The sequence below is a fragment of the Xylanibacter sp. genome (assembly GCF_057607445.1).
Genome location: NZ_DBLZAX010000001.1, coordinates 403700 through 516807 on the forward strand (window position 1 = coordinate 403700; position 113108 = coordinate 516807).

86 protein-coding genes, 1 tRNA gene and 2 pseudogenes (1 of these 89 cut by a window edge) are annotated in these 113108 nt (G+C 47.6%); 49 read left to right on the plus strand and 40 right to left on the minus strand.

The window, feature by feature from the left end; translation table 11 throughout:
* The 4 genes from ACZMIG_RS01570 to ACZMIG_RS01585 all read right to left on the minus strand — a co-directional run.
* On the minus strand, nt 1–510 hold the 5' end (the start) of the coding sequence (locus ACZMIG_RS01570; RefSeq protein ID WP_487888912.1) for a TonB-dependent receptor. Its footprint begins 1890 nt before the window's first position; 510 of the gene's 2400 nt are visible here — the first part of the coding sequence; the start codon lies at nt 508–510; its stop codon lies beyond the left edge, outside the window.
* A 206-nt stretch (nt 511–716) separates the two neighbouring features.
* Entirely contained in the window at nt 717–1607 is an 891-nt protein-coding gene (locus ACZMIG_RS01575; RefSeq protein ID WP_125103818.1) for a YitT family protein, read from the minus strand.
* Between the two features lie 130 nt (nt 1608–1737).
* Nucleotides 1738–2646: a YitT family protein gene (locus ACZMIG_RS01580; RefSeq protein ID WP_021853915.1), complete on the minus strand. Its 909-nt coding sequence runs from the start codon at nt 2644–2646 to the stop codon at nt 1738–1740.
* 336 nt (nt 2647–2982) lie between these two features.
* Nucleotides 2983–3822, minus strand: a complete 840-nt coding sequence (locus ACZMIG_RS01585) for a helix-turn-helix domain-containing protein (protein WP_487888913.1) — start codon at nt 3820–3822, stop codon at nt 2983–2985.
* A gap of 223 nt (nt 3823–4045) precedes the next feature.
* Between ACZMIG_RS01585 and ACZMIG_RS01590 the strand changes: the two genes are divergently transcribed.
* From ACZMIG_RS01590 to ACZMIG_RS01610, 5 genes are all read left to right on the plus strand, one after another.
* A complete protein-coding gene (locus ACZMIG_RS01590) occupies nt 4046–5365 on the plus strand; it encodes a TolC family protein (RefSeq protein ID WP_484449282.1) in 1320 nt (439 codons plus the stop codon).
* A 100-nt stretch (nt 5366–5465) separates the two neighbouring features.
* Nucleotides 5466–6506: an HlyD family secretion protein gene (locus ACZMIG_RS01595; RefSeq protein WP_482692603.1), complete on the plus strand. Its 1041-nt coding sequence runs from the start codon at nt 5466–5468 to the stop codon at nt 6504–6506.
* Between the two features lies 1 nt (nt 6507).
* Entirely contained in the window at nt 6508–8043 is a 1536-nt protein-coding gene (locus tag ACZMIG_RS01600) for a hypothetical protein (protein ID WP_482692605.1), read from the plus strand.
* A gap of 99 nt (nt 8044–8142) precedes the next feature.
* Nucleotides 8143–8817 carry an MgtC/SapB family protein gene (locus ACZMIG_RS01605; RefSeq protein ID WP_053397514.1) on the plus strand — a complete coding sequence of 225 codons (675 nt, stop codon included), beginning with the start codon at nt 8143–8145 and terminating at the stop codon, nt 8815–8817.
* A 310-nt stretch (nt 8818–9127) separates the two neighbouring features.
* The gene (locus ACZMIG_RS01610) at nt 9128–10477 is read left to right on the plus strand and encodes a DUF1593 domain-containing protein (protein WP_487888914.1); all 1350 of its coding nucleotides are present in this window, start codon (nt 9128–9130) and stop codon (nt 10475–10477) included.
* A gap of 556 nt (nt 10478–11033) precedes the next feature.
* Here ACZMIG_RS01610 and ACZMIG_RS01615 read toward each other — a convergent pair.
* From ACZMIG_RS01615 to bcp, 6 genes are all read right to left on the minus strand, one after another.
* Nucleotides 11034–11468 (minus strand): PepSY-like domain-containing protein, encoded by a 435-nt coding sequence (locus ACZMIG_RS01615; RefSeq protein WP_053397515.1) that lies wholly within the window; start codon nt 11466–11468, stop codon nt 11034–11036.
* A 428-nt stretch (nt 11469–11896) separates the two neighbouring features.
* Nucleotides 11897–12343 (minus strand): PepSY-like domain-containing protein, encoded by a 447-nt coding sequence (locus ACZMIG_RS01620; RefSeq protein ID WP_053397454.1) that lies wholly within the window; start codon nt 12341–12343, stop codon nt 11897–11899.
* Between the two features lie 111 nt (nt 12344–12454).
* Entirely contained in the window at nt 12455–13735 is a 1281-nt protein-coding gene (locus ACZMIG_RS01625) for a sensor histidine kinase (protein ID WP_487888915.1), read from the minus strand.
* The gene (locus ACZMIG_RS01630) at nt 13732–14409 is read right to left on the minus strand and encodes a response regulator transcription factor (protein ID WP_053397456.1); all 678 of its coding nucleotides are present in this window, start codon (nt 14407–14409) and stop codon (nt 13732–13734) included. The genes ACZMIG_RS01625 and ACZMIG_RS01630 overlap by 4 nt, the downstream gene beginning before the upstream one ends.
* Before the next feature lie 84 nt (nt 14410–14493).
* The gene (locus ACZMIG_RS01635) at nt 14494–16554 is read right to left on the minus strand and encodes an acetate--CoA ligase family protein (RefSeq protein ID WP_021853904.1); all 2061 of its coding nucleotides are present in this window, start codon (nt 16552–16554) and stop codon (nt 14494–14496) included.
* Nucleotides 16555–16639: 85 nt separating this feature from the next.
* A complete protein-coding gene (gene bcp, locus ACZMIG_RS01640) occupies nt 16640–17098 on the minus strand; it encodes a thioredoxin-dependent thiol peroxidase (RefSeq protein WP_053397457.1) in 459 nt (152 codons plus the stop codon).
* 352 nt (nt 17099–17450) lie between these two features.
* On the opposite strand from bcp, the gene ACZMIG_RS01645 reads away from it, so the two are divergent.
* From ACZMIG_RS01645 to ACZMIG_RS01670, 6 genes are all read left to right on the plus strand, one after another.
* Nucleotides 17451–18257 (plus strand): SGNH/GDSL hydrolase family protein, encoded by an 807-nt coding sequence (locus ACZMIG_RS01645; RefSeq protein WP_053397516.1) that lies wholly within the window; start codon nt 17451–17453, stop codon nt 18255–18257.
* 735 nt (nt 18258–18992) lie between these two features.
* A complete protein-coding gene (locus ACZMIG_RS01650; protein WP_487888916.1) occupies nt 18993–24575 on the plus strand; it encodes an alpha-2-macroglobulin family protein in 5583 nt (1860 codons plus the stop codon).
* A gap of 18 nt (nt 24576–24593) precedes the next feature.
* Nucleotides 24594–25655, plus strand: a complete 1062-nt coding sequence (locus ACZMIG_RS01655) for a DUF1573 domain-containing protein (protein WP_021853900.1) — start codon at nt 24594–24596, stop codon at nt 25653–25655.
* Nucleotides 25656–25662: 7 nt separating this feature from the next.
* Entirely contained in the window at nt 25663–26763 is a 1101-nt protein-coding gene (gene meaB, locus ACZMIG_RS01660; protein ID WP_021853899.1) for a methylmalonyl Co-A mutase-associated GTPase MeaB, read from the plus strand.
* A gap of 322 nt (nt 26764–27085) precedes the next feature.
* Nucleotides 27086–27943 (plus strand): 4-hydroxy-3-methylbut-2-enyl diphosphate reductase, encoded by an 858-nt coding sequence (locus tag ACZMIG_RS01665; RefSeq protein ID WP_302697826.1) that lies wholly within the window; start codon nt 27086–27088, stop codon nt 27941–27943.
* Nucleotides 27944–28172: 229 nt separating this feature from the next.
* Nucleotides 28173–30305 (plus strand): TonB-dependent receptor, encoded by a 2133-nt coding sequence (locus ACZMIG_RS01670; protein ID WP_418874941.1) that lies wholly within the window; start codon nt 28173–28175, stop codon nt 30303–30305.
* A gap of 315 nt (nt 30306–30620) precedes the next feature.
* On the opposite strand, the gene ACZMIG_RS01675 is transcribed toward ACZMIG_RS01670, so the two are convergent.
* From ACZMIG_RS01675 to porQ, 4 genes are all read right to left on the minus strand, one after another.
* On the minus strand, nt 30621–30953 hold the full coding sequence (locus ACZMIG_RS01675; protein ID WP_487888917.1) for a nitrous oxide-stimulated promoter family protein: 333 nt from the start codon (nt 30951–30953) through the stop codon (nt 30621–30623).
* Nucleotides 30954–31080: 127 nt separating this feature from the next.
* Entirely contained in the window at nt 31081–31647 is a 567-nt protein-coding gene (xpt, locus tag ACZMIG_RS01680; protein WP_487888918.1) for a xanthine phosphoribosyltransferase, read from the minus strand.
* Between the two features lie 22 nt (nt 31648–31669).
* Nucleotides 31670–32359, minus strand: coding sequence for a (d)CMP kinase (cmk, locus tag ACZMIG_RS01685; RefSeq protein WP_487888919.1), 690 nt, complete (start codon nt 32357–32359; stop codon nt 31670–31672).
* Between the two features lie 71 nt (nt 32360–32430).
* Entirely contained in the window at nt 32431–33378 is a 948-nt protein-coding gene (porQ, locus tag ACZMIG_RS01690; RefSeq protein WP_487888920.1) for a type IX secretion system protein PorQ, read from the minus strand.
* A gap of 162 nt (nt 33379–33540) precedes the next feature.
* Between porQ and ACZMIG_RS01695 the strand changes: the two genes are divergently transcribed.
* From ACZMIG_RS01695 to ACZMIG_RS01745, 11 genes are all read left to right on the plus strand, one after another.
* The gene (locus tag ACZMIG_RS01695; protein ID WP_053397462.1) at nt 33541–34260 is read left to right on the plus strand and encodes an energy transducer TonB; all 720 of its coding nucleotides are present in this window, start codon (nt 33541–33543) and stop codon (nt 34258–34260) included.
* A 34-nt stretch (nt 34261–34294) separates the two neighbouring features.
* Entirely contained in the window at nt 34295–35269 is a 975-nt protein-coding gene (locus tag ACZMIG_RS01700) for a polyprenyl synthetase family protein (RefSeq protein ID WP_021853890.1), read from the plus strand.
* Nucleotides 35270–35401: 132 nt separating this feature from the next.
* Nucleotides 35402–36100, plus strand: a complete 699-nt coding sequence (locus tag ACZMIG_RS01705) for a hypothetical protein (RefSeq protein ID WP_021853889.1) — start codon at nt 35402–35404, stop codon at nt 36098–36100.
* 127 nt (nt 36101–36227) lie between these two features.
* Complete coding sequence (locus ACZMIG_RS01710) at nt 36228–37004, plus strand: TatD family hydrolase (RefSeq protein WP_418874014.1); 777 nt, start codon at nt 36228–36230, stop codon at nt 37002–37004.
* A 228-nt stretch (nt 37005–37232) separates the two neighbouring features.
* A tRNA-Ser gene (locus ACZMIG_RS01715) sits at nt 37233–37320 on the plus strand.
* Nucleotides 37321–37348: 28 nt separating this feature from the next.
* Nucleotides 37349–38275 (plus strand): MotA/TolQ/ExbB proton channel family protein, encoded by a 927-nt coding sequence (locus ACZMIG_RS01720; RefSeq protein ID WP_316936635.1) that lies wholly within the window; start codon nt 37349–37351, stop codon nt 38273–38275.
* Entirely contained in the window at nt 38272–38796 is a 525-nt protein-coding gene (locus ACZMIG_RS01725) for a hypothetical protein (protein ID WP_239684850.1), read from the plus strand. The genes ACZMIG_RS01720 and ACZMIG_RS01725 overlap by 4 nt, the downstream gene beginning before the upstream one ends.
* 127 nt (nt 38797–38923) lie before the next feature.
* A complete protein-coding gene (locus ACZMIG_RS01730) occupies nt 38924–39460 on the plus strand; it encodes an ExbD/TolR family protein (RefSeq protein ID WP_021853885.1) in 537 nt (178 codons plus the stop codon).
* Nucleotides 39457–39924 carry an ExbD/TolR family protein gene (locus ACZMIG_RS01735; protein WP_125103834.1) on the plus strand — a complete coding sequence of 156 codons (468 nt, stop codon included), beginning with the start codon at nt 39457–39459 and terminating at the stop codon, nt 39922–39924. Before ACZMIG_RS01730 ends, ACZMIG_RS01735 begins: the two co-directional genes overlap by 4 nt.
* Before the next feature lie 242 nt (nt 39925–40166).
* Nucleotides 40167–40667: an Lrp/AsnC family transcriptional regulator gene (locus ACZMIG_RS01740; RefSeq protein ID WP_021853883.1), complete on the plus strand. Its 501-nt coding sequence runs from the start codon at nt 40167–40169 to the stop codon at nt 40665–40667.
* A 42-nt stretch (nt 40668–40709) separates the two neighbouring features.
* On the plus strand, nt 40710–41903 hold the full coding sequence (locus ACZMIG_RS01745) for a TlpA family protein disulfide reductase (protein ID WP_418874015.1): 1194 nt from the start codon (nt 40710–40712) through the stop codon (nt 41901–41903).
* 286 nt (nt 41904–42189) lie between these two features.
* Here ACZMIG_RS01745 and ACZMIG_RS01750 read toward each other — a convergent pair whose 3' ends face one another.
* The 3 genes from ACZMIG_RS01750 to ACZMIG_RS01760 form a co-directional block, all read right to left on the minus strand.
* Nucleotides 42190–42669, minus strand: a complete 480-nt coding sequence (locus tag ACZMIG_RS01750) for a dihydrofolate reductase (RefSeq protein WP_053397467.1) — start codon at nt 42667–42669, stop codon at nt 42190–42192.
* Between the two features lie 187 nt (nt 42670–42856).
* Nucleotides 42857–43651 carry a thymidylate synthase gene (locus ACZMIG_RS01755; RefSeq protein WP_053397468.1) on the minus strand — a complete coding sequence of 265 codons (795 nt, stop codon included), beginning with the start codon at nt 43649–43651 and terminating at the stop codon, nt 42857–42859.
* A gap of 6 nt (nt 43652–43657) precedes the next feature.
* Nucleotides 43658–45085: a methyltransferase RsmF C-terminal domain-like protein gene (locus ACZMIG_RS01760; protein WP_418874016.1), complete on the minus strand. Its 1428-nt coding sequence runs from the start codon at nt 45083–45085 to the stop codon at nt 43658–43660.
* 469 nt (nt 45086–45554) lie between these two features.
* Between ACZMIG_RS01760 and ACZMIG_RS01765 the strand changes: the two genes are divergently transcribed.
* Genes ACZMIG_RS01765 through ACZMIG_RS01775 form a run of 3 tightly spaced genes read left to right on the plus strand, consistent with a single transcriptional unit; the run spans nt 45555 to nt 47134 of the window.
* The gene (locus ACZMIG_RS01765) at nt 45555–46259 is read left to right on the plus strand and encodes a DUF6249 domain-containing protein (protein ID WP_484449364.1); all 705 of its coding nucleotides are present in this window, start codon (nt 45555–45557) and stop codon (nt 46257–46259) included.
* 16 nt (nt 46260–46275) lie between these two features.
* Entirely contained in the window at nt 46276–46812 is a 537-nt protein-coding gene (locus tag ACZMIG_RS01770; protein ID WP_418874018.1) for an RNA polymerase sigma factor, read from the plus strand.
* Nucleotides 46802–47134 carry a DUF5056 domain-containing protein gene (locus tag ACZMIG_RS01775; RefSeq protein WP_053397471.1) on the plus strand — a complete coding sequence of 111 codons (333 nt, stop codon included), beginning with the start codon at nt 46802–46804 and terminating at the stop codon, nt 47132–47134. Before ACZMIG_RS01770 ends, ACZMIG_RS01775 begins: the two co-directional genes overlap by 11 nt.
* A 155-nt stretch (nt 47135–47289) precedes the next feature.
* Here the strand turns inward: ACZMIG_RS01775 and porE are convergent, their stop codons facing one another.
* The 3 genes from porE to ACZMIG_RS01790 form a co-directional block, all read right to left on the minus strand.
* Complete coding sequence (porE, locus tag ACZMIG_RS01780; RefSeq protein WP_487888921.1) at nt 47290–49359, minus strand: PorE family type IX secretion system protein; 2070 nt, start codon at nt 49357–49359, stop codon at nt 47290–47292.
* A gap of 87 nt (nt 49360–49446) precedes the next feature.
* Nucleotides 49447–51537 (minus strand): DNA topoisomerase 3, encoded by a 2091-nt coding sequence (locus tag ACZMIG_RS01785; protein WP_487888922.1) that lies wholly within the window; start codon nt 51535–51537, stop codon nt 49447–49449.
* 98 nt (nt 51538–51635) lie between these two features.
* Nucleotides 51636–52271, minus strand: a complete 636-nt coding sequence (locus ACZMIG_RS01790) for a lactate utilization protein (protein ID WP_487888923.1) — start codon at nt 52269–52271, stop codon at nt 51636–51638.
* Between the two features lie 682 nt (nt 52272–52953).
* On the opposite strand from ACZMIG_RS01790, the gene ACZMIG_RS01795 reads away from it, so the two are divergent.
* Genes ACZMIG_RS01795 through ACZMIG_RS01805 form a run of 3 tightly spaced genes read left to right on the plus strand, consistent with a single transcriptional unit; the run spans nt 52954 to nt 55642 of the window.
* Complete coding sequence (locus ACZMIG_RS01795; RefSeq protein WP_021853870.1) at nt 52954–53691, plus strand: (Fe-S)-binding protein; 738 nt, start codon at nt 52954–52956, stop codon at nt 53689–53691.
* Nucleotides 53688–55055: a lactate utilization protein B gene (locus ACZMIG_RS01800; RefSeq protein ID WP_053397476.1), complete on the plus strand. Its 1368-nt coding sequence runs from the start codon at nt 53688–53690 to the stop codon at nt 55053–55055. Before ACZMIG_RS01795 ends, ACZMIG_RS01800 begins: the two co-directional genes overlap by 4 nt.
* Entirely contained in the window at nt 55052–55642 is a 591-nt protein-coding gene (locus ACZMIG_RS01805) for a LutC/YkgG family protein (RefSeq protein WP_487888924.1), read from the plus strand. The genes ACZMIG_RS01800 and ACZMIG_RS01805 overlap by 4 nt, the downstream gene beginning before the upstream one ends.
* Nucleotides 55643–55760: 118 nt before the next feature.
* Here the strand turns inward: ACZMIG_RS01805 and ACZMIG_RS01810 are convergent, their stop codons facing one another.
* From ACZMIG_RS01810 to ACZMIG_RS01850, 9 genes are all read right to left on the minus strand, one after another.
* The gene (locus tag ACZMIG_RS01810) at nt 55761–56681 is read right to left on the minus strand and encodes a hypothetical protein (RefSeq protein WP_487888925.1); all 921 of its coding nucleotides are present in this window, start codon (nt 56679–56681) and stop codon (nt 55761–55763) included.
* Between the two features lie 13 nt (nt 56682–56694).
* Nucleotides 56695–57792 carry a DegT/DnrJ/EryC1/StrS family aminotransferase gene (locus tag ACZMIG_RS01815; protein WP_487888947.1) on the minus strand — a complete coding sequence of 366 codons (1098 nt, stop codon included), beginning with the start codon at nt 57790–57792 and terminating at the stop codon, nt 56695–56697.
* 31 nt (nt 57793–57823) lie between these two features.
* A complete protein-coding gene (locus tag ACZMIG_RS01820; RefSeq protein WP_302352011.1) occupies nt 57824–58234 on the minus strand; it encodes a sugar 3,4-ketoisomerase in 411 nt (136 codons plus the stop codon).
* 86 nt (nt 58235–58320) lie between these two features.
* A complete protein-coding gene (gene purT / locus ACZMIG_RS01825; RefSeq protein ID WP_125103845.1) occupies nt 58321–59481 on the minus strand; it encodes a formate-dependent phosphoribosylglycinamide formyltransferase in 1161 nt (386 codons plus the stop codon).
* A gap of 3 nt (nt 59482–59484) precedes the next feature.
* A complete protein-coding gene (locus ACZMIG_RS01830; protein ID WP_021853862.1) occupies nt 59485–59784 on the minus strand; it encodes a hypothetical protein in 300 nt (99 codons plus the stop codon).
* A gap of 92 nt (nt 59785–59876) precedes the next feature.
* Nucleotides 59877–61025 carry a dTDP-glucose 4,6-dehydratase gene (gene rfbB, locus ACZMIG_RS01835; RefSeq protein WP_487888926.1) on the minus strand — a complete coding sequence of 383 codons (1149 nt, stop codon included), beginning with the start codon at nt 61023–61025 and terminating at the stop codon, nt 59877–59879.
* 51 nt (nt 61026–61076) lie between these two features.
* A complete protein-coding gene (locus ACZMIG_RS01840) occupies nt 61077–61595 on the minus strand; it encodes a metallophosphoesterase family protein (protein WP_487888927.1) in 519 nt (172 codons plus the stop codon).
* A gap of 73 nt (nt 61596–61668) precedes the next feature.
* Entirely contained in the window at nt 61669–62298 is a 630-nt protein-coding gene (locus tag ACZMIG_RS01845) for a cytidylate kinase-like family protein (RefSeq protein WP_487888928.1), read from the minus strand.
* The gene (locus tag ACZMIG_RS01850) at nt 62270–63658 is read right to left on the minus strand and encodes an MATE family efflux transporter (RefSeq protein WP_487888929.1); all 1389 of its coding nucleotides are present in this window, start codon (nt 63656–63658) and stop codon (nt 62270–62272) included. The genes ACZMIG_RS01845 and ACZMIG_RS01850 overlap by 29 nt, the downstream gene beginning before the upstream one ends.
* A gap of 702 nt (nt 63659–64360) precedes the next feature.
* Here ACZMIG_RS01850 and ACZMIG_RS01855 point away from each other — a divergent pair.
* The 12 genes from ACZMIG_RS01855 to ACZMIG_RS01910 all read left to right on the plus strand — a co-directional run bounded on the left by ACZMIG_RS01855 (nt 64361) and on the right by ACZMIG_RS01910 (nt 88990).
* Complete coding sequence (locus ACZMIG_RS01855; protein ID WP_487888930.1) at nt 64361–65779, plus strand: S8 family serine peptidase; 1419 nt, start codon at nt 64361–64363, stop codon at nt 65777–65779.
* Nucleotides 65776–67125 (plus strand): exodeoxyribonuclease VII large subunit, encoded by a 1350-nt coding sequence (gene xseA, locus ACZMIG_RS01860; RefSeq protein WP_287601208.1) that lies wholly within the window; start codon nt 65776–65778, stop codon nt 67123–67125. Before ACZMIG_RS01855 ends, xseA begins: the two co-directional genes overlap by 4 nt.
* Nucleotides 67126–67166: 41 nt before the next feature.
* The gene (gene xseB / locus ACZMIG_RS01865) at nt 67167–67367 is read left to right on the plus strand and encodes an exodeoxyribonuclease VII small subunit (protein WP_125103851.1); all 201 of its coding nucleotides are present in this window, start codon (nt 67167–67169) and stop codon (nt 67365–67367) included.
* Nucleotides 67368–67560: 193 nt separating this feature from the next.
* Nucleotides 67561–68583: a branched-chain amino acid aminotransferase gene (locus tag ACZMIG_RS01870; RefSeq protein ID WP_021853854.1), complete on the plus strand. Its 1023-nt coding sequence runs from the start codon at nt 67561–67563 to the stop codon at nt 68581–68583.
* Between the two features lie 146 nt (nt 68584–68729).
* Nucleotides 68730–69500, plus strand: coding sequence for a tRNA (guanosine(46)-N7)-methyltransferase TrmB (gene trmB, locus ACZMIG_RS01875; RefSeq protein WP_288172502.1), 771 nt, complete (start codon nt 68730–68732; stop codon nt 69498–69500).
* A 232-nt stretch (nt 69501–69732) separates the two neighbouring features.
* On the plus strand, nt 69733–70908 hold the full coding sequence (locus ACZMIG_RS01880) for an MFS transporter (protein WP_021853852.1): 1176 nt from the start codon (nt 69733–69735) through the stop codon (nt 70906–70908).
* A 798-nt stretch (nt 70909–71706) separates the two neighbouring features.
* Complete coding sequence (locus ACZMIG_RS01885) at nt 71707–72255, plus strand: DUF3575 domain-containing protein (protein ID WP_487888948.1); 549 nt, start codon at nt 71707–71709, stop codon at nt 72253–72255.
* 76 nt (nt 72256–72331) lie between these two features.
* Nucleotides 72332–73693: an OmpA family protein gene (locus ACZMIG_RS01890; RefSeq protein ID WP_487888931.1), complete on the plus strand. Its 1362-nt coding sequence runs from the start codon at nt 72332–72334 to the stop codon at nt 73691–73693.
* 40 nt (nt 73694–73733) lie between these two features.
* Entirely contained in the window at nt 73734–75416 is a 1683-nt protein-coding gene (locus ACZMIG_RS01895) for a hypothetical protein (protein WP_487888932.1), read from the plus strand.
* A 153-nt stretch (nt 75417–75569) separates the two neighbouring features.
* The gene (locus tag ACZMIG_RS01900; RefSeq protein WP_487888933.1) at nt 75570–76616 is read left to right on the plus strand and encodes a hypothetical protein; all 1047 of its coding nucleotides are present in this window, start codon (nt 75570–75572) and stop codon (nt 76614–76616) included.
* Nucleotides 76617–76778: 162 nt separating this feature from the next.
* Nucleotides 76779–77690: a hypothetical protein gene (locus ACZMIG_RS01905; RefSeq protein ID WP_487888934.1), complete on the plus strand. Its 912-nt coding sequence runs from the start codon at nt 76779–76781 to the stop codon at nt 77688–77690.
* A gap of 182 nt (nt 77691–77872) precedes the next feature.
* Nucleotides 77873–88990: a right-handed parallel beta-helix repeat-containing protein gene (locus ACZMIG_RS01910; protein ID WP_487888935.1), complete on the plus strand. Its 11118-nt coding sequence runs from the start codon at nt 77873–77875 to the stop codon at nt 88988–88990.
* A gap of 74 nt (nt 88991–89064) precedes the next feature.
* Here the strand turns inward: ACZMIG_RS01910 and ACZMIG_RS01915 are convergent, their stop codons facing one another.
* The 4 genes from ACZMIG_RS01915 to ACZMIG_RS01930 are packed head-to-tail and all read right to left on the minus strand — an operon-like array spanning nt 89065 to nt 92570.
* Nucleotides 89065–91197, minus strand: coding sequence for a TonB-dependent receptor domain-containing protein (locus ACZMIG_RS01915; RefSeq protein WP_487888936.1), 2133 nt, complete (start codon nt 91195–91197; stop codon nt 89065–89067).
* Between the two features lie 10 nt (nt 91198–91207).
* Nucleotides 91208–91594, minus strand: coding sequence for a DUF6108 family protein (locus ACZMIG_RS01920; protein ID WP_487888937.1), 387 nt, complete (start codon nt 91592–91594; stop codon nt 91208–91210).
* Nucleotides 91591–92094 (minus strand): hypothetical protein, encoded by a 504-nt coding sequence (locus ACZMIG_RS01925; RefSeq protein ID WP_487888938.1) that lies wholly within the window; start codon nt 92092–92094, stop codon nt 91591–91593. The genes ACZMIG_RS01920 and ACZMIG_RS01925 overlap by 4 nt, the downstream gene beginning before the upstream one ends.
* Nucleotides 92091–92570: an RNA polymerase sigma factor gene (locus ACZMIG_RS01930; protein ID WP_125103860.1), complete on the minus strand. Its 480-nt coding sequence runs from the start codon at nt 92568–92570 to the stop codon at nt 92091–92093. Before ACZMIG_RS01930 ends, ACZMIG_RS01925 begins: the two co-directional genes overlap by 4 nt.
* A 1035-nt stretch (nt 92571–93605) precedes the next feature.
* On the opposite strand from ACZMIG_RS01930, the gene ACZMIG_RS01935 reads away from it, so the two are divergent.
* Complete coding sequence (locus tag ACZMIG_RS01935) at nt 93606–94709, plus strand: Mrp/NBP35 family ATP-binding protein (RefSeq protein ID WP_053397492.1); 1104 nt, start codon at nt 93606–93608, stop codon at nt 94707–94709.
* A gap of 316 nt (nt 94710–95025) precedes the next feature.
* On the opposite strand, the gene ACZMIG_RS01940 is transcribed toward ACZMIG_RS01935, so the two are convergent.
* The 5 genes from ACZMIG_RS01940 to ACZMIG_RS01960 all read right to left on the minus strand — a co-directional run bounded on the left by ACZMIG_RS01940 (nt 95026) and on the right by ACZMIG_RS01960 (nt 100937).
* Nucleotides 95026–96288 carry an ABC transporter permease gene (locus ACZMIG_RS01940; protein ID WP_021853841.1) on the minus strand — a complete coding sequence of 421 codons (1263 nt, stop codon included), beginning with the start codon at nt 96286–96288 and terminating at the stop codon, nt 95026–95028.
* Nucleotides 96289–96339: 51 nt separating this feature from the next.
* Nucleotides 96340–97443 (minus strand): ABC transporter permease, encoded by a 1104-nt coding sequence (locus ACZMIG_RS01945; RefSeq protein WP_487888949.1) that lies wholly within the window; start codon nt 97441–97443, stop codon nt 96340–96342.
* Between the two features lie 84 nt (nt 97444–97527).
* A complete protein-coding gene (locus tag ACZMIG_RS01950) occupies nt 97528–98517 on the minus strand; it encodes an HlyD family secretion protein (RefSeq protein ID WP_021853839.1) in 990 nt (329 codons plus the stop codon).
* A 5-nt stretch (nt 98518–98522) separates the two neighbouring features.
* Nucleotides 98523–100016: a TolC family protein gene (locus tag ACZMIG_RS01955; protein WP_021853838.1), complete on the minus strand. Its 1494-nt coding sequence runs from the start codon at nt 100014–100016 to the stop codon at nt 98523–98525.
* Between the two features lie 45 nt (nt 100017–100061).
* Nucleotides 100062–100937 (minus strand): DUF8429 coiled-coil domain-containing protein, encoded by an 876-nt coding sequence (locus ACZMIG_RS01960; RefSeq protein ID WP_021853837.1) that lies wholly within the window; start codon nt 100935–100937, stop codon nt 100062–100064.
* Between the two features lie 283 nt (nt 100938–101220).
* Here ACZMIG_RS01960 and ACZMIG_RS01965 point away from each other — a divergent pair, with 283 nt between their 5' ends.
* From ACZMIG_RS01965 to cydB, 3 genes are read left to right on the plus strand one after another with little or no spacing between them, the layout of a single operon-like run.
* Nucleotides 101221–101424 carry a DUF4492 domain-containing protein gene (locus ACZMIG_RS01965; RefSeq protein WP_443982364.1) on the plus strand — a complete coding sequence of 68 codons (204 nt, stop codon included), beginning with the start codon at nt 101221–101223 and terminating at the stop codon, nt 101422–101424.
* Between the two features lie 36 nt (nt 101425–101460).
* On the plus strand, nt 101461–103071 hold the full coding sequence (locus tag ACZMIG_RS01970; protein ID WP_487888939.1) for a cytochrome ubiquinol oxidase subunit I: 1611 nt from the start codon (nt 101461–101463) through the stop codon (nt 103069–103071).
* 42 nt (nt 103072–103113) lie between these two features.
* A complete protein-coding gene (gene cydB / locus ACZMIG_RS01975; protein WP_487888940.1) occupies nt 103114–104250 on the plus strand; it encodes a cytochrome d ubiquinol oxidase subunit II in 1137 nt (378 codons plus the stop codon).
* Between the two features lie 114 nt (nt 104251–104364).
* Here the strand turns inward: cydB and pgeF are convergent, their stop codons facing one another.
* Together pgeF and obgE are read right to left on the minus strand one after the other, a co-directional pair.
* Nucleotides 104365–105144, minus strand: coding sequence for a peptidoglycan editing factor PgeF (gene pgeF / locus ACZMIG_RS01980; RefSeq protein WP_487888941.1), 780 nt, complete (start codon nt 105142–105144; stop codon nt 104365–104367).
* A gap of 80 nt (nt 105145–105224) precedes the next feature.
* A complete protein-coding gene (gene obgE / locus ACZMIG_RS01985; protein WP_487888942.1) occupies nt 105225–106412 on the minus strand; it encodes a GTPase ObgE in 1188 nt (395 codons plus the stop codon).
* Nucleotides 106413–107358: 946 nt separating this feature from the next.
* Here obgE and ACZMIG_RS01990 point away from each other — a divergent pair.
* The 5 genes and pseudogenes from ACZMIG_RS01990 to ACZMIG_RS02010 form a co-directional block, all read left to right on the plus strand.
* Nucleotides 107359–107554: pseudogene (locus ACZMIG_RS01990) on the plus strand (transcriptional regulator).
* 52 nt (nt 107555–107606) lie between these two features.
* Entirely contained in the window at nt 107607–110312 is a 2706-nt protein-coding gene (locus tag ACZMIG_RS01995) for a type I restriction endonuclease subunit R (protein WP_487888943.1), read from the plus strand.
* Between the two features lie 4 nt (nt 110313–110316).
* Nucleotides 110317–111750, plus strand: a complete 1434-nt coding sequence (locus tag ACZMIG_RS02000) for a type I restriction-modification system subunit M (protein WP_487888944.1) — start codon at nt 110317–110319, stop codon at nt 111748–111750.
* A gap of 4 nt (nt 111751–111754) precedes the next feature.
* Nucleotides 111755–112906 (plus strand): PDDEXK nuclease domain-containing protein, encoded by a 1152-nt coding sequence (locus tag ACZMIG_RS02005; protein WP_487888945.1) that lies wholly within the window; start codon nt 111755–111757, stop codon nt 112904–112906.
* A gap of 5 nt (nt 112907–112911) precedes the next feature.
* Nucleotides 112912–113108, plus strand: a pseudogene (locus ACZMIG_RS02010) (restriction endonuclease subunit S); the annotation flags it as partial.

Genomic DNA, 113108 nt, shown 5'->3' on the forward strand with positions numbered 1-113108 from the left:
GCCGATAGGAGAGAACGACACGCCTGGCACCGACCTCACAATGCGCGAGATGTCGCGGTTGCCGCCCGGACTTTTCTCTATCTCGCCGAGTCCTATTATCTGCATGCTCACCGGACTTGGCTTTACGCGCCTTATCACGGGCACGCTAACCGTAACTTCGTTGAGATGCTTTGAGTCTTCGTCGAGTTCAATCTCTATCGTAGGCATCTTTGCCGACACGAAATATTCGGCAGACAGCACGCTCTTGTAGCCTATGCACGTAACGTAGAGCCGGCAGATGCCTGGATTGACGCCGCTTATGACGAACACTCCGGTGGTGTCGGTGGCTGCTCCGACGCCCTGCAGCCCCTGCACCGATACGCTTGCGCCTATGACAGGCTCGCGCGACAGTCTGTCTACGATGCGTCCGCGCACCGTAAACTTCTCTGATTCGGCATGCATGGCCGTTATCTGGAAGATGCAAATAAGGATGAATGCTATTCGCTGAAATGTGTGTAGAATGTATTTCATATAAATAATACAGAAGTTTTAAAAATGTAGTCGTGTCTGTTGATGCGTTCTGCGAAAGGCATCTGGCACTGTAATAAAACGAAGTTAACGGACAAATCGCCATGTAGGAGATATAAAAACTGTTGTCCGTTAACTTCGTTCGTTTCTTTTGTCCGGCTGTTATTCTTTTCTTTGCCGGCTATGCTTGGGCCATGTGGCCGCAGGCATTATTTCATCTTGTCGAAGCCTTCGCCGAACACACCGTGGCAGAATGTCTGTGAAACCATGGCATGGGGGTCGATATTCTTAATATAGTGGAATATTTCCTGAGACTCATATTTTCTTGCCAGAACGATAAGTATGTCCACTTCCTTCTTTGAATACCAGCCCTTGCCCTCAACAACGGTAACACCTCTGTGGGCGCTTTGGTTGATCTGGTCTGCAATCTTTTCATAATCCTTTGATATGATGATAAACTGCACAGTCTGGCGTGAACCGTTGACAACGTAGTCGCAGACATAACTTGCAATCAGAGTGAAGGCGATACCGTAGACGATTGTCTCGGTGCTGTGGAACAGCAGATAAGACGAGCTGATAATCGTAATGTCGATAAACTGCATGGCACGTCCGAAGCTCAGGCTGAAGTATTTGTTCAGCAGGGCTATCAATATATCGGTTCCTCCGGTTGAGCCGTTATGCGAGAACACCAGACCGAGGCCTCCGCCGGCCATTGCACCTCCGAGAATAACATGCATAAACTTGTCTTCGCCGGCCGTGATTATGGGATATGCCTGAAACAGGGGCTGAAGTACGCCCACAAATACCGACATGATAGACACGCCGATGATGGTTCTGATGATAAACTGCTTGGTGAGTGCCTTGCAGGCAATGATAAGCATAGTAACGTTAAGCACCCAGATCGAAATACCGGGAGGAAATCCGAAGGCATAGAACAGCAGCGCCGATATACCGGAAACGCCTCCCATCACAACCTGTTCGGGAAGGATAAAGGCCGTATATCCGAATGAATAAAGTAATATTCCAAATGTAAGGAAAAAAAGATCTTTATAAAAAGAATTCTTTACTTCGGCCTTGCCCTTTTTTTTGATATCATTCATAATAATTATGGTTAAAAATTAAAAAAACTATCACTTTCATGTACAGCGGCAGAAAATGACCTGTTGCTGTACATGAAAGTGTTATATCACGAGTATGTGTGTATTTAATACTTTCAGAATTATATGTAGACTATTTTATCTTTTCGAAGCCTGCCCCGAACACACCGTGACAGAACGTCTGTGAAACCATCGCGTTAGGATCGATCTGTTTGATGATAATCATCAAGTCCTGAAGCTCGTATTTATGCGCGAGGATTATCAGCAGCTTGACATCGTTCTTTGTATACCAGCCCTTACCCTCTACGACCGTTACGCCACGATGCATGCCTCCTGACACATTATTGGCGATTTCCTGATATTCTTTAGATATTATCAGCAGCTGCACGGTTTGCTTTGAACCGTTTACCACGAAGTCGAGCATGAAACTTACCACTAATGTGAACACGATACCGTAGATGATCGTTTCCACGCTGTGGAATACAAAGTAAGATGAGCTTATGATTGTGAAATCTATGAACTGCATGGCGCGGCCGAAACTGATGTTGAAATATTTGTTAAACACCGCCATCAGTATGTCTGTTCCGCCTGTAGAACCGTTGTGTGTAAACACGATGCCAAGTCCTGTTCCGCAGAGCAGTGCTGCAATGAGGACATGCATGAATTTGTCTTCTCCGGGAGTTATAATCGGGTGAGCGGTGAAGAAAGGCTGAAGGAAGCCCACACAGAGCGACAGCATCGTGACGCCTATCACCGTCCTTATTACGAACTGGGGTGTAAGAGCCTTGATTGCTATGATGATCATCATGGCATTGAGCACCCAGATGGAGATACTTGGAGGAAAACTCGTTGTGTAGTAAATGAGTGCTGAAATACCGGCAACGGCTCCCTGCACAACTTTTTCAGGTAATATGAATGCTGTGTAGCCTGTAGCATACATCAGTACTCCGACAAAGAGAAAAAAGATGTCTTTGCCTTGCTGCTTCCAGTTCGTTTGGGCGATAATGTTAGTTATCTTGTTCATATCAATGATTGTTTTCATGGCTTTCACATATTTTTCATAATGTCTTGGCGCAAGTCTTTGCGTGCGTAAGAGTTTAGACTATGTGGTATGCCGCATGTCTGTTATTTATTTTTTTGCAAAGATAGTTTAATTTTGCAAAGTCGCAAAGAAATATTGACTAAATGATAGAGGGTTTTTGCATTAAATCTGATAAAAAAATAAGTGCGGTCAGCCGCCTCTGAATGCATGCTTTTGGCATATTGTTTTTGTTATGCGTCAACGGATGATAATATGCATACGCTTAATCGGAAATATGTGCCAACTATGCTTCAAACAAGCGTCGCAGTTTAACAAAAATGTAAGGCCTGTCAGGCGTCATTGTTGCTTGATATTTTTTCTGAATTGCTGTGGCGTAAGGCCGGTGTGCAATTTAAAGTAGCGACAGAAGAACGACTCGTCGCTGAAGTTGAAGTCCCATGAAAGCTGCTTGACGCTTTTCTCACTGTTACGCAGCTGCAGTTTTATCTGCAGAGTTACATATTGGTCTATAATATTTTTTGTAGTGTGTCCGGTCATATTTTTTACAATGGTGTTAAGATATTTCGGCGTTATGTTAAGCTTTCCGGCATAGAAAGCCACGTCGTGCGACTTCATGTAATATTGTTCGAGGTCTTCCATGAACATGTTGAACAGTTCGTTGGTGCGTCTTGAGCCGTAGCCTTCAGGCTCCTCGTGCCTGTTGCGCACCATCCAGTCGTAGAAACCGAGAAAGAAGGCCTTGAGCTGGTAGAGCACAAGCTGGTCGAGACATGTGCAGTCCTTCTGTATGAAATACAGTCTGAGCAGGCTGAACATGTTTTCAATTATCAGCGTAACCACCTGTTTGTCTGTGCGGCATCTGTCCTTGCGCAGCAGCGAGTACACTGTTTGCTCCAGTTGCAGGCTCGCCTCCCTCAGCATCGTCTTGTCGTAGCGCAGCATTTCCACCTCAAAGTCGTCCGAAACATTGTGCAGCATCACCATGTCGTTCGGGAATAGTGTTATTACGGCATCTTTTTTCAGATGCCAGTCTTTAAAGTCGATGCGCATTGTTGCCGTGCCGCCTTTACATAATATTATTGCACCATAGTCGATGACGTTCGATTCTGCTTCAAGTTCTTTCAGCGATGTAGTGCAGAGCTGCGCCTTGTCTGATGCGAATGTTTCAAATTTCATGGGCTTGTCGTATGTTGCTTTTACTTATGTCTGAAATATGTATATCTCCGTTTTGTGCTGCAAATATCGCTATATTGAGTGATAAAACACCATATTTGTTCCGAAAAGTCCCATTTCTCGCGAAAAAATTAAAATCATTTAATTGTTAAATAGTCTTACCTTTGCACCCGGTTTCAGACCATTTCTCTGGATTAATGGAAAATATAGTGAAAATATAAAAGTGATGATTAGATGTAAATTTGTTTATGCCGTATTGTCCGGCGCACTGCTTCTTCAGTCAACAGATGCATTGTCGCAGACGCAGCGCACAATGACGGTGAGCGAGTTGTTTTCTCTTGTTGAGACGGGCAGCAGACAGTTGCGTGCCCAAAAGTCGGAAGTCGACGTGGCACATCATGCCATTTCTGAGGCAAAGAGCCGGCGTCTGCCTGATGTTAACGCTTCGTTGTCTGTTAGTTATAACGGCAACGTGCTTATGACCGACCGCGATTTCAGCAATGCCAAAGGCATCACCCAGCCACACTTCGGCAACAGTTTTGCGCTCGAAGCTCAGCAGGTGGTTTATGCCGGAGGAGCCATCAACACGGGCATACGCCTTGCCGAACTTCAGAAAGAGCAGGCAGAGACAGGCGTCGCCCTCAGTCGCAGTCAGCAGCGCTTCATGGCTCTCGGTCAGTATCTCGACTTGGTTAAGCTGTCTAACGGAATGAAAGTTTATGACAGCAACATTGCGCTTACCGAAAAACTTATTGCCGATATAAAGGCAAAACACGAAGAGGGCATAGCGCTGCGCAACGACGTTACACGATATGAACTGCAGATGGAGTCGCTCAAACTCGGACTGCGCAAGCTTCAGGATCAGCGCAGCGTGCTCAACCATCAGCTCTGTAACACCCTAGGACTTACTTCTGATGTTGTGATCATGCCCGACACAGCAGAACTTAAAACCGCATCAGACAATGGCAACGAGGCCGACTGGCAGAGCCGGGCATCAGTTTCGTCACCGTTGCTGCGCCAGTCGAAACTCGGTGTAGATATGGCCCAGCAACAGTTGCGCATGGCAAAGAGCGACCTTATGCCTAAGGTTGTGGTGTTTGCTACTGACAATTTCAGCGGTCCGTTCACTTACGACTTGCCGCCTATAGACAACAACTTCAACATCTGGTATGTTGGTATCGGCATAAAATATTCGCTCAGTTCGCTGTTCAAGGGCAACAAGACGGTGCGTAAGGCTAAGGCGCAGATTGTGCAGAGCAACGAGAATCATGCCGTTACGGCAGAGAGTGTAGACAACCAGATGCAGCAGGCATACACGCTCTATCGCCAGTCGTTTGTCGAACTGCGCACACAGCAGAAGAGCGTAGAGCTTGCCGCTCAGAACTATCAGGTGGTCAACGACCGCTACATGAGTCAGATGGCACTGATAACTGATATGGTCGATGCGTCTAACATAAAGCTTAACGCCGAACTTCAGGAGGTTGACGCACGCATAGGCACCATTTACGCATACTATAAAATGAAATATATTGCAGGCGAAATCTGATAAGGCACTTGTGTAAATACATAAAAACAATACCGGCCGCGCTGCCTGAACCGATACAGGTACGGCTACGGACAGAAATTACAAATAACAGACATAAGATATGAACAACAAGAAACTTATAAAAAGAATATACAATGTAGTAATCATACTGTTGCTCATCGGAGCAATAACGTATGTTGTAACCCGCTTTGCCCATCCGGCAAACACAGAATATACTGACGATGCACAGGTGCAGCGCCACATAACGCCGATAAACACCCGTGTGCAGGGATTTATCAAGGAGATACGCTTTGAGGAATATCAGCACGTGAAGAAGGGCGACACGCTCGTTATCATCGAAGATGCCGAATATCGTCTACAGCTTGCTCAGGCTGAGGCCAACTATCGCGGCTCACGTTCGGGCTCTTCTGCCATATCAGCCGGAATGAACACTACGACGAGCAACGTAAGAGTGGCTTCTGCAGGCATAGAGGAGGCAAAGGCAGACATGGACAACGCCCGCCGCGACTATGAACGCTATGCCTCGCTGCTGAAGAAAGACGCTGTTACCCGTCAGCAGTATGACAACGCGCTGACAAGATATAAGGCGGCGAAGGCACGTTACGAGCAGGCAAGCGCAAACCGCCGTTCAACATCGCTCGTAAAGAACGAGCAGGCTCACCGCCTGAGTCAGAACACGGCAGGCGTAAGCGTTGCCGAGGCTGCCGTAAATCTTGCCCGTCTTAATCTTTCTTATACGGTTATCGTGGCTACGAGCGACGGAGTTATGGGCCGCAAGGACATTCATGTAGGTCAGCTCGTTCAGCCCGGACAGATGCTCGCACGTATTGTAGACGACGATCAGGTGTGGGTTATTGCCAACTATCGCGAAACACAGCTGAAGAACATCTCTGTAGGCGATGCCGTTGAGTTTACTGCCGATGCCATTCCGGGCGTTACATATAAAGGTGTGGTTGAGTCGCTCAGTCCTGCCACGGGCTCGGCTTATTCTATGGTGCCTGCCGACAATGCCACGGGCAACTTCGTGAAGGTTGAGCAGCGTGTGCCGGTGCGTATAGCCATTGTGGGAAAGAACAGCGAGGCCGACCTGAAGAAACTCCGTGCCGGACTGAATGTTGAAACGTTGGTAATGTATAAGTGATATGCCGCCTATTCCTACAGGACCGTTCACGATGCCGATGATGAACGGCTTCGTGCCCAAGAAAATACAGCCGTGGATATATGTCTTCTTCGCCTTCTTTTTTCAGTTGGCGGGAGGCATGTATGCCGGAGCTATGCCTCACGTGATGGGCGACATGTGTATCATGCGCGAGGATGTTACGATGATTGTGCTGTGCGGCGTTATCGGCGTTAACATGCCTTTCCCGTTTCTTTTCCGCTTTAAGTTCAGGTTCACCAACCGCCAGCTGCTCATAACGGCAGCTCTTGCCATTGCCGCATGCAACTGGCTGTGCATGTACACCGAGTCGGTGCCCGTGCTGTGTTTTCTTTCTTATGTTGCAGGATTTTTCAAACTCTGCGGAACGTTTGAGTGTATGTCTAATATACAACTGTGGATGACATCAAAGCGCGACTTCACAATATTCTTCCCGTTGCTTTATTGTATTGTTCTCGGCGACATGAGTCTGTCGTCTTGGATAACCGTCCACCTTACATATATATTCCAGAGCTGGTATGCCATGCACTGGGCTATGACGGGCGCAATGCTCTTCATTGCGCTGATGGTGTATGTGCTCACCCATGACTTCCGCTTTATGAAGCCGCTGCCGCTGATAAGCCTCGACTGGCTGGGCTGCGTGCTCTGGTCGGCTTTGTTGATTGAAGTAGTGTTCCTGTTCAATTACGGTGAGTATTACAACTGGTGGGACGGATGCCCGTTCCGTGTGGTTACGTTCATGGTGCCCGTGACGTTCTACTTTGCGTTGCAGCGCATGCGCCACATCCGCCATCCCTATATAGCCCCTGAGGCATGGCTCTATAAGCGTCTGCTGCCCCTGCTTGCTGTGTTTGCGCTGGTTGAACTTATCAACTCAACCCCTAAGATATTGCAGAACACGTTTACGTCGGGCGTGCTCCATTTCGGCGCCATGTCCACTTCCGTGTTCTATCTCGTAGAATGGGCGGGCACAATATGCGGCTGCATGTTCGTGATGTTCTGGATAAAGGTGCTCAGGCAGAAGTTTACGCGCCTGCTCACCGTAGGACTCATGTCCCTGCTGGCTTATGAGGTGCAGATGTATCTTATGATTACGCCCGGTCTTGACATCGCGAGCTTCTATCTGCCTATATTTTGCAGAACCTTCGGTGTGGCTATCTTCTTCACGGCCCTTACAATATATCTCGAAGAATTGATGCCGTTTCAGCATTTCTTCATGGGGTTAACCATGGTGGGATTCATCCGCAACGGCGTGGTTGACACTATATGCTCGGGCATATACAGCTTTTCGCTCAGGCATCACATAGCGGAAAATTTTGCGCGCGCCATGCCGTACGATGCCACGCAGGTGATACTCGTCAGTCTGAAACAGCTGTTCGGCGTTACGTGCATCATTGCCACAGTTGTGTTGCTCATCTTCCTTGTATGGGACATTCAGCCCGTTAGGGATACGCTGAAAAGGATGCCTTACTGGAGCGTTGTCGGCCGTCTGCTCCGCAGGCAGATGTCGTCAGGCAAGTAGGGCAGGGAGACTGTTACCGTCAGTAATCTGAAAAAGCGGCGGCCGGACATTGGATATTCGGAAAAAATGTGTATGTTTGCATAAAATAGTTATATGCTTATGTTTACTACTACCGAATTCATCTTGCGCATAGCCATTGCCGGTGTGCTGGGCGCTGCTGTCGGCCTTGAGCGAGAGCTGCGGGCTAAGGAAGCCGGTACGCGTACACATTTTCTTGTGGCGATGGGGTCGGCTCTTTTCACCATCCTTTCGCAGTATGGCTTCGACGAGTCGCTGAAGATCTACAGTTCGTTTGCCTCTTTCGACCCGTCGCGTATTGCAGCGCAGGTGGTTACGGGTATCGGATTTATTGGTGCCGGCACCATAATCTTTCAGAAACATGTGGTGAAAGGGCTTACCACGGCTGCCGGATTATGGGCTACCGCTGCCATAGGCATGACTGCTGCCACCGGGCTTTATGCCCTCGCTATAGGCAGCACGGTGCTTGTGCTGTGCTGTCTTGAGGTGTTCTCCTTTGTGGTTAACCGTTTCGGAATGAAAAAGATAGCCGTAACGTTTTCCACACGTAGCCATGACACAGTGCGTCAGCTGCTCAGCGAGCTGCAGGCTGATGGCGTTGACTTTGATAACTACGGGATGAAGCAGATTGTGGTTGACGGAGAACGGCAGTATGAGGTTACGCTAGAGATGAAGCTGCGCCGCAGGAATTACCGCACCCGCATTCTCGATTTTGTCAAGGAGTTCAACGGTGTGAGCATAGAACTCATAGAATAGCCTGTGTCAGGCTCATGCCGTGTCCGGTCGTCAGGCAATCTGCCTACTGCATTTTTATCCTTTTTGTGCTTTGTCCTGATTTCGGGGCGATGTGCAGAAAGGTTATTTTTTGTGAAACAGAATTACCGGCTTGATTGTTTTCGTATGGATATGATAATTTTTTTGTATCTTTGAAAAAGATATGAAACGGCTCGGCAAAGTCTGCTTAAAAAGCACAGGTTTCTTATCTGTCATTGCACTTGCCTTTTGCCGTATTTGCATATAACGTCAATAACATATAAAGATTTTTTTATCATCAATTTTATTATCCATGATTAAACGCAATTCCTTATTCAGATTATTATTTGTCCTTTTATCATCTTCATTCATGCTTGCCGCCCCTTCGTGCTTGTTTGCGGAGAAGCACAGGCTAATCGTTACTACCGACATCGGTGGAACCGATCCCGACGACGAGCAGTCTATGGTGCATCTTTTGCTCATGTCTGATGATGTTGACATCGAGGGACTTATATGTAACGTGGCATTTGTGAAGACGCCTCTGGGCTTGCCCGTGCTGAATAAGATTATAGATGCATACGAGAAGGCTTATCCTAATCTTATTGTTCACGATAAGAGTTATCCTTCGGCCGCCAGTCTGCGCTCTGTAGCCGTTGCCGGTCAGGCTGGAGTGGGCATGGCCGACGTAGGTGAGGGACACGACACTCCGGGCTCAGAACTCATAATACGTGCCGTTGACAGCAAAGATCCCCGCCCGGTATGGGTTAACGCATGGGGAGGCATGAACACGGTGGCTCAGGCGTTGTGGAAGGTGAAGCACACAAGGAGTGCGGCAGATGTGGCCAAATTTGTGTCGAAGCTGCGCATCTATGACGTGCTTGGGCAGTGTGATGCCGGAGCATGGATAGCCAGAACCTTTCCCTACATCGTCTATCTTCGCAATACTGCCGTGTATGGCTGGGCGCCGTCAGACAGTTGGGTAGACGACAATGTGCAGAAGTATGGACCTCTCGGCGCTGCTTATCCTGACAGGATGTGGGCCACAGAGGGCGACAGCCCTGCCTTTATGTATCTTGTTGACAACGGGCTGAATGTGCCGTCGGAGCCTGAATACGGCGGCTGGGGCGGACGCTTCGGCACGGAAAAGGTGGCAGGTGTAAGAGGTATGGACTGGGTTGAGAAGAATAATCTTGACGAGAAACAGTATGATCCTTACTATATGTTCACCAATTCGGGCGAGGGCAGTGAGGCCATTGCCCGATGGAAGACAGCCATACTGAACGATTTTGCGGCACGTGTAAAATGGAGTGTGTGTGCTGACTATAATGATGCCAACCATCATCCTGTAGTACGTTTCAGTGACGAGAAGACCGACACCAAGGCTGTGAGATATGTTGACGCTAAGCCTGGCGACCGGCTGCAGTTCGACTTTTCGGGCTCTTATGATCCTGACGGCAACGAGATAAGCTACAGGCTTTATGTCTATGATGACGCTACCGACTGTGGTCAGCGTATTGAAGTGAGCGATGCTGCCACGGCGCGTCCGTCTTTGTCAATACCGGAATCAGTGTCAAAGGCTACGATACACCTTATTCAGGAAGTTACAGACAACGGCAGTCCGGCTCTGACGTCATACCGTAGGATTGTCGTCAGGGTGAAATGAGCAGCATGGTGTCTGGCGTTACTGATGAAGTAAAACTATTTTCTTAAAAAACTCATCACTCATCATATTCGCATATAATGCGCTGACTGTCAATGATTTGAAGCGTGATGAGTTGAGAAATCAACTCATCACACAATAATGTCAGGGCGTAGCGTGACGAGTTGAGAAGTAAACTCGTCACAGTATATCCTGCTGATATTCAGAATGTTACGCAGGAATGTGACGAGTGATGAGTTTTTTAAGAAAATATTTTCTGCCTACAGTGTGCCGATGCATATTCGTATTGCATGCCCTAATGCTGTCTTTTGCATTATGAAAGGTGCCCTTTTGCCGTGTGAAAGACGGCATATTGCAATGCAAAAGGCCGTCTTTTGGAGGGCGAAATGCCGCATATGTCCGGATGAACGGTCAGGAACTATACGGCAAGAGCACGCCTCACATAAAGTCGGGAGGTGTGCTCTTGCATTATTATCGAGATTGTAGATATATCGTTTTCAGTATGTCACGCGTCGGCCATGGTGCCTGTTGCTGTTTGCTTTTATAGAATATAGGTTTATCATTCAATGTCTATGACCTGGAATTTCTTGTTGAACGTTATCTCTATGCGGTTCGACAGGTCTATTTCGTATTCCTTTGCGTCTCTTTCAATCTTAATTATTATGCACCCCGGATAGTTCTTCTTGACATACGAACTTATTTGCGGCGGAACTATGCTTGCCGGCACGGCCGAGCGCTTGCAGCTTATTTCGGTCCAGTTGCCGTTGCTGTCAAACTCTATTTTCTCACCGTTGGTGAAGATAACGGTATATTCTTTTGAGAAGAATCCCGATTCCACTTTCGCCAAGGCCACCTTCTTGTTGCTGAAGTGCCTGCTGAGCAGCTGCTGTGCATTATGCGGCATCTGGCTTACACTGATAGGTTTCTCGTTGCCGGCCGCGGCATTTAGTGTTACGGCCAGGAGCAATGTTATCATCATTGCAGCTTTTTTGATGTAATCTTTCATAATGTATTCTGCGGGTTTTGTTAAGTTACTGTCTGTCATATAGAGATTATCCGACTTGTCCCGGAGGGTTGCCTCTGCCCGTTTGCCACATTGCCGTCTGCTGTTTTGTAGCCTTTCCGTTTTATGTCATATGTCTGTTTGTCCGTTTTGACGCAGGCGTAGCTGGCTACGTCAACGCAAAATGGTCAAACAGACTGCGGCAAATACACAAAGTGTAATATATCAGTCGGCATACGCCTGCGGGCTTGCCCGGCGCAGCCTTATGGCTTACTTGGGGCAAAGCTGGCAGACATGTGCCTTGCGTTGTTGCTGTGGCTCTGTCTGTCAGCTTTTTGCAGTTCTGACGCCTTCTGGCTGCTATAGCGCCGGTTTTGTCATTGCAGGCATCAGATGCTTTATTGTCATGTCAGTTTTATTTAGTCGATGTCTATGACAACGAAGTTCTTGTTGAAGGTTATCTCCATGCCGTTGGCCAGATTAACCTCATATTCGTTGTTGCCCTTTTCAAGCTTCAGCACCTTTACTCCAGGATAGTTGGATTTCAGGTAGCTTGCTATTTTTGCGGGGATGAGCTTTGCCGGTACGGCTGAGAGCTTGCAGTCAATCTCTTTCCAGTTGCCTTTCTTGTCAAACTCCACCTTCTCGCCGCTTGTGAACACCACCTCGTAGTTCTTGTCTAGCAGTCCTGTCTCCTGCTTTGCCATAGCCACCTTTTTGCCTGCGAAGTGACTCTTTATCACCTGCTGCGAAACAGCCGGAAGCTGACTTACTGCTATTGGCTTGTCGTTGTCGGCAACAGCTTTAACCTGGAACGCTATCATGCAAACTAATGCAACTACACATGTCTGGATAATTCTTTTCATAATCTTCTTTTTTTTAGGGTTTGTAATCATTGTTTGTTCTTTTGTTTGATGCAAAGATGAAAGGGGTTTCTGAAAAGAATCTGAAAAAACGGTTCGCAATCAGGTTTTTAACTAATTTTTGCTTTTCCTTATTTCGAACGCATGTTTTCCGTTGCTGAAGCTGTAGGTTATCTCCATGCCGTACTGCGAGCAGATGGCCTTGACGATGGCAAGTCCCAGTCCGGTTGACGATTTCTTGCCGGCTGAATGATAGAAACGTTCAAATATCTTGTCGCTGTCAAGCCGCTCGGGCTGTCCGGTGTTCTCTATTCTTATGTGTGAGCTGTCCGACGTGATGTTTATCTCGCCCCCTTCTATGTTATGCACAAAGGCATTCTTCACGAGGTTGGTCATCAGCACGTTGGCCAGCTGCTCGTCCATGTCTGCCACGGGAGCCTCTTCGCACATATTGCTGACGGTTATCTTCATGCGCGAGTATACCGGTTTCAGGTTGTTTACGGCATGCGCCGTAACCTCCTTAAGGCTTACAGGTCCGTGAGCGGCAAACTGTCCGTTGTCTATCTTGCACAGAAGCAGCAGCGAGCGGTTGGTCTCCGTCAACTCTTTCAGTGTGTGCAGCGTCTTTATTATCTCCGCCATCTGGTTCTCCGTAAGTCCTTCTTCGTCGAGCAGCATTTCGAGCCTGTTGCGGCATACGGCCAGCGGTGTCTGCATCTCGTGCGATGCGTTGGCTATGAAGAGCTTCTGCTGTTCATATTGCTTCTCGTTTCGCTCAATGCTCCTCATCACCGTTTCGTTGAGCTTTCTGAATTCGGTTATCTTAGTGTCGTTCTCCAGCGGCTTTATGTTCTTGCCGAGCTTATACGTGTCGAGCCACCCGAAGAGCCTTTTCAGCGGTTTCATGCTGTGCCTGATGGTCCACAGGTTGACGATTATCATGCCCGTGAGCAGACCGAAATACAGCACCACAAGCCAGATGAATATCGAGTTCTTCAGGTTCTGCTTGTCTATCGTTGGCGTGAACACCGTAAGCTCATGATACTTGTCGTCGTTCGACTTGAAGATATACGTTACGGCCCTTGTCTGTTCAAACTTGTTGTCGTTGGGCACATACGTCTCCATGTCGCGGTATCTTATGTGCGAGTGGCTCTCGGCATACTCGTCCGACACGGTGTGTATATAGTAGTTGTTGCCTGCGCCGTTGTGGGTGTCGGGCAGGGGCACTCCTGCCAGATAGTCGGTTATGAGCGCTTCGGCATAGCTCGTCAGGCTGTCGTCGGTCTTGTTGTTGATTTCTTTTATTATCGCAAAATAGAAGCCTACGGCCCACAGGGCAATGCCTATGGCCTTTAGCACCGACAGTCTGAAGGTTAGGACATTCTGTAGCTTCATACCTTAATGAGCTTATATCCGAAACCGTATATCGTCTTTATCTCGATGTCGGCGCCAGCCGTCTTCAGCTTTTTGCGCAGGTTTTTTATCTGTGCATATATGAAGTCGAAGTTGTCGGCCTGGTCGATGTCGTCGCCCCACACGCCTTCGGCCAGCGTCTGCTTCTCTATCAGGCGGTTTGCCCGGTTGACAAGATAGTGAAGAATCTCATACTCCTTTCGTCCGAGATCGATGTCCTGTCCGTTCACCTCCACCTTAAACGTGTCGGGATGGATGGTCACGTTGCCGAATTTTATGTTGTTCTCGCCGTTCTGTGTGTGGCGTCTCATCACGCTCCTGATGCGTGCGTGCAGCTCAGCGAGATGGAAGGGCTTAGCCAGATAGTCGTCGGCGCCGAGTTCGAGTCCGGCCACCTTGTCGTCGATAGAATCCTTTGCCGATATAATGATGACGTTCTTGCGCTTGCCGCGTTCTGCCAGTTCTCTCATCAGGTTAAGGCCGTTGCCGTCGGGCAGCATAATGTCCAGCAGTATGCAGTCGTATTCATAAATAAACAGCTTGGTGTGAGCCGTAGCGTAGTCGGGGGCTGTCTCCACCACGTAGCGCTCTTTTTCGAGCGAGCGTACAATGATGTCTCTCAGGTCGGCGTTGTCTTCTATTACGAGTATCTTCATTTCCTTTAAATATAAGTTTTATGCCAGGGGCATTTAATGAACGTCGGGCGGCATCTGCCGACGCCGCCCGAAGGTTTGTTATTGTTATTTTTCAATACGTATTCTGGCGTCTACTGCCGTAACGTTGTCTTCGTCGGCCAGCAGCGGATTGATGTCGAGCTCCTTTATTTCGGTTGTAAACCTCAGGAGAGTTGACAGGCGCACGATAATTTCGGCATACTTCTGCTCGTTGAGGCCCTTCTGTCCGCGCGTACCCTTTATTATCTTGTATGCGCGCAGAGAGCGTATCATTGAATAGGCCTCGTCGTAAGACAGAGGAGCAAGTCCGCTTGAAACGTCCTTCAGCACCTCGACAAAGATGCCGCCGAGTCCGCACAATACGATGTGGCCGAAGCGCGGTTCGTATTTGGCTCCGATAAACAGCTCCTTGCCTTTGATCATCTTCTGCACCATGATGGCCTTTGCGCCTTCAATCTTCATCATGCGGTCGAACTCCATTTCGAGATGTTCCGCACTCATTATGTTGAGCGCAACGCCGCCCACGTCGCTCTTGTGTACAGGGCCTACGACCTTTGCCACTACCGGATAGCCTACCTTGTCTGCAAATGCAGTAAGCTCGCCTTTAGAGTCGCTTACCATTTCGGGCACCATAGGGATGCCTGCGCACTCGAATATCTGATGCACCAGTTCGGGGGCGATGTATCCGTCTTCCTTGATGCCTGCAATAATCTCTCTTATCCTCGGGATGTCAACGCCGAAGAGTTCTATCTCGGGTGATGCCGGCTTTGGCGTCTTCATAATCTGTGTGAGGGCTGTTGCGAGCGTAACCTCGTCGCTGAAGTTTACGTGTCCCTTCTTCAGGAACTCTGCCACTTCCGGTCCTGCTGTGTGCAGACAAGGCAGGATGGGGAATATAGGCTTCTTGCACTCCAGAATCTTCTTGTGCAGCACGTCGTAAGCCTCATACAGCTGGACGAGGCCCGGTGTGCCGAATATTACGAATATGGCGTCGATGTCCTTAAACTTGTTTTCGCAGTAGTCGATGGCTATGCCCAGATGCTCGGGTGTTCCGGTTGCAAGGATGTCGATGGGGTTAGCCACTGATGCTCCGGGGAAGAGCAGGCTCTTCAGCTCGTCGGCGTCGGGACCTTCAATCTTCGGAACGTTGAGTCCGCCTTTAGACAGCGCGTCGGTAAGCATCACGCCGGGGCCTCCTGCGTGGGTTACGATGGCAAAGTTGCGGCCTGTGAGCGGCGGAAGTGTGAAGATACAGCCCACGGTTGTGAGTTCCTCTCTTGAGAAGCAGCGCACGATGCCCGCCTTGCGGAACAGTGCCTCTACGGCTGAGTCGCTGCTGGCAATGGCTCCTGTGTGCGATGATGCGGCACGGCTTCCGCTCTCGCTGCTGCCGGCCTTGATGGCTGCTATACGGCATCCCTTGCGTATGAGCGATGAGGCGTGGAAGAGAAGCTTGTCAGGATTGCTCACGTTCTCGATGTAGAGCAGCTTGACGTGTGAGTCTTTCTCCGGGTCGAAGTTCTCGTCCATGTATTGCAGCACGTCCTCTATGCCGATCTGCTTGCCGTTGCCGATGCTCCATACAGAGTTGAACGGCAGGCCCTTTGTTACGGCCGACTCGAGGATAAACACTGCCGTTGCGCCAGAACCGCTGATGAAGTCGACGCCTTTTTCGTGCAGTGTAGGTATTGGTTTGGTGAACACACTGTGATGCCATGAGTTGAGCAGACCGATACAGTTAGGTCCTATGAGTGCTGCTCCGTGGCGTTCGCAGGTGTCGAGTATGTGTTGTTCGAGCTTTGCTCCCTCCTTTGTCTCCTCGCCGAAGCCTGCAGATATTATTATGAAGGCCTTTACGCCTTTGTCTTCAGCCAGGCGGTCTACTGTTTCGGGGCACATGTGCGATGGTATTACGAGAATAGCCAGGTCGGTGGGCGGCAGTTCGCTTATGTCGTGAAATGCCTTCACGCCTTGCACTTCGTCTTCTTTCGGGTTGACAATGCGCAGAACGCCCTTGTAGCCTCCGTTGATAATGTTGCGCACGATGGCGCCTCCGGGTTTGTGAACGTTGTTTGAGCCGCCGATTACGACGATGCTCTCCGGGTGCAGAAGTTGTCGGTTAATCATGAGTTTTATGTTTAGGGTTAATAGGGTTTTGCCGCTTGCGCCCCCTTGCTGTAGCGGGGCGTTGTGGCGGCTGTTATCTTTTATGTTATTTCTGTTCTCCGATAATCTGTTCGGCGTGGTTCTTCACCTTGATCTCCTTTGGCGAGATTATGCGCTCAATCACTCCGTTCTCGTCAATGATAAAGGTGGTGCGGAAGGTGCCCATATAGGTGCGGCCGTACATCTTCTTCTCGCCCCACACGCCAAACTGCTCGACGAGAGTCTTCTCTGTGTCGGCAATGAGGTGGAACGGCAGTTCGTTCTTTGCAATGAACTTAAGATGCTGCTTTCCGTCGTCCACGCTTGCGCCAATCACCTCGTAGCCGAGCTCCTTCAGCTTTGTGTAGTTGTCGCGCAGGTTGCACGCCTCGGTGGTGCATCCCGACGTAAGGTCTTTAGGATAGAAATATAGCACCAGCTTGCGGCCTTTGAAGTCGCTGAGCCTTATCTCGTTGCCGTTTTCGTCGTGCCCGAGTATTTCGGGCGCCTTGTCTCCAATATTCATATCTCGCAGTGTTTAATTGTTTTGCTTTTATTGTGGCGGCTGACGCATCTGCGCTGTTGCCTGTTGCGCTGCAGAACGGCATCATGCCTGTGCGTGCAACCACATTGCAAATATACAATAAGAAAATGAGAAACTGCCTAAAATGAAAGGATAATATTTCTTAATACTTGTCAGTGCTGCTGCCTCAGATGTAGCGTGGCGGAGCTGTCTGTAGCCGTTATATGTGCCGTTTGGCTCTATTTGTCAGGATAAGTCTTGTTGTTACGGATAACTTTTGTTACCTTTACGGCCGATTAACAAACTAATTGAAATGAACAAATTTTTTTTATTGTCTCTTGCTTTTATGGCGTGCATGGCGCCTGAGGCTTCGTGTCAGACTGTATTGAACGACAACACTGCCGTTAAGAGCGGATATGTGCGCCATCCGTGGGCAGGCAAAAGGGTGGGGTATATCGGCGACTCGATTACCGACCCGAAGAACAACAGCAATGATATCAGGCAGAAATACTGGGCATATCTGCAGCAGTGGCTCGGCATAACGCCTTATGTCTACGGCATAAGCGGCCGCCAGTGGGACGACGTTCCGCGTCAGGCAGAGAAGCTCAGCAAGGAACATGGCAATGAGGTTGACGCCGTAGTGGTGTTCATGGGTACCAACGACTTCAACGCCGGAGTGCCCGTCGGCGAGTGGTATGTTGAAACTGAAGACACCGTTACTGCTGCCGTGCATGGCAAGAAACAGGTGTATAAACGCAAAAAACGCACTCCGGTGATGACCGGCGACACCTTTAAGGGCCGCATAAACATAGGCATAAGCAAGCTGAAGACGCTCTTCCCCGACAAGCAGATTGTGCTGCTGACACCCCTGCACAGGGCTTACGCCACATTCGGCGACACCAACATACAGCCCGACGAGAGCTGGCAGAACATCTGCGGAGAGTATTTCGACGCTTATGTTGAGGCTGTAAAGGAAGCCGGAAACGTGTGGGGCGTGCCTGTGATTGACCTCAATTCGGTCAGCGGACTTAACCCAATGGTTGAGGCTCAGCTGCCTTATTTCCACGACAAGGCCACCGACCGCCTGCATCCTTCAACCGAAGGGCAGGAGCGCATGGCGGCAACGCTGATGTATCAGTTGCTTGCTCTTCCTGTCAAATAGCATCTTCTGCTGTGCCGGCATACCGTTGTTGTTATACTGCCAGCAGTAAAATGATAAGTAAAAATATGTTAACGCAAGTGCTTTTGCGTTAACATATTTATCTCACTTTTTGCAATCTTACGGCCGAAATGCCGTTTCCGTATGAAAAACTCGCATTTTTCGATTGTTTTTAGTATGTTGCTGATAATCAGAGGTTTATGTCTGATTGTGATTTAAAAGCTCTTTTTCTGTATCCCGTAAATACTCCTGAAAGGCCATAAATCATTGCTTTTTGCACTTAAAACAACTGTTTTTTGTCATGCAAAAGGCCATGTTTTGTGCTCTAATATGCCGCATTTCGCATCCTGAAAGCATAGCTTTTGCATCCTGTTTACATGTTTCTTGCCTTGCAGAGGCTTCGTTTGCATGATAAAACGGCATATCTGCGCTGACGTTGTTCCTATAATGCCGGCTTCCGGCGTGTTAAAATCTCGCTGCCTAAAACTTCTGTATTGGTAAATAAAGTTAATTTATCAGTGCCCAATGCGTAATCTTCGACAATAATCAGGTTTTAGTTTTTGAAAGTTAAACGGCAAAAAACATTAAATCGTTTTGTCAGCTACGATTAATTAGTTACCTTTGTAGAAATATAGGAAACATCGGCGGCAGACGCCGCAGCAGGGGCACAAAGCATGCATCATGCAGCCCTGCGGACGTTGATGCCGTGTTGTATTAAGAATAAAAACTTTGTTGATTATGAGAAAAACCGCTTTCCTTTTACTTACGGCTTTTATGCTGGTGCCGGCTGCAATGTTTGGCGACAGCTATTCGAAATTATGGAAACAGGTAGACGAGGCAGCCAATAAGGACCTGCCGAAGACACAGATACAACTGCTGCAGGCCATTGCCGACAAGGCTGAGGCCGGCGGCGACTATGGCCATCTGCTTAAGGCAGAGACGTGCATGGCGTCGGTTTGGTATTCTATCTCGCCCGACTCGCTTCCTTCAAAGCTAGCCCGGCTTGAAGACAAGGCCGAAGCATGCAGCAAGTCAGACGGCGCTCTGTCGGCTGTCTATTATGCGGCACTGGGCAAGATATACAGTTCTTACCGCAATTTTAGTCCGTATGCCGCTGTCGGAATAGACAATTCGGCCAAGGCTGCCGAGTTTTTCCGCAAGTCGCTGGCCAACCCTGCGTTGCTCGCATCAAAGAAGGCACTCTGCTATGAGCCGTTTGTCGTAAAGGGACGCGACGGCAAATACTTCAACGACGACCTTCTGAGTCTTATCGGATATACGGCAGAAGACTATGCCACAATGCATTCTTACTATGCAACCACGCAGAACCGCACAGCCACGTTGCTGACGGCCCTGGCTATGGTCAGGCAGAACAATCAGCGCAACGGCGGCATCTATTTCCGCGAATTAAAGAAGTCGCGCTATGCCGTGTCGCTCGATTCGCTCATAAACATATATTTTGACCTCAATGCTTGTGGCGAAGTGGCCGTTGAACGCTATAATTTTATGCAGAACTGCAATGACGTTAACGCCGACGACCTGGTGGCTTACATCAATAACGCCGTTAACCGCTGGGGCGAATGGCCGCGTATGAACGTGCTGCGCAACGAACTTAAAAGGCTGACCAATCCGCAGTTTGTAATCAGTCTAACCAATAATGTGGTGTTGCCTTACAAGCGCAACGTCATAAAAATGAATCTGCGTAATGTCAGTGAGATTAAGGTTAAGGTGGCGCGTCTGGCCGTTGACGGCGACACAGAGCTTAATCCTTCGCAGGATGACGGATATAAGGAACTTCGCAAGAAGATTGTTCCGCTGACAGAGAACGTGCAGACGAAGCGCTATCCCGGTCAGCCTGAATACAAGATAATCAAAGACTCGATCGTGCTTGCCGGCATGCCGGTAGGCGTTTATATGGTTGAAGTTTCTTCAGACAATAAGAATCTTGAGCCGCAGAGACGCCTGCTGTATGTAACAGACATGTTCGTGGTGCATCATCAGCTGCCCGGCAACAAGCTGCGCCTCGCAGCTCTTAGTGCCACAACCGGCCAGCCTATGCCCGGCGCAACCATCGTCGTGCAGACAAACGGCAAGAAGACGCATACCCTTACATGCAATGATAAGGGCGAAACCGTGTTCAGTATGGCCGGCGACGGTATCAGAATGCTGCGCGCTTACACAGAGAGAGACAAGGCGGCGCCTATGCTTGGCACATGGAGCAGCTTCTCTTATTATGCCCAGAAGGGCGACCGCGACGTGCTGAACATCTTCACCGACCGTAAGATTTACCGTCCGGGACAGACTGTTCATGTGGCAGCCGTGACATATAACACTCAGAAAGGCATGGAAAGCAAGGTCGTTGCAGGCAAGTCATTCAAGCTCACTATGAGAGACGCTAACTATAAGGTGGTTAGCGAGGCCACTGTAACTACCGACGAATATGGTACGGCCAGCACCGACTTTGCGCTGCCTTCGGGCGGACTTACGGGCCGCTACACCATACAGGGCGACTTCGGCATCAATGCTTCTGTAAACATTACGGTGGAAGAGTACAAACGTCCTACATTCCAGGTAGAGTTCCCCAAAATCAACCAGAGATATCAGAGCGGCGACACGCTTGTGGTTACGGCTCATGCAAAGACCTATGCCGGCGTGCCGGTTCAGGGCGCAAAGGTCAGCTACACGGTTAAGCGCAGCCAGTCGCTGTGGTGGCGCTATTATGCATCGGCTTACACTAACGGTTCCGGAACCGACGTGCTCGTAAAGGGCGAGGCCGTTACCGATGCTGACGGAGCTTTCAAGATAGAGATGCCTATGGTGCTCCCCGCATGGGCAGATACCGACGGCGGCATTGACGAACGCACGTTCAACAGCATTGCACGCTTCTATACAATAACCGCTGATGCCGAAGTTACCGACCAGGCAGGCGAGACTCGCAGCGGACAGCTGGCGCTGCCTTTGGGCAATAAGCCCGCCGCACTGAGCACCACTTTGCCCGGACGCATACTCCGCGACAGTCTGAAGACAATAAAGTTTGTATACAAGAATATGGCAGGTGTTGACATCGACGACAACGTTAGATATTACATCGACGGCTCGTTCAATGCCTTCAAGGCAAGAACCAACCGCGACGAGAGCATCACATGGAACACGGCGTCGCAGCTAAAGTCGGGCCGCCATAAGCTCGTGGCTATCTGCGGCACAGACACGCTGAAGCAGGATTTCGTCGTGTTCAGCCTCGACGACACGAAGCCTTGTGTTGAAACACACGACTGGTTCTATCTTTCAGACACCAAGTTCCCGTCAGACGGCAGTCCGGTTTATCTGCAGGTAGGCTCGTCTGATGCCGACACACATATCCTTTACACCGTCATTTCAGGCGATAAGGTAATTGCCGACGGCGCAACAGACCTTAGCAACCAGCTGTCAACACGCACTCTGACATATAAGGAAGAGTATGGCGACGGCCTGAAGATAAACCTCGTATGGGTGAAGGACGGCAAGGACTATAATCACAGTGTGTATATCACACGTCCTGTTCCCGACAGACGACTGATGCTGAAGTGGACCACTTTCCGCGACAGACTTACTCCGGGACAGAGCGAAGAGTGGACGCTCAACATAACAAGACCCGACGGCACTGCTGCCAAGGCACAGCTCATGGCTACGCTTTATGACAGCTCGCTCAACCAGATAACTCCGTTCAGCTGGTGGTTCTACAATGACATGACCATCAGTGAGCCTTACACTCAGTGGCGTTCTGTATATCAGAATGGTCTGCACTTCTCAAGTGCGGCCGACATCAAGCTGCTCGATGTGGACGACTTCGATATGAACAGGTTTGACATTGATAATTTCTTCGTGTCGAATATAATGTTGAGAGGCTATGGGGTTAATGGCGGTCTGAGACTAAGTCTTGCCGGAAGCGCAGTTAAGAAGCAGGCTGTGGCTTCCGATTCAGCCATGTCGGCCGGCGAGAGCGAATCTGCTTCGGTTAAGAGCAAGGAAGAGCTTGCAGAGCCTCCTGTAACAGCCGACAACGGTTCTGCTCAGGGCCGTTCTGCAGACAACGTTCAGTTGCGCGAGAACCTTAACGAGACGGCGTTCTTCTATCCCGCACTTCAGTCAGACGACAAAGGCAACGTGAGCGTTAAGTTTACTCTGCCCGAAAGCATAACAACATGGAAGTTTATGGGACTTGCTCACGACAAGGACGTAAACTTCGGACTTATCGAGAGCGAAACCGTTGCGCGCAAGACCGTTATGGTGCAGCCCAACATGCCGCGCTTTGTACGTGTAGGCGACCGTGCTTCGATAGCAGCAAGAATATTCAACACTTCAGAGAAGAGTGCAGAGGGTACGGCTGTTATGCAGCTCGTAGATCCTGAGACAGACAAAACGGTGTTTGAGCAGAAAAAATCGTTCAAGGTTGCTGCCGGACAGACAACAGCCGTATCGTTCGAATATTGCCCTGACGCCAACAGTTCAATGCTTGTGTGCAAGATATTTGCAAACGGACGCAACTTTAGCGACGGCGAGCAGCACTATCTTCCGGTACTGGCAGACGAGGAACTTGTAACCAATACGGTGCCGTTCACACAGACGCAGCCCGGCCAGAAGACGATAGACCTTGGCAACCTGTTCGCTAAGGGCGGCAGAAACAACAAGCTGACGGTTGAATACACCAACAATCCTGCATGGCTCGTGCTTCAGGCTTTGCCTTACATAGGCACCGCCAGCGACAACAACGCCATAAGTCTTGCCACGGCATATTATGCCAACAGCATAAGCAACTACATCCTGAAGAACGCTCCGCAGGCTAAGACAACGTTCGAACAGTGGAAGCGTGAGGCAGAACAGACAAGTCTGTTGAGCAGTCTGGAGAAGAATCAGGAACTTAAGGACATTGTGCTCAACGAGACGCCTTGGGTGGCAGATGCCGACAATGAGGCTGAGCAGAAACGTCTCCTTGCCAACTATTTCGACAGCTCTTCGCTCAACAACAACATTAGCTTGATGCTCGGCAAACTGCAAAAGCTGCAGAATCAGGCCGACGGCTCTTGGTCGTGGTGGCAGGGAATGCCTTACGGCTCGCCGTCGTTGACGGCAAGCATTGCTGAGCTGCTTACCCGTCTGAACACAATGATAGGCGTTCAGAACGAGACAAAAGGCATGCTCGACAAGGCAATGACTTATCTCGGACGCGTCGTTGTGGATGAAGTTGAGAAGATAAAGGAGGCCGAAAAGAAAGGCAACGCATACGGAATACGCGACTACTCGGCACTGCAGTATCTGTATATCTGCGCCCTTGGCGACAGACAACTTACGTCGGCAGAACGTTCTGCGGCAGACTATCTGCTCGGATATCTTAAGACAAAGAACACTTCACTTAACCTTTACGGCAAGGCTCTCATGGCTGTTGTATTGTCAAAGAACGGCGAGAGCAAGCTCGCAGGTGAATACCTGAAGAGTCTTGAGGAATATTCGGTTAAGACAGAAACTATGGGCCGCTACTACGACTCGCCGCGCGCAGGCTACAACTGGTTTGATTACCGCATACCTACACAGGTTGCAGTAATAGAGGCGATGAAGCTTGTTGACGCCAGTGGCTATTCGGCAGAAATCGACGAGATGAGACAATGGCTGCTGCAGCAGAAGAGAGTGCAGGGCTGGAACACACCGGTCAACAGCGCAAATGCCGTTTATGCTTTCTTAAGCGATAACATGTCGGTGCTGAACAAGGGCGAGAAGGCAGAGATAACGCTCGACGGCAAGAAGCTCGACATGTCGCCTGCCACCGCAGGTCTGGGTTACGTCAAGTCGGCAACAAGCGTTGCCAACCCCGGCAAGCTGACCGTAAACAAGACATCTGAAGGCACATCATGGGGCGCCGTTTATGCCCAGTCAGTATGCAAGGTTTCTGATATAGATGCCGCTTCATCGGGCTTCAAGGTTACAAGAGAAATACTTTCTGCCGACGGCACTACGCCCGCAAGTCTGAAAGTAGGCTCACGCATCAAGGTGCGCATAACCATAGTAGCTGACCGCGATTACGACTTTGTTCAGGTGAGCGACAAGCGTGCCGCCTGCATGGAGCCGCTCAGACAGCTCAGCGGATACGCCGGCGGATATTACTGCACGCCGAAAGACAATGTTACGAACTATTATTTCGACCGTTTCAGCAAGGGAACGCACGTTATAGAGACAGAATATTATGTTGACCGTGAAGGCACTTACGAGACAGGTACATGCACCGTGCAGTGTGCTTACTCGCCTGAATATTCAGGACGCGCAGTGTCTAAGGTTATTGTTATTGAATGATTGAAAGAGAATTGAATTATGAAAAGAAAAATAATACTGACAGCCCTGGTTGCCGCCTTTGCCTTCGACATGGCGGCACAGCGCATATCTGCCAAGCACGAGGTTATCGACTGCGGAAGCGTTCTTTATGAACAGCCCGTCACGGCGAAGTTTGAGTTGCGCAACAAGGGCAACGAACTGATAATCGACACAGTTAGGACGAGTTGCGGATGTGCCATTGCGAGCTATCCGCGCGGCAGCATCATGAAGGGCGACAACTTTACGGTTGAGGTTACTTATGATGCACGTCAGCTCGGACATTTTGAAAAGGAAGTGGCCGTTTACAGCAATGCTTCCGACAAGCCCTTCTATCTGAAGATGAAGGGAGTGGTGGTTGACAAGCTTATCGACTTCACCGGAAAGTATGACTACACTATCGGCAGCGTGAGGACAGACAACAACAACATCGAGTTTGATGATGTCAACGTGGGCGACATGCCTATACAGAAGATACACATCATCAACAGCGGATCTGAGAGCGTCAGTCCGGTTGTGATGCACCTGCCTGATTACCTTACGGCGTCAGTGTCGCCTACAACCATTGCTCCTGGACACACCGGCGTGGCAACGATAACGCTCAACTCGCTGAAGCTGCGTGATTACGGACTTACGCAGTCGTCGGTATATCTCGGAATGTATCCCGGCGACAAGGTCAGCGCCGACAAGGAAATATCTGTTTCGGCCGTTCTGCTCCCCGGATTCAGAAACATGTCGGAGACACAGAAGCACAATGCGCCGGTGATAAAGCTGTCGTCAGAGACTCTCGACCTCGGCACGTTCGGCGACAAGGACGACAAGAGCGGAACGATAATCATTGAAAATAACGGAAAGAGCAGGCTCGACATACGTTCAATGCAGATGTTCACAACAGGTCTGAAGGTGAAGCTGAACAAGTCGAAGCTGCGTCCGGGCGAATCGGCAAAACTGAAGATCACGGCTTACAAGAAGCAGTTGAAGAGCGCAAGGAGCAAGCCGCGTGTGCTGATGATAACCAACGACCCGGCAAAACCAAAGGTTGTTATACATGTAAAAGTGAAATAATATTGTTATGGAACATCCAGAAAACAGCAGTGAGTATAAGGGGCTTACGGTTAATTCCGGAGTAGAGCAGCCTTCAACAGTGAATCCATATCTTAACCGCGCACGCTACAGGCGCCGTGAGTATACAGTGGGCGAGATGGTGGAAGGCATCCTTAAAGGCAACGTTACGGTGCTAAGCCAGGCCGTTACGCTGATAGAGAGTGTTAATCCCGACCACCAGCAGAAGGCTCAGGAGGTTATCGAGAAGTGCCTGCCCTACAGCGGCAAGTCGCTGCGCATAGGCATCAGCGGTGTGCCGGGTGCCGGAAAGAGTACCTCTATCGACCAGTTTGGCGTGCATGTGCTCGACCGTTTTGGCGGCAAGCTGGCCGTCCTGGCCATCGACCCCAGTTCTGAACGCTCCAAGGGAAGTATTCTTGGCGACAAGACCCGTATGGAAAAACTCTCTTTGCGTGAAGAAGCCTTCATACGTCCCAGTCCTACGGCAGGCTCGCTGGGAGGCGTGGCGCGCAAGACCCGCGAGACTATCATACTGTGTGAGGCAGCCGGATACGACAAGATATTTGTCGAGACGGTGGGCGTAGGGCAGAGCGAGACGGCATGTCACTCTATGGTTGACTTCTTCCTGCTCATTCAGCTGGCCGGCACGGGCGACGAGCTTCAGGGTATAAAGCGAGGCATCATGGAGATAGCCGACGGCATAGTTATCAACAAGTGCGACGGTAACAATGTGGATAAGTGCCACATTGCCGCCACCAACTTCCGCAACGCCCTGCATTTCTTCCCGCCATCAGACAGCGGCTGGCAGCCCAAGGTGCTCTGCTACAGCGGCTTCTACGGCACAGGCGTAAAGGAAGTGTGGGATATGGTTTATCAGTATGTCGACTTTGTTAAGCACAACGGCTACTTCAACTACCGCCGTAACGAGCAGAGCAAATATTGGATGTATGAAACCATAAATGAGCATCTGCGCGGCAGCTTCTATAACAATCCGCTCATACAGCAGAAACTGAAGGCGTCAGAAGACTCGGTGCTGGCCGGAACAAAGACGAGCTTCGTGGCAGCAAAAGAACTGCTCGACACATATTTCGGCACAGAAAGACCGTAAGGCTTATGCCGCGACAGGCAAATATAGAGCTATAGGAATATATTATTACGGTCAGAATGCCTGTTTGTTTTTATTCATGACCGGCTCAGTCCGGTCATGAATTATCCCAAATCGTTATTATGATTAGGCTCTGATTTTTGCTTTATATTGAGTTGATTTACATTAATTGTTTTGCTGGTATAGCTGACTATTCAAGAAAAATTTAACGGAAATCTGCTGATAGAAACAAAAAGACAGGCTGAAAGTATGAATGCACAAGACAGATAATACTATGTGCGCTCTAATGACGGTTTGGGATTGTTTTATAAGAAACATCAAGAAGATGGTACAGATAGAAATCGATGACGGCAGCGGATTCTGCTTCGGGGTTACCACTGCCATAAGAAAGGCCGAAGAAGAGCTTGCGGCCGGAAAGACATTATACTGCCTGGGCGACATAGTGCACAACGGAATGGAGTGTGAACGCCTGCGCAGCATGGGACTTATAACCATTAACCACGACGAGCTGAAGGCTCTTCACGACGTGAAGGTGCTGCTGCGTGCCCACGGCGAACCGCCCGAGACTTACGAGGTGGCACGCCGCAACAACATAGAGATAATAGACGCCACATGCCCAGTGGTGCTGCAGCTGCAGCGGCGCATCAAGCGCGAATACGACTCTAATCCGGATGCGCAGATCGTAATATTCGGCAAGCCGGGCCATGCCGAGGTGCTCGGACTTGTAGGACAGACCAACAGCAAGGCCATCGTCATAGCCGGAATAGACGATGCAAAGGCGCTCGACTTCAACCGCGACATATATCTATATTCGCAGACAACGAAGTCGCTAGACGAGTTTCACCGCATAATCGACTATATCCAGGAGCACATCTCGCCTGAAGCCACATTCAGGAGCTTCGACACGATATGCCGTCAGGTGGCCAACCGCATGCCAAACATCAGTTCGTTTGCCAAGCGCCACGACCTCATTCTCTTTGTCTGCGGCCGCAAGAGCAGCAACGGCAAGGTGCTCTTCAACGAGTGCAGGAGCGTCAATCCCAACAGTCATCTTATTGAAGGCCCCGACGAGATTAAGCGCGAATGGATCGAAGGCATCGACACGATAGGCATTTGCGGAGCTACGAGTACGCCCAAATGGCTAATGGAGAGGTGTCGCGACAGAATAATTAACGGCATTTAGCTGTGCCGGTAAAAACGGAAATGCCCGGCAGTCGCCATTCTGTTTATCATAATGGCGGCTGAAACAGAATATATTTTTGTTAAAAACTCATCACTCGTCACATTCTGTTTCAATACGTTGAATGTCAGAATGTTACAATGTGATGAGTTGATGCTGCAACTCATCACATTCTGCTTTCATCCAGGTTGAGCAGGTTTAATGGAAATAAAAACAATATATGAATATAAATATGAAAGATTTTGTAAAAAATGATATCGCATATTTACCGGGAGCATTTTTGTCATTATGGCTAGTATGCACATTTCCTGTAAAAATGACGGCTCAAACTTCAGACAGCATACGCACAAAAGAAATTGACGAAGTGGTGGTCAAGGCCAAGATGCAGCACACCAATGCCATGTCGTCAACATACATTCCGACGATGAAGCAGAGACAGTCAGCGCAAAATGCGATAGACCTTCTACAACAGCTCGCACTGCCTCAGATCAACATTAATCTGATGGACAATGCCGTAACTACCACAAGCGGGCAGAGTGTGGCTATATATATCAACTATATTCCGGCGTCGGCCGAAGAGATGGAAGGCATCTTGACTTCAGATGTACGCAGAGTTGAATATCTTGACTTTCCCGCAGATCCGCGTTTTCAGGGAAGTGAGCATGTCGTTAATTTCATAGTACAGAAATATGAATACGGAGGTTATACCAAGGCCACTCTGAATGAAAATTTCCTTACCGGCAGGCTTTCAAACCGGGCTTCGGTATATTCAAAGTTTGTGTATAAACGCATGACATACGATTTATATGCCGGTACCTCCAACCACGACATTAATCATTACGGCAATTCTGTTGAGGGTATTTACAGTATTGAGGATGAAAATGGTCAGGCTTTTCAGACAACAAGAAACGAGGCGTTGGACTATTCACGTTTCAAGTATAACCAGTATCCTGTTTCTTTCCGTGCTGTTTACGATACCGACAAAATGCAGATAGCCAACACCATAGGTTTTAATTTAGACCAGTCGGCGATGGCCCGGACCGGCGGAACATTGTCGTTTGTTCCTCAAAATAATGCAGACTATTCTTATTTGAAGAACGAACCCTACGTGAGCCGTTATTTCGTATGGTCGGGAAATTATTATTTTATCCTGCCACACAGCTTTCATGTCAGCGTGTCTCCCGGCATAAATTACGGCCATACCAATTATTCATACAACTATCAGACCTCGTTGCCGGGCAGTGAGGCCATAGCGAACAATTCAAAAGAAGACGTATGGCAGTTTCGCGGCAGTGCAACGCTTTTCAAGAAATTTACCGACAGCCATACGGCTTTCTTCCGCGCCTGGTTTGGCTCCACGTCCAATCAGGTAAGCTATTTCGGCACATCTCCTTATGACAATGATTTTTCTGATACCTATTCAGGTGCCGCCCTCGGCTATAAGTTTCTGAATAAGGTGTGGAATATAAGTGCCGACGCTGCCTTTCAGTGGGAAAGGAATAAAATAAACGACCTTTCGGTTGCTGAAATTTATCCGTTGATCAATCTGTCAGTAGGCTTCTCTCCCTCGCGTAAACACTCGTTCCGCACATATTTTCATTTCGGTGCAAACTATCCGGGCGCAAGTGAAAAGACACCTAATGTGCTTCAGCAAAACGAGCTGATGTATTATACCGGAAATCCCAATCTCGGACTTTCTAGGCAGGTTACATTCAATCTGTCGTACAACTGGATGCCGGTCAATGCTTTTTCGGCTTCGGCGTTTGTGCAGTATTTCGGCGAGTTCAATCTTTATGTACCTGTTTATAAGCCATATAACGGCGGCACAGCTCTGCTGAGAACCTTTGAGACAGATTGCGACTATAACCGTACACAGATAGGCATGTCGTTTAATTATAAACTGCTTAACGGCAACCTTCAGTTGGCTGCCTCTCCTTCTGTGTCGTTATATCGCATGTCAGGACTATTCGACATCAGGCGTTCGCCGTTTTATTGCAGTGCCTCTGCAACATATTATCTTGGCAACTTCTATTTTCAGGCATCTTATCAGACAAAGAACCTCACTGTGCAGGGAAACCGGGGCGTGATATACGAAGACCGTGATTTTTATCAAATGCTTGCCGGATGGAGCCGTTCGGGTTGGAATATACGTGTCAGTGCGATGAATATGTTTCGTAATGACTGGCTGTGCTCAACCAGCAAACTGATGACTCCTCTCTATTCAGAGACGCAGTTCGTTAATGGCAACAATTTTCACCGGCGTCTAAACCTGTCTGTTACATATACGTTTGGATATGGCAAGAAGGTAAACCGTGGAAATGAGGTGGGCGAGCAATATGGAGCAGCATCCGCTATCATGAAATAGCGTGCAGACATATTAATGATGGCTTTGTACGTAGGTAAGTTTGCACGCATATATGCTAAAAACATAAATTTTACGTGAGTTTTCAGCCGTGTGATGAGTTTAAAATACAACTCGTCACACTCTAACGTGTTGTATTTCAGAAAGTTAAAGCCTGATGTGACGAGTGATGAGTTTCTGATAAAATTATTTTTAGTTTGATCTTTCGCAATATCCTTTTGCAAAAGGTATCCTTTTATGCTGCAAAAGGACACATATTGCATTGTAAAAGATGCCCTTTTGCACCGCAATATGTGGCATATTATATTTATGTATAAGTTACTTGCCCTTACGCTTCATCTTCAGCGCAATCTCCCTTGCCATGTGCTTTATGGCGTCTGCCGGATAATATAAGAGCATGCGCGGTCCGGCATAGCGCATCACTTGGCGTATCTGCTCGCGCTTTTCGGGCTTGTAGCAGTGCACCTTGCACAGGCGGCATGTCGGCTTGTTGTCCTGAAACGGACAACGGGCAAGGCGCGACGAGGCATATTTAAGCAGTTCGCGGCATTGAGGACACAGCTCCCTGTTGCCCTCCTTATGGCGGCAATACAGGCGTATCATCAGTTCCACGGTGTGCAGCTCGTGGGCTGTTCGAGGGGTGAGTGGCATTGTTGGGGGATGGGGATTATGGGAGTAGTGAGAGTGATTGTAGTAATGGGACAAATGGAATAATTATGGCGGCGGCACAACTGTGAACCGCCGCCATGATGCTTCTATGTATATTCCTTTTTTGGTGTTATCTTATCTTTATCTCGCAGTTGTCAAGGCTGTCAATTATTGCCAGCGACTCAACTCTCACGCCGGCGTTGCGCAGATATTCGCCGCCGTGCTGAAAGGCCTTTTCTATGATGAAACCCATGCCTGCAAGCGTGGCTCCGGCTTGGTTTACGAGGTCTATTATGCCTTTGGCAGCATTGCCGTTGGCCAGAAAGTCGTCAATGAACAATACGTGGTCGCCTTTGCGCAGAAAGTCCTTGCTCACGCAGATGTCATAGTTGCGGTTCTTTGTGAACGAGTAGACCGTCGTGGTGAGCATGTTTTCCATCGTTACTGGCTTTTTCTTCTTGGCAAACACCACCGGCAGCTCAAGCAGATAGCCCGTCATTATGGCCGGGGCTATGCCGCTGGCTTCAATGGTTATAATCTTGTTGATGTTGGTAGAGGCAAACCTTCTGACAAACTCCACTGCTATAGACTTCATCAGGATAGGGTCCATCTGATGGTTGATAAAGCTGTCAACCTTCAGGATGCCGCCCTCAAAACATTTTCCGTCGCGCATTATGCGCTCTTTCAGTAGCTTCATGTCCCCTTGCTGTCGTTATTTGTCAGGCTGTGGCCTCGTTAAACTTCTGCATCAGCCATGCCTTCTGCTCGGCTATGGTCATGTTGCTGTTGTCCAGCTCTATGGCGTCGTCGGCCTTGCGCAGCGGCGACACCTCGCGGTGAGAGTCGATATAGTCGCGCTCCTTCACGTTCTTCAGTATGTCGTCAAAGTCGGCCGGCATGCCTTTGGCCTTCAGTTCGTCGTAGCGTCTCTGCGCCCTCACTTCGGCCGATGCCGTTACGAATATCTTGAGTTCGGCGTCGGGGAATACCACGGTGCCTATGTCTCTTCCGTCCATTATTATGCCTTTCTCCTTGCCCATGGCCTGCTGCCGGGCAACGAGGGCCTTTCTTACAAACGGCAGTGCGGCTATAGGGCTTACGCGGGCAGACACCTCCATTGTGCGTATGTCTTTCTCAACAAGTTCGCCGTTGAGGTAAGTGTCCGGCCGGCCGGTCTCGCTGTTCAGCCTGAACGAAATGATTATCTCGCCCATCTTCTGTTCGAGTTCGCCGGTGTTGATGCTTCCGTCGGCGTTAAACAGACCGTTGCGCATGGCATAGAGCGTGACAGAGCGGTACATCGCGCCCGTGTCGACATAGATATATCCCACCTCACGTGCCAGGTCTTTGGCCATAGTGCTTTTGCCGCATGACGAATAACCGTCGATGGCTATTGTTATTTTCTTCATGTCTTGTTTATTTTGTTCTTGATATTTTTTCTTTTATTGATGTCTGCCGCATGCAGTCTCTGTGCGGCCCTTTACAGCGAATAGCTGACGTTTACGAGCAGCGAGTTTGACGACACGTGATATTTGCCGTAGCCCAGCTGCAGCTTGAAGCGTTCGAGCTGCAGGCCCGCTCCGAACGACCATCCCGCTCCGTGGCTGCTCTCGTCGTCGGTGCCGCTGCCTATCGTCATCTCGTCGGCACGCCTGAAGTTATATCCGGCAGCCAGGTATATCTGCTGCGACAGGATGATGTCGGCGCCAATCACGAGGTGATTTATCAGCCCATAGTCCCAGTCGGTAAGTCCAACCAGCGTTGCCGACAGCCTGAACGGCAGCGACGCAAACCTTTTGCTAACTCCTGCCTGCATGTCGAACGGCATCTTCTCGTACTCCTCGTCATAGGCCTTTATCTGTCCGCCCAGGTTTTTTGCCACGAGCGACACCGACCATTCGCGGTCAGGGTCATAATAGTTGAGTCCGAGGTCTATGCCCACGGCCAGCGAGCTGTAGTCGCCGATGTAAGAATTTATGAATTTAGCCGTTATTCCGCCAACCAGTTTGTCGGTCAGTATATAGCTGAACACTCCGCTTATGGCAATGTCCTTGGCCGAAAACTCGCCTTTTATGACGTTGTTCTCGTCAGTCTCCTTCATCTTTCCGTAGTCCATATACTGAGCCATGACGGCCACGGAGGCCTTGTCCTTTATGATGCGGTTGAACGATGCACTGGCTGTGGTTGCACCCGCCATGTAGGTCATGAAGTTGAGGTTAATGCTTTTGTCGCTCACCGATGCAAGCAGTGCAGGGTTGCTGAACATCAGCGAAGGGTCGTCTTCTATTATGGTGATGTTTTCGCCGCCGAGAGCTGCAGCGTGGGCACTTACCGGAATACGCAGAAAGTTGTATCCGGTCTGGCTGTCCTGCGCGCCGGCAGTAACGGCAAAAAGCGTCAGCAAAAACAAAAAAACGGTTTTTTTCATCGATTTCTGTTATTTTTACGGCAAAGATACACCTTTTTTCAAATATCTACGTTACTTTTGTAGAGTGAAAATAAGGTGTCATGCACATTTGTTCTTGATAATAACGCCAAAAAAGTCAGATTAGTATGTGCAGGCCCTAAGGTATTAATCATCATTGGTCAGGTGGAACTTAAGAAATCATATAAGGCCGACTTGGAACATCAGCGCGCATCAGGCTTCTTGTTAGGTCTGATAGTAGTGCTGTCGCTGTTCCTGGTTTGCCTTGAATTTACCACGTCAAGCCCGTCGACTGACGTAGCTGACGATATTCTTGACGATGTTTCGCAAGACATTGAGATGATGCCTGTGCTGCAGCAGAAGAACATGATTGCCGCCCCTCAGGTTGCCCCCAAGGCTGCCGTGCCCGAGAAAATGAAGGTGGTGGACGAGCAGGTTGCCGACGTGGTGGAACAGCATGACGGCACAGACACCGATAATGACGCGCAGGCCGGAGCTGCCGGAAGCAGCGAGGCTGCAGAGAGCCAGACAGCGGCACTGTCGCCTGTGGCTGTTGACGAAGACGACAATCCTCTCAACTTTCAGGTTATAGAGCGCCTGCCGGAGTTTCCCGGTGGCATGGTGGAGTTTATGAAGTGGCTCACCAAGAATCTCTCATATCCTGTCATTGCACAGCAACAGAAGATACAGGGCAAGGTCCTTGTGTCGTTCATAATAAATAAAGACGGAACGATAAGCAGTCCGAAGGTGGTTAAATCGGTCAGCCCCGAGCTCGACCGCGAGGCATTGCGCGTGATACGCATAATGCCGAAATGGAAACCGGGCGAGGACCACGGTAAGCCATGCCGCACGTACTTCTGCATTCCCGTCGTGTTTAAGTTGTAATAATTATTCTGCAATCTTAAAAACCTTTATCACTATGTTAACGGCAAACGAAATACTACAAAAGATTAACTCGTATCTTGACAACATGCCTTACGAACGTAAGCCGCAGAGCCTTTATGACCCCATTAAGTATGTGCTGTCGATGGGCGGCAAGCGCATACGCCCGTCGCTGGTGCTGATGGCCTACAATTTATATAAGGATGACCCCGAGAGCATATTGTCTCAGGCCTGCGGCCTTGAGATTTATCATAACTACACGCTGCTGCACGACGACCTTATGGACAACGCTGCCATGAGGCGCGGCCACCAGACCGTACACGTTAAATGGAACGCCAATACGGCCGTGCTGTCAGGCGACAGCATGTATGTGCTGGCGTTCAAGCGCATGGCGCAGAGCGCACCCGACAAGGTGAAGCCCGTGCTCGACACTTTTATAGAGACGGCTCTGCAGGTAGGCGAGGGACAGCAGTATGACATGGACTTCGAGAAACGCACCGATGTTACAGAGGAAGAGTATATAGAGATGATACGCCTCAAGACGAGCGTGCTGCTGGCATGCGCCCTGAAGATAGGTGCCGTGCTGGCCGGAGCTTCAGAGAGCGATGCCGACAATTTGTATAAGTTTGGCGAGCAGATAGGTCTGGCCTTCCAGCTGCAGGACGACTATCTTGATGTCTATGGCGACCCGAAGGTTTTCGGCAAGGCCATAGGTGGCGATATCCTGTGCAACAAAAAGACATATATGCTCATCAATGCATATAACAGAGCCGACGAGGCACGCCGCAATGAACTCGTTAAATGGATTACGGCCACTGACTTTAATCCTGAGGAGAAGATAAAGGCCGTTACTTCGATATATAACGAACTGGGCATCGACCGCCTGGCTGAAGACAGAATAAAATACTATTTTGAGCAAAGCCGCAAATATCTCGATCTCGTCAGTGTTGACGATGAGCGCAAGAGCGTGCTCCGTGCATACACCGATGCCATGATGGGCCGCAAGGCTTAGGCGGCAGTCTGCTTTAGTTCCTTTCCCCGCCATGTCTTTGTGCGGGATGATTATGCGGATGCCGGCCGGGCCTGCAAGAGGCTTTGCCGGCGTGAGATTTATTTAATAATATTTTTATGTGATATAAAAGAAATGCCATACCGACGACTACCGAAGACAGACGCAGCCCGTTTGAGGGCACTGAAGACATTGCTCGACAACAACGATATCTACACCGTGCGCAACCGCTTCATAGACTGGAAAACCCTTAACCGTGCGCAGCCGGCATACGACAGACTGCTCACAGCCTCTGAGCAGTATAAGGTGAGCTATGCAGCCCAGCTGAGAGGAGCCGGAAAGGGCGACAAGCTGCAGCGCAATGCCACGATGTATGTAAGCCATTTTGTGCAGGTGCTTTTGATGTCGGTAGAGCGCGGAGAGATTAAGAAGTCGAACCTCAAGCTGTATGGACTTGATGAGAGTACAACGTCGCTGCCCAACATTAAGACCATATCTGGTCTGATAAAGTGGGGCACGCAGGTTGTTGAAGGCGAGAAAGCCCGGATAAAGAAAGGCGGACGGCCGATATTTAACCCTACGATAGGCATGGTCAGCACTCATCTTGACATATTCAAGGAGAACAACGATCAGCAAAAGCGTCTGCAAGACCGCACCGCTCAGGCTCTTGAGGCTTTGAAGACAATACGTCCGGAGGTAGACAGCGTGCTGTTGGAACTGTGGAATCAGATAGAGGAAAACTTCAAGAATGAGCCGCCTGAGGTGAGATTTGCCGAATGCCGCAAATACGGCATAATATATTATTACCGCAGAAAAGAAGAGCATTTATATTGATTTGAAGCTTTGGTGCTATTCTGCTGAATGTTCTTTCATTGCCGTTTGCCGGCTTGCTGTTGCCTGCTGTTCTTTGCACTACAGCCGTAACGGACAATGATGTCTTAATTGAAAAAATGTTTGGAGAATGAATTTTATAGACACACATACACATCTCGACGGCGAAGAGTTTGATGCCGACCGTGATGAGACAATACAGAGAGCAAAGGATGCCGGTGTGAGCAAGGTGTTTATACCGGCTATCGACATGCTGTCGGTAAGCAGGGTGCTTGCCGTGTGCGACCGTTATCCCGGCTATGCTTATCCGATGATAGGACTGCATCCTGAAGAAGTAAGAGCCGACTGGCAGGATGTATTGAAAGAAATGAAGCCTGTACTTGATGCCAACCGCGACAAGGTTATTGCTGTAGGCGAGGTGGGACTCGACTATTACTGGAGCCGTGAGTTTGAGCAGGAGCAGCTGTTGGCGTTTGAGGAGCAGGTCAGATGGTCGATAGAGTATCGGCTGCCGCTGATGATACATTGCCGGAAGGGACAGAACGAAATGGTGCGTCTGTTGCGCAGTTATGAGAAGAAACTGCCGGGAGGTGTTTTCCACTGCTTTACAGGCAACGAGAAGGAGGCTGCCGAACTGCTGTCGTTCGACAGGTTTGTACTCGGCATCGGTGGAGTGCTGACTTTCAAAAAGTCTCATTTGCCGGAGGTGTTGCCCACGGTTCCGCTCGACAGAATTGTGCTTGAAACCGACTCGCCGTACATGGCTCCGGTTCCGATGCGCGGAAAGCGTAATGAGAGTGCCTACGTGGCTTATGTGCTGAAGCGTATGGCAGAATGTTACGGAGTGAGCGAGGAACAAGTGGCTGAGGCTACAAATGCCAACGTAAAGCGCGTGTTTTCAGTGTGATAGATGTTGTTGGCATAAATGCGAATGACGTTTGGTGCGTTCTTTCTTTCCGCTTATTCTCATTGGACGTCAGAATATGTCATGCGTGGCAGTATTACATATGGAAGCCGGTAAAAACTAAAAATATCAAAAATGCCGGCGTAAAGCTAAAAAAGATGTGATTTTTTGATGAAAATAGATGGAAAAAAGATAATTTTGCATCCCGTAAACTAAATTAAGTTCAGGTAAGGAAAGGTGCTCGAGTGGCTGAAGAGGCACGCCTGGAAAGCGTGTAAACGTTAAAAGCGTTTCGGGGGTTCGAATCCCCCTCTTTCCGCTTAATGTTTTTCTAATTCATAACAGATATGAGTAATCTGATTGCAAAGATTGCAATAACAACGATCCTCGCATTTTCTATCGGCCATTCGGCGTTTGCTCAGAATGGTGAAATAACCGGGCAGATGAAGTCGAAAGCCGTGTCAACTCTTGCTGCCGATCAGCCCAAGTCGCACAAAACACAAACTCCTGCAGGGAAAGCTGTGGAAGATAACACTGCAAAAGAACAGCAAGACACTGCTGCTCAGTCAGCACCTGCCGACTCGCTAGACCTTGACATGGCTGAAGTGCCTGACTCTACGATGATGCCGGTGGAGAGTGAAGGTTTCCATAAAACACTGAAGGTAAAGTATATTGAAGGCAACGCCGGATTCATGTCGTTTGTGGCACTGGTGCTGGTGCTTGGTCTTGCGTTCTGCATTGAGCGCATAATTTATCTTACATTATCTGAGATAAACGCCAAAAAGCTTATGACCGACCTGGAGCCTCTCATTATGAAAGGCGACATTGAAGGGGCAAAGACCATCTGCCGCAACACGCGCGGACCGGTGGCTTCAATCTGTTATCAGGGTCTTATGCGTATAGACGAGTCGATGGATGACGTTGAGCGCAGCATAACTTCTTATGGTTCGGTGCAGGCTGCTAACCTTGAGAAGGGATGTTCGTGGATAACGCTGTTTATAGCCATGGCTCCGTCGCTCGGATTCCTTGGTACAGTTATCGGTATGGTCATGTCGTTTGAGCAGATACAGATGGCAGGCGACATCAGTCCAACCATCGTTGCTGCCGGTATGAAGGTGGCGCTGATAACTACAATATTCGGACTTATTGCCGCCCTGATAATGCAGGTGTTCTACAATTACATACTTTCAAAGATAGAGCACATAACGAGTCAGATGGAAGAGTCGGCCATAACGCTGCTCGACATCATAATGAAATATAAACTTACACGATGATGCGCATCTCATTAAAAAGCATTAGACAACTTTCGGCAGAGCAGATATCCACACGTGTGCTGTATGTTCTGCTTGCCGTCATTGTGCTTCTGTTCGGCGCGTTCTTTCTGATAGGATACGACATTCCGTATGATGAAGATCCGACGTTTAATGCTCCTATGTTTACTGATGCCGTGCTTGTGTTTATTTATATGCTTGTGCTGGCTACGGTGGGCATTACGGCTTATGCCGTGTACAGAAGTATCAAGGGACGCGACAAGACATCTGACACGATCAACAATATTCCGGCGGCTAAGATTGTCTGGCTTACAACAGGCCTTACGGCAGCAAGTCTGTTGCTTACGTTCCTGCTTGGTTCGTCAGAGCCAGTCATGGTCAACGGAGTGAAATATGCTGATGTGTTCTGGCTTAAAGCTACCGACATGTTCATCAATACGGCGTTGATATTGCTGTTTGTTGCCGTCTGCGGCGTAGTGTTCGGACTTTCGGGATACAACAGAAAAGTAAATCTGAATAAATAAAGTGCAGTGTCGTACTGAATATCGCCTTATCAGACATATGTGTTAAGACAAACGGCATGACATCAAATGTGTGCGATATGGCGTACATGCACTTGCATAAAGAAGAATATAACATCGGTCAAAGAAAATGATTCTGAGGCATAACAAACGTGAAGTACCTTTGCTGAACACCACGTCAACGGCTGACATATCTTTCATCCTGTTGGTGTTTTTCCTTATCATGACGTCTATGGACGTTGATAAGGGACTGCAACGTCAGTTGCCTCCGCCTGACCGTGACAAGACAGAAGAGGTGGCTGACATAAGCAAAGGCAACATGCTCGACCTGCAACTTACGTCGTCCAACAAGCTTATTGCTGACGGCAAGCCGCTTGATGTTGCGCAGCTGCGTTCGCGTGTGATGACGTTTGTCGGCAAGACGGCCGACCGCCAGCGTCACATTATATCGGTGACGGTAGACCGCAAGACCAGTTATGACCTTTATTTCAACGTACAGAACGAGATAATGGCGGCGTATAAAACTCTCAGAAACAGATATGCACTGAAGACATACGGGCGGGAGTACGAACGTTGTACGGCCGCGCAGCGTGAGAAAGTAAGAGAATATTATCCCCAGCGTATAGCTGAGACAACGGTGGCTGAAGCCGAAGGAGGTGAGATATGACAATGTTCAGACGCAGCAGGCGTACCGTGCCGATGCTAAACACGGCTGCATTGCCCGACCTTATATTTACGGTGCTGTTCTTTTTTATCACCGTTACACACATGCGCCAGGTAACTCTGAAAGTGAAATACAGAGTGCCGGAGGGAACAGAACTTACTAAACTTACAAAGAAATCTGCCATTACACATATTTATATCGGCAAGCCTACAAAAGAGATGAGGCCGCAGGCTGGAAACAATACGCGCATACAGATTAACGACAAGTATGCAGACATTCCTGCCGTAGTGGACTTTGTTACAGAAGAACGCCGCCGCATGTCGCCTGAAGACGCAAAAATAATGAGCGTGTCGGTCAAGGCTGACCGCGAGACAGAGATGGGAGTTATGAGCGATTTGCGTCAGGCTCTGCGTGAGGCTGGTGCCCTGCGCGTGAATTATTCAGCCGTTGAAAAAAGCAAAAAGTAATTTTTGTTATTGTAAAGATGTTATAATCTGTTATCAAGAAGTAAAATTTTGCTTTAAATCTATTGCAGAAATGATAAATTTATCATATCTTTGCACAAATTAATCGGTCAGTTGGATTTTGATAACAGCATGTTCTTGCGTCACAGATGCCGGCGTTTGCCGTGGCGGACGTATGGCATAAAAACAAAAGCACTCTTTATCCATGGCTGTATTTATGTTTGTTTTAATCTAAAACTTAGAAAATGGCGCATCACAATTTAGATTCATTAGACAAGAAAATCCTTAGGCTTATTGCTGAGGACGCTCGTATTCCTTTCCTTGAGGTGGCTCGTTCGTGCAACGTAAGCGGCGCTGCCATTCATCAGCGTATACAGAAACTCAATAGTCTCGGAGTGTTGAAAGGTTCACAATTTATAATCGACCCTGAGAAAATTGGTTACGAAACATGTGCTTATATAGGTCTGAACCTCAGGAATCCTGAAGATTTTGACAAGGCTGTTGAGGCTTTGAGAAACATACCTGAAGTCGTTGAATGTCATTATACAACGGGCGACTACGATATGTTTATTAAGATTTACGCATTCAACAATCACCATTTGCTCAACATCATTCACGACCGTCTGCAGCCGCTGGGATTGTCACGAAGCGAGACTATCATATCATTCAATTCGGCATTCGACCGACAGTTGCCTATTGTGGACATACCGGTTGACGATGAGGACGAAGATGATGTAATCGAATAAAAATTTAAACCAAGGCGTAATTGCCTTGGTTAATTTGTTATTATGAGGAAACAAGTCTTATTTATTTTATCTTTATTCTTGGCCATTAACCTTCATGCTGAGAATAAGTTTGTTATTGAAGGAAGTGTTGCCAATGTGCCCGACGGTCTTATCGTTGAACTTCTGCGTAATGAAGACAATGTAGGAATGCTTGTGGCTTCTGACACCTTGCGGAACGGCAAGTTCCGTTTTGAGGAAGAAACTTCAGGCAACGGCACCGACTGGATGTTCCTGACGGCAAGGACGGAAAACTATTACAGCATGATTTTGTATCTTTGGGTACGGCCGGGAAGTTCGATAAGAATCTCTGCCGACAATCTTCTTGTGTATACATGGAACGTTGAAAGCGATGTGCCAGAGCAGCAGACAAGGAGCAAGATACTTGCAAGTTCGCGCGATCTCTGGAACGAATATCAGATTTTAGATGGAGATTATGACTCTCTGCGCAGCAGGATAAAATCGGGCAAGTATTCCGGTGAGAAAAAGAAAAGGCAGAAAGCGAGACTCGACAGCATGAAGCAGGCGAAAAGCATGCTGCAGGACCGCATCTCAGCCGTAGAACTTGAGGCTATGGCGAAGCTTGATGTCGACCAGGCCTGGATGCTGAATTATGTTAACACGGCATACATGGTGAATATCTCCAAGAACAAGGATAATCTGGAAAAGGCTAAGGCTCTCTATGCTTATATACCTGATGTGTGGCGTGATTCCTACTCTGGCCGTGAAGCCAAGAATGTTCTTTTCCCCCAGCATGTCGTTGAGGTAGGAGAGGAAGCTGCAGATGCCGACCTCTATGATATTGACGGAAAATTGTGGCATTTGTCTGACTTCAGGGGCAGATACGTGCTTATCGACTTCTGGAGCCGTGGCTGCGGTCCGTGCAAGATGGCCATTCCTGAGATAAAGGAAGCAGCCGACAAGTATAAGGACAGACTTGTGGCGGTAAGCATTTCGGTTGACAATGAGAAGGTGTGGAAGGAGCATTCGGCCACTGAAGGCATTACATGGATGAACCTCAGCGACAAAAATCTCAATACGGGCATTGCCGCTAAATATGGCGTTCGCGGAATACCTTCCTTCGTACTTTTGTCGCCAGACGGGAAAGTTGTCAAGAAGTGGTCGGGCTACAGTAAGGGAGTGATAGAGAAATATATATCCGAACATATCGCCACGGCTGACGTGCCTTCAGGCAAATAGTGTTAGGGCGGATTTAACCCAATTCGGTAATTAAACCGCATATTACTTTATCAGTTTTGTGCATTGATGCTTTCAGTCAGTCTTTTTGTTTCTATTGGCGTCTTTTTGTCATATTTTTATTGACATAACCCGATATGCCTGCGAAAAATCTAACGAAAAACCGTTCAATATAAAGCAAAATACAGACCGAATCCTAATGACAGATTTGGGGTTAAATGACTATTGGGGCTTATCTTAAAATTGTCGCCAAAGAGAACCGACCGGTTGTCTTTGGCGACAAATTTTATTATCTCACATAGTCTACAAAAGCGTATCTGTAGGCATGTTTCTCGTCTATGTCGTGGTCTTCACGCTTTTCTTCTCTCCATCCGTCAAACTCAGGAAAGAATGTGTCGGCATCTTCCGGCGTGTCATCTATCTCCGTAAGACACAACCTGTCGGCACGTTTTATGGCCTGTTCGTAGATGCTTGCCCCACCTATTATATATATGTCCTCGTCGGCAGAGCAGTTGGCCAGGGCTTCGTCGAGCGATGTGTAGCAGTCGCATCCGGCGAAGTCGCGCTTGCTGCGGCTCAGGACGATGTTGCGTCTGTTGGGCAGTGCCCCTTTCGGCAGCGACTCAAAGGTCTTTCGTCCCATTATTATTGTGTGTCCTGTGGTAAGGGCCTTAAACCGTTTGAGGTCGTTTGGCAGCCAGTAAATCAGTTTGTTGTCTTTTCCTATCGCCCGGTTTTGTGCCACGGCGGCAATGATGGTTATTTGCATGATATCTCAGTAGTTAAAGTAGTTATAGTAGTTAAAGTAGTTAAAGCCATTACCTTTGTTGCTGCATTCTGCTGTTGTTATTGTCAATATTCTTGTTGTTGGATGTTTTTCCTGTAAGACTAATGACTTTAACTACTTGGCGAACAACGTGAGCAGTAACTTCTTTAACTACTTTAACTACAGAAATTTATACACTCACCTTTCCTGCAATATGCGGCCAGGGATTATAGTTCTCGAGAGTGAAGTCTTCGTATTTGAAGTCGAAGAGGTCTTTTACGTCGGGGTTGAGCTTCATTACAGGCAGAGGGCGCGGGGTGCGCGTGAGCTGCAGGTCAACCTGCTCAAGATGGTTAAGATATATGTGTGTGTCGCCGGTGGTGTGGATAAACTCGCCCGGCTTTAGTCCCGTCACCTGTGCAACCATCATCAGAAGCAGTGCGTAGGATGCAATGTTGAACGGCACGCCGAGGAATGTGTCGGCGCTGCGCTGATAAAGCTGAAGACTAAGGCGGCCTTCTGCCACGTAAAACTGGAACAGACAGTGGCACGGCGGCAGGTGCATCTGCTCAATGTCGGCCACGTTCCATGCGCTTACTATTATGCGCCTTGAGTCTGGAGTGTTCTTTATCTGGTTGATGATGTTCTTTATCTGGTCTATGTGTCCGCCGTTGTGGTCGGGCCATGAGCGCCACTGATGGCCGTAGACCGGACCGAGTTCGCCGTTCTCGTCGGCCCATTCGTTCCATATCCTTACGCCGTGTTCCTGAAGATATTTAACGTTGGTGTCGCCCTTAAGGAACCACAGAAGCTCGTAAATGATAGACTTCAGATGCAGTTTCTTGGTCGTAAGAAGCGGAAAACCGTCGTCAAGATTAAAGCGCATCTGATTGCCGAAGATGCTTATGGTGCCCGTCCCCGTGCGGTCGTGCTTCATAACGCCTTCGGTTTTGATGCGTCTTAGCAGGTCGAGATATTGTTTCATTGTTGTTTATTTTGTTCTGATTATTTCATTGTATTCGTCAGGCACATGACTGCTCTTTACCTTCCATTCTGCCGGGTAAAGGTTGTTTGCCCTGTTGCCTATGTTCTTTTCGAATCCGAGTGGCACGCCGTTGAACTCTACCAGCACATAGCCGCGCGGCGTGTCGGCCGGTAAGGTTACAGCCTCTTTGCGCAGAAAGCTCATGGCCTGTGCGTAGTTGAGTTCTGCCTGCGCGAAAGTGTCTTTGTTGAGTGCCCTCGACAGGGCGAGCGCCTGTGCCGGAATGATGTCCTTGCCCTTGTTTTCGCCGATGGTTATTCCCGCCGACAATATCTTAAGCGACTTTGCAGCAGCGTCATACACGTCGCGCCACGCCTTTGGTATGGCTGCCGTGATGTTGTCAGAGGTTACAAAGTCGAATCTGTCAGGGTCCTTAATCCAGTCGCGGTTGCAGCTTGCCGTCTCTTTCTTGCTGTTGCGCTGCTTGTCTTTTTTAGCCTTCTTGTCCTTACGCGGCGTGTCGTTGGCGTCGCGTTCGCCGTTTTTGCGCATCACGGCCATGAATATTCCTTCGCCACGAGTAAGTCCGGGCAGGAAACGGTACACAGGTTTGTCGAATCCGCTTAGCAGCGAGCCGGTTATCTTCCAGCTTTCGTCAATGTCAACGGGCAGCAACTCTGCGCCCAGCTCTTCGGTTATATATCTTATGTTTTCTTCGTCTTCTTTGGTGTTGAACGTGCATGTTGAGTAAATCAGCAGGCCGCCCGGCTTCAGGCACTGCCACACGTCGCTCACAATCTCGCGCTGTAGCCGCCAGCATTTCTCCACGTTCTGCACGCTCCATTCGCTTATCGCCATGTCGTCTTTTCTGAACATTCCCTCGCCCGAACACGGCACATCGGTGAGAATTACGTCGAACATAAGACGGCTCTTGCCGAAGTCGCGCGGATAGTTGTTGGTAACAATCACGTCCTCATGACCGAATTTCTGCATGTTCTCAGCCAGAATCTGCGCGCGCGTCCTCATCGGTTCGTTGCTTATCAGCAGGCTGCCTTCGGGCAGGGCTGCTCTCGCCACGGTCGACTTTCCGCCCGGGGCGGCACATAGGTCGAGCATGGTCAGCGGCCCGTCGGACGCATACTGCCTCATGACACGGTCGAGAAACATCGACGATGCTTCCTGAACATAATACAGTCCGGCATGGAGCAGGGGGTCGAACGTGAAGTTTGGCCGTGAGTTAAGATAATATCCGCTGTCGCACCAGCCAACCTTTCCGTCAGAAAGACTTTCGGCAGGTGAGCCGCAGGCACACTTAAACGGATTGAGCCTTATGCTCACGGGCGGCTCGTCGGCCAGTCCGCGGCTTATGATGCTCCACAACTCGTTGCCTGTAAGCGCTTTAGTGTAATTTATAAAATCTTCCGGCAGTGTCATTTGTTAGACGATTTGGATAATGTCGGCAAAGTTACAAATAATTTTAATGTGCGCAACCAAAAAGGTGTCTTGATTTTTTGGTGCCGGCCCTTATATGCATGCCTTCGTGCGTATGTGCCGTGCCGCAACGCATTTTTGTGTCATGGCGCGACTCTCTTGCGGCGCTTTGAAATGTCAGAGTTTTGCGCTGTGTAACCCGTTGATAGTCAGTGCGTTTCCAAAAGACCGTCTTTTGCCTTCTAAAAGGTGCCCTTTTAGCGTGCAATTTGTGGCCTTTTGGAAGGTAAAAGCATACCTTTTGCAAGACCGCCGTTCACGGGCTGTTTTATTGAAGGCGTTTGGTGGCGTTATTCCTGCATGACGGAAGAAATGAGATAAAAATGCATTTTTTTGAAAATTTCTTGTTTTCCGTGCAACCTTTTCACCCTTTCATACGTCTAACGGATAGAACAAAAAATAAAATTAAGATATGAAAAAGTTATTTATCATTTTAGCCATGGCAGCCACGCTGGCCGCTCCTGTTCAGGCTCAGAAGTCGCTCTACAGGCACAATCCGCAGGTGGTGAACAGCCAGACGGCTGCCGACACGGGCGAGGTGGTGGCCTATTCAGACACAACGGGCGCAGCACGCGACACAAGTGCGGCTCAGACAACAGCCTCAGACGAAGACGAGGCAGTAAGCGTAAAGCAGTTTGACGACGTGTCCGATCCGTTTACGCTCATTGCATATCTGGCAGATTTGGGCGGAGCAGGCAGCGTATTGGTGGCCATTGCCTTTGTGTTGCTGTGCATCCTGGTGGTGCTTTCGCCGTTCCTTTTTGTCGCACTCATCATCTATCTGGTGCTGAAAAACCGCAACCAGCGCTACCGTCTGGCCGAAAAGGCCATGGAGAGCGGGCGCCCTATACCCGATAATCTGCTGAAGAAAGACGACTTCAGCAATGAAGCTCTATGGAAGAAAGGCGTAAAGAACGGCTGTCTCGGCATCGGTCTTGTGGTCTGCTTCTACATCATCGGCGCCAATCCGCTCACCGGCATAGGCTGGCTCGTGTTCTTCTATGGTCTCGGTCAGTGTATCATTGCCCGCACCACAGGCCGCAGAAAGCGTACTGACGAAAGCGATTTCTTCATGGACGACATAAAAGACGAGCCGGACGGCGATAAGGAAAAGTAATATTACGGGGTAGAAGGTGAAACAGCTTAATGACATATCGTTGGTTACGAGGGTGGCCGTTTTTCACGACAAGAAGGCGTTCGACGCGCTTGTCGTGAAATACCAGGCGGCCGTCAGGAGGTTCTTCCTCAGCCAGACGCTGGGCGATGCGCAGCTCAGCGACGACCTGGCGCAGGACACCTTCATCAAGGCCTACACCAACATAGGGCGTTTCAGGGGGCTGTCAGGTTTTTCCACGTGGCTTTATCGCATAGCCTACAATGTGCTTTATGACTACAGACGGTCGCATAAGGTGACAGACGACGTAAGCTCTGTGCCGGCAGACCGCAGTGTGGCGCAGGCTGACAAGGGCCTGAGCATCGACATCTACTCGGCACTGAAACTGCTGAAAGACGACGAGAGGCTCTGTCTGACGCTGCAGATAATCGACGGACTGTCCGTCGACAAGATATCAGAGATAACCTCACTGCCGCTGGGTACGGTGAAGTCGCATCTCTCAAGGAGTAAACACAAACTTGTAAATTATTTAAAGGATAATGGATATGACAGATAACAATGACGATGTTCTGGTAAAAAAGTTCTTCAGCGAAAACCGCATTGACGTGCCCGACGACGGATTCTCAAGGCGTGTCATGCGCCGTCTGCCCGACCGCACACGGCGCATCAGCCGTCTGTGGACAGCGGTGTGTGTCGTTATAGGACTGCTGATTTTCTTCAGAAACAAGGGCTTCTCGGTTCTTGTGTCGTGCTTCGACGGCATATTCTCAGATGTCCTTGCCCGCCATGAGCAGCTCAACAATCCTCATCTGCTGTTGCCTGTGGCAATGGTGCTGATACTTTTGTGGGGCGTAGGCTTTGCCGTCCGCGAGCGGTGAGCGGCGTGCATGGCGTTTATCTGCGGCTTCATGATATGATGTTGCGCCTTTCCGGCATGGCGGATTATGTGTCCGTGCCTGCCGTCAAGGCGCATATTGCTTTATCAGATACAATAATCCCCGGAACTGCATGTGTCGTTCCGGGGATTATTGCGTTACATTTCTATCACGAAGCCGTCGTCTTCAGAGCCTCCGTTATCCTGTTCCTTAGCCTTTGGAGGGTTCTTCAGGTTGCCGTTTTCGTCAAACATTCCGTATGTTATCCTCAGCACTATGAACTCGGTGCGGCGGTTCAGCTGGTTGCATATCTCCTGTTTGTCCTTGTCAAGTTTCTTTATAAACTCTTCTGTCAGCACGTCGCCTTCCTTCAGCCACGGATATTTCTCCGTCAGCTTCTTGCGTATTGTCTTCGGCTTCTCCTTGCCGTAGCCCACCGGCGACAGGCGGTCTTTGGCTATTCCGTGCTCTATCAGATAGTTTACCACGGCCTCGGCTCTCTTCTGCGACAGCGTTTTGTTGTATTCCGCGCTGCCCTTATAGTCGCAGTGTGCGCTCAGCTCTATGGTAACGTTGGGGTTTTCGTTCAGCAGCTTGATAAGTTCGTCGAGCGCCTTGGTCGACTCCGGACGCAGCGAATACTTGTCAAAGTCGTAAAAAATGTTGTCTATCAGCACCGGCACACGTATCGAGGCGAGCGGAAACTGCAGCACATATTCTTCTGATTCTGTTACTGGTTTCACCCTCAGTTCTTCCTTATGGTTGAGGAAGCCCTTGCATGTGGCAAGCATCATGTAGTCGACATTCGGGTTTATCACCTGTGTGAAAGAGCCGTCGCCCTTCACGTTCAGCTTCAGGTTGGTGCCGTCGCTGCCTATCATATACACCAGGGCGTCGGGCAGTTCGTAGCCGTCCATCTCGTATACCCATCCCTTCACGGTCTGTATTACCTCAGGTTTCTCAAAGCTGTATATGTGGTCCCAGCCTCTGCCGTCGCCTCTGTTCGACGAGAAGTAGCCGCGGTTATGCGGACCTTCGAAGGTCATTCCGAAGTCGTCTCCATACGAGTTGAGCGGATATCCCGGGTGTTCAAGCACAAATTTTTTTGTCCTTTTGTCCACTTTGGCTATGTATATGTCGAGTCCGCCGAGGCCTTTGTGGCCGTCAGACGAGAAGTAAAGGTCGCCGTTCGACCTGAATGTAGGGAACATCTCGTTGCCCGGCGTGTTGACAGGTTCGCCCAGATTTTCCACGCCTCCAAGCCCGTTGCTCGTAAGTCTCACTCTCCATATGTCGTATCCGCCTTTTCCTCCCGGCATGTCCGATGTGAAGTAGAGCCATTGTCCGTCGGGCGATACGGCAGGATGGGCATAGCTCGACAGCGTGTCGCGTGTTATCTCGAGGGCCGAAGCCTTGCCCCATGCTGCGTCAGAGCGGTTAGATGTTACAATGGTTGCATATCTCGGATAGTTCGGGTCGGTGGTGCATTGTGTGAGATACATCTGACTCTGGTCCGGCGTAAAGCAGCATGCGCCCTCGTCAAACTCAGTGTTGAGGCCTGAAACAATGGCTTCCGGCTTGCCCCATTTGCCCTTGTCGTCCTTCTGCGACACAAATATGTCGCCGGCTTTAGTGCCCGTTATGCCGCTAAGTTCGTCGCCTTCGGCCTCGTTTCTCGTTGATGTGAAGTACAGTTGGTCGTATTCGTCACCGAAGAGCATGGGCGAATAGTCTGCCCGGCGCGAGTTGAACACGTCCATCTTTTTTACTATATATCTCGAGCCGGCTTCCTTTTCGGCCTGTGCTGTCTGTGCCGACAGCAGTCCGGTCTTGGCAAGTTCGTTGTCGGGAAGTGAGTCGAGCACGAGCTGAAACTCCTTTGCAGCCTCCTTATAGCTGCCGTTTTTCATCAGCACACGTGCAAAGGAAAGGTGCGTTTCTATGTCGGCCTTGTTGTATCTTATTGTGTTCCGGTATGCCGCAATAGCCTTTTGTGTTGAGTTTATGCGGTCGTAGCATCTGGCAAGTTTCTTTGCCCGTTCGCCTCTTTTGTCCTTGTCTTTAGGCGAAGTCTTGTTATACGCCGTCTTAAATTCGGCCGCAGCGTCGTAATATTCACCCAAGGCGAGATATTTCTCGCCTTTTTTCATGTAGTGGTCGGCGCCGCACGACGCTGTAAGCAGCATCGTAAAGCATATTATTATGAGTGTGTAAAGCTTTTCTTTCATCACGAAACCTTAGTTGTTATATATAAAACCAATGTACAAGAGCTGTAAAGCCCTTCGTTATTATATAATAACACAAAAAGGCCTGATTTATTGTTTAAAAGGCAGTCTGAATGTGCATCCTTCTTTCCAGCGGCTGCATCCGTAGGCCGTTTTGCCTTTTATGATATGTCCCTGGCCGCAGATTGGGCATGCAGAGCCTACTATCGAGTCGTCGGCCTGCATCGTCTGCTGTGCTGGTTCGGGTTTGGCTGTCTGTGTCGCATCGGCATTCTGCGTTGCGTCAGGCTGTTTTTCGGCAGTTTTTACGGTCTTGCTTTCCGGCTTCTTTCTTGGTTTCGACGCCTTCTTCTGCGTCTTTTTCTTCATGTCTTCGTCACTCATTATTGTTACGTGACGGTTGCTGTTGTCGGCCAGAACGTCGTTGACTATCGTGGTGATCTGCTCTTTCAGTTCGTTGATAAACTGTCCGGCGTCATATTTCTTGTGCTCAATGTCGCGCAGTTTCTTCTCCCATATACCCGTGAGTTCGCAGCTCTTGAGCAGTTCTTCCTTGATGGTGTCAATGAGTTCTATGCCCGTAGGAGTGGCAACTATGTTTTTTCTTTCGCGCTTGATGTAGCGTCTCTTGAACAGAGTCTCGATAATGTTGGCTCTCGAAGACGGTCTTCCGATGCCGTTCTCCTTCAAGGCGGCGCGCAACTCCTCGTCGTCGACAAACTTTCCGGCCGTTTCCATCGCCCTGAGCAGTGTTGCTTCGGTGTAATATTTGGGCGGAGTGGTCCATTTCTCGGTGAGTGTCGGCGTATGGGGGCCGCTCTCTCCCTTTGTGAATGCCGGCAATGTGCGCTCCTCGTCGGAGTTGTTTGCAGCATCGTTGTCGGCGTTTTGCGCGTCCTTGTCATACAGAACGCGCCATCCCGGGTCGTTTATCTGCTTGCCGCTGACCTTAAAGTCAACGTCCTCAACCTTGCCCATGACGGTGGTTGTGGAGAACTTGCAGTCGGGGTAGAACACGCTGATGAAGCGGCGGGCTATCAGGTCGTAGACGTTACGCTCGAGGTCGGTAAGGTTAGAAGCCGGAACGCCGGTGGGGATGATGGCGTGGTGGTCGGTTACCTTAGACGAGTCGAACACCTTCTTGCTCTTTGGCAGCTTGGCGTTTGCAAGCGGAAGCGTGAAGGCTTCGTAGCCCCTGAGCCCCTTGAGAGTGGCGGGACACTTGGGATAGATGTCGTCGCTGAGATACTGAGTGTCCACACGGGGATACGTGGTGAGCTTCTTCTCGTAGAGCGACTGTATGGTGTTGAGCGTCAGTTCGGCGCTCATGGAGAACTTCTTGTTGCAGTCTACCTGCAGCGACGTAAGGTCGTAGAGATGCGGGGGAGCCTCTTTGCCGGCTTTCTTCTGCACGTCGGTTACGACAAAGGGCTTGCCTGCTATCTTGTCGAACGACTGCTCGCCTTCTTCCTTGCTGGTAAACTTGCCCGAAGTGGCCGTGAACAGCGTGTCGCGGTATATCGTTGACAACACCCAGTAAGGCTCCGGCTTGAAGTTGTCTATCTCCTTCTGACGGTTCACTATCAGTGCGAGGGTGGGCGTCTGCACGCGTCCGATGGACAACACCTGCCTGTATTGTCCGTATTTTAGCGTGTAAAGCCTTGTGGCATTCATGCCGAGAATCCAGTCGCCTATGGCGCGGCTCAGTCCGGCGAGATACAGAGGCTGATATTCGTTCTGGTCTTTCAGCGACTGAAATCCCTCGCGTATGGCCTCGTCTGTCATCGACGATATCCACAGACGCTTGACGGGGCATTTGGCCTGAGCCTTCTGCATGACCCATCGCTGTATCAGTTCACCCTCCTGTCCGGCGTCGCCGCAGTTTATTATGCTGTCTGCTGCCTGCATGAGCTTCTCTATCACCGAGAACTGCTTGCGGATGCCGGCATCGTCTATCAGCTTTATGCCAAACCGCTGAGGCAGCATCGGCAGTGCGCTCAGGCTCCACCTCTTCCATAGGGGCGTATAGTCGTCGGGCTCTTTCAGGGTGCATAGATGACCGAAGGTCCATGTAACCTGATAGCCGTTGCCCTCCATGAATCCGTCGCACGGCTTTGTTGCGCCCAGGATTCGTGCTATGTCTTTTGCTACACTTGGTTTCTCTGCAATGCAGACAATCATATATTATGCTTTTATAAGATGTATTTTTTGTTTTATGTGAGATGTTGCTGTCGCACAGGTTGGGCCGTATGGCCGTTGCCTGCGGCGGCAGAAGGGCATCAGTAGCCCAGGTCTTCGCCGACGAGAACCACGGTGTGGCGTCCTGCCGGATGAGAGTTGCGTGTGAAGTGGATGTAGTTGCAGATGCTCTCTGGCGAGTTGCAGTTGTGGCATACGCCGTCTGTCAGACACGGAGTCTTGATGTCGAAGCGTGCCGCATTAATCGGACTTGCCGTAGAGCGTGCCCTTGCCAGTGCGCTCTGAACATCCTGTGCCACCTTGTTGAGTCCCACGACGAATATCACGTGCTTGGGTCCGAAGGTTATCGCTGCCACGCGGTTGCCGTTGCCGTCGATGTTCACTATCACGCCGTCCTCGCTTATGGCGTTGACGCTCGACAGATAGTAGTCGCACGAAAAAGCCTCGCGGTAAATCTGCTGCGCCTCGTCGCGCGTCTTGGCCTCGTCGCGGTCGAGCACCTTCAGGTCTCTTTCGTGCAGGGCCTTTGTCAGCCGCATGTCCCTTATGGTCATCGAGCCGCCCCACGTAACGCTGCTTCCGTCGGGAATCATGGCCGACACAGCCTTTACGGCCTCGGCCGCCGTGGCGCAGTAACAAGCCTCAAAATTGCGGCGTTTCAGGTTCTTGATCATCTTTGCAGCGAGCTTCTCGTTGCGTATCTCTTTAGGTGTCATAATGTTTCTGTAATTATATGTTTGGTGTGAAACAGGAGTGCAAAATTAATAAAATTGCTTCATACATCGTTGACTTTTAAGCATTGTTTATAAAAAAACTTTCCACCTATTATATATAATGCCGCCGTCGGCGCGACGTCATGACAGCTGAAACACTCTCGCCGTGCGCATGTTACGGGCAGGTTCACACCGGTCGGAAACGGATAAAATATGCCTTTGTAAGTGGTTGATAATCAGATGGTTTCTAAAAGGTGTCGTTTTACGCTGCAAAAGGGCATCTTTTGCAGCGTAAAACATGGCCTTTTGCAGCCTGAAAGGTCACCTTTTGCAAACCGTCCGTCCTGCGCGCCATATCTGCCCGGTGCCGTCATGCCTGCGAGGGCGTGGTCTGCAGTGAAGGCTCTGGATGCGTCGTGTCGGTGCCAGTCTGCAATGTCGGTTTTGCAGTCTGGAGCATTGTGCTGCCAAAGTGATTTTCTTTGCGCAAGAGAGGCTCAGTTTGTCGTCCCGTTGTGCTTGTCGTTCGCTTTAAAATTATTACCTTTGCGGTGGGCATGCAGCCTCCGCACAATGACTGAAATGTTTTTTGCCGGCGGTTAAGATGGTTGCGCCCGAATGCGTGGCAGGCTCTTGGCATGTAGTTTTGCAGTCGCCGCGTGCGGACAAGAAAAATACAAAAGATATGAAAACAGGACTTTTTATTCCCTGCTATGTCGATGCGCTGTATCCTGAGGTGGCGGTGGCTTGCTACAAGCTGCTGAAGCATCTTCAGGTAGACGTAACGTATCCGCTAAAGCAGACATGCTGCGGCCAGCCTATGGCAAACGCCGGCTTTGAGAGCAAGGCTGTGCCCTTGGCCGAGCATTTTGAGGACATCTTCAAGGGTTTCGATTATGTGGTGGCCCCTTCGGCCAGTTGTGCGGCTTTTGTAAAGCTCAACTATCCCAGACTGCTTCAGGGCAAGCATTTCTGCGAGACGTCAGACAAGATAATGGACATCTGCGAGTTTCTGCACGATGTACTGAAGGTAAAGTCGCTGCCAGGCAAGTTTTATCATAAGGTAAGTCTGCACAACTCCTGCCACGGAGTGCGCGAGCTTGGCCTTTCGTCGCCCAGCGAGCGCAATATCCCTAAATATTCAAAGCTCAAGGACCTGCTGTCTCTCGTAGAAGGCGTAACCGTCTGCGAGCCGGAGCGCGTTGACGAGTGCTGCGGATTCGGCGGCATGTTCTCGGTTGAGGAGCCTGAGGTGTCTACACAGATGGGCATCGACAAGCTGGAACGCCACATGGCCACGGGCGCAGAGTATATAACAGGCCCCGACAGCTCGTGCCTGATGCATCTGCAGGGCGTGGCAAAGCGGCAGCAGAAGGACATAAAGTTTATTCACATCGTACAAATTTTAGCGGCAGGACTATGAGCACACTACACAGAAAAGCAGCACAGACGTTCCTGAAGAACGGAGAGAACGCCAAGTGGCACGACGCCACGTTCTGGGCACTGCGCGACAAGCGCGACAACATGGCCATGGGACTAGACGAGTGGGAACGCCTGCGCGACACGGCCAGCGCCATAAAGCGCCACACCGTAACGCATCTTGACAAATATCTTGAGCAGTTTGCCACAAATGCCGAGAAGAACGGAGTGAAGGTTCACTGGGCAAAAGACGCAGAAGAGTTTAACAACATTGTGCTTGAAATACTCACGTCACACAACGTGAAAAAGCTCGTGAAGAGCAAGTCGATGCTGACGGAGGAGTGCGAGATGAACCCCTTCCTCGAGCAGCACGGCATAGACGTCGTTGAGACAGACCTCGGCGAGCGCATTCTTCAGCTTATGAAGCAGAAGCCGAGCCACATCGTAGTGCCGGCCATACATATCACGCAGGAAGAGGTGGGACATCTCTTTGAGCGCGTGCTCGGAAGCGAGAAGGGCAATTATGACCCCACATATCTTACATATCAGGCACGCATAAGCCTGCGCAACGAGTTTATGACGGCCGACGCAGGCATGACGGGCGCCAACTTTGGCGTTGCCGCCACGGGCGACATCGTGGTGTGCACCAACGAGGGAAATGCCGACATGTCTACCTCTGTGCCTAAGCTGCATATAGCCGCAATGGGCCTCGAGAAGGTGATACCCGACTACCGTTCGCTGGCTGTGTTCCAGCGTCTGCTCTGCCGCGCGGCCACAGGTCAGCCTACAACAGCCTTCACATCACACTTCCGCAAGGCGCGTCCGGACGGCGAGATGCACATAATATTGGTAGACAACGGACGCAGCGACATCATAGCGAACACGGAACACTGGGAGACGCTGAAGTGCATACGCTGCGGCTCTTGCATGAACACGTGCCCCGTCTACCGCCGCAGCGGAGGCTACTCATACACATACTTCATTCCGGGACCTATCGGAATAAACCTCGGAATGCTGAAAAGTCCGGTTAAATATTCCGACAACGTGAGCGCATGCTCGCTCTGCTGTTCGTGCGACAATGTGTGCCCCGTTAAGGTGAACCTGTCGGAACAGATATACAGATGGCGCCAGAACCTCGACTCGCTGGGCAAGGCAGACCCGATGAAGAAGGCCATGTCGGCAGGCATGGAGTATCTCTTCGGCCATCCGGGCCTCTACAGCACGTCGCTCAGATTTGCGCCGCTGGCCAACCATCTGCCGCGACTGCTGATGTATAACAAACTTAACGGGTGGGGCATAGGGCATGAGATGCCGGAGTTCCCGCGCGAATCATTCCAGACAATGTGGAAGAAAGGAGAAGTGAAATGAGCACGAAGGAAGAAATACTTTCAAGATACCGCCGCAACATGAAGGTTACGGGGCAGTATGACATGCCCGACTTTAGCACTCTGAAGGGTGTTGAGTACGACAATACTCTGGCGCAGTTTGTAGCCATGAGCGAGAATGTGGGCAGCCATGTGGTAGACCTGTCCGCCGGCGACGACATAAACAGTGTTATCAAGAGCCTCTATCCCGAGGCAAAGGTGTTTGCGAGCAGTCTGCCCGAAATAACCATTGCCGACCGCAATCCCGACACCGTTGAAAAGGCGCAGGACCTCAACGGAACCGACGTTGGCATTGTAAGGGGCGAAATAGGAGTGGCAGAGAACGGCTGTGTGTGGATTCCGCAGACCATGAAAGAGAAGGCCGTATGCTTTATCTCTGAATATCTTGTCATACTGCTCAGCCGCAAGAGCATCGTGAGCAACATGCATCAGGCATACGAGCGCATACAGTTTACCGACTATGGCTACGGCTCGTTCATATCAGGACCGTCCAAGACGGCCGACATCGCGCAGGCTCTTGTTATGGGAGCGCAGGCTGCGCGAGGCGTAACCGTGATACTTACAGACTGAAATTCTGTAGTCTACAATACATAAATTAAGCCCAAACCGGCTGTTACTCTTTCTGAAAGATGTAATATAACAACCGGTTTGGGCTTTATCTTTTGTTTGATTTACCTTATCGTAGGCGTCAGAGTTCGAAGAAGAGCTTCTGCGTTACAGAGCATCCTATGGCCTCCTTAAAGTCGCAGAGGCCGTTGTTGGGCACCCCGTCTTCGGTCGACGGGCCGATGTCGAGAATCCTGAAGCCTTTTTGGTAGTAATATTCGAAGACCTTGTATGCAAGAAAATTCATCGTCCTTAGGCTGGCGTATTGCCTCAAGTCGCCCCAGTAAATCACCTGTGCCACGTCGTCCGTTACCTTAAACACCTGTGCGGCAGCCACGTCGGTGCCGTTGTGCGACACCACAAAGAAGTCGGCATCAATTATTTTCACCGTGTCGGCAACATTCTGCAGGCTCATTCTTAGCGGATAGCCGTGTTCCTTCCGGTTGATGCTTATCACGCCGTATGCCCTCGATATGTCGTCGGCATTACTGCTGTCGAGATGAGATATTACGAAATCTTCGGCCATGGCTTTGTGCAGGTTCTTGCGTGCGCTGCGGTCTATGAAGTCTTCATAATGCGGAAATCTCGACAGGTCGAAGTGATAGTTGAGGTCGATGTTGGTAAGCCTGCCGTTTCTGAACATCACGTTTGCCCATTTCGATAGTTGCGTATCGTCGTAGACCGACGGCTGCAGCGTTATCTTTATCTTCTTGTCATGGCTTCTGCCACAGTCTTTCAGCAGGGCAGCGGCCTCGTCCATGTAGGCAATGCGCTGCGGCGTCTTCATGTTGAAACCGCCGTATGGGGCAGAGAACGGACTGCACATGCTGTCGCCTTTCTCGCCGAGAACAATCGAGAATCTGGTCTTGTTGTCCTTAATCAGAATGTAGTGAAGGCCGCTGGTCTTGGCCTTGTTAAGCTCTGAAAACTCCGGCGTGTTGTAGACATGGGCATAAAATCCTGCCTGAGCATATTCTTCGGCTGTAACTTCGTATAGTTGCATACGGCTTTTCGGCTTAAAAGTTGTTGAGAAGTTCTATCACGTTGTCCTGTTCCTTCTCGTCGAGTGCAGGGCTCATGGGCAGGCTCAGTTCCTGTCTGTGTATCAGTTCTGTTACCGGCAGCTGCATCCCGGCCCAGCTTTCGTAGCATTTCTGCTTGTGAGGTGCTATGGGGTAGTGCACTTCTGTCTGCACTCCGTGCCCGCTCAGATAGGCTTTCAGTTCGTCGCGCCTCTCACAAAGAATGGGGAAAATATGGAAGACACTGTTCTCCCAATATCCTTCTGACGGCACTTTTATGCTCTTGTTGTCGATGCCCTTTATGTAGCGCAGCGCCTTTTTTCTTCTCATTTCGTTGTCTTCGTCAAGATATTTCAGCTTGACGTCAAGCACGGCAGCCTGCAGTTCGTCTATGCGGCTGTTGCGTCCTATGTGGTCGAATACATATTTTCTGGCTGAACCATAGTTGCCAAGCGAGCGCACCATGTCGGCAAGTTCGCCGTCGTTTGTGGTCATGGCGCCCGCATCTCCCAGTGCGCCGAGGTTCTTTGTCGGGTAGAAGCTGTGTCCTGCGGCATCTCCCAGTGCGCCGGTGCGTATGCCGTTGTGCATGCATCCGTGTGCCTGTGCGTTGTCTTCAATGAGCTTCAGGTTATATTTTCTGCACAGTTCGCCTATATTCTCGGTGTATGCGCAGCGTCCGTAAAGATGCACAATCATTATGGCTTTGGTGCGTCCGGTTATGGCCTGCTCTATGAGTCTGTCGTCTATTTGCAGCGTCTCGATGTCCGGTTCAACCAGTACAGGCACCAGTTTGTTCTCCGTAACGGCCAGTATCGATGCTATATAGGTGTTTGCCGGAACGATAACCTCGTCGCCTTCCGTCATTACGCCCATCTCTATGTAGGCTCTCAGAATGAGCGTGAGCGCGTCGAGTCCGTTGCCGCAGCCCACGCAGTGAGCCGTGCCTATGTATGACGCAAAGTCGTGTTCAAAGCGTTCTGTCTCCTTGCCGCGCAGATACCATCCGCTGTTTACCACCCTCTTGACGGCTTCTTCAATTTCAGACGAGTATCTTTCGGTGTTTTTTGTCAGGTCAGAATATTTTATAATCTTGTTCATCTTTACATTTTTTGCTTGCATGTTATAGCTCTTGCAACTTGTCCTTGACGTATTCCAGATAGTCGTTATAGTCGCGTATGTAGTCTTCTTCCTCAAATCTTTCAGAAGCAAGCACAAGGCATACCGCCCCGGATGAGAAGTCGTCGAGCGTTCGCCAGATGTTCACGTCGATGAAAAGTCCCTGATATGGGTGGTTAAGAAGAAATGTCTTCTTCTCCTTTCCGTTGTCAAGCGTAACGCTGAAGCTTCCGCTTATGGCTACAAGAAACTCCTTGCATTCCTTGTGTGCATGCCCTCCACGGCTTTCTCCTGCCGGTACGTCATACACCCAGTAAGTGCGTTTAATGGCAAACGGTATATGGTTTTCGCCCTCAGTTACAGTGAGATTGCCTCTTGGGTCGATTATTTTCGGAAGGTCAATTATTTTGTTCATATTAACTATTTTAAGGTCTTAGGCTTATATGGCAGTACGACTGGGCATATATATTTGCCCTTGCTCCGTCGTTATTTATGGATTTTTTATCTTATTACGGTTTCTGCCAGTCGCTTGGCCTTGTCTCTCAGTGCTGTTGTGTCAGCATCTGCATCTCCATAACAGAGCACTACGCCCATGCGTCTGTTCACGTGCTGTTCCTGCTTTCCGAAGATGCGCAGGCGTGTATAGTCCTCTTTCAGCACGTCGAGCATGTTGTATTCGGGTTCGTGGTTTGCCTCCTCCTTTGCCAGAACGACGGCGCTTGCGCCTGCATGCTCAAGATGTATGGCCGGAATAGGCAGTCCCATTACGGCACGGAAGTGCAGTTCAAACTCGTTGAGGTTGAGTGTGTGTCCGAGCGTTACCATGCCTGTGTCGTGCGGACGGGGTGAAAGTTCTGAGAATACGACGCCCTTGTCGCGGCTAAGGAAAAATTCCACGCCCCATATTCCGGCTCCTGTCAGCGCCTTTGTAACGGCTTCTGCCATGTGCTGCGCTTCCTTAAGGTCGGCTTCGCTCAGTGCAAACGGCTGCCAGCTTTCGCGGTAGTCGCCGCTCTTCTGTACGTGTCCTATCGGCGGACAGAAAAGAGTAGGGCCGTCTTTCTGTGTAACTGTAAGGAGTGTAAATTCGCTGTCGAAGTGTATAAACTCTTCGATTATTATTTCCTTGACGTCTCCGCGGCTGCCTTCCATGGCTGCATTGAAGGCTGTCTCGAGTTCATCTGCCGACTTTACGATGCTCTGACCGTGGCCTGACGACGACATGAGCGGCTTGATAACGCACGGGAAACCAATCTCTTTTGAGTGCTCCTTCAGTTCGTCGAGCGTCTTTGCATAGAAATATTTGGCAGTTTTCAGTCCGAGTTCCTTTGCTGCCAGGTCGCGTATGGCTTTGCGGTTCATGGTGAAGTTCACGGCACGTGCGCTCGGAACTACCTGTATTCCTTCTTTCTCAAAGTCGAAAAGTCGCTCTGTGCGTATGGCTTCTATTTCCGGAACGATGATGTCAGGCTGGTGTTTTTTCACCACTTTGTCGAGCGCATCGCCGTCGAGCATGCTGAACACCTCGCTTTCGTCTGCCACCTGCATGGCCGGAGCGTTGGCATAGCGGTCGCATGCTATAACATATTGTCCGGCACGTTTTGCCGCAATTACAAATTCCTTGCCCAGTTCTCCCGAGCCTAAAAGCAATATTTTCTTCATTGTTTATTCTTTAATTAGTTGTTTTACCATTTGCCATTCAGGCGACACGGCCATTCTTCTTACATTTGCCTCTATGATTTTTCTCATTGTTTCGGGGCTTACGCCATGTTCCTTTGCTATGTCTTCAAGCGGCTTGACGTCGTTGCCGAACAGTCCGTAATACTGCTGAAGCACGGCTTCGTCGTCGGCGTAGATAAGGTGCATGATGTGCTTAATGTAGTGTTCCACCTTCTCGCTCACGCAGTGAGGCTCTTTGCCGAGCCTTATCAGAAAATCCTGAAGCTCTTGTGACAGTGCGTCCATCTTGATAAATGAAAAGTTGTTGTTATTATGTTTGATTTGTAAGATGTCAGGAAACGCAGCTCGTTTTCACGTTTCCTGACATCGTTTTTGGGCTATCTGTTTGAATACATCTGTTCGTAATACTTCTGATAGTCGCCGCTCGTAACCTCCTTTACCCATTCCTGGTTATCAAGGTTCCATTTAATCGTCTTCACAATTCCTTCGGCAAACATCGTCTCAGGATACCATCCTATGTCGTTCTTTATCTTTGTCGGGTCGATGGCATAGCGCTGGTCGTGGCCCAGGCGGTCTTTGACGAATGTGATAAGGCTGTCGTTAATCCAGTCGATGGCTATCTCGCCGTCAGCGTCTTTCACCTGTTTCTTCAGTATCTTGCGCAGCTCCTTGTCTTCGGCCATCATGTCGTGTATGGTCTTTATGGTCAGTTTTACGATGTCGATGTTTGTCATCTCGTTGTGGCCTCCGACATTATACACTTCGCCTTCCTTGCCTTCGCGCACCACGAGGTCGATGGCCTTGCAGTGGTCTTCAACGTAGAGCCAGTCTCTTACGTTGTCGCCCTTGCCGTATACGGGCAGCTGCTTGCCTTCGAGGATGTTGTTTATTATCAGCGGAATAAGTTTCTCGGGGAAGTGGTAAGGGCCGTAGTTGTTAGAGCATCTTGTGATAGACACGGGCATGTGGTATGTGTCATGATAGGCCATCACGATCATGTCTGCACTTGTCTTTGACGCACTGTAAGGGCTGTGGGGGCAGAGCGGTGTGTTCTCTGTGAAGAAACCGTCCTTGCCCAGCGAGCCGTACACTTCGTCGGTGCTGACCTGATGGAATCGCTTGCCGGCTTTCCATACAGGATATCCTGTTTCGTCCTTGCCCGTAACCCATGCTCTTCTTGCAGCGTCGAGCAGGTTCTGCGTGCCGAGTATGTTGGTCTCGAGGAACAGCTGCGGATTCTCTATGCTGCGGTCTACATGGCTTTCAGCAGCAAAGTTTACGACATAGTCGATGTCATTTTCTGAAAACAGCTTGTCTGCCAGTTCTCTGTCGCGGATGTCTCCGTGCACAAACACGCATCTCTTTCCGTCGATGTCGTCTTTTATCGTGCCATAGTTGCCGGCATATGTCAGCAGGTCGAGCACTATAATCTTAATCTCCTCTTCCTTATATTTTTTGTAAAGAAGATACTTTATAAAGTTTGAGCCGATGAATCCGGCAGCTCCGGTAACAAGATAAGTTTTCATATTATTGATTTTAATTGTTAGTATTCTTATTTAAGATAACTCAGTTTTCGCCTAAAAATTGTGTACGTCTGCTTTTCTTGGGTCAGACAGCGTAACCACCTCAAGGTCTTTAAACGTGCTTCCGTCTATGGTGAGCCTTATCAGTGTGCGGTCTTTATGCCATCCCTGCAGGCCTGCCGCACCGGGATTGATGTGCAGCAGATTGAGCGTCTTGTCGAATTTAACTTTAAGTATGTGCGAGTGTCCGCTGATGAAGAGTTGTGGCGGCATGGCATATATCGAGCCTCTTATGCTTGCGTCATAGTTGCCCGGATGGCCTCCGATGTGCTTCATGAGCACTTCGGTGTCCTCACATTTCCATCGCAGAGTCTCCCTGAACATGCGTCGCAGGTCGCCCCCGTCGCAGTTGCCGTAGACGGCTCTGAGAGTGCGGAATTCTGCCAGCTTCTGTGCCACCTCAAGCGACCCGATGTCGCCTGCGTGCCATATCTCGTCGCACGGCTCGAAGTATTTCAGGTATTTGTCGTCCCAGTAGGCGTGTGTGTCGCTTATTATTCCTATGCGTTTCATTCTTTGTCTGTGACTTGTTTGTGCAGTGTGCAGCCGGCACATCCCGCTGTGGTCATGCCGTGCTGCATAAGTTTTATTTCAGGTCGAGGCTTTTTGTGATAAACTCTTTCAGGAATCCGGCCGTGCCTTCGATGCCGAGCAGGCTTGAGTTTATGCACAGGTCGTATGATGTGCTGTGCCCCCATTTCTTGCCCGTGTAATAGTTGTAGTAAGACGAGCGGCTGTCTTCCTTGTTCTCTATAATCTTCTTAGCCTCTTCCCTGTTGCAGTTGTGTCTCTTGCATATGCGCTCTATGCGTTCGTCGATGTCGGCTGTGATGAACACGCTTACCATGTTGTTGAAGTCGCGTAGCACATAGTCGGCACATCTGCCCACGAACACGCACGAGTGGGCTTCTGCAGCCTTGCGTATGGCGTCGCTCTGAAACTGGAACAGGCTTTCCTGCGACAGCTTGTTGTTATAAAAGCAGTTGTCTGAAATATAGGGTACGTGCATGTGGAAAAGCGACTTGAAAAATCCCTTTTTCTCATCGTTCTGCTCGAAAAACTTCTCGCTGAATCCGCTTTCCTTTGCGGCCAGATTCAGCAGCTCGCGGTCGTAAAACTTGCATCCGAATTCGTCTGCGAGCATCTTGGCGATAATCATTCCGCCGCTTCCGAGCTGTCTGCCTACGTTAATTATTATTTTCTTCTTGGTTTCCATAAGCTATGGCGTTATGTTGTTTTTTGAATTTTCTCATATATTTTGTCATCATCACGGCAGCCATGAGCGAGGCTATTGTGTCGGCTGTTGGCAGCGACATCCACACGCCGTCGAGCTTGAAGAACTGCGGAAGGATGATAAGCAGCGGCAGCAGGAACAGCATCTGTCGTGACAGCGACAGGAATATGCTTATCTTTGCCTTGCCGATGCTCTGGAAGAAGTTGGTTACAACCATCTGATATCCCACGAACGGGAATGCTGCCATGTTGATCTTTATGGCCCTCATGGCCTTGTCTATCAGTTCGGCGTCTGTCGTGAACAGGCGTGCGCACTCGTATGGGAAGATGTGAACGATGAGGAATCCCGTGGTAGTAATGGCGGTTCCTGCTATTATTGCGCATTTAAGCACCTTCATGAGTCTGTCGAAGCGCTGCGCCCCGTAGTTGTAGCCGGCTATGGGGAGCATGCCCTGGTTGAGGCCCATGGTGATCATGATGAACACGAATGCCACCTTGTTGGCTATGCCGTAGGCGCCTACTGCCATGTCGCCGCCGTATTTATACAGGCTGGTGTTGATGAATATCACCACGATGCATGCGCATACGTTCATGGCGAAGGGCGACATACCTATGCCTATGATGTTTTTCAGGATGTTGCTTCTTAGCTTGTATATGCCTTTCTTGAAGTGTACTATCTCGCTCGACTTGCTGAGCAGCCATAGCTGCCATGCAAGTGCCGTTACCTGAGATATCACGGTGGCCAGTGCGGCGCCCTGTATGCCCATCTTCAGCGGCCAGATGAATATAGGCGCAAGGACGGTGTTGAGCACCACGGACGACATCGTGGCAAACATGGCATGGCGCGGTTTGCCCACGGCGCGCAGTATGGCGTTCATGCCGAAGAATGTTTGCGAAAACACGTTTCCTGCCAGCACCACCAGCATATATTCGCGTGCGTAGGGTATTGTGTTCTCGCTCGCGCCGAAGAAATAGAGTATCGGGTCGAGAAACATCAGCGATATTATGCCGAATGCCACTCCGACGATGATGTTCAGCACGATGCTGTTGCCGAATATAAGCTCAGCCTTGCGGTAGTCTTTCTGGCCAAGCTTGACGGAGATACAAGTAGACGAACCTATGCCCACGGCTGCTCCGAACGCTGCCGAAAGGTTCATCAGCGGAAAGGTGATGGCCAGTCCGGATATGGCCAGCGGACCCACGCCCTGGCCGATAAAGATGCTGTCGATCATATTGTACAGCGAGGCTGCCGTCATCGCTATGATGGCAGGAAGGGCATACTGCATAAGCAGTTTGCCGACCGGTTTCGTTCCCAGTTCAAGTGTTGCTTGTTTATTATCCATAATGTTTACCAATCTTATTCTGTGCAAAGTTACTGCATGTTGGCTTAAATACAAAGCAAAAAGTTGTAAAAAGCTGTTTTATTTTGTTTCGCGGCGCATGATTTTGTCATTATTTTATAATATGTGTGTCATTTCCTGAGTTGATAATTGTTAACTAAATTGCCTGTTTTGCCCTGCAGCAGTTTTGTTGTCAGAAAATCTGCGGCAGTCTGTTTCCTGCTGCTTTTTGTGTGATTTTGCCATGGCCGTTTACGGCTTGTTTATGTGCAGAATGTTCTTTCTGTCATATTTTATGTCCTTTCCGTGAACATCTGGCCTTCTGTCTTGATTCATGATGTATGAAACTGCCTGCCGTTTAACCTTGTCCTGTCTTGCAAAAGGCCGTCTTTTGGCTTCCGAAAGGCCATGTTTTGCATCGTGATACACTGCTTTTCGTGCTTAAAACCTATGCTTTTTGTGTATATACTTGCTGCCATACGCAGGCAAGCATGCCGTAAAGGGCCTGTCAAGTGTTAATATTTAACATTCTCCTGTTGCCGTTTTAACATTCTCGGCACGTGCCGTCGTGGTCTTAACATGGCTTAAGGGGCATCGGCTGGTCTTGCCGGTGCTGTAGGGAAAACGCGAAAATAAACCCTGCATAGTCTTTGCGTTTACGCTTAAAAAAGCTAACTTTGCATTTGCTTAAATTTATGTAGGCAGATGAAAAAACTTATAACACTTTTGATGCTTTTATCCCTTGTCATGCCTTCGTCGGCTTATGGCACAGACGGGGCACGCAAGAAAAAATATCCCGGAGGCAAGACATACATGTATCGCGTTGAGCTTAAGGACAAGACAGGCACGCCTTACAGCCTTGCTCGTCCTGAAGATTACCTATCGGTGAAGTCGCTCGACCGCCGCAGACGTCAGGGACTGCAGGTTGACTCTACCGACTTGCCTATAAATCCTGCATACATATCAGCCGTAAGTACCGACGGAGTTGAGGTGGTGAGCCGCAGCAAGTGGAACAACACTCTGCTCGTTCGCTGCAAGCAGCCCGAGCGTGTCAGACAGCTATTGTCGCTGCCTTTTGTCAAAAGCGTAAGGAAAGTATGGACGTCGCCTGATTCTGTCAGCGAGGTTTCGTCGAGAATGAAATACCACACCGAGTTTAACCGCTGGGACACTGTGGCGCAAAACTACTATGGCGTTACGCGCGAGCAAGTTGAAATGATTGGCGGTGTGCGCATGCATAATCACGGATTTACGGGCAAGGACATCACCATTGCCGTTCTTGACGGAGGATTCATGAACACCGATTTGATACCTTGTCTGCAGAATGTAAACATCCTCGGGTGGGAAGATTTCGTTGTGCCGAAGTCCAAGAGCGTTTTCAAGGAGATGGAGCATGGCACAAAAGTGCTGTCGGTAATGGCCGTAAAGGTGCCTTACACCTTTGTGGGCACGTCGCCCGATGCGGCTTACTGGCTTCTGAGATGTGAGGACGAGACGGGCGAAAGCCTTGCCGAGGAAGACTACTGGGCTGCTGCTGCCGAGTTTGCCGACAGCGTGGGCGTTGACATTATCAGCAGCTCCTTGGGCTTTCATGATTTCGACGACAGTTCGTTCAATTATAAATATGCTCAGCTCGACGGCCATACGGCACTGATATCTGCCACAGCTTCGATGCTGGCGTCAAAGGGAATAGTGCTTGTAAACAGCGCCGGAAACGACGGCATGTCTTCATGGAAGAAAATCAATGTGCCTGCCGATGCACACGACATACTGACCGTAGGCGCCGTGAGTCCCAACATGCGCAATGCCGCTTTCAGCAGCGTAGGCCCTACAGCCGACAACCGTGTCAAGCCCGACATAATGGCCCTTGGCAGTCCGGCGTCGGTTGTTACGGGGCGAGGCACCATCATCAAGGATATGGGCACTTCGTTTTCAACGCCTGTGGTGTCGGGCATGGTGGCCTGTCTTTGGCAGGCGCTGCGCGACAAGACGGCATTGGAGATTATCGACCTCGTGAGGCGTTGTTCCGACAATTATTCCACTCCTGACAACATTTACGGCTATGGCGTGCCCGACTTCTGGCGTGCCTACGTCATGGGCCGGCAGCAAAACCGCTCAAAATGACACACACCGTATCGCTTCTTGAACTCAACCGGCTCGTAAGAGATGCGCTCGAGCTAAGCATGCCAGGCGACTATTGGGTTGAGGCTGAGCTGGCAGACGTGCGCGAGTCGGCCGGTCACTGCTATATGGAGCTGGTGCAGAAAGACGAGTTCGGCAGCACTCCCGTTGCCCGTGCCTCGGCTAAGTGCTGGCGCAGCACGTGGATGCTTGCCCGTCCGCATTTCGAGCGCGTAACGGGCGAACGCATACATGCCGGCATGAAGGTGCTTTTGCAGGTTCATGCACAGTTTCATGAGAACTACGGCTTTTCGTGGATCGTAACCGACATCGACCCCACTTTCACGCTTGGCGACATGGCACGCAAGCGCATGGAGATAGTGCGCACGCTGAAAGAAGAAGGAGTGTTCGACCTTAACCGCGAACTGTCCATACCGCTCTTCGCCCAGCGCATTGCCGTTATATCCAGTGCCACGGCGGCAGGCTATGGCGACTTTTGCAGTCAGCTGAGCAACAATGCCTATGGCTTCGACTTTATCGTCGAGCTGTTTCAGGCTGTCATGCAGGGCGAACAGGTTGAGCAGAGCGTCATTGCTGCCCTCAACCGCATCAACGAGTGTGCCGACTTGTTCGACTGTGTTGTAATCATCCGTGGCGGAGGAGCCACGAGCGACCTGTCGGGATTCGACACTCTTGCCCTTGCCGAGAATGTGGCAAACTTTCCGCTTCCGGTCATCACCGGCATTGGTCATGAGCGCGACGAGTCGGTGCTCGACATGGTGGCCAACACAAAGGTAAAGACGCCTACGGCAGCCGCTGCATTCCTTATTGAAAACCTTAAGCGTGTTTCCGACCGCATTATGTCTGCCGGCGACCGCATCACTACGGCTGTGCGCCGCCGTCTCGACTATGAGTCGATGCGCCTTGGGCGTCTTGCTGCCGGCATACCGTCCTTGTCGTCGCTTGTCATCACCAGGCGTCAGGCTTCACTCGCCTCGCTCTACGGCCGTCTTTGCGCTGCAGCATCGTCGGGTCTGGCTGTTCGCCGCTCGCATATCGAGTCTGTCGGTGCGTCGCTCGCACCGCTTGCCTCGCGCCGCCTGCTTGTGGAGAGCCATCGTGTGCAGCTTCTTGCCCAGCGTGTGGCCGCTTCCGACCCCTCGCTTCTTCTGCGCCGGGGCTATTCAGTTACGCTTCACAACGGCCGCGCCGTTACCGACGCCTCCGCGCTTGCCGAGGGCGATGTCATCGAGACACGCTTTGCCCATGGCTCAGCCTTGTCTGTGGTGCAGGCAGCTGATAAGCCGTCAAAAGACAAAGGTGTGGCTGCGGGCGGAAAACATCCGTAACATTGAAAGAAAAAAATAAACATATCATTATACGAAAGACTATGCCTAAAGAAATGAAATATGAAGAGGCCGTAAGACAGCTTGAAGAGATTGTCGCCAAGATGGAGAGCAACGAGCTTGACGTAGACAGCCTGAGCCAGCAGCTGAAGACTGCCCAGAAGCTCATAAAGCTGTGCAAGGACAAGCTCAGCCGGGCTGACAGCGACATAAAGAAAATACTTCAGGACGACAACAACGGCTGAACATGCCCGCAGGCAGGCTGCAAAACAGCATAAAACTGACATTTTTAATAAATTATGTCATAAAAATTGCTGATTAGTAATATTATTATTATTTTTGCCGTTGGTAAGTCCGGGGCTGACATTACATATAGTTAACCCCAGTGGCTTTGTTGATTGAGTAAAATTTGTTGTATACTTTAAAAATAATATGAATATGAAAAATCTGGATTGGTCAAAATTGCCTTTCGGTTACATTCCGACAGACTATAACGTACGTTGCTATTATCGCGACGGCAAGTGGGGCGAAGTTGAAGTTTGCTCTGACGAATATATAAAGATGCACATGGCTGCTACGTGTCTTCACTACGGCCAGGAGGCATTCGAAGGTCTAAAGGCTTACCGCTGCCCTGACGGCAAGGTTCGCGTTTTCCGTATGGATGAGAATGCAGCACGTCTGCAGAGCACATGCCGCGGCATACTGATGCCGGAGGTTCCTACAGAACTGTTTGAGGAAATGGTTACCAAGGTAGTGCGCCTGAACCAGGATTACATACCTACATACGAGAGCGGTGCAACTCTTTACATCCGTCCGCTGCTCGTCGGCATGTCAGCACAGGTTGGTGTTCATCCTGCCAGCGAGTATCTCTTCATGATATTCGTTACTCCGGTAGGTCCTTACTTCAAGGGTGGATTCTCAACTAATCCTTATGTCATCATCCGCGAGTTCGACCGTTCTGCTCCTCTCGGCACAGGTATATATAAGGTGGGCGGTAACTATGCTGCTTCTCTGCGTGCCAACAAGATGGCTCACGACCTTGGATATGCATGCGAGTTCTATCTCGATGCAAAGGAGAAGAAATATATGGACGAGTGCGGTGCTGCCAACTTCTTCGGTATCAAGGACAACACTTACGTTACTCCTAAGTCTACCAGCATTCTGCCGAGTATCACCAACAAGAGCCTCATGCAGCTGGCTGAAGACATGGGCATGAAGGTTGAGCGCCGTCAGATTCCTGAAGACGAGCTGGCTACATTCGAGGAGGCAGGTGCATGCGGTACAGCTGCCGTTATCAGTCCTATCTCTAAGATTGACGACCTCGAGAACAAGAAGAGCTATGTTATCAGCAAGGACGGCAAGCCCGGACCTATCAGCACTAAGCTCTACAACAAGCTGCGCGGCATACAGTATGGCACAGAACCCGACATCCATAACTGGACAAAGGTTGTAATTGAATAATTGATAATTTACAATTCATAATTTATAAATTACTGTTCCATAATTCATAGTTCATAATTCATAATTGGCTATTTCTTTGATTACGATAGCCTGTCTTTTGACAAATAATTATGATTTATGAATTATGAATTATGATTTATTTTAAGATGAGCAAAGGAAAATTGGCTAAGTTCGCCGACATGGCGAGATACGAGAACGTGTTTCAATACCCTTATTCGGTCGTTGAGAATGTGCCTTTTGAAATGAAAGGCCACTGGCGCGACATGTATTTTCACAATGACAACCCCATTGTGCTTGAGCTGGGATGCGGCAAGGGCGAATACACCGTTGAGCTGGCAAGGCTATATCCGGATGTCAACTTCATCGGTGTCGACATCAAGGGCGCACGTATGTGGACAGGTGCAACGCAGGCTCTTAACGACGGACTTAAGAATGTGGCATTCCTTCGCACCAACATCGAGATCATCGACCGCTTCTTCGGTCCTGACGAGGTGCAGGAGATTTGGCTCACGTTCAGCGATCCTCAGATGAAGAATGTGCGCAAGCGTCTCACCAGTACATACTTCATGGAGCGTTATCGCCGTTTTCTTGTCGACGGAGGCATCGTGCATGTCAAGACCGACAGCAATTTCCTTTTCACCTACACCACATACATGACAGAGCGCAACGCCTTCCCGGTGTTGTTCTCAACCACAGATCTTTATCATGCCGAGGGGCTTGATGCCGACACCATGCGCATACTTTCAATTCAGACGTATTATGAAAGTCAGTGGATTGAGCGCGGACTCAACATCAAGTACATGAAGTTCCGTCTTCCGTCGGCAGGCGACATGGCAGAGCCCGACGTAGAGATTCCTGTTGACGACTACCGCAGCTATAAGCGCACCCGCCGCAGCGGCGTAGACATGCGCAAGTAGATAGCCACGGCAGTTGTCTTGGCGGCAGTTGACTTTTGGCGCATACGCAAATGTGCTAAAGTCAGGTGTACGTTTACGCGGCAGTGTCTCGACATTGCTGTCATGGCATGGACATGTGTTTGTGCCTTGTCTTTTGCAGACATCTTTTCGGTCATGTCTGCCCCCTTTCCATATTATATCAATGATATGCCTGTAAGAATGTTTTACATGCACATAACTTTTTGTAACGAAGATGACAGTAGAGCTTAAAGAGAACGGCGGTCTTCCTGCCCGAATTTTGTGGACACTTGCCATTGTTGCAGGTGTGTCAGTTGCCAATATATATTACAATCAGCCGCTGCTCAACGTGATAGGCCGCGACCTGGGCGTGAGCGAGTTCAGTTCCAACCTCATAGCCATGATCACTCAGGTGGGCTATGCCGTCGGACTGCTTTTCATTGTCCCCCTTGGCGATCTCTGCCGCCGCAAGAACATAGTGCTCGTAAACTTCAGCGTGCTCGTGTTCTCGCTCCTTGCCATAGCCTGCTCAACCAGCATTTATGTTATATGGGCAGCATCGTTTCTTACCGGTGTAGGCTCAATGATACCGCAGATATTTGTTCCGATAGCTTCGCAGTTCTCACGTCCGGAGCATAAGGGGCGCAACGTGGGCATTGTCATCTCCGGATTGCTCACCGGCATTCTTGCCTCGCGTGTGGTCAGCGGCGTGGTGGGCGATGTGCTCGGCTGGCGCGCCATGTATTTCATTGCGTCGGGCCTGATGCTCGTATGCGCCTTTGTCGTAATGAAGGTGTTGCCCGACATACGGCCAACGTTCAAGGGCTCTTACGCCAAGCTCATGGCGTCGCTCTTCTCGCTGCTGCGCGATTATCCTGCCCTGCGCGTATATTCCGTAAGAGCCGGACTGGCTTTCGGTTCGTTTCTTTCGCTTTGGGCCTGTCTGTCGTTCAAGATGGCACAGGCACCGTTCTATGCCGACAGCGACGTGGTGGGCTTTCTCGGCTTATGCGGCATTGCCGGGGCGCTGACAGCCTCGTCGGTAGGCAAGCACGTAAGGACCGTAGGCGTGCGCCGCTTCAACTTCATTGGCTGTGCGCTTATGCTGCTTGCATGGGCATCAGTCCTGTTTCTTGGCGACACCTATGTTGGTCTGATAGCAGGCGTGATAATCATCGACATAGGCATGCAGTGCATACAGCTCAGCAATCAGGCAAGCATGTTCGAGGTATGCCCCGGAGCATCAAACAGAGTGAACACCATATTCATGACAACATACTTTGCCGGAGGTTCTCTCGGCACATTCCTTGCCGGCACGGGCTGGCATGCCGCCTCTTGGACGGGTGTGGTGGCCGTAGGCGTATGCCTCACGCTGGCCTCACTTGCCGTAACGCTGTTCACCAGGCGATGAGCTATGGGGCAGGAGAGTGTTGTCTGAAATGTAAAAGGCCGCAAGTCATATTGTGAAAGACCACATATCAGAGTGTAATATGTGGTATATTGCAGCATGAAAGGTATGCTTTTGCTTTATGGATATTACTGAAAAATATTTTTTAAAAGAAACTCATCACTCGTCACATGTGCTTGTAACCTGTTGGCTGATAGAGAGTTGATGTGTGACGAGTTTCTTTCTCAACTCGTCACAACGCCTCGTTCTGTGCCGTTTTTGAGCCGTAACGTGGCTCTGTGAATATGGAATTTCAGCTAAAAATATGTTATATGCTGCTCTGTGATGAGTTGAAATTGCAACTCGTCACATGGTAAATGGTTGGCTTGCAGTGAGTTAAAGCCTATTGTGACGAGTGATGAGTTTCTTTAAAAAAACTTTTTTTGCTGTTTTACTTCTTGCCATTTACTGATTTCGGTTGACTTCAAGCAGGGCTTTGTCTGATTTTAGTTGACTTATGTAAACGTTGGTGTCTGTTATCGGCTGGTGCCATTATTTTGATTAAACGGGATGCAGCCTATAGCCTGGTTAGTGTTTAAAATAATTCCTGACGTTCTGCGTCATTATGTGTAAATTTTATGTTTACAGATTAGATTGCTGTCGGAATTTTTAAATATTGTTAAAACTATCGGGCGCTAGTTAATAAGATTTAATATATATAAGTGGAATAGATTATTCAATTTAAAAAGGTTTAACTTTGCAGAACTTACTAGATTATTAATAAGAATGTCAAGATTTTTAAAATTAGCTTTAGTGTTGGGCATGCTGTTTTTGACCGATACAATGACTATAACTGCTCAAAATTTGGCAGTTAAGACAAATGTTTTGTATTGGACAACAGCAACGTTTAATGCATCTGTTGAAACACGTCTGTCGTCAAAGTGGACTCTTGATGTTTCGGCGGGTTACAATCCGTTCACATTTTCTGATAACAAAAAGTTGAAGCATTTAGCCATTCAGCCTGAGGCACGCTATTGGCTCTGTTCTCCTTTTTCGGGGCATTTTGTAGGTGCCAACCTGCTTTATTCTCATTATAATGCCGGTGGAGTGAAGATGCCTTTCGGCATTTTTTCAGACCTTGAGAAGTACAGGTTCCAGGGTGACCTTGGTGCCGTAGGCCTTGTCTATGGTTACAGCTGGATGTTGCCCGGAAAGCGATGGAGCATAGAGGGCGTTGTCGGCCTTGGATATGGCATAACCCGTTATGACAAATATGCATGTGCTGTGTGCGGAAGCAAAATTGGTGAAGACACAAAGGGTGTTTTCATGCCTACTAAACTTGCAATCTCTGTTATATATTACATTAAGTAAGTCGCATTGATGATTTCTGTCGGTGTGATTTTATTTTGCATACTCGACTAATTTAATACAATCTCAAGATACAACAATGATGAGATCTTTAAGTTCAATTCTTTTACTGGCATTGGGCTCATCTGTCTGTAATGCGTCCGCATTGCGCGGCAACGGCGTTGATGCTCAGTGGATAGACTCTACGGCTCTCAGGCTGTCGTTCGTGTTGACTGAAGGCGATTCGGTAGGCAGCAATTATGCCGTTATAGCCACGCCCCGTCTTGTAACTGCTAAGGGCGACACCCTGCTGCTGAAGCCGACAGTGTTCAGAGGCAAGCGCAACATGCGCTACACGGAGCGTGCACGATTTTATGATAATGCTCAGCAGGCCACGGCAGATGAAGTGGCTTTAGGCTCAGAAGTTAGGTATGACGTCATGCTCAGGCGTGCCGACAGTCCCTGGATATGGGAGGATAAAGTATACCTCGACGTGGCACGCGAGAAAGAAGGGTGCTGCAATGTTGAGGATATGGCCGGAAGGCGTATGGGCGATATGGTGTATGTGCCGCAGTTTGTGCCCGCGCTTGCCGTTGTTGAGGACAATGCAGGCAAGGCTGGTGAGCTGCAGAAGGATAATCCGGTGCTGATGCACGTATCGCAGTATAAGCCCTACGACAACACGCGCATACTGCGCAAGGAGAAAGGGGCTCTGTATGTTCATTATCCGCTGAACAGTTCGGAGCTTAAACGTGACTTCCGCGACAACGCACAGACGCTCGACCATATTGTTGACATTACGCGCAGCATAATGGCCGATTCTACATCGTCGGTTAAGATCATACAGATTGTTGGTCTGGCTTCTGTTGAAGGTTCACAGAAAAACAATGTCAGTCTGGCAGGGCGGCGTGCCGATGCCCTGAAGGCGTATATACAGAAGAGGGTGAAAATATCAGACAAGCTGTTTGACTGCGCCAATGGCGGCGAGGCATGGACCGAGCTGCGCGACCAGATAGCCGACGGCAGCTTTGATGGACGCGACGAGCTTTTGCACATAATAGATACGGAGAAAAATCCGGATAAGCGCGAACAGATGATAAGACAGCTAGACGGTGGACGTCCGTATGCGTATCTGCGCGACAACGTGTTGAGCGACCAGCGCAATTCGGGCTATCTGCGGATATATTATGACTATGTGCCCGACACGGCGGCCAAGACCATAAACGAGGCTACAGAACTGATGCAGGAGGAGAAATATGACGAAGCTCTCAGAAAACTGCTTACAGTTAAGGACGACAAGAGAGCCTTCAGTCCGCTTGGAGTGGCTTACTACATGACAGGCAACAGGCAGAAAGGTCTGGAGTATATGAAGCGTGCCGCAGCCGACGGAAACGTACAGGCTAAGCGAAACCTTGAGCAGTATGAAGCTATAATGAAGGCGGAACAGCTGAAAGAGAAATAAACAACAAAATATTATAACTTAATTAAATTAATTATTCTTTATGAAAAAGTTTTATAACAGAAATTTTGCCTATGGAGCAGCAGCGCTGCTTATTGGCGCAGTGAGTTTCACTGCATGCTCTTCTGAGGATGAGTTGTCTAACACCAATCCTACCTATGATGGAGAGAGCGTAAAAACACAGTTTGCAATTAATATTCCTGCAGCAGCTAAGACGAGGATGACAGGAGAGTACACCCAGCAGGATGGAAACTTCCTCGGTATGAAAGATATAAAGCTGATACCTTTTGCCTCAATGCCTGCATTAGGAACAGAGTCGAATCTTGGTTCTGTTATTGCTTTGGGTAATATCAGTGACAATCTGTCTGCAACTTCTAATGCTAAGGTTTATAATGATGTTGCCATTCCTGTAGGTACAGGTGCTGTAATCCTTTATGGTCAGGCAAATAAAGAGGCAGGAACTAATTTTGATAAAGGTGCGGTAACAATGCCGAGCGATTATTCTGTTTTGTCAAATATTAAATTTTCTCCTGTAAATATAACAACCAACGAGACAGACGCAAAGGCTACGGCATTGGCTGCATGGATGACATCTGTAGCAAATGCTGAAGGTTGGGATGCTGCCGGAGAAGGAACTTTGAAAGATTTGCGTGATGAGTTTCTGAAAACGACTGTAGGTTCTTCTAACAGTGTATTGTGCCTGATGCAGTATCTTTATAATGCTTTGGCAAAAGAAGACGGTGCAGAGGCTACAGCTATTAAGGCAGCTATTAAGGCCGGTGACGGTGTCGTAGAGTCTGATGGAAAACTGAGCTATGGAGAAGGCTCTTCATTGGCCGGTTATCCTGAAAATATAAATCTGCCTGATGGTGCAGCCCAGGTTGTATGGAACTCGACAAAATTTGATGTTGTTGCAGCTTCAGGAAATACAGGAATTAATGTTGCATCATTAGACAGCTATGTTTATCCTGCAGCTTTATGTTATTACGTGAATAGCAATGTGAAGACTGCTGATACAGAAGTTGATATGGACGCCGCTTCTGATTGGACAGCGATTATTGGATCAATGACAGGCAGCTCTGTGGCTCCGACAACTCGTTCGATAGCAATTGAACAGCCCATTAATTATGGAGTTGGCCGTCTTTCAACTCAGGTTAAGTTTGGCGCACAGCGTGTTCCTGACTCAAAGGATGATGGTCATAATAGTTCTGTTGTTGAAATTCCCGGTGAAGGATTTAAGATTACAGGTATATTGATTGGCGGACAGGGCGAAGTCGGCTGGAATTATATACCGACAGCAATTACAACTGGCAGCAAAACAATATATGATAAGTCTATGACAGAAGGAATGTGTGCAAAATATTCTTCTGATTTTACAGGTGCAATAACCAACTATACTTTGGCTTTTGAAACAGAGTCAAATAAGGATGTCAATGTGGCTATAGAACTTGTGAACGGTGATAAAGATTTTTATGGCAAAGACGGTATGATAATTCCTGCTGGCGGTAAATTTTATTTAGTTGGACAATTGGAGTCAAGCGCAGCTACAGAAACTGGCGAAAAAATCTTTAAACAAGACTATAATACTATTGCCAAATTTAATATTACAAATCTGAAGTCAGCTTATAATGGCCTGCCTGATCTTCGCACACCGTCATTACAGCTCGGTATGTCTGTTGATTTGAATTGGGAAGAAGGCCATACGTTTGACGTAGAGATTAAATAATACAAATGATCTTTTTGTCCTGAAAGGATTTTTTGTATAAAATGCTAACCAGGCGGCAGCCTTTCGTAGGGCTTCCGCCTACAACCGGAAAACGCTTGCGGATAACCGTTAATCTTCCGTGAGTGCGGTGATTTAGAAAAAGAAGAAATAATAATGGTGTTAAGAATGATGACGAAGCGTAAAAATAAGAATTATTGTTCAAAGTTTTGTGCAGGATTGTCGGCATTGCTGTTGTCAGCGTTTCCGTTGTCCTTTGTTTCGTGTATAGATGAAGATTTGTCGCGTTGCGGTGTAAACTATTCCGTTGATTATCGTTTGGAATTATCCGCATCACTTCGTCAGACGCTCGACCAGCAGCTTACCACACCGGCAGAACGGCAACTGGTTGCGGCGTTGCGTTCTGATATGACTGACATTATGAGCGAGCGTGCCGCTGTGATGGATCTTTCGTTCTTTACATTAGAAGACGGCAACTTGGCTCAGCATCAGACCGTTGAGCCTGATGCCAACAGTCTGTCAATGACCATCTATATGAACCGTGGCGACTACCACAATATAGCCCTTGCAGCTACTCATTCTGTCAGTGAGGTAACTATCAGCGGCGCATCAACCTACACAGGCATCAGTCTGCGCCAGGCACAGGCCGATACGCTCGACTCACACAGTGCTGCTATCTATATGGGATATGGCCTTATGCTTATGGACAATGTTTCGGGACATTTCTATGTGCCCTTATATATGGTCAACTCAGTACCTGTGCTGGTTGTAAATCCGAACAATTCACCGGCAAAGGCACTTGTGGCGTATACACGCCGCACGTCGTCAGGTCTGCATTGTTCAGACAGCACTTTTGTATACGACAACGAGGCCGTAATTAGGACACACCGTACGGAAGGCGGCGGTCTGCTTGCGTTCCATTCTGTATGTTTCCCGTCGGCAAATACTGCAAAATCACGTGCAACAGACGACCCCACAGTGGCTGAGGGAAGTATATGGGAAATGGATCTGATAACACAGATGCCCGACGGAAAATATGTCAAGAACACACTGTATATGAAAAATCCGCTTAAGGCAGGCGAGATGCAGGTGATAAAAGTGAAGCTGAATGATGAAGGCGGTGTTGTGACTGAAAATCCCGAAGTCGGTGTATCGGTTGAGTTGGATTGGAAGCCCGGAGGCGATTTTGATATTGAAATTTGATGATGTTACAGCAGAACCTTCCGGAATAATTTATGTAAGTAAAATAAAGAAAATACACGTTCAGACATGAGGTATATCTCTAAAATACATGTTCTTTTATGTGCCGCAGCTTTAGCCATAACGGCATGCCAAAGTGAAGACTCTATTTCGCCGGAGACTGATATGGAAACGGTCAAACTTCTTGTGACAGTTCCTGCTACGTCAGGGCTGACGCGTATAGGTGATCCGGGGACGGGCGTGGAAGAAGGAGCTGACTGGGACAGACTGGTGGTGATATTGGCGTATAAAGACGGACCGTATGTGCAAAAAACAATTATAACAAAAGATGATTTTGACAAACTTCCTAATTATGACGGCCGTGAAGGAGTAAAACTTCTTACTGTCGATGCACAAATTGGTTCTGCATATATTTACGGCGTAACATACAGCAGTGATGCTCAGTATAACCCGGAACAAAGCATAAGTGACTGTAAAGATAATGAGCAGGTGAAAGCCTTGACAATATCTAATGATTATGCAGGAACAGACGATAATGCTTCAGCTAAGTTTGTCAGCGTAGCCACCGGGTATTATAAAACAGCCGTTAGCGGCGACCAGCCGGCTCTGTTTGAAATACAAGTTGGCGGTACGGGTGAGATAGGCAGCATACCGACAATGACGCTTACCCGTCTTGCCTCTAAAATAGACATACAGTGGGATGCTGCTGATGCATACGATCAAGGATATACAGATGTGAAGGTTACAGATTTTACATATAAAGGAAAGGAATATGGCCGATTGTTCCCGGAGATTACAGGTGTGACACCGGATAATCAAGATAAGTCATGGACATTCTATAACACCTCAGAGATAAGTCAGCGCAACGGTCGCGTGTATCATTATACGTTCACTGATGGTGCAACGACACCGAGTGTGACATTTAATATTTCTGCAAGAAAAGACGGCAATGATATTACCGGAAGCGGATATACAATGAATTTCAGTTATGTCTTGCAGCAGGCCGCCTGGTATAAGGTTAACGCAACGATAAAGGGCGTAACCGGCAGTGGAAGTATCACGCTGAGCATGAATTGAACCGGCAGACATGAATAAAAACTGACATACTGAGAAATTGATAATATCAGTAAAGACAACAAAAAATATTAATGTAGCAGTATCTGCAAAGATAATCGTAAAAGAATAATGAAATGATAAAGATGCGGACTTTATTCAGATTTTATATGTTGCTTTTATTCCTGGGTTCTTATTTAGGAATTATGGCACAAACAAAGATTTATTACGTCAGCCCGACAGGTGTTGGCGACGGCACGTCGTGGGAAACTACTACGACATTGCAAACAGCATTGCTGAATGCCGTTGCCGGCGATCAGATATGGGTGCAGGGCTTTGAACAGATAACGAGCGCCGACCAGCTGTATATAGCTCCTGCCGATGGGTTCAGCTTGAAGTCAGGCGTTCAGCTTTATGGCGGTTTTAAGGGCGATGAAACTAACGTCAACAGCCGTGAGACGCTCGGAAAGCCATATCAGATGAAATATCGTTCCGTGCTTTCGGGTGATATCAAGAGAGATGATGTTGTTGACAATACAAACTTGATATTCCCTGCCAATACAACACGTTCAGACAATGCCACACATGTGCTGAATGTTAATATGGTACCTGCCTCAGGAAACAATAAAAATACTTCGCCCACTATAATAAATGGATTCTCAATAGGCAACGGCCATGCTGACGGTTCTGGTGAGAAGGGCGGCGGTATATATATACATGGCGATAATACGGGCGGCGGCATCTTCCGCATAGAACGCTGCTTCTTGTTGAACAACTATGCCACAGAAGGTGGTGCCATATACGTTGATGCTGAAGTAAAGAATGTCAACAACAGCACATCACTTGTAAATCAGTGTGTTGTTTATAACAATGCAGCCGGAGAGCGTGCTGCAGTTGAGAACGCCGGTGGCGGTCTGTATCTGGCAGGCGAGGCCACCGTGGTTAACTCGTCAATATTCAATAATGAGAATGGAGGACTGCGCCTTGCTGACGGGGCGAAAGTTGTGAACAGTACTGTGTCGAGAAATTCAAGTGGCGGCATCGATATGATAGACGATAAGGCCGAAGGATATAATGTTGCAAATACTATTATTTGGGGAAATTCAACTCTTTCGACGCAATACAGACCGAAATTCAAAAATTCCGCATTCCATGAAGTTGAGGCCGGTGACTCAGACGGAAACATATATGTTACTGCAGAAAACCGCGGTGACACTAATGCTCCAATGTTTGACGCACCGTCGCTGAAGACAAGTTATGACCGTGATTTCAACTGGCGTCAGACAGCTTATCCGCTTTGGTCGTGGAATGTGCTTGAAGGGTCGGTAATGTTAAGTAAGGGTGATCAGCAGTCTTACGACCAGTCTGCATACGGCAGTGAGGATATGGCCGGCAATCCGCGTTTTAACGGCTCTACGATAGATATCGGAGCATATGAGTTTCAGCAGATGTTGTCGACACGTATACGTTACGTCAAACCTGTTGCAACCGGAACAGGCGATGGCTCTTCTTGGGAAAATGCTTCTGGTAACTTGCAGAACATGATAGACGAACTGGCCAAGAACAATCCGCAGAATCTTCCTGGAGAAGTTTGGGTGGCAGCCGGAACTTATGTACCACAGGTACAAGTTATCAGCGGAACAACTTATTCTGCATCGTTCCTTATGCGTGACGGAATTAGTGTTTATGGAGGCTTTGCCGGTGATGAAATCAGTAAGCAGGAACGTGAAGTGGGCAAAATGCCGTGGAATTTTGTTAATAAGACCATTCTCGAAGGTTCTTATTATGAACACAGCAAGACATCTTGGAATGAGTCAAATCATAAATGGACTTTGACGAGCGACTCACGTCATGTTGTTTTCTTTTCACCGCTACCTTCAGAAGGCAAAAGCGGTTTCGGCAAATCAACCATACTTAATGGAGTAACCATACGTGGAGGTTATGCTCAGGGAGGTGAAGGCGTGGCAGACTTCATGACAGACCGTGGAGCTGGTGTTTACATGGGTATTAATGCAACACTGGAGAAGTGTATTGTTACAGAAAACTCGTCTACGGGCAATGGCGGTGCTGTCTATATGTACGGCGGACGTGTTATGAATTCGCTGATATATAATAACAATGCCGACGGTGACGGTGGAGCTGTATATGTTGACAATGCCGGTATAGTGTTGGCCTCTATGCTTACTAACAATTCTGCCAACAATGGTTCGGGCGCTTATCTTGCACACACCGGCAATTGGACAGACGGTAAGCCGCATCCTGAATATCTCATCCTTTCAACATCTGTTGTGTCAAATAATACGAGTCGTCTTAATGGTGCTGTTTATTGTGCAAAAGGTGGAGTGTTGATGCAGAATACTATAACCAACAACGATTGCCCTACGGCAACAGACAATACTTCTGCCAATGCATCACAGAGTGGTGGCTTGTATGTTGATTCATATGGACTTGTAATCAATTCTGTTTTGTGGAACAATACTATCCAGAAACGTAATATACCGATGTATGCAAAGAATCCAACACCGTCTAATGTACGTTTCTTGTATACAGCATTGTCTGGTATAAACAATGCTGTTTGGAATAATGTGCTTCAGCAGGAAGTAATCTCGTTGGCAGAGAGCAATAATATTGCTGAAGAAGGCGTGCTCAGTCCTGACTTTGTTGCCGAAGGCCTGCCTGAGTTTACAGGTGTAACAGGTTTATTGGAAGATGTTAATTATTTCTGGCAACCTGTAACGGGAGCAAATCTGCGTGCTCGTGGTATGACGTTAGGTACATTCCCAGATGATGTGCTGGTTGCTCCTGAAATAGATATTGCCGGGACACGATTTGCTCAGAAACCGGCTGTGGGTGCTTATTCGGTTGAGGCTACCAATATTAATCCTGAAGATACAGGAGATGCCTTGAAAGTATATGTTGATGTTGAATGTGCTGTGGCTACTCATGACGGCAGTTCATGGGCAAATGGCTATCGCTCACTTAATGAGGCTATTGCCTATTTGTCAGGTCTAGATAAGGAAACTGTTGGAAGCAAACGTCTTGAGGTGCATGTGATGGAGGGTGATATATGGCCGCGTTATGCTTTTACTAACCTTGATCCGCAAACTGCAACTATAGACATTCCTGCATCGGCAAGTGGGGCAACTTTGTATATTTATGGAGGCTATCATAGATCAGACGACAATATATCGGTTGAACGTAATCCGCTGACTTATCGTTCTGTTATAAACGGTAATCATGAAGGCAAGAATATTGAAGATGGATTGTATCATTGTATAACTGTTGCTAAAGGAGCTGCCGTTTGTCTTGACGGATTTCATATTATTAACGGTTACGCTGCAGGTGAGGCAAGCCGTCAATATGGCGCAGGTCTGCTTGTGCATGATGGAGCAAATGTTACGGTGAACAACTGTATCTTCGAGAACAATACGGCTCAAGAAGGTTCGGCTATTGATGCACGTAATGCATCTTTGACGATGAATAACTGTGTCGTAAATAACAATACGAATATAACTGAAACTGCAGCTGTGGTAAACGGTGATGGAGCAAATTTGAAAATTAACTTTGTTACTATAGTTAATAACAATGGCAAGGCTTATTCTGACAATGCTTCGTTGATTTCTTCATTCTCAACGGCAAACACATCGGCAAATACTCACACCATAGAAATTTCTACAGCTCAGTTCTCTAACCCGACAAAGACATCTGGTGCTTCGTTGGGTTTTGACACATATTTAGGCGGCTACTCGTCGTTCCAGCCTACCAATCAGAACCCGATAGTTAATGTTGGAAAAACTATTGGTGGAATAACAACGGACATTACGTTGTCAGCCCGTAGTCGTGGAGGTGCACCCGATTTAGGTGCCTATGAGGCACAGCTCCCTGTTGACGGAACTGTAATTTATGTACGTCAAGGCTCAAATGGTTCTGGGGCATCTTGGAATGACGCCATCGGCTCTATTTCTGCAGCTTTAAATAAAGCTAAGGCGGGACAAGATATTTGGGTTAGTGCAGGCACGTATATTGAGAACCTGGATATGGTTGATGGTGTTGATGTTTTTGGAGGCTTTGCTGCAATAGGATGTCCAAGTGATAAATTAGATGGCATAAATCGTGATATATCTCATAAGTTTGAAAATTTCAAGACTATTATTAAAAGTGGTGATAGTTATAAATTCAAACCTATACAAAATACCAATCCTGCAGGATATTCAAACTCAAATAAACGTGTATTGACCCAATCTAATGAGTTTAGCTCAGAGACTACTTGGGAGGGTTTTATTATTACAGGAGGACAAACAGGTCTTAGTGAATATGGTGCAGGGGTAAAATTGATGAAAAATGGTCATCTTAAAAATTGCAGAATAGAAGATAATAAATTTTATGAATGTGGAAATATTGAATATCAGACAAGTTCTTGGGGTGGATTGTTTTGGGAAAAACAATATGACTTTGTATATCATACTGCTTCTAATTTGACTGGTGGAGGTGGCGTCTATTGTGTAGGAGGTATTGTTGAAAATTGTCAGATTGTAAAAAATAGATTAGAAGGATTCAAGTTTGCTAGATACACCGAAGGTAGTCATAGATATGAATCAACAGGTAATATATATGGTAAAGGTGCAGGATTGAGTATTTCAGGTGGTAATATTATTAATTGTGTAATTGCACAAAATGTTGCGGGATATGATCCTGAACTAAATCCTAATCCTGATGGTACATCATTAACGAATGTATTAGGATCTGCAGCTTTTGTTCAAAGTGAAAGTAATTTTTATAGCAGTACTATAGTAGGCAATACAGGAGGATGGGCTGAAGCCAATCGTCCTATTATTCCAGGTATTTGGGATGAGTCTCTTGCAAGTGGTGATGGTAGTTCTTTTTATAATTGTATCATTGTGGGCAATTATGGATATGGAAATACAAAAGAGAACTTTATGCAAATTGGTAAGGGGTTAAATCAGGCTCCAAAGAATTTGGAATATTCTTATTTTTCATTAGTTAAATTTACAGATAACACGCAGACACCAGCAAGTAGTGCTTTAGAAACTTCCAAACATAATAAATATGCGTTTTTCGGTGATGAATATAACGCCTCTGATATAGAACGTTACAAACAGTATTATGAATCATTGAATATTTTGACATCAGATTATTATTTGAATATTGTAAATGGTGCCAATCCTTGTCTAAACACAGGTAGCGAGTTCTATTTGACAGATGATGACAAAAATATTAATATTACTCAGGATGCGGATGGGTATGCAAGAATACAAGATTGTACTGTTGATATTGGTGCTTATGAAAGTGCGAATGAAGAAAATATAGCTTATGAACAGCATAATGATGCTTTTATATATTATGTAACTCAGAATGGAAATGGATTACGTAGTGGTGGGTCGTTAGCAAATGCGGCTTGTGCGATGAAATTACAAAATGTGCTTGAACATGCTGGTATAACAGCTAAGGAAAATCCTGATATTGAAGTAATTGTTAAATTAGCCGGTTATGAAAGCGCTTCTTTTGTTTATAACGCAAATACACTAAGTAATCAGGACGATCCGCAGAGCTACACTTACGTAATTCCTTATGGCGTTACAGTGATGGGCGGGTTCAGCGATAAGGATGGCAACTGGGATGATGACAGCGACGGATATAAGCGCGATCCGATTACATATAAAACTGTTTTGTCGGCTATAAATAATAGTAGCTCGTTGGAACAGAAGGTGAACGGATATCATACCGTTACGTTCGGCGAGAAGCCTTCTGACTGGAACGGCAACGATAAGAAGAGTATCATAGACGGTATCTATCTTATTGACGGCAAGGCAACATCTATGGCCGGTAACGGCAATCCTAATACGCGTGGAGGCGGTGCTGTCGTAACATCTTGGGCACATGTGCGCAACTGTGTCGTGGCCCGTTGCGAGGCTATTGAAGGAGGTGGACTTTATGTCTTGCCCGGAGGCATTGTGTCTGGTTCGCTTATTATGGATAATACGGCAGAAAATGGAGCAGGGGTATATGCAGATAATACAAATGCCGGTAAAGACAGCAGAGCTCACATGGTGTCATGTACAGTGACTGACAATACTGCTTCATCTATAGGTGGAGGCTTGTTCCTCGAGGATGGTGCTATGATGGTGACCAATTCAATATTGTGGGGTAATACGGCACCTTCTGACAAAAATATCAGTGGTGTCTTGACAGAGGCTTTAGATGATGATGTGTGGTCTTCTGTTGAGCATGGCATTTCTGCATTTTATCCTGTCAACCATTCTTTTGTTGAGACATATGAGATGCCTTCTAATTTTGAAAATACGACAATGGAAAGCAATGAAGATCTTTACTTTGCATCGTCTTCTCGATTGTTGAAGGCCTATTCGCCACTGATAAAGCATGGCATGGATACTGTATATCAGGACGCTATGGCCAGTCGGTTAGGTATCTCTTCTGTTGATATGCAGGGTATACCACGTATTCAGGCCGATATGCCTCGTATTGATGCTGGAGCGTTCGCGTTTGAAGGCGGAACCATACCTACAGACGTCCTGCTTACCCGCATCTTCGTGTCACAAGGTGCAAATGTGCAGTTGCCCGAAGGTGAGGATATGGACAAATATATAGGGCGTTCTTTCTATACATCGCTGACATGGCTTGATGATGCGTTGGAGTATATCAAGGCTGTGCGTGAAAATGGTGTTGCTAAAGAAACAGACAGGTTTGAAATCCTTTTGGCCGGCGGCACATATAAACCAAGTTATCGTCGTATGGATGCAAGCACTGAGACTGTAGACCAGCGACAGAACTCTTATGTTATTCCGCAAGGTGTGAGCATCTATGGAGGATTTAACGGAACAGAACAAATTTCCTCTAAGTCAGCCGATGGTCAGGATATTGTATCTATTCCGGGGGTAACTGGCAGCTTTACTTGCATGGGAGACATCAGTGAAATTTTATCTAACCGTGCTTATTCTGACTTTAATCAGAATGGTATCAACGAGCCGTGGGAACTTGCCAGTCAGGTAATTCTCTCAGGCAATGTCAACGTGTCAGAGCAGGTTAAGAATGTTTATCATGTAGTTTATTCTGATGCAGGAAAAAATCAGGAACCGCTTAATCCTGTTATATTAGACGGCTTGACCATTATGGACGGTGAAACTTCAAACATATTAAGTAATGCGGCTGATACTGACGAAATCGGTCGAGGTGGAGGCATCTATTCTAACGGAGTGTCTTATCTGCTTAACCGCTGCCGTCTCATCAATAATCTTGCAGTTCGCGGCGGAGCCGTCTATATGCGTGACGCCAAGTTGACCATTGTAAATTCCATCCTGGCCGGTAACGGCACGGTGGATAATGCCCAGCCTGTAGTGCCCACTCAGCTGCCAAGAGGTGGAGCTGTATATGTAGCGGGCGTTTCTGATGCTCCTAAGGTCTATGCAGGGTTATATGCTGTAAATACGCTTTGGGTGAATAATGAGACAGTAGGCCAGGGCGGAGCCATCGGAACAAATTATGCAGATGGAATAATTGGACCGAATTATGTTCCTGAAGTTTCATTAATGAATAATACTTTTGTCAGAAATAAGGCTCAAAGCAATGCGGTGATTTACCACCACAATGGCAAAAATACTATTACAAATACGTTAATGTGGGGTAATGAAATTACAGGTGAGAATATTCCGCAGACAGACGAAACAAATACGTCGATCACTCACAGTGCGAGCGATGCTGTTGATTTGTCAAAATACAGCGATACCAATATTCTTCTTTCTACAGACAATACTTCAGTAACCGGACCTCGCTTTACCAAGCCTTCATCAACAGCAGGTGTAGCCGGCAATGATGCCAACAATCAATGGAATCCTGCTGCAATATCTGTATTGACTGATGCCGGAGACGGAACTCATAAGGTGGCAACCGGAAGCGGAACTATTGACGGTGCATACGCAGACTGGATGCGGAGCAATGCCGGCGAATATGCCACACAATACATGGGATATAAAGACTATATGGACACATATCTCCGTTATGCTGGTCCTTTGAAAGAAGACGGAACTTCTGCCGATAAGCCTATAGACATAGGTTTATATGAATATCAGTATGAAATAACGTTCCCGCAGATGGATGCTATATATGTGGCAACGGTAGAGAGCGGAAAGGCAGATGGATCAAACTGGGCAAATGCAACTTCTGACTTGCGCGGAGCTCTGACGGCTATGGCCAATCCTACAGGAGGTACAGTTAAGGATAAGGCCGTTTATATTAAAGCCGGTGAGTATTCATTGCCAAGAATGTCAACAGGTACGGCCTTTACAGTGTCTATGGGTGATACTCAGTATGGCGAGTCGCTGAATGTAAAAGGCTCGTATAATGAGTCGGGTGTTCAGGATTTCAGCAAGCCTACAGTAATTACAACTCAGGAGAGCAATGCCGACGTAACGAGCCTGCTGATGGACGTTGCGGCCAACAACAAGCCTGTAACGATAGAAGGACTTACCTTTATAAACAAAAATTCAAACGGCGGAACAGGAATGCAGGCAAGTACGGGCGGAGGCAAGGTTACGCTTAAAAATGCAGGCTTCCGTGGCAATAAGGCAAATGGATTGAATATAGTTTCTGGTTCGTCGGGCAAAATTCTGCTCGTCAATACGCTGTTTGCCGACGGAGGTACAGGACTTAATGGTGCCGACAGCCGGATAACAGTGGTGAATGCAACGTTTGCCAATAACAAGACAGATCTTACTACCTCAGCATCAGTGCCGTCTGTTTATAACTCTGTTTCATGGAATAACGATACACAGAATTTGACAACAGACGATTACAATAAGAATGTGGCAATAACCCGTGGTGTGGCAAACGATAATGTCAATGAAGGTCCTAACTTCCGCGATCCGGATAATGCAGATGTCTATAATCGCGATTATCGTATACGCCCAAGTGTGAAGTTGCTCAATAAGGGCAGCAATGCCAATTATGCAGAGCAGGCTCTGGCAGCGGAGACAATTCCGGCTGAAGAGAAGGATCTTGGTAATAACCAGCGAGTTGTTGACGGGTCGGTAGATGTTGGTGCATACGAGTATGAAGCACCGCTGCAGCCTATTGTTTATGTTAAGGCTGACCTTACGGCAACTGCTGACGGAAAGAGCTGGGAGACGGCTCTTGGCGACTTGCAGGGTGCTGTTGATTTGGCCGGTTTGTATGCTTTGGGACATTCAGGACAGAATGGTTACGTTTTTGTTCACGGCAATTATCATGATACGGGCTTGCTGAATATGTCTCTTGGAAATACCAAGGTGTATGGAAGCATGAACGATGAGCGGAGTGCTGAAACAGAAACTGACCGCATCGTTTCAGACTTGCTGAGCAAGCGTAAAGGCATGTTGGTTGCCGCAAGCCGCTCTTCATTGGAGAACGTTGCCATAGGTGCTGACGGCGTGATAGATGGATTTGAGATTACAGGCAAGCCGGTGGTTAATGCCGGTGTGCTTTCCACTTCGATTGTTAATAATGGTGTTGAGGGTGCCGCAGGCGGTTTGTTGTATAATTCGTTGGTGTTGGGCTCAGTCAATGCTGTTAAGGCGGTTAATGTGACGTCGGCGGAAGCCATAAACGGTGCAGCCGGCAGTGGCAACAACCGGGCTTTTGTTGCAGAAACGAACAGTTATGTTACGGACGATTACTGGGAATATCAGTTGATGGAGACCTCGCAGGATATTGATCCGACAGGTAACCGGACAGATATAAGCGAGTATATAATGAAAGTAGGCCATGAGCGCGACCTTATAGGCAACAGGCGAATCCGCAACGCAGTTGATAACGGCTGCTTTGAGACATGGAATATAAGCAGCGATTACGCTATTACGGCAGATGACTATCCCGTTGGCAGGTCAGTGGTGTATGTACGCAAGGGACAGGAACTTTCGGTCAAAGCAGGAGTTTATCCTAATGGCAACGCCTTCAACCCCGGATACCTGCTTCTGGAACATCAGGCCGGTTTGCGCGGCAACGGCAATTACATCTCGCTGACAAACTTTGCTGTTGAACGCGATGTAACAGTAAATGGCAACGACCTGGCCGTAATGCCGTTTGAAGTTAAGCGTATGAGTCCTTTAAACGGTTATAACTTGAAGCGCTACAGTGGACAGATGCGTGCTGCTTACAGTTATCAGTATGACGGATCTGACGGAAAAGCATGGACAGACGGCGGCTTTGCGCAAATAGGAACAACAGAGGGCTTCCTCATTGAAAACACCTCAAACGATAATCTTACGGTGCGTTTCAGTGGAAAACAGTATAGTGAGGGTGGAGCAGACAAGAGCGTCGTGCTTTATAAATGGAACTATAATGAACCATGGAACTCAAGTTCGTCAGCTGGCAATAAGTTCACACATAAGGAGAACATGAGCTGGAACCTCTTCGGTTCGCCTTATCTCTGCGCAATGAATTATGGCGACATGGAATATGGCCGCGTGATATATGGATACACTGAGGGTGCATATAAGACGATAAACACTGCCGGCGAAATTGCCGGAGGATATATTCCTGCCGGTGATGCAGTTTTCACACAGACTGCAACCTTGAAGGATGCAGAGATTATCGGCATCAAGACCTCTGAGCAGAAAGACGGCGTGCCTTATGCCGCGGCTGCAAATCTTACGGTAGGCCTGAGACAGGCCGGGGCAACGCGTGCTGCCGGGGCAGACAAGGCCGACGTGCTGCAGCTTAACGCTGTGCCTGAAAATGAGGCACGCAACTATTTCGACATCGCCTCTGATGGCGTCAAGTGGATGGCTGCCGACAGCGTAGCGCAGCTTTACGCTGCACGCTCGGGTGCACGCTATTCGCTGTTGTCAGCTGTCAGCCAGGGCGGTGAGGTGGCTGTTGGCGTTACGTTGCCCGAACCAGGCATGTACACGTTCTATCTACCTGAAACCTGTGATGCCGGCAACTATGAAAGTGTAGTGCTTAAAGATGCCAAGACTGGCAAACAGACCAATCTGCTTGATGGCGGCTATGACTTCACCTCTGTTGAAGGCGGCGACATATCTGGACGCTTCACTATCAGCTTCAACCGTATGCTCGATGACGATAAGAATGCGGACATACGCGCATGGTCGCCCTTGCGTGACAGGCTTAGCGTTAGCGGTGTTGAGACAGGCGACCGCATAGCCGTTTATTCTGCTGACGGTGTTCAGGCTGCTTCATGCGTGGCATCATCTTCTGTTGAGAACATTCAGGCGTCCGTGTCGGGTGTTGCGGTTGTTGAGATAACGCGAGATGGCAGGACGATAGCCGTTAGAAAGGTGAAGATGAAGTGAGTGTAAAGTTTTTCCTTTATATAGAATAAAATCAATGCCGTATGACTCAGTCAGAGTTCATGCGGCATTATTTTTTAGTTTGCCCTCTTTGATTCTCGCTCTTTTGTATCCCTGTAGACATTGTTTACTTTGTCTCTACCAAAGTTATATGATATGCGAAATGATACAGAGCTGGCGTGAATGTCGTTTCGTGTGTAAACCTTATAATCGTTATAAATAGCTGTTGATTTTGTTGTGTTCCATCCAAAAGGATCTGTAACAGATGCTGTCAGTGTGAGTCTGTCGTTCAGCAGGTTGTATCTTAAATAACAGCCGAGCAATGACATAGCCTTGTATCTTATCATGCGTTCATGATAAGGAAAATAATGGCTGAATCTCATATCTAGAATCAGATTTTTCTGTTTGTTCAGTATGAATGATGTATTGAATTCAATTTTCCCGCTCCAACTGCTATCGTCAGCATCTTTGTAATCAGTAAGTTTTGATTTGGCATATGTGTGGAAAAACTCGCCGCCAAGGTTGAGGTTCCACCATCCGAAAAAAGAACGGTAATATGATAAATATAGTCCTGTCTTATTGCTGTTGATATGATTTTCCGGTATGGTGTATTGTGAGCCGTCGTTATTGAACCGCGTGATGTAGCCGATGGCATCATTGTTGTATGAATTATATAAAACGGCATATATTCCTTTAAAACTATAGTTTATCTCTGCATTGTGGGCAACACTGGGGCGTAAGTCAGGATTGCCAGACACGTAGTCGCTCGTTGTAGTATAGTATTTATATGGATTCAAGTCGTTGAAGTTTGGTCTTGTTATTCCCATAGAATAAGAGAGTGTGAAACGTCCTGCTTTATGGCTGTTCCAACTGAGATTAACTGTTGGGAACAGATGATTATAGCTATATCTGCTTTCTTCATCTTTTACCAGCTGATATCCTTTGGTGCATGTAGATTCATACCGTAGCCCGAGCTTACCGAAAAAAGAGTTTGTAAAATTCCTCTCTGCGCTGACATACGCTACGGCCGTACTCTCATCATATTCGAAGGCATTGCTTTGTTTTGTATCTGACATCCAAGAATTGTTCTCCAGATACCGTATATCCAAGGCTGTGTTGTTGCCTATGCATGTAAAAGCCAGTCCTGCTTCCATTTTGAATAACTTTAATGGCAGTATGGCATCCAGTTTGGCTGAATGAATATGATATTTGTTGTCGCCTGTGTTTGTAAGTTTTGTATCCGTATTGTTTGCTGATGTTGTTACGTCCGAAAAACTCTGCGCTTGCTTGTCGTAGTAATTGTAAGTTAAGCTGAGCATTTTTCCTTTTGTATCCAGCATCCAGTCTGAAAAAGCAGTAATTGTTAATGCGTTATCCGGGCGTGAAGGAGAATAGTTTGTAGAACTGTATACATTACCCCGGTCTGTCGTTACATCAAAAAGTTTGCTGTTCAGTCTGTTCGTATAATAATTAAGTATGACGCCTGCGTTCAGTCTATTTGTAAATTTATATTTGAACAAGCCGTTCGCTCCGAAAGTTCTGTTCCTGTAATTTGTTGTGCGCTGTGAAATCTTCGTGTAATATGGAAAAATGTAAGTGCGGTTCAGGTCATTGATGCCTTTAGAATCATTCCAACTGGCATCTGCCGACAATTCTACTTTACGTGTCGTATGCGATACATTTCCTCCAAGTTGATAACAGAAAGACTCACGGATGATTCCGTTTGTCCATATGTTTCCACGTGTGCCTAAAGATTCATTTTTAGATGTAATGCTGATATAGGCTACGTTATTGTTCGCTCCATATTTTGCCGGAGGAGTAGTCAGCACCTCAATCTTCTCAATTCCACTTGCCTGAAGATTCTTCAGACGCAAGACCATAGCCTCGTCTGATATCTCCATGAGATGTCCGTCGATGATATATTTTACAGAACTTTTACCTGCTACTGTAACCATATCGTTCACAACCGATACGCGCGGTATGCGGTCAAGCACCTCTATACCGTTCATACCCTTGGCATATTGGTCGTTTTTAGTCAGGTATATAATCCTGTCAGGAGCCTGTTTTACAACGGTGCGTGATGCCATCACAACAACTTCTTTCAGTTCGAGCTGTCTTTCCCAATTTGTTGCAGTAGAGTCTGCTTGGTCCTGAGCAGACATGGGGATGGCAAAAAATAGTGACCATAAAGTGAAAACGTATGGTTTCATATAAAATCTTTTATTTAAAAGCCTTTTCTTTTCCTTGAATAAAGAAGAACGCACCGCCGCCTGATTTGTCACGTTTCAGTCCGATATATATGGTCTCACCGTTATTGACAATCTGCAGTGACGTGTATCTTCCGTCATCTCCCTGATAGTCGGAATAGTCTTTAGCGCGCGGCTTATCCTTTTCTATAGCGTCTGCTATAGCCTTTATTATCTTCAAATTGTTTTTCACGGTTATTCCGCGATAATAGTTGCCGTTACTTTTATAGACAGAGATGCTTACACTCTTGTTGTTGTTATATCTGCCGTCAAATAACCTTTCCACATTCAGTTTCGGGGGCCTTGCACTGGCTGTCAGTGCTATTAGGACCATAAAGAAAAAAATCAGAAAACGTTTCATCTCTTACTATTTTGATTGTTAAAAAATTGTTTTACTTTGTTTTGTTCTGCGGCCTTTTGTCTTTCTATAGCCTGCATGAACTCTTCTACCTTGGCTGCTTCTGCTTCTGCTATTTTTCGTGCAGTCTTTTCGTCTACCTGCTTACCTTTGACGTATGCGACATAATGGCTGTCGCCAGTTGAAGTGCCCATTTCGTTTATTTTAGACAGGAAAACACTTCCTGTCAATATTATGGCAACGCTTGCAGCTGCTGACAAAGTCCATATAAGAGCTTTTTGTAGAGGCGTACGTCTGTGGCGTGCTGAAGTATCATCTGCAAGCTTCATCTGACGCGACAGGCCCATAAGCTCTTTCGTCTCACTTATAATGTCTGAACTGTATGCCGTGCATAGCAATATATATTCCAGTTCAGTTTCTTCCTGCACAGACAGCCGGCACTCATTATAAAGAAGGCATAGTGTCTCTATTTCCTTGATGCTTAAATTCATTTCCTGTTTCATCTGTTTAATCTTTTGTAAGTTTCACGTATTTTTCTGCGGGTACGGCTCATGTTCATTCTTACAGACTCAACCGACATTGACAACTCTTCGGCAATCTGCTCATAATCAAAACCTTCGTGTGTCACAAGGTTGAATATCTGTTGTTGTAGAGGTGTCAGTTCTTCTTTCAACAGATTTTCCAACGTATTTATGTCTTCCACTTCCATTTCGTATTGCAGAGAGACCGGTGTTTTTACTTCATCTATAGTCTTCATATTTGTCCTCCTTAGTCTGTCTATACAAACATTTCGCAATACACAGACAAGCTTGTTTCTCGCCTCGTTAGGATCTGACACATTATTTTTCAGTTTAAGTTTTAGCCATGATTCCTGGAGTACGTCTTTTGCATCCTCATCGTTTTGAAGATATCTCAATGCGATGTGGTGCAGCTTGTCGCGCAAGTCCATGAATGAGGATGTTAATATATCTCGTTCCATATACTACTGATACGAATGAATATGGAAAACATAACAGCAGAATTTCTTTTTTTGTAATTTTAGATGATATTTTTAGTGTATCTGTTTAATTGTTAATGATAAGGTTTATATTAATTATGATACATCAAGGTTTCCCCCGATATTCTCAAAGGCTAAAGTTACAGATTTTTTATAGTATATATGATTGTTTTTATGGGGATATTTAGTTTTGGATGGCAAATCCATGCTGCCAAAGGCCGCTAATCACCTTGCAAAAGGGCACATATTACATCGTGATATGTGCCCTTTTGCATTGCGGAATGTATGCTTTTGCATTGCTGTTGCAGTCTGGTGTATGCAGAAAATATTTTTGTTAAAAACTCGTCACTCGTCACAATCGCATGTAAGACGTTGAATGACAGGATGTTAATGTGTGATGAGTTGTGTTTTCAACTCGTCACACACAGCTGTATTTGGCCTGTTGAGGCTGATTTTGCGGCTAAAAGTATTAATATATTGGCTTTATATTGTTCGGAAAATGAAGAAATAACAGTGATGTGATGAGTTGCGTTTTCAACTCGTCACGCATTAAGTAGCTGATTGATAGAGTGTTAAACCCTGTTGTGATGAGTGATGAGTTTTTTGCGAAAAAGTTTTTTGTATTTCGGAGTTTGGGGCCTATTCTAAATTTGGTTGATTTCAAAGTGTCCTTTCCCTGATTAAAGTTGATTTCGCTTTGGTGTTTATCTGTTATCGGTTGACAGCAGTATGCGGTTGTCAGGTCAAACTTTTTGTCTTGGGGCTAAAAGGCTGCGGCATCACTGGACGAATGGCATCTTTGCCAGTTTGTTTATGAGTTATGATGATTTTGTTGCTTATATAGTTTTGTCGGAGTATTTTCAGATTAAAAATTTGTTTATTTGCATAATTATTGCGTATTTTGCAGTAAAATTACGATAATGTGCAGTGTGCCCGCTTTTAGGCATGAATTTTGTTGGAATAAGTATATGAAGCAGACACTGACTGCCTTGTTGTGAAATATAAAAAATAAACATTATGACATTATATCCAAAACTGATAATGGATGCCTTGGCTACCGTTACGTATCCGGGTACCAAGAAGAATCTTGTAGAGAGTGAGATGGTGGCCGACAATCTGCGTATTGACGGCATGAAGGTGTCGTTCTCGCTGATATTTCCGCGCGACACCGACCCCTTTATGAAGTCTACCATCAAGGCTGCCGAGGCTGCCATACACTATCATGTAAGCAAGGACGTTGAGGTGACCATCGAGGTGGAGACTAAGTCGAAGCCCCGACCCGAGGCCGGAAAGATGCTTCCGGGCGTAAAGAATATCATTGCCGTAAGTTCTGGCAAGGGCGGAGTGGGCAAGAGCACCGTTGCTGCCAACCTGGCCATATCTCTCGCACGTCTTGGCTATAAGGTCGGACTGCTCGATACAGACATCTTCGGTCCGTCAATGCCTAAGATGTTCGGCGTAGAGGATTTCCGTCCCTATGCAGTTCATAAAGACGGACGCGACCTCATTGAGCCTGTTGAAAAGTATGGCGTGAAGCTGCTGAGTATTGGTTTCTTTGTAAATCCTGACACGGCTACACTGTGGCGCGGCGGAATGGCTTCTAATGCGCTGAAGCAGCTCATTGGTGATGCTGACTGGGGCGAGCTTGACTATTTTGTGCTCGACACGCCTCCCGGAACAAGCGACATACATCTGACGCTGCTGCAGACACTGGCCATAACGGGTGCAGTTATAGTGAGCACACCGCAGAAGGTGGCACTGGCAGACGCACGCAAGGGTATCGACATGTACAGAAACGACAAGGTGAATGTGCCTATCCTCGGACTTGTTGAGAATATGGCGTGGTTTACTCCTGCCGAACTTCCTGAAAACAAGTATTACATATTCGGCAAGGAAGGATGCAAGAATCTTGCCAAGGAGATGGACGTGCCTTTGCTGGCTCAGATACCTGTTGTGCAGAGCATCTGTGAGAGCGGCGACGACGGCAAGCCGGCTGCCCTTAATGTTGACACCATGACAGGTCAGGCATTTATCAATCTGGCCATGGCTGTTGTAACAGTTGTCAACCGCCGTAATGCCGAGCAGGCGCCTACAAAGATTGTTGAGGTAAAGAACAGCTGACGCCATGATGCCGTCTGAACGCTGATGGATTATGGGCTGTGATTATTATATGCGGTTCTGGCTCGATGTCCTTTAGGCATGGCTCTGGTTATGTCAGGACAATGTAGCGGCAAGCGGACAGCGGAAAACAAAGAGACAGATTAAAATCTCAGTCTGCTTGCGGCATGTAAATACATATTCGGCCTGATAGCAGATAAAAATTTAACGGAAGTCAGCATGCAAGTGCATGCCCGACTTCCGCTTATTTTTATGCTAACTTATTGATTTTGCGCACATATATTTTTTTATGTGCGTCTTTGTTTGCATTTTTATATGTTTATTCTGCCGTTTCTGTTTCGGCAGTTTCGTAGTTTCTTTCAGTTCTTAGTCTTTCAATTTCCTTTCGTCGCGTCTTTATTATCTGGCGTCTGTAAAGCAGGCACGTTATGAGGAAATAGACGAAAGCCTGAATCCACAGTGCCCTGTATTCGTACAGCACATCGCCAAGGCGTGCCTCCATGCCGTTCATTCTGACAAAGCCGCGTATGCCGAAGGTTGAAGGAACGAGGTTAGACACCCATTGCCAGAACTCCGGTATGGCGCTCTGCGGCCATGACACTCCTGACACAAACAGGAATGGCAGTGAGGTGAATACAACCAGGAGTATGATGTTCTCGCGGTATCTCACGGCGCATGAGACAATCATCGAGAAGAATATGCATGAGAGCAGATAGGGCAGCATGAAGCATGCCAGGTCGCCGGCATGGAGCAGCGACGTGAAGCCGAATATGCGTGGTACAACAAGAGTGATGTAAGCTGATATCACGGCATAAATCATAAGATAGCACAGCGACTTGCCAAGCACGATGCGGAATATGCCATTGTAATGCCTGCTTACGGGAACGAGCTGCTTAAACCTGTTCTTCTCTCTTGCGGTTCCTGCCGACAGACCTACGCCAAGCAGCAGAGTCTGCTGCAGGATGAGTATAAGCACCGCTGGTATAAGAAAGTTGCCGTATCCTCCAGTTGTGTTGAATATCTGCACTTCGTCAAAGTCAAGCGGCTTTATCGTTATCTCGTTCTCGCGTTCGGTGGTGTTGCCGGCGCGCTGAATCTGTATCTCTGAATTGATGTTTCCGGCTACAGCAGTGGCTGTCTGGAATATGGCCTTGTAGTAGAGCATGAAACTCATGTCGCAGAACACGTTGACATGGCTTTGCTCCATCCGGTTGATGTTGGTCTGAAAGTCTTCTGGAAAATACAGCACGCCCGAGGCTTCCTGTCTGCCCACAAGGTCTCTGGCTTCGCTCAGGCTGTTGCAGTAATATGTAATCTTGGCGTCGGGTGACGCGTCAAACTGTCTGATGAACTGCCTGCTGAGATTGCTGTGCGACATGTCGACCACAGCCACCTGCACCTCGCGCACCACCTCGTTGGTGTAGATCCACGAGTAGACAAGCGGATAGAGCAGCGGCACTAGGATGAAGAAGATAAGCACACCCTCATCTTTCCAGGTGGTTTTCATCTCTTCAGCCCAGATGTAGCACATGTCGTGTATGCCCTCATTGATCTGTTGTATTAAGCTTTTGGCTTTTTTCATCAGGTTTTATATCTTAATTCTTCTTCTGTTTTTATCTTCAGTTAAAAGCGCTTAAGGCAAGTACTCATATTCTAAGGCGGCTTTCTTTATCTTGGATACAACCAGCACAGGGAGCATAATGAAGCATACCATTGCCGTTATGTTTATCCACGAGTAAGCAAGCGGATAGCCGTTGAAGATATTGAGCTGATAAATCATGTAATAGTGCCGTAGCGGAAACAGCTGGGCTATTGATTTTATTGCCGGCGACATGGCAGACAGCGGAAAGGCTGTGCCCGACAGCGAGAAACTCAATACGGCCCACAGGCTGCATATGCTCATAGACATGCGGAGCGACGGCGTGAGTCCAAAGACAAATATGCCGAAGCCCTGAGCCGCGAGGACTGAAAGCAGACCGAGCAGCAGTATAGCCGGCAGTCCGCCGGGATGAGGAAACTGCAATATGCCGAACACATACATCATGTAGCCATAGAATATAGCCAGGAACACCAGCGTCTGTGGCAATATCTTGCCGATGAGTGCATTGTGAATGTTATTGCCGGCTGTCTCCAACCATTCTTTCGATGTGCCGAATTTCTGTTCCGTTCCTATCGAGTAGACCGTTATCAGGAAGATGAAGAGCATAAGGCAGCCCGGAATGATCATCGTGTTAAGATAGATACTATAGTTTACGGCGGGATTGTTCACCGTATGCAGGTCGATGACGATAGGCTGCAGAAAACTCATAATCTGGCTTTCTGTCAGTCCTTTTGCCTGCAGCACAGACGACGCTGCCCCGGCAGAGCCAAGCGTAGATATGGTCTTGAGGTCGCGGTAAAGCAGCGCTCCGGCAGTAAGTGAGGTGGAGCTGTAGTAAAACGATATTTTAGGCTGCCTCATTGACAGCAGCTCAGACGTTGTGCCTTCGGGAATATACAGGAAGGCATAAATCTCGTTGCGCTGTATGGCATTGCGAGCCTCGCTTACGTTAGTATACCGTTTTACGATTTTTGTTGTCTGGAAGGCGTCCAGCTTTCTTATTATTGAGCGTGTGGTAGATGTATTGTCGAGGTCTACCACGCCAACGGGCATGTCGGTCGGCTGCCCGTTGCTCATTAGTGAAGTAAAAAATATGGTGACAATAACGGGAAATATCAGCATGCAGAACAGATACATCGGATTCTTCTTCAATATTCTGCATTCTCTGCATGCCACGCTGATGATGTTCCTTATGCTGACACTGTTACCCACGTTCTGGTTTTATCTGTTTTTAATTATTAGCGACATACCCGGTCTTAGTCCGTCAAGCTTTGTTACAGGACGGGCTTTCACCTCGAAAGTCTTCAAGTCATACTGTCCGTTGCTCTTTGTGGCTTTCCATACAGCATAGCTGCCTTCGTCCTTGATGTAGTAGACCTTCATCTTCAGGTCTTTGCTGAAAGCCGGGCAATATGCTGTGAATGTGTCGCCGTTCTTGAGTCCGTTGAGCTGGTCTTCACGCACGTTGAATGTACCCCACAGGTCGCTCATTATTGATATGCTCATGATAGGAGAGCCGGCTCCGATAAGTTCGCCCACTTTGGGATAAATGCTGCTTACCTCGCCTTCAACCTGTGCTATCTGCACGGTTTCGTGTATGTATGAGTTTATTTCCTGTACGGCACCCTTTGCCCTGTTCACCTGAGCCGCAGCTGCACGCTTCTCTTCGCGGCGTGCGCCGTTTACTGCCATGTCGTATTGGCTCTTGGCAGCCTTTGCCTGAGCTTCGAGCGCCTTATAGTTGGCAAATGCCTCGTCGCGTTTCTGGGCACTCATGACACCTTCGTCAAACAGACGCTGAACACGCTCGTATGACTTCTTCGCAATGTCAAGTCCGGCCTTGGCCTGCTGCCACATCTCGTAGGCTCCGCGTATCTGTTCCTGACGTGCGCCCCTGTCAGCCATCTCGTTCATGGCGGCAGCAGCGTCTTCGGCACTTTCAGCCTGCTTCTTCTTGGCCTCAATGTCAGGAGCGTCTATTATGGCCAGCGTGTCGCCAACCTTTACATAGTCGCCCTCCTTGACTCTAAGTTCAAGAATGCGCCCGGGCACCTTGCTCGACACCCTGTATTCTGATACTTCAATTTCGCCCTGTATCGTTTCAGTTGTCTTGCCAAAAGCAAAGAAACCTATAACTCCTACAATAATGACGGTTATGGCAAATCCGGTTATTGTAAGCAAGATGTTGTTATGTTGTGATTTTTTTGTCATGATTTCTAATATAATGATTCTCCAAGAACTTTCTTTAAGTTGAGCTGTGACAGCTTAACATCAATTTCAGCGTCTATCTTCTGTGAGCGTGCCTGCAGCCATGCCGTCTGGGCGGTCATGACATCCGTAACGTCCATTACGCCCTCTTTGAAGCCGAGGTTGGCACATCGCAGGTTTTCGTCGGCACGTTCTGTATTTTTGTTTGCCATGTTGAGCCGCTTGTTGGCTTCGCTTACTTTGAATGAACTCTGGTTAACCTGCAGTTCCACCTTCTCGCGTGCTTCATCGAGCTCGAGCATGGCTATCGTAGTGGCAGTCTTGCTGGCCCTTATCTTGTATGAACTTTCAAACCAGTTCCATACAGGTATTCTCATTATCACCCCGACATTCCATACACCGGAGAACTTCTTTTCGAATCCGTTGTAAAGGTTGGGATTGGTTACAAGATAGCCTGCGGTGAGCGCTATTTGCGGCAGATACGCGGCCCTGATTATATTTGTTGTCTGTTTGCTTATGTCAACCGCATTCTGCAGCATCTTCAGTTCTGCACGATTCTCCTTGGCGGCATCCGTGTCAACCAATGGTGTCATTTCCACCTTGCTGAATGCGTCTTCTTTATCTTCGTCTTCAAGCCTTATGTCCTTGCTGATCGGCATGCCGCACAGCTGGCAGAGCAGCATTTTTGCCAAAGACACTCCGTTCTCAACTTCCAGAAGCTGCATCTCAGCCTCGTTTAGCTTCACGTCAACCTTCAGGCCGTCGGCTCTGGTGGCAACGCCTTCGCGTATCATCTTTTCAACGTCGCCGCTCAGTTTCTTCACGAGGTTCAGATAGCTGTTAGCCAGCTTCTCCTTATGTTTCAGCGACACCACGGTCCAGTAGGCATTGTCGATGTCGTATATAGTGTTCTGCGTCTTGCTCGTTATGTCGTTTTCAGCCAGTTGCTCGCTTATGTCGGCTATCTTGTTTGCCGCAACGATGCTTCCGCCCATGAATATCGGCTGGCGCACCATGACAGATGCCGTAAAGATATTTCGCGTGTCGGTTCTGAAAGCGTCGCTTATGGATTTTCCTATGGCGTTGCCTGCATTTTCCAGTCCGGGCATTATCTTGTTGGCTATATTTCCAAGCGCTTCGGCTGTCTGCGGTGTTATAACACCCTGACTAACCATGTCCGTTATTGCAGACGATACAGTGTTGCCCAGTTGGCCGGCAGTTGTAGTGCCGAGGTTGCCGAGCACGCCTTTCTGTTCATTGTTGAGGAGAGAAATCTCCTTGCTCATGAATTCGTATCCGCCGAGCACGTCAACGTGTGGCAGATATTTCGTGCGTGCGGCTTTCCGTGTGTTCTGCGCCACGTCCTTCTTAAGCCGTGCAATGTTTATCTGCTTGTTGTTGCGCAAGGCCATGGCGCGGCAACTGTCGAGCGACAGCACCTGTTGCGCCGCCGCAGTGGCAGGGGCGCATATCAGGAGAAATATGGCAGCAACATTCTTCATAAACGAATAGCGGTTAATTCTTCTTGATGATCCTGAGGTCAGGGGTTATTTAAATGAGAAGTTGCGAGAACCAATCATGTTTCCGTCGGCAAATATGCTGACGTTGTATGTACCGTTGCTCAAGAACTCGTTTACGTTCCAGTATGTTGTTACAGCAGTCTCATTGCCGGTGTATTCGATGTCTCTTTTCATTGAGTATTGCAGGCTGCGGTTCTCATAGTTGAATGTTCCGCCGTTGGTGAGCACAGAGCCGGTTGGCGTAGTTATGCGCACGTAGATGGTCTTCATGCCGCTCTGGGCTGTAACGTTCTTGGCTATGCTGAAGTTTACCTGAAGAGTCTTGCACTTTTTCAGGCTCTTTGTAACCTTGCCTCTCTTGTTCTTGGCTGTCAGTGATATGCCAGTGGCATCAAGCTGAGCAGCAATGGCGACCTTCTCAGAAAGCGACTGCTTGTCGGCATTAAGACCTTCGATCTGTCTTGTTGCCTCAGCGTACTGTCCCTTCACGCGTGTGTTTTCTGCTGTAAGGTTCTGGTTAAGACGGTTGAGCGAGTCTATTTCCAGAATATAGCTTCTGATGACGGCGCGGCATGTTGCAAGCTCCTTTTTCAGACGTGCTATCTCGCGTGCGTCTGTAGCCTTCACGTTCTTCAACTCTTTCAGCAGCTGTTCTGTCTTCATCTGCTCCTGCGTGAGCTGCTCTATGATAGAGTCGTTGTTTATCTGAGTCTTCATCTCGCTGTACTGGTCGGCAAACTGCTGATACTCGTTTTCCATTTCTTTCTTGTCGAGTTCGGCCAGTTCCTGCATGTCCCTGTTAGCCTGCTTTTGCTGCTGCAGACTTATAGACAGGTAAACTATTCCACCGAGTAGAAGTACACCAATGACAGCTGAGATTATTATAATTTTCTTATTTTTCATTTTAAATTCTGTTTTAAATTAATCATGATTATTAAACTGAATGCCATAGCGGCATATTTAATTGCAAAAGTAGATTTTTTATCTTAAAAGACAAAGCATTTATTGAAATAAAAAAACTATTATTGTCAATTTTGCCGTGTTTTTGAACAAAATTAAAATTTAATGTGTATTTTTGTTGAAATTAACTTGCCTTATGCTAATTCGGCGTTTACATTTTGTCGTGAATATGGCATTGAGAGTGGTTATTTGTACTGAATATCTAATATTATGAAATAAAACGGATATGTTGCGCAAGATTTTCGATTTTTATTACAGCGGTTTCACCTCGATGGACATAGGAAAGAAGCTTTGGCTTGTCATTATCATAAAACTTTTGATAATATTTTTTGTCGTGAAGCTGTTTTTCATGCCTGACGTGCTAAGCCAGAAGGCTGCAGGCGGCAGTAAGGCCGACTATATAAGCAGCCGTATGACCGGTGCAGATTGACAGAGCAAGATTAATAACTATTAAAAAATAAAGTGTATGACAGATTTTTTATTGAGCATTAGTGCAGGGACCGTCGACTGGTCGAGAGCTCAGTTTGCACTTACAGCCATATACCATTGGCTCTTTGTGCCGCTGACGCTCGGACTTGCGCTTATTATGGGAGTGATGGAAACCTGCTATTATCGCACAAAGAGTGTCTTCTGGAAAGACACTGTGCGCTTCTGGCAGAAGCTGTTCGGTATAAACTTCGCCATGGGTGTGGCAACCGGACTTATCCTTGAGTTTGAGTTCGGCACAAACTGGAGTAACTATTCGTGGCTCGTAGGCGACGTGTTCGGTGCGCCGTTGGCAATCGAGGGCATTGTGGCTTTCTTTATGGAGGCTACGTTTGTCGGCGTAATGTTCTTCGGCTGGGGCAAGGTGTCAGACGGATTTCATCTTGTGTCGACATGGCTGACGGGACTTGGAGCTACGATATCAGCGTGGTGGATTCTTGTAGCCAACGCATGGATGCAGTATCCCGTAGGACAGGTGTTCAATCCTGACACGATGCGCAACGAGATGACGTCTTTTGCAGATGTGGCTCTGTCGCCTTTTGCCATAGACAAGTTTTTTCACACAGTCCTTTCAGCCTGGATTGTCGGTGCAGTGTTTGCCGTGGCGGTCAGCTGTTATTATCTTATCAGGGCCAACAGCAGCAAGATGCCCGAGGCTACTGCCGCCAAGACAAGAAAGTTTGCTGTCAGCAGTATAAAGATCGCCTCAATTGTTGGACTCGTCGCAACGTTGCTTACAGCTTATACAGGAGACAATTCTGCATATATGGTGGCAAAGACGCAACCCATGAAGCTTGCTGCAATGGAAGCTCTGTATGACGGTGAAGAAGGTGCGCCGCTTACGGCTGTGGCCTTAATAAATCCGTTCAGACAGCCTTACTATGCCGCTTCTGAAGAGTTGCCTCTTCAGGTGGCAATACCCAAGATGCTCTCTGTGCTGGCAACGAGAGACCTGAATGGCTTTGTGCCTGGCATAAACGACATCATTAAGGGCGGATACACGCAGCATGACGGTACGACTGCATTGTCGTTTGCGGAAAAGTCGGAGCGCGGAAAGATTGCCATCGACGCCATTGGCAAATACCGCGAAGCCAAGAAAAACGGCAATGCTGCCGAGGCAGATAAGTATGGCGCACTGATAAAGGACAATGTTAAATACATAGGCTACGGATATATGGACAATCCCGACCAGATAGTGCCTTACATACCTGTGTGCTTCTGGTCTTTCCGTATTATGGTAGGTCTTGGCATGTTGCTCATCCTAGCCTTTGCCGTAACGCTGTTTGTTGTCTACCGTAAGGACATTCTGCGTCTCAAATGGCTGCATATTGCATGGCTTGTTCTTCTGCCGTTGGCCTATGTGGCAAGCGAGTCGGGATGGGTGCTGGCCGAACTCGGACGTCAGCCTTGGGCAATACAGGACATGCTGCCCACATGGATAGGCGTGTCTGACATCAGCTCAGGGTCAGTTATCTTCACGTTCTTTATGTTCCTCGTGCTGTTCACGCTTCTGCTTGTGGTTGAAATCAACATTATGTGCAAGGCCATAAAACAAGGTCCGGAGTTTTCTGATGTTGCTGCCAGGCCATAACTGTGTCAATAATAAACATGAACGATAAAAACAAAGAAAATTATGACATATCTTTTTTTGCAACAATATTGGTGGTTCCTGGTGTCGCTGCTTGGAGCGCTGCTCGTTTTCATGATGTTTGTTCAGGGAACAAACTCAATTATCTTTTCTCTCGGGCGCAACGATGTTGAGCGTGGAATGCTGGTTAATTCTACCGGCCGCAAGTGGGAACTGACCTTCACCACGCTTGTAACGTTCGGCGGAGCTTTCTTTGCCTCGTTTCCGTTGTTCTACAGTACGAGTTTCGGCGGTGCCTACTGGCTGTGGATTATCATCCTGTTCACTTTCGTGCTGCAGGCTGTCAGCTACGAATTTCAGAAAAAGCTCGGAAATATTCTTGGCGTAAAGACCTTTCAGACCTTCCTTGTCATCAACGGATGGGTGGCTCCGTTCCTTATTGGTGTTGCCGTGGCAACATTCTTCACAGGCTCTAACTTCGTTGTTGAGAAGGCAAACTTCACCAACGGACTGTCGCCCGTGATAAGCAGCTGGGCTAACGGCAGCAACGGTCTTGACGCCCTTCTCGATGTGTGGAACATTGTACTTGGACTTGCCGTCATGTTCCTTGCGAGGGTTACAGGTATACTCTATACGGTGAACAGCGTCTCTGACATATACATACGCCAGCGCTCAAGAAAGCTGCTGCGTGTTAATCTGCTGCTGTTTCTCGTTACATTCCTGGCTTTCCTTATTTATGTCCTTGTGAAGGACGGATATGCTTACGACCCTGCAACAGGCAACATCTTTGTCGAAAATGGCAAGTATCTTTCAAACTTCCTTGCCTTGTGGCCGCTGGCTGTTATGCTTGTAGTGGGCGTTGTGCTGTTCCTTTACGGAACGGGACGCACCGTTTTCGACACCAGTTTCAATTCAGGTATATGGACAGCCGGCATTGGTGAAGTGTTGGTAGTGCTGAGTCTGTTGCTGTGTGCCGGACTTAACAACACGGCGTATTATCCTTCTGCCGTTGACCTGCAGAGCAGTCTGACCATTCAGAACAGCTGCAGCAGCGAGTTTACGCTCAGCGTCATGTCTGTAGTGTCGCTGCTCATACCGTTTGTTCTTGCATATATAGTTTATGTGTGGCGCATCATCGACCGTCACAAGATTAACCGCGAGACGGTGGAGGAGGGCGAATAATAGTCGCCATTCCGCATCATATCAACAGTAAAGGCCATATCCTGTTAACTCCGGGATATGGCCTTTACTGTTTCATTCAGTATGCCTTCAGGCATTTTCCTTGTGGCTTAGGTGTCAGCGCAATATTATTCCTGTGAATATTCTGCCTGATTCAGTGCCGAGCTTTCGCGCCGAAAAATAGTCGTTGCTGTTGTTGTAGGTGCATACCCCCGACACGTTTATGTTGTCTTCCTTCAGTCCCATGGCTGCCAGCTGCCTGCGGTTGCATTCGGGCAGGTCGATGTGCCATTTGTCTTCCTTGCGGCTTATGTCGGCCATGTTGAATCCGGCAGCCTCAAATTCGGCATAAACTTCGTCGCCTACTTCAAAGGCGTCTATCGATATGCCCGGTCCTATAACAGCCGTCAGGTCTTCCGGACGTGAGCCGAACGACACCTCCATCATCTTTACGGCCTTGCATGCTATGCGCTTTGCCGTTCCGCGCCATCCTGCATGTACCGCTGCTGCAGCGTGGTGCGCATAGTCGTATATTAATATAGGTATACAGTCGGCGGTAGACACGCCTATGCATACGTCCTTTACGTCGGTTATCAGGGCGTCGACGCCTTCAAGAATCATTCCTTTTACCGTTGCCGACAGCGACAGGAAGTCGGCACCTATCTGCATCACTTCCGTGCCGTGAGTCTGGTGCGGAATAATGACACGTTCCTTGTCAACGCCGAGTTCACGGCATAGGTCTTCAAGGTTCTTCTCAATGTCCTCAGGGTTGTCGCCGCAATATCTGTTTATGTTCAGCTCCGCATAGTTTCCGGTGCTGTGTCCGCCGTGGCGCGTGGTGCTGAATGCCGTCGTGTCGGGCGATATGTCATAATATGTAAGCTGTGGCTTCATCATAGCAAAAGTGTTTTTGGTTTATATAAAAGAGCCGCATGTTTGCCGTTGCGGCATGTCATGCGGCTCTTGTCTTATGTTTCTTATTTATCTTCGTCAATGTCAAAATACTCAACATCGTCAAGGTCCTCATAGTCGTCGATGTCCTCAATGTCTTCATCGTCAACAAACACTATCTCGTCCTCGCCCTCTTTAAGCAGTTCCTGCGGCAGTGTGCTGAGGTCTTTGTCGCGGTGAACCAGCGTGTCTTCGGCTGTAATGTCCTGCAGTTTGTTGCTCTCGCTGTTGAGCTCTTTCCACAGCACGTCTTTCAGTTCGTTGATGCCCTGACCTGTTACGGAAGATATGAACACCACGGGGATGTCGTCGGGCGTAGTCTCGCGCAGCATCTCTATCAGCTCGTCGTCGAGCAGGTCGCATTTTGTCACGGCCAGCACTCTGTGCTTGTCGAGCATCTCTGGGTTGAAGTTGCGCAGCTCGTTGAGCAGTATCTCATATTCCTTCTTTATGTCGTCAGTGTCGCCGGGCACCATAAACAGCAGCAGCGAGTTGCGCTCTATGTGGCGAAGGAATCGCAGACCGAGACCCTTGCCCTCGCTTGCACCTTCGATTATACCCGGAATGTCGGCCATGACGAACGACTGTTTGTCGTGATAGCTCACAATGCCGAGCGACGGCTCAAGCGTGGTGAACGGATAGTTGGCTATCTTGGGGCGCGCACTCGACAGCGACGACAGCAGCGTGCTCTTGCCCGCGTTGGGGAATCCAACAAGTCCCACGTCGGCGAGCAGCTTCAGTTCTAATATTATCATCATTTCCTCCATCGGCTCGCCCGGCTGAGCGTAGCGCGGAGCCTGATTGGTGGCACTGCGGAACTGGAAGTTGCCAAGTCCGCCGCGGCCGCCTTTCAGCAGCAGCACCGTCTGTCCGTCGTATGTAACGTCGCACACATACTTTCCTGTTTCGGCGTTATACACCACCGTTCCGCACGGCACGTCGATATATTGGTCCTTGCCGTCGGTGCCGTGACATTTGTCACGTCCGCCGTTGCCTCCGTGTTCGGCAAACACGTGGCGCTGATATTTCAGATGGAGCAGCGTCCAGTAGTTGTGGTTGCCTCGCAGGTAAATGCTTCCGCCTTTACCGCCGTCGCCTCCGTCGGGACCTCCGTTGGGGTTGTATTTCACATGGCGAAGATGCATGGAGCCTCTTCCGCCTTTGCCTGAGCGGCAGTAAATCTTCACATAATCTACAAAATTGGATTCCGGCATGTTGTTATCGTCTTTGTTAATATTTTGCTGCAAAAATACGAAATTATTGCAAAACGTGCAATATATAAGCGGTGCAGATAATAAAATTAAGTATTTCTTTGATATTGTTTTGCCCTGTTGCTGATTCCGTATTGTTCCGTCTAGGATCTTTTGACGCTCTGATATGTAAACACAGCTTTTGCCTTTCAAACTGATTTTCGTTGACGCTCCAGAGCGGGTATTTTCAGAAATTAAAAATATTTGTACGCAAATACTGTCGAAATCGTGTGCAAATGTAACGCCTTGTTGCTCAACATAATGCCAATATAAAACATAAAGTGTGCAATTATTTTCGCAATAAACGGCCGCAAAAAGCCAGGATTTTGCCTTAAAAACAGCCTTTTCATGATTCAAAAACGGCCCACTTTTGCCCCAAAACCGATAGGTTTATCATCAGAAAGCGCCCCGTTTTCTCCTCTTTGTAAATATCCTTTACCATTTCAAGTCCTTGTGTCCGCATTGCTTTTCTATTTCGTCAGAAAATCCAAACATTTCTGTAATGTCATATTGTAAGGCTGTTTGGAAAATTTACTTACTAAAATTAATTTTGAAATCAAATAGAAATAAGTTTAATTTAAATTCAGCCTTAATTGATTACTTCACTTTAAAAGCGGCTTTCTGCATATAAACTTAATTCTATTTTCCTTTTACTTTTCGACAGTGGCATATTTTATATTTGCCAATCGCTAAAACTGTAGTATTCTATCTTAGATAGATTTCGTTATAAATTAAAATATCTTAAATATAGTGTCTTTATCTGTTCTTAATTCAATTCTTTTAAGTTATTAATCAAGCATATACTTTTTAGATATTTAATCAGACAAATTTACAAAAAGAATTTCTGTTGTCGAATATAATTCACTATATTTGCATAATATAATTGCATCTAAAAATATAATTAAATAGAATAAAGATTGTTTTATCGGAGAGAGATTTAAAAACTTGGTTAGCGAAAAAACTGGATAGGAGCTTCAATATAGTTAACTCGTATGCTTGTAACAGAATCCATTCTAATTTGGAGACCTTACAGCAATTACTGAATTTCTTCAGTTGACATAAAAGATTTGATAACAGACAAGAAGAGCGGTAGCAGTTCTTTATAGATGTTATTATTTTCTGTATTCAACTTCCGATAATATAAAAATATAGGAATATATGACACCAGAAGAAAAAGCGAGGCAAAAAATAGATCAGTGGTTTAGCGATGCTGGTTGGAAGGTGGTCGATAGAGATAACTATGAACCAAACTGTACTGCAGTTGCTATAAGAGAAGGACTTTTAAAAGGTAACCTTGAGGCTGATTATTTCCTTTTTATTAACGGAAAGGCTATTGGTGTACTTGAAGCTAAAAGAGAAGAGATTGATCCATTTTCTGATAAAGTTTGTGAACAAGCTGTCGTATATGCCAGAAATATTCCTAAAATTTATCAAACATATCAGAAACCATTGCCTTTCATATTTACTTCAAATGGAAAAGACTTGTATTTCTGTGATTTTCGCAAACAAGATTCTTGTTTCAAGCAAATTATGACGATTCCAACTCCTCATGAATTGGTTAAATTATTGGGAATAAATGATTATTTTTCCGGGCTTCCAACTTTGCGAAGAAAAGGACTACGGGATTGTCAGTATGAGGCTGTTACAGAACTGGAAAAAAGTTTCAGAAGTGGACAGAATCGCGCCTTGATGGTATTGGCAACAGGTGCAGGTAAGACATATACCGCATGTCTTGCGGCATATCGTTTTCTTTCATATACCCCAATGAGAAGAGTGTTATTTCTTGTGGACAGGAATAACCTCGGGAAACAGGCAGAGGGGGAATTCGGAACTTTTCGGCTGACAGAAAATGGAGATGCATTCAATACAATATTTACCGTGAACCGTCTTCGTTCTTCTTCAATACCATCTGATAGCAATGTCGTTATTTCAACAATACAGCGTCTTTTTTCTTTTCTGAAAGGAGACACTATCGAGGATAATGACAACGACGATGATAATGAACCTGCAGAAGAAGTTGTATTACCTCCGAATCCAAATTTGCCACATGATTATTTTGATTTTATTATCATAGATGAGTGCCACCGCTCCATTTATGGGAATTGGCGTAAGGTATTGGAATATTTTGACACAGCCAGACTTGTTGGATTGACAGCCACACCTATTCCTGAAACAATGGCATTCTTTAACAATAATCGTATAGTTAACTACACATTGGAAAAAAGCATCGTTGATGGTGTAAATGTAGATTGCCGCGTATATCGAATCAAAACCCAAGTTACAGAAAATGGCGGTGCTATATTAGAAGGGGATAAAATCAAAGAAGAAACACGTTATACCGGAGATGTAAAAACTATTTCCAATAAAGAAACGAAAACATATACCAATAAGGAGTTAAACAGAAGTGTCATTAATCCTGCGCAAATAAAACTTATTCTGTCTACTTATCGTGATGTAGTCTATACTGAGTTATTCAATGATCCACAGCGTGAAGCCAATTTTGACTATTTGCCAAAGACTTTGATATTTGCGCTAAATGAGACTCATGCCAGCAATATCGTACAGATAGCTAAAGAAGTATTTGGACGTACAGATGACCGTTTTGTGCAGAAAATAACTTATTCTGCAGGCGATAGTAATGAATTGATACGTCAGTTCCGGAATGATAAAGATTTCAGAATTGCCGTAACTTGCACCTTGGTTGCAACCGGTACAGATGTAAAGCCTCTTGAAGTATTGATTTTCATGCGTGATGTAGAATCTTTACCTCTATATACACAGATGAAAGGACGTGGTGTGCGTACAATCGGAGATGAGCAGTTACGGAATGTCACCCCAAATGCGTTCAGTAAAGATTGTTTTTATTTAGTTGATGCCGTAGGTGTTACTGAACACGAAAAAATAATACCTACGATAACAGATGGGCCAACAACAAAGATTATTACTCTTAAAGAGCTGTTGGAACAGATTACTCATGGTTACCTTCCTGATGAGCATCTGAAACGTCTTGCTGCAACACTTTCCAGAATATACAACAAAGCAGATAATTCACAGCGGGATGAGTTCGTAGGTTTGGCTAATGATGACATGAAAGAACTTGCTTCAAGGATTTACGAAGCATTGGAAAACAATATCCTGCCGCCATTCATAAGTACCAAAGAGCCTAATAACGAACGGAAAGGTTTAGTCTCTCCGCTTGCAAATCATGCAGATGCGCGCAGGTATCTGCTTATTCTTGCTGCCGGGTTTGTCAACACTTTGATGCCTGGCGAGGACACGCTTATATCTAAAGGTTTTTCAATAGAAGAAGCTAAAAGTAGAACAGAAGCCTTTGAAGATTTCTGCAAAGAACATTGTGATGAAATAGAGGCTCTACGTATAATTTATAATAATGAAGGCGAGCCAATTACCTATTCAATGCTAAAAGATTTGGAAAACAAACTCAAGATGGCTAACAATCATTTTACTTCCAAACAATTGTGGAATTCATATGCCATTCTGAATCCAAACAGTGTTCGACGTTCTTCTACAAAAGAAGAAAGCGATGCTTTGACTAATATCATACAGCTTGTACGTTTTGCTTTACACCAAATAGAACGATTAGATAGTGTAGTTTCTACCTCTAAACAGTATTTTAATCTATGGTTAGGACAAAATCAGCGCGAAATAACAGATAAACAACGTGAAGTTATCAGTCGTATTGTAGATTATATTGCTTCCAACGGAGCTTGTACGATCAAAGAGATTCGTGAAGATGATGCAACTCAGGCAGCACAAATGATTCGTGCTTTTGGCAATATGCAGAAAGCAAACGAAGCTTTACAGTCTCTATACACATTTGTAGTTTTAAGAAAAGCAGCATAAATTTATGGCAAAAAATAATATAACAGAGCAATCGCTCACCAAAAAAGTTTGGAATCTTGCAACAACTCTTGCAGGACAAGGTATAGGTTTTACAGATTACATCACACAGCTCACCTATCTTTTATTTTTGAAGATGGACGCAGAGAATGTAGAAATGTTTGGAGAAGAATCTGCAATACCATCTGGTTATCAATGGAGTGATTTAATTTCTCTTGACGGTCTGGATTTAGTAAAGCAATACGAAGATACTCTGAAACTGCTGAGTGAACAGGAAAATCTCATCGGCACAATTTATACAAAAGCGCAAAACAAAATTGACAAGCCTGTCTATTTAAAAAAAGTCATTACTATGATTGATGAGGAGCAATGGCTGGTCATGGATGGAGACGTGAAAGGTGCTATTTACGAAAGTATCCTTGAGAAGAACGGACAAGATAAGAAAAGTGGTGCAGGTCAATACTTTACTCCACGCCCACTCATCAAAGCAATGGTAGATTGCATAGCTCCACAAATTGGAGAAACGGTTTGTGATCCAGCCTGCGGCACCGGAGGTTTCCTCTTGACTGCATATGATTATATGAAAGAGCAGTCTGCCAGTAAGGAGAAACGTGATTTCTTGCGTAACAAGGCACTGCATGGTGTAGATAACACTCCATTGGTTGTGACACTTGCTTCTATGAACCTATATTTACATGGTGTGGGAACAGAACGAAGTCCAATTGTTTGTGAGGATTCCTTGGAGAAAGAGCCATCCACTCTTGTAGATGTAATCTTAGCCAATCCTCCTTTCGGCACTCGTCCGGCTGGTTCTGTTGATATTAACCGTCCGGATTTCTATGTAGAAACGAAGAACAATCAGTTGAATTTTCTTCAACACATGATGTTGATGCTCAAAACCGGAGGTCGTGCAGCTGTAGTATTACCAGACAATGTCCTTTTTGAAGGTGGTGCGGGAGAAATAATTCGCAAGAAGTTGCTTTCGGACTTCAATTTACATACGATACTTCGTTTGCCTACAGGTATCTTCTATGCACAAGGTGTAAAAGCAAATGTATTATTCTTTTCCAAAGGTCAACCAACGAAAGAGATTTGGTTTTATGATTATCGTACTGGTATCAAACATACGCTTGCTACTAATAAATTAGAGAGACATCATTTGGATGATTTTGTCACATGCTATAATGCAGGAAATTTAGAAGGACGCAAAGAGACATATGATGCAGACAATAATCCTCAAGGGCGTTGGCGTAAATATCCGGTAGACGATATTCTCACTCGTGACAAGACAAGCCTTGATATAACTTGGATAAAACAGGGAGGAGAAACTGATGACCGCTCCTTGGCTGAATTGATGGCTGATATAAAAGAAAAAAGTAAAAATATTAGCTCAGCAGTAGCAGAACTTGAGAAGCTGCTTGCAAACATAAATGAAGATTAAGCGTATGAAGAATAATAACATAGCAATATCAATAGAACAACAATTCGGAGAAATCATAGATATTATTCTCCAACATAAAACTAATGCTTCAAGAGCTGTAAACGAAGAATTGTTACTCACTGCATGGCATGTAGGCGGATATGTCTCAGCTAAACTAAAGAACGAAGAATGGGGAAGTAAGGTCGTCACGCAACTGTCTGAATATATACGTTCCCAACGTCCTGACATCAAAGGATATAGCAAAAGAAGTATCTACAATATGGTAATGTTTTATGACGTGTATTCGTCAGAAACTTTCATAGCAACAATAAGACAATATTTGAATACTGAATTTGTGCAGCCAAAAACTGCACAAATTGAATCGAGCGACCATAAACAGGAAGTACATGTAATTGTGCAGCCAAAAACTGCACAATTTGTCCAGCCTGCAGTTGGACAAATGCCTAAGATATTGGAGTTAACGACATTGACTAATCACATAGAAATTTTATGCCGATGTAAAAGCGACGAAGAACGTTTGTTTTATATACTCTATGCCAATAAAGAGCATTTAGTAAAACGTGAGCTCCAACGTTGCATTTCTAATCAGACTTATGCAGGATTATTAGGAAGCAAGGACAATATGTCAAAAGGATTATTGGAAAGATATCCTAATGCGCCAGTCATGTTCAAAGACACCCTGTTTGTAGATTTTCTCAACCTGCCGAAAAAGCATAGCGAAACAAAACTAAGGAACGGCCTAATAGAAAACATGAAACAGTTTATCCTTGAACTAGGAAAAGACTTTATATTCATGGATCAAGAATATCGCCTTAATATTGGTGCATCTACATTCAAGGCTGATTTACTATTTTTTCATCGCGGCTTACAAGCATTGGTCGCTGTAGAATTAAAAAAGACAAAGTTTCATCCTCGCGACCTTGGACAGTTGGAATTTTATCTGGAGGCACTCGACCGCGATGTAAAACGCTCCAACGAAAATCCGTCTATCGGTATTATTCTCTGTCCTGAAGCAGACCGGGTAGTAGTAGAGTACGCTATGAGCCGAAGCATGAGTCCTACCATGATTGCTGAATACAAGCGTATTCTCATTCCACAAGAACGCATGCAGCAGCAACTGAATGAGTTTTGCAATCTATTCTTAAACAAAGACTAACCCAAATGGATACAAAGAAATTACGCCAAAAAATACTAGACCTCGCCATTCATGGTAAACTTGTTCCACAAGATCCGAATGACGAACCTGCATCCGTATTGCTTGAACGCATTAAAGCAGAGAAAGAACGTCTGATAAAAGAGGGAAAAATAAAGCGTAGCAAAAAAAGAACTAAAACTTCTGATACGCCCCATTATGAGAA

Excerpts from the sequence above, each read along its gene's own strand:
- ACZMIG_RS01800 (WP_053397476.1), top strand. The coding sequence starts at position 53,688 with ATGAGCACACTACACAGAAAAGCAGCACAGACGTTCCTGAAGAACGGA.
- ACZMIG_RS01590 (WP_484449282.1), top strand. The coding sequence starts at position 4,046 with ATGATTAGATGTAAATTTGTTTATGCCGTATTGTCCGGCGCACTGCTT.
- rfbB (WP_487888926.1), bottom strand. The coding sequence starts at position 61,025 with ATGAAAACTTATCTTGTTACCGGAGCTGCCGGATTCATCGGCTCAAAC.
- ACZMIG_RS01895 (WP_487888932.1), top strand. The coding sequence starts at position 73,734 with ATGAAAAAGTTTTATAACAGAAATTTTGCCTATGGAGCAGCAGCGCTG.
- ACZMIG_RS01705 (WP_021853889.1), top strand. The coding sequence starts at position 35,402 with ATGCCATACCGACGACTACCGAAGACAGACGCAGCCCGTTTGAGGGCA.
- ACZMIG_RS01905 (WP_487888934.1), top strand. The coding sequence starts at position 76,779 with ATGGAAACGGTCAAACTTCTTGTGACAGTTCCTGCTACGTCAGGGCTG.
- ACZMIG_RS01610 (WP_487888914.1), top strand. The coding sequence starts at position 9,128 with ATGATTAAACGCAATTCCTTATTCAGATTATTATTTGTCCTTTTATCA.
- ACZMIG_RS01810 (WP_487888925.1), bottom strand. The coding sequence starts at position 56,681 with ATGCAACTATACGAAGTTACAGCCGAAGAATATGCTCAGGCAGGATTT.
- cmk (WP_487888919.1), bottom strand. The coding sequence starts at position 32,359 with ATGAAGAAAATAACAATAGCCATCGACGGTTATTCGTCATGCGGCAAA.
- ACZMIG_RS01740 (WP_021853883.1), top strand. The coding sequence starts at position 40,167 with ATGGCGCATCACAATTTAGATTCATTAGACAAGAAAATCCTTAGGCTT.
- porE (WP_487888921.1), bottom strand. The coding sequence starts at position 49,359 with ATGAAAGAAAAGCTTTACACACTCATAATAATATGCTTTACGATGCTG.
- ACZMIG_RS01765 (WP_484449364.1), top strand. The coding sequence starts at position 45,555 with ATGAAAAAGTTATTTATCATTTTAGCCATGGCAGCCACGCTGGCCGCT.
- ACZMIG_RS01595 (WP_482692603.1), top strand. The coding sequence starts at position 5,466 with ATGAACAACAAGAAACTTATAAAAAGAATATACAATGTAGTAATCATA.
- ACZMIG_RS01845 (WP_487888928.1), bottom strand. The coding sequence starts at position 62,298 with ATGGAAACCAAGAAGAAAATAATAATTAACGTAGGCAGACAGCTCGGA.
- ACZMIG_RS01795 (WP_021853870.1), top strand. The coding sequence starts at position 52,954 with ATGAAAACAGGACTTTTTATTCCCTGCTATGTCGATGCGCTGTATCCT.
- ACZMIG_RS01915 (WP_487888936.1), bottom strand. The coding sequence starts at position 91,197 with ATGAAACCATACGTTTTCACTTTATGGTCACTATTTTTTGCCATCCCC.
- ACZMIG_RS01750 (WP_053397467.1), bottom strand. The coding sequence starts at position 42,669 with ATGCAAATAACCATCATTGCCGCCGTGGCACAAAACCGGGCGATAGGA.
- ACZMIG_RS01960 (WP_021853837.1), bottom strand. The coding sequence starts at position 100,937 with ATGAAAAATAAGAAAATTATAATAATCTCAGCTGTCATTGGTGTACTT.
- ACZMIG_RS01880 (WP_021853852.1), top strand. The coding sequence starts at position 69,733 with ATGACAGTAGAGCTTAAAGAGAACGGCGGTCTTCCTGCCCGAATTTTG.
- ACZMIG_RS01575 (WP_125103818.1), bottom strand. The coding sequence starts at position 1,607 with ATGAATGATATCAAAAAAAAGGGCAAGGCCGAAGTAAAGAATTCTTTT.
- ACZMIG_RS01855 (WP_487888930.1), top strand. The coding sequence starts at position 64,361 with ATGAAAAAACTTATAACACTTTTGATGCTTTTATCCCTTGTCATGCCT.
- pgeF (WP_487888941.1), bottom strand. The coding sequence starts at position 105,144 with ATGATGAAGCCACAGCTTACATATTATGACATATCGCCCGACACGACG.
- ACZMIG_RS01605 (WP_053397514.1), top strand. The coding sequence starts at position 8,143 with ATGTTTACTACTACCGAATTCATCTTGCGCATAGCCATTGCCGGTGTG.
- ACZMIG_RS01585 (WP_487888913.1), bottom strand. The coding sequence starts at position 3,822 with ATGAAATTTGAAACATTCGCATCAGACAAGGCGCAGCTCTGCACTACA.
- bcp (WP_053397457.1), bottom strand. The coding sequence starts at position 17,098 with ATGAATATTGGAGACAAGGCGCCCGAAATACTCGGGCACGACGAAAAC.
- purT (WP_125103845.1), bottom strand. The coding sequence starts at position 59,481 with ATGAAGAAAATATTGCTTTTAGGCTCGGGAGAACTGGGCAAGGAATTT.
- ACZMIG_RS01995 (WP_487888943.1), top strand. The coding sequence starts at position 107,607 with ATGACACCAGAAGAAAAAGCGAGGCAAAAAATAGATCAGTGGTTTAGC.
- ACZMIG_RS01950 (WP_021853839.1), bottom strand. The coding sequence starts at position 98,517 with ATGACAAAAAAATCACAACATAACAACATCTTGCTTACAATAACCGGA.
- porQ (WP_487888920.1), bottom strand. The coding sequence starts at position 33,378 with ATGAAAAAAACCGTTTTTTTGTTTTTGCTGACGCTTTTTGCCGTTACT.
- ACZMIG_RS01745 (WP_418874015.1), top strand. The coding sequence starts at position 40,710 with ATGAGGAAACAAGTCTTATTTATTTTATCTTTATTCTTGGCCATTAAC.
- ACZMIG_RS01840 (WP_487888927.1), bottom strand. The coding sequence starts at position 61,595 with ATGAAACGCATAGGAATAATAAGCGACACACACGCCTACTGGGACGAC.
- ACZMIG_RS01930 (WP_125103860.1), bottom strand. The coding sequence starts at position 92,570 with ATGGAACGAGATATATTAACATCCTCATTCATGGACTTGCGCGACAAG.
- ACZMIG_RS01620 (WP_053397454.1), bottom strand. The coding sequence starts at position 12,343 with ATGAAAAGAATTATCCAGACATGTGTAGTTGCATTAGTTTGCATGATA.
- ACZMIG_RS01670 (WP_418874941.1), top strand. The coding sequence starts at position 28,173 with ATGAAAGATTTTGTAAAAAATGATATCGCATATTTACCGGGAGCATTT.
- ACZMIG_RS02000 (WP_487888944.1), top strand. The coding sequence starts at position 110,317 with ATGGCAAAAAATAATATAACAGAGCAATCGCTCACCAAAAAAGTTTGG.
- ACZMIG_RS01730 (WP_021853885.1), top strand. The coding sequence starts at position 38,924 with ATGATTCTGAGGCATAACAAACGTGAAGTACCTTTGCTGAACACCACG.
- ACZMIG_RS01675 (WP_487888917.1), bottom strand. The coding sequence starts at position 30,953 with ATGCCACTCACCCCTCGAACAGCCCACGAGCTGCACACCGTGGAACTG.
- meaB (WP_021853899.1), top strand. The coding sequence starts at position 25,663 with ATGGAACATCCAGAAAACAGCAGTGAGTATAAGGGGCTTACGGTTAAT.
- ACZMIG_RS01805 (WP_487888924.1), top strand. The coding sequence starts at position 55,052 with ATGAGCACGAAGGAAGAAATACTTTCAAGATACCGCCGCAACATGAAG.
- ACZMIG_RS02005 (WP_487888945.1), top strand. The coding sequence starts at position 111,755 with ATGAAGAATAATAACATAGCAATATCAATAGAACAACAATTCGGAGAA.
- ACZMIG_RS01635 (WP_021853904.1), bottom strand. The coding sequence starts at position 16,554 with ATGATTAACCGACAACTTCTGCACCCGGAGAGCATCGTCGTAATCGGC.
- ACZMIG_RS01775 (WP_053397471.1), top strand. The coding sequence starts at position 46,802 with ATGACAGATAACAATGACGATGTTCTGGTAAAAAAGTTCTTCAGCGAA.
- ACZMIG_RS01965 (WP_443982364.1), top strand. The coding sequence starts at position 101,221 with ATGTTGCGCAAGATTTTCGATTTTTATTACAGCGGTTTCACCTCGATG.
- ACZMIG_RS01910 (WP_487888935.1), top strand. The coding sequence starts at position 77,873 with ATGGCACAAACAAAGATTTATTACGTCAGCCCGACAGGTGTTGGCGAC.
- ACZMIG_RS01655 (WP_021853900.1), top strand. The coding sequence starts at position 24,594 with ATGAAAAGAAAAATAATACTGACAGCCCTGGTTGCCGCCTTTGCCTTC.
- ACZMIG_RS01830 (WP_021853862.1), bottom strand. The coding sequence starts at position 59,784 with ATGGACGCACTGTCACAAGAGCTTCAGGATTTTCTGATAAGGCTCGGC.
- ACZMIG_RS01820 (WP_302352011.1), bottom strand. The coding sequence starts at position 58,234 with ATGAACAAAATAATTGACCTTCCGAAAATAATCGACCCAAGAGGCAAT.
- ACZMIG_RS01625 (WP_487888915.1), bottom strand. The coding sequence starts at position 13,735 with ATGAAGCTACAGAATGTCCTAACCTTCAGACTGTCGGTGCTAAAGGCC.
- ACZMIG_RS01850 (WP_487888929.1), bottom strand. The coding sequence starts at position 63,658 with ATGGATAATAAACAAGCAACACTTGAACTGGGAACGAAACCGGTCGGC.
- xseB (WP_125103851.1), top strand. The coding sequence starts at position 67,167 with ATGCCTAAAGAAATGAAATATGAAGAGGCCGTAAGACAGCTTGAAGAG.
- ACZMIG_RS01955 (WP_021853838.1), bottom strand. The coding sequence starts at position 100,016 with ATGAAGAATGTTGCTGCCATATTTCTCCTGATATGCGCCCCTGCCACT.
- xpt (WP_487888918.1), bottom strand. The coding sequence starts at position 31,647 with ATGAAGCTACTGAAAGAGCGCATAATGCGCGACGGAAAATGTTTTGAG.
- ACZMIG_RS01870 (WP_021853854.1), top strand. The coding sequence starts at position 67,561 with ATGAAAAATCTGGATTGGTCAAAATTGCCTTTCGGTTACATTCCGACA.
- ACZMIG_RS01650 (WP_487888916.1), top strand. The coding sequence starts at position 18,993 with ATGAGAAAAACCGCTTTCCTTTTACTTACGGCTTTTATGCTGGTGCCG.
- ACZMIG_RS01630 (WP_053397456.1), bottom strand. The coding sequence starts at position 14,409 with ATGAAGATACTCGTAATAGAAGACAACGCCGACCTGAGAGACATCATT.
- ACZMIG_RS01885 (WP_487888948.1), top strand. The coding sequence starts at position 71,707 with ATGCTGTTTTTGACCGATACAATGACTATAACTGCTCAAAATTTGGCA.
- ACZMIG_RS01720 (WP_316936635.1), top strand. The coding sequence starts at position 37,349 with ATGAGTAATCTGATTGCAAAGATTGCAATAACAACGATCCTCGCATTT.
- ACZMIG_RS01710 (WP_418874014.1), top strand. The coding sequence starts at position 36,228 with ATGAATTTTATAGACACACATACACATCTCGACGGCGAAGAGTTTGAT.
- ACZMIG_RS01790 (WP_487888923.1), bottom strand. The coding sequence starts at position 52,271 with ATGACACCTAAAGAGATACGCAACGAGAAGCTCGCTGCAAAGATGATC.
- ACZMIG_RS01580 (WP_021853915.1), bottom strand. The coding sequence starts at position 2,646 with ATGAAAACAATCATTGATATGAACAAGATAACTAACATTATCGCCCAA.
- trmB (WP_288172502.1), top strand. The coding sequence starts at position 68,730 with ATGAGCAAAGGAAAATTGGCTAAGTTCGCCGACATGGCGAGATACGAG.
- ACZMIG_RS01665 (WP_302697826.1), top strand. The coding sequence starts at position 27,086 with ATGGTACAGATAGAAATCGATGACGGCAGCGGATTCTGCTTCGGGGTT.
- ACZMIG_RS01700 (WP_021853890.1), top strand. The coding sequence starts at position 34,295 with ATGTTAACGGCAAACGAAATACTACAAAAGATTAACTCGTATCTTGAC.
- ACZMIG_RS01935 (WP_053397492.1), top strand. The coding sequence starts at position 93,606 with ATGACATTATATCCAAAACTGATAATGGATGCCTTGGCTACCGTTACG.
- ACZMIG_RS01900 (WP_487888933.1), top strand. The coding sequence starts at position 75,570 with ATGGTGTTAAGAATGATGACGAAGCGTAAAAATAAGAATTATTGTTCA.
- ACZMIG_RS01940 (WP_021853841.1), bottom strand. The coding sequence starts at position 96,288 with ATGAAAAAAGCCAAAAGCTTAATACAACAGATCAATGAGGGCATACAC.
- ACZMIG_RS01755 (WP_053397468.1), bottom strand. The coding sequence starts at position 43,651 with ATGAAACAATATCTCGACCTGCTAAGACGCATCAAAACCGAAGGCGTT.
- obgE (WP_487888942.1), bottom strand. The coding sequence starts at position 106,412 with ATGCCGGAATCCAATTTTGTAGATTATGTGAAGATTTACTGCCGCTCA.
- ACZMIG_RS01925 (WP_487888938.1), bottom strand. The coding sequence starts at position 92,094 with ATGAAACAGGAAATGAATTTAAGCATCAAGGAAATAGAGACACTATGC.
- ACZMIG_RS01970 (WP_487888939.1), top strand. The coding sequence starts at position 101,461 with ATGACAGATTTTTTATTGAGCATTAGTGCAGGGACCGTCGACTGGTCG.
- ACZMIG_RS01600 (WP_482692605.1), top strand. The coding sequence starts at position 6,508 with ATGCCGCCTATTCCTACAGGACCGTTCACGATGCCGATGATGAACGGC.
- ACZMIG_RS01890 (WP_487888931.1), top strand. The coding sequence starts at position 72,332 with ATGATGAGATCTTTAAGTTCAATTCTTTTACTGGCATTGGGCTCATCT.
- ACZMIG_RS01945 (WP_487888949.1), bottom strand. The coding sequence starts at position 97,443 with ATGTATCTGTTCTGCATGCTGATATTTCCCGTTATTGTCACCATATTT.
- ACZMIG_RS01725 (WP_239684850.1), top strand. The coding sequence starts at position 38,272 with ATGATGCGCATCTCATTAAAAAGCATTAGACAACTTTCGGCAGAGCAG.
- ACZMIG_RS01735 (WP_125103834.1), top strand. The coding sequence starts at position 39,457 with ATGACAATGTTCAGACGCAGCAGGCGTACCGTGCCGATGCTAAACACG.
- xseA (WP_287601208.1), top strand. The coding sequence starts at position 65,776 with ATGACACACACCGTATCGCTTCTTGAACTCAACCGGCTCGTAAGAGAT.
- cydB (WP_487888940.1), top strand. The coding sequence starts at position 103,114 with ATGACATATCTTTTTTTGCAACAATATTGGTGGTTCCTGGTGTCGCTG.
- ACZMIG_RS01645 (WP_053397516.1), top strand. The coding sequence starts at position 17,451 with ATGGCGCCTGAGGCTTCGTGTCAGACTGTATTGAACGACAACACTGCC.
- ACZMIG_RS01760 (WP_418874016.1), bottom strand. The coding sequence starts at position 45,085 with ATGACACTGCCGGAAGATTTTATAAATTACACTAAAGCGCTTACAGGC.
- ACZMIG_RS01785 (WP_487888922.1), bottom strand. The coding sequence starts at position 51,537 with ATGATTGTCTGCATTGCAGAGAAACCAAGTGTAGCAAAAGACATAGCA.
- ACZMIG_RS01920 (WP_487888937.1), bottom strand. The coding sequence starts at position 91,594 with ATGAAACGTTTTCTGATTTTTTTCTTTATGGTCCTAATAGCACTGACA.